Origin of the sequence: Bacillus pfraonensis (genome assembly GCF_050768835.1) — a bacterium.
Lineage (GTDB): Bacteria > Bacillota > Bacilli > Bacillales > Bacillaceae_G > Bacillus_A > Bacillus_A pfraonensis.
Window position 1 is genome coordinate 1 of sequence record NZ_JAHCDO010000006.1, and the last position, 115,343, is coordinate 115,343.

Annotated in this window: 106 protein-coding genes and 5 pseudogenes (1 of these 111 running past the window's edge); 64 read left to right on the forward strand and 47 right to left on the reverse strand. The window is 36.9% G+C overall.

The features are described 5' to 3' along the window. From KFD70_RS07370 to KFD70_RS07385, 4 genes are all read left to right on the forward strand, one after another. A partial coding sequence (locus tag KFD70_RS07370) for a PH domain-containing protein (RefSeq protein ID WP_431613079.1) occupies positions 1 to 727 on the forward strand: 727 nt, incomplete at its 5' end. A gap of 333 nt (positions 728 to 1,060) precedes the next feature. Further along, entirely contained in the window at positions 1,061 to 1,735 is a 675-nt protein-coding gene (locus KFD70_RS07375) for a response regulator transcription factor (RefSeq protein ID WP_431613080.1), read from the forward strand. Then, entirely contained in the window at positions 1,732 to 3,066 is a 1,335-nt protein-coding gene (locus tag KFD70_RS07380) for a HAMP domain-containing sensor histidine kinase (protein WP_431613081.1), read from the forward strand. The genes KFD70_RS07375 and KFD70_RS07380 overlap by 4 nt, the downstream gene beginning before the upstream one ends. 177 nt (positions 3,067 to 3,243) lie before the next feature. Beyond that, positions 3,244 to 4,368 (forward strand): hypothetical protein, encoded by a 1,125-nt coding sequence (locus tag KFD70_RS07385; RefSeq protein WP_336450885.1) that lies wholly within the window; start codon positions 3,244 to 3,246, stop codon positions 4,366 to 4,368. Positions 4,369 to 4,441: 73 nt separating this feature from the next. Here the strand turns inward: KFD70_RS07385 and KFD70_RS07390 are convergent, their stop codons facing one another. After that, positions 4,442 to 4,915, reverse strand: coding sequence for an antibiotic biosynthesis monooxygenase family protein (locus tag KFD70_RS07390; RefSeq protein ID WP_336450886.1), 474 nt, complete (start codon positions 4,913 to 4,915; stop codon positions 4,442 to 4,444). 130 nt (positions 4,916 to 5,045) lie between these two features. Between KFD70_RS07390 and KFD70_RS07395 the strand changes: the two genes are divergently transcribed. The 4 genes from KFD70_RS07395 to hemY all read left to right on the forward strand — a co-directional run bounded on the left by KFD70_RS07395 (position 5,046) and on the right by hemY (position 10,790). Continuing rightward, on the forward strand, positions 5,046 to 7,163 hold the full coding sequence (locus KFD70_RS07395; protein WP_431613082.1) for a transglycosylase domain-containing protein: 2,118 nt from the start codon (positions 5,046 to 5,048) through the stop codon (positions 7,161 to 7,163). A gap of 184 nt (positions 7,164 to 7,347) precedes the next feature. Further along, positions 7,348 to 8,394 carry a uroporphyrinogen decarboxylase gene (gene hemE / locus KFD70_RS07400; RefSeq protein ID WP_336450888.1) on the forward strand — a complete coding sequence of 349 codons (1,047 nt, stop codon included), beginning with the start codon at positions 7,348 to 7,350 and terminating at the stop codon, positions 8,392 to 8,394. Positions 8,395 to 8,408: 14 nt separating this feature from the next. After that, entirely contained in the window at positions 8,409 to 9,344 is a 936-nt protein-coding gene (gene hemH / locus KFD70_RS07405; protein WP_431613083.1) for a ferrochelatase, read from the forward strand. Positions 9,345 to 9,368: 24 nt separating this feature from the next. Beyond that, positions 9,369 to 10,790: a protoporphyrinogen oxidase gene (gene hemY, locus KFD70_RS07410; protein ID WP_336450890.1), complete on the forward strand. Its 1,422-nt coding sequence runs from the start codon at positions 9,369 to 9,371 to the stop codon at positions 10,788 to 10,790. Between the two features lie 131 nt (positions 10,791 to 10,921). Here the strand turns inward: hemY and KFD70_RS07415 are convergent, their stop codons facing one another. From KFD70_RS07415 to KFD70_RS07435, 5 genes are all read right to left on the reverse strand, one after another. Then, entirely contained in the window at positions 10,922 to 11,164 is a 243-nt protein-coding gene (locus tag KFD70_RS07415; RefSeq protein WP_336450891.1) for an NUDIX hydrolase, read from the reverse strand. 108 nt (positions 11,165 to 11,272) lie between these two features. After that, positions 11,273 to 12,802, reverse strand: a complete 1,530-nt coding sequence (galT, locus tag KFD70_RS07420) for a UDP-glucose--hexose-1-phosphate uridylyltransferase (protein WP_336450892.1) — start codon at positions 12,800 to 12,802, stop codon at positions 11,273 to 11,275. Continuing rightward, positions 12,799 to 13,968: a galactokinase gene (locus tag KFD70_RS07425; RefSeq protein WP_336450893.1), complete on the reverse strand. Its 1,170-nt coding sequence runs from the start codon at positions 13,966 to 13,968 to the stop codon at positions 12,799 to 12,801. The genes galT and KFD70_RS07425 overlap by 4 nt, the downstream gene beginning before the upstream one ends. A 183-nt stretch (positions 13,969 to 14,151) precedes the next feature. Then, complete coding sequence (locus KFD70_RS07430; RefSeq protein ID WP_336450894.1) at positions 14,152 to 15,183, reverse strand: galactose-1-epimerase; 1,032 nt, start codon at positions 15,181 to 15,183, stop codon at positions 14,152 to 14,154. Between the two features lie 20 nt (positions 15,184 to 15,203). After that, entirely contained in the window at positions 15,204 to 16,670 is a 1,467-nt protein-coding gene (locus KFD70_RS07435) for a glycoside-pentoside-hexuronide (GPH):cation symporter (RefSeq protein WP_336450895.1), read from the reverse strand. A 246-nt stretch (positions 16,671 to 16,916) separates the two neighbouring features. Here KFD70_RS07435 and KFD70_RS07440 point away from each other — a divergent pair, with 246 nt between their 5' ends. Next, positions 16,917 to 17,822, forward strand: a complete 906-nt coding sequence (locus tag KFD70_RS07440) for an AraC family transcriptional regulator (RefSeq protein ID WP_336450896.1) — start codon at positions 16,917 to 16,919, stop codon at positions 17,820 to 17,822. A gap of 663 nt (positions 17,823 to 18,485) precedes the next feature. Here KFD70_RS07440 and KFD70_RS07445 read toward each other — a convergent pair. Together KFD70_RS07445 and KFD70_RS07450 are read right to left on the reverse strand one after the other, a co-directional pair. Then, positions 18,486 to 18,794: a carboxymuconolactone decarboxylase family protein gene (locus tag KFD70_RS07445; protein WP_336450897.1), complete on the reverse strand. Its 309-nt coding sequence runs from the start codon at positions 18,792 to 18,794 to the stop codon at positions 18,486 to 18,488. Further along, complete coding sequence (locus tag KFD70_RS07450; RefSeq protein WP_336450898.1) at positions 18,787 to 19,203, reverse strand: tautomerase family protein; 417 nt, start codon at positions 19,201 to 19,203, stop codon at positions 18,787 to 18,789. Before KFD70_RS07450 ends, KFD70_RS07445 begins: the two co-directional genes overlap by 8 nt. A 109-nt stretch (positions 19,204 to 19,312) precedes the next feature. Here KFD70_RS07450 and KFD70_RS07455 point away from each other — a divergent pair, with 109 nt between their 5' ends. Then, the gene (locus KFD70_RS07455; protein ID WP_336450899.1) at positions 19,313 to 20,185 is read left to right on the forward strand and encodes a LysR family transcriptional regulator; all 873 of its coding nucleotides are present in this window, start codon (positions 19,313 to 19,315) and stop codon (positions 20,183 to 20,185) included. A gap of 65 nt (positions 20,186 to 20,250) precedes the next feature. On the opposite strand, the gene KFD70_RS07460 is transcribed toward KFD70_RS07455, so the two are convergent. Beyond that, complete coding sequence (locus tag KFD70_RS07460; protein WP_336450900.1) at positions 20,251 to 21,084, reverse strand: LysR family transcriptional regulator; 834 nt, start codon at positions 21,082 to 21,084, stop codon at positions 20,251 to 20,253. Positions 21,085 to 21,205: 121 nt separating this feature from the next. Here KFD70_RS07460 and KFD70_RS07465 point away from each other — a divergent pair, with 121 nt between their 5' ends. From KFD70_RS07465 to KFD70_RS07475, 3 genes are all read left to right on the forward strand, one after another. Continuing rightward, the gene (locus KFD70_RS07465; RefSeq protein ID WP_336450901.1) at positions 21,206 to 21,946 is read left to right on the forward strand and encodes an SDR family NAD(P)-dependent oxidoreductase; all 741 of its coding nucleotides are present in this window, start codon (positions 21,206 to 21,208) and stop codon (positions 21,944 to 21,946) included. Positions 21,947 to 22,822: 876 nt separating this feature from the next. Beyond that, complete coding sequence (gene sstT, locus KFD70_RS07470) at positions 22,823 to 24,061, forward strand: serine/threonine transporter SstT (protein ID WP_336450902.1); 1,239 nt, start codon at positions 22,823 to 22,825, stop codon at positions 24,059 to 24,061. A gap of 300 nt (positions 24,062 to 24,361) precedes the next feature. Further along, positions 24,362 to 26,728 carry a DUF6359 domain-containing protein gene (locus KFD70_RS07475; protein WP_336450903.1) on the forward strand — a complete coding sequence of 789 codons (2,367 nt, stop codon included), beginning with the start codon at positions 24,362 to 24,364 and terminating at the stop codon, positions 26,726 to 26,728. A 38-nt stretch (positions 26,729 to 26,766) separates the two neighbouring features. On the opposite strand, the gene KFD70_RS07480 is transcribed toward KFD70_RS07475, so the two are convergent. Both KFD70_RS07480 and KFD70_RS07485 read right to left on the reverse strand, forming a co-directional pair. After that, a complete protein-coding gene (locus KFD70_RS07480; RefSeq protein WP_336450904.1) occupies positions 26,767 to 27,624 on the reverse strand; it encodes a hypothetical protein in 858 nt (285 codons plus the stop codon). A 172-nt stretch (positions 27,625 to 27,796) separates the two neighbouring features. After that, positions 27,797 to 28,249 carry a hypothetical protein gene (locus tag KFD70_RS07485; RefSeq protein ID WP_336450905.1) on the reverse strand — a complete coding sequence of 151 codons (453 nt, stop codon included), beginning with the start codon at positions 28,247 to 28,249 and terminating at the stop codon, positions 27,797 to 27,799. Positions 28,250 to 28,544: 295 nt separating this feature from the next. On the opposite strand from KFD70_RS07485, the gene KFD70_RS07490 reads away from it, so the two are divergent. The 7 genes from KFD70_RS07490 (at position 28,545) to KFD70_RS07520 (ending at position 37,918) form a co-directional block, all read left to right on the forward strand. After that, positions 28,545 to 29,117 (forward strand): TetR/AcrR family transcriptional regulator, encoded by a 573-nt coding sequence (locus KFD70_RS07490; RefSeq protein WP_336450906.1) that lies wholly within the window; start codon positions 28,545 to 28,547, stop codon positions 29,115 to 29,117. 484 nt (positions 29,118 to 29,601) lie between these two features. Further along, on the forward strand, positions 29,602 to 32,124 hold the full coding sequence (locus tag KFD70_RS07495; RefSeq protein ID WP_336450907.1) for a YhgE/Pip family protein: 2,523 nt from the start codon (positions 29,602 to 29,604) through the stop codon (positions 32,122 to 32,124). 270 nt (positions 32,125 to 32,394) lie between these two features. Further along, positions 32,395 to 33,378, forward strand: a complete 984-nt coding sequence (locus KFD70_RS07500; protein ID WP_336450908.1) for a LacI family DNA-binding transcriptional regulator — start codon at positions 32,395 to 32,397, stop codon at positions 33,376 to 33,378. A gap of 103 nt (positions 33,379 to 33,481) precedes the next feature. Further along, positions 33,482 to 34,930, forward strand: a complete 1,449-nt coding sequence (locus KFD70_RS07505; protein WP_336450909.1) for a sucrose-specific PTS transporter subunit IIBC — start codon at positions 33,482 to 33,484, stop codon at positions 34,928 to 34,930. A gap of 65 nt (positions 34,931 to 34,995) precedes the next feature. Beyond that, positions 34,996 to 36,468, forward strand: coding sequence for a glycoside hydrolase family 32 protein (locus KFD70_RS07510; protein ID WP_336450910.1), 1,473 nt, complete (start codon positions 34,996 to 34,998; stop codon positions 36,466 to 36,468). 17 nt (positions 36,469 to 36,485) lie between these two features. After that, on the forward strand, positions 36,486 to 37,469 hold the full coding sequence (locus tag KFD70_RS07515; RefSeq protein ID WP_336450911.1) for a carbohydrate kinase family protein: 984 nt from the start codon (positions 36,486 to 36,488) through the stop codon (positions 37,467 to 37,469). 146 nt (positions 37,470 to 37,615) lie between these two features. Next, on the forward strand, positions 37,616 to 37,918 hold the full coding sequence (locus KFD70_RS07520) for a DUF2087 domain-containing protein (RefSeq protein ID WP_431613084.1): 303 nt from the start codon (positions 37,616 to 37,618) through the stop codon (positions 37,916 to 37,918). Between the two features lie 89 nt (positions 37,919 to 38,007). Here the strand turns inward: KFD70_RS07520 and KFD70_RS07525 are convergent, their stop codons facing one another. Both KFD70_RS07525 and KFD70_RS07530 read right to left on the reverse strand, forming a co-directional pair. Further along, positions 38,008 to 38,532, reverse strand: a complete 525-nt coding sequence (locus tag KFD70_RS07525; RefSeq protein ID WP_336450913.1) for a DinB family protein — start codon at positions 38,530 to 38,532, stop codon at positions 38,008 to 38,010. Between the two features lie 94 nt (positions 38,533 to 38,626). Beyond that, positions 38,627 to 39,568: a helix-turn-helix transcriptional regulator gene (locus KFD70_RS07530; RefSeq protein WP_336450914.1), complete on the reverse strand. Its 942-nt coding sequence runs from the start codon at positions 39,566 to 39,568 to the stop codon at positions 38,627 to 38,629. A gap of 199 nt (positions 39,569 to 39,767) precedes the next feature. Here KFD70_RS07530 and KFD70_RS07535 point away from each other — a divergent pair, with 199 nt between their 5' ends. Continuing rightward, positions 39,768 to 40,781 carry a LacI family DNA-binding transcriptional regulator gene (locus KFD70_RS07535; protein ID WP_336450915.1) on the forward strand — a complete coding sequence of 338 codons (1,014 nt, stop codon included), beginning with the start codon at positions 39,768 to 39,770 and terminating at the stop codon, positions 40,779 to 40,781. A gap of 40 nt (positions 40,782 to 40,821) precedes the next feature. On the opposite strand, the gene yhfH is transcribed toward KFD70_RS07535, so the two are convergent. After that, positions 40,822 to 40,950, reverse strand: a complete 129-nt coding sequence (gene yhfH, locus KFD70_RS07540) for a protein YhfH (RefSeq protein WP_000567010.1) — start codon at positions 40,948 to 40,950, stop codon at positions 40,822 to 40,824. Positions 40,951 to 41,153: 203 nt separating this feature from the next. Here yhfH and KFD70_RS07545 point away from each other — a divergent pair, with 203 nt between their 5' ends. The 3 genes from KFD70_RS07545 to KFD70_RS07555 all read left to right on the forward strand — a co-directional run bounded on the left by KFD70_RS07545 (position 41,154) and on the right by KFD70_RS07555 (position 44,630). Beyond that, on the forward strand, positions 41,154 to 41,888 hold the full coding sequence (locus KFD70_RS07545) for an MBL fold metallo-hydrolase (RefSeq protein WP_431613085.1): 735 nt from the start codon (positions 41,154 to 41,156) through the stop codon (positions 41,886 to 41,888). Positions 41,889 to 41,897: 9 nt separating this feature from the next. After that, the gene (gene lplA, locus KFD70_RS07550; RefSeq protein WP_431613086.1) at positions 41,898 to 42,887 is read left to right on the forward strand and encodes a lipoate--protein ligase; all 990 of its coding nucleotides are present in this window, start codon (positions 41,898 to 41,900) and stop codon (positions 42,885 to 42,887) included. A 210-nt stretch (positions 42,888 to 43,097) separates the two neighbouring features. Then, a complete protein-coding gene (locus tag KFD70_RS07555; RefSeq protein ID WP_336450918.1) occupies positions 43,098 to 44,630 on the forward strand; it encodes a fatty acid--CoA ligase family protein in 1,533 nt (510 codons plus the stop codon). Between the two features lie 352 nt (positions 44,631 to 44,982). Here KFD70_RS07555 and KFD70_RS07560 read toward each other — a convergent pair whose 3' ends face one another. From KFD70_RS07560 to KFD70_RS07570, 3 genes are read right to left on the reverse strand one after another with little or no spacing between them, the layout of a single operon-like run. Then, the gene (locus tag KFD70_RS07560) at positions 44,983 to 45,774 is read right to left on the reverse strand and encodes a DUF817 domain-containing protein (RefSeq protein WP_431613087.1); all 792 of its coding nucleotides are present in this window, start codon (positions 45,772 to 45,774) and stop codon (positions 44,983 to 44,985) included. 15 nt (positions 45,775 to 45,789) lie between these two features. After that, positions 45,790 to 46,014, reverse strand: coding sequence for a helix-turn-helix domain-containing protein (locus KFD70_RS07565; RefSeq protein WP_241819304.1), 225 nt, complete (start codon positions 46,012 to 46,014; stop codon positions 45,790 to 45,792). Positions 46,015 to 46,024: 10 nt separating this feature from the next. Beyond that, entirely contained in the window at positions 46,025 to 46,501 is a 477-nt protein-coding gene (locus tag KFD70_RS07570; RefSeq protein ID WP_336450920.1) for a DUF2975 domain-containing protein, read from the reverse strand. Positions 46,502 to 46,714: 213 nt separating this feature from the next. On the opposite strand from KFD70_RS07570, the gene KFD70_RS07575 reads away from it, so the two are divergent. Then, positions 46,715 to 46,963, forward strand: a complete 249-nt coding sequence (locus KFD70_RS07575) for a hypothetical protein (protein WP_336450921.1) — start codon at positions 46,715 to 46,717, stop codon at positions 46,961 to 46,963. A gap of 130 nt (positions 46,964 to 47,093) precedes the next feature. Continuing rightward, complete coding sequence (locus KFD70_RS07580; RefSeq protein ID WP_431613088.1) at positions 47,094 to 48,203, forward strand: metallophosphoesterase; 1,110 nt, start codon at positions 47,094 to 47,096, stop codon at positions 48,201 to 48,203. Between the two features lie 44 nt (positions 48,204 to 48,247). Here the strand turns inward: KFD70_RS07580 and KFD70_RS07585 are convergent, their stop codons facing one another. After that, a complete protein-coding gene (locus tag KFD70_RS07585; RefSeq protein ID WP_431613089.1) occupies positions 48,248 to 49,384 on the reverse strand; it encodes an anti-sigma factor in 1,137 nt (378 codons plus the stop codon). A 5-nt stretch (positions 49,385 to 49,389) separates the two neighbouring features. Further along, the gene (locus KFD70_RS07590; protein ID WP_431613090.1) at positions 49,390 to 49,875 is read right to left on the reverse strand and encodes an RNA polymerase sigma factor; all 486 of its coding nucleotides are present in this window, start codon (positions 49,873 to 49,875) and stop codon (positions 49,390 to 49,392) included. Positions 49,876 to 50,152: 277 nt separating this feature from the next. On the opposite strand from KFD70_RS07590, the gene KFD70_RS07595 reads away from it, so the two are divergent. Then, positions 50,153 to 51,058 carry an AraC family transcriptional regulator gene (locus KFD70_RS07595; protein WP_336450925.1) on the forward strand — a complete coding sequence of 302 codons (906 nt, stop codon included), beginning with the start codon at positions 50,153 to 50,155 and terminating at the stop codon, positions 51,056 to 51,058. A gap of 161 nt (positions 51,059 to 51,219) precedes the next feature. Further along, positions 51,220 to 52,233: an asparaginase gene (locus KFD70_RS07600; RefSeq protein ID WP_431613091.1), complete on the forward strand. Its 1,014-nt coding sequence runs from the start codon at positions 51,220 to 51,222 to the stop codon at positions 52,231 to 52,233. Positions 52,234 to 52,429: 196 nt separating this feature from the next. Here the strand turns inward: KFD70_RS07600 and KFD70_RS07605 are convergent, their stop codons facing one another. Both KFD70_RS07605 and KFD70_RS07610 read right to left on the reverse strand, forming a co-directional pair. After that, positions 52,430 to 54,190 (reverse strand): ATP-binding protein, encoded by a 1,761-nt coding sequence (locus tag KFD70_RS07605; RefSeq protein ID WP_336450927.1) that lies wholly within the window; start codon positions 54,188 to 54,190, stop codon positions 52,430 to 52,432. Positions 54,191 to 54,199: 9 nt separating this feature from the next. Next, positions 54,200 to 54,901 carry a response regulator transcription factor gene (locus KFD70_RS07610; RefSeq protein ID WP_336450928.1) on the reverse strand — a complete coding sequence of 234 codons (702 nt, stop codon included), beginning with the start codon at positions 54,899 to 54,901 and terminating at the stop codon, positions 54,200 to 54,202. A 141-nt stretch (positions 54,902 to 55,042) separates the two neighbouring features. Here KFD70_RS07610 and KFD70_RS07615 point away from each other — a divergent pair, with 141 nt between their 5' ends. The 3 genes from KFD70_RS07615 to KFD70_RS07625 all read left to right on the forward strand — a co-directional run bounded on the left by KFD70_RS07615 (position 55,043) and on the right by KFD70_RS07625 (position 56,595). Beyond that, positions 55,043 to 55,870 (forward strand): CPBP family intramembrane glutamic endopeptidase, encoded by an 828-nt coding sequence (locus KFD70_RS07615; protein ID WP_336450929.1) that lies wholly within the window; start codon positions 55,043 to 55,045, stop codon positions 55,868 to 55,870. Positions 55,871 to 56,105: 235 nt separating this feature from the next. Then, positions 56,106 to 56,405, forward strand: coding sequence for a hypothetical protein (locus KFD70_RS07620; protein ID WP_336450930.1), 300 nt, complete (start codon positions 56,106 to 56,108; stop codon positions 56,403 to 56,405). 16 nt (positions 56,406 to 56,421) lie between these two features. Continuing rightward, positions 56,422 to 56,595, forward strand: coding sequence for a hypothetical protein (locus KFD70_RS07625; protein WP_336451019.1), 174 nt, complete (start codon positions 56,422 to 56,424; stop codon positions 56,593 to 56,595). Positions 56,596 to 56,885: 290 nt separating this feature from the next. On the opposite strand, the gene KFD70_RS07630 is transcribed toward KFD70_RS07625, so the two are convergent. Continuing rightward, positions 56,886 to 57,470: an SCO family protein gene (locus KFD70_RS07630; RefSeq protein WP_336450931.1), complete on the reverse strand. Its 585-nt coding sequence runs from the start codon at positions 57,468 to 57,470 to the stop codon at positions 56,886 to 56,888. A gap of 296 nt (positions 57,471 to 57,766) precedes the next feature. On the opposite strand from KFD70_RS07630, the gene KFD70_RS07635 reads away from it, so the two are divergent. The 12 genes and pseudogenes from KFD70_RS07635 to addA all read left to right on the forward strand — a co-directional run bounded on the left by KFD70_RS07635 (position 57,767) and on the right by addA (position 74,329). After that, complete coding sequence (locus KFD70_RS07635) at positions 57,767 to 59,029, forward strand: M48 family metallopeptidase (RefSeq protein ID WP_336450932.1); 1,263 nt, start codon at positions 57,767 to 57,769, stop codon at positions 59,027 to 59,029. Between the two features lie 232 nt (positions 59,030 to 59,261). Continuing rightward, entirely contained in the window at positions 59,262 to 59,759 is a 498-nt protein-coding gene (locus KFD70_RS07640) for a DUF1648 domain-containing protein (RefSeq protein ID WP_336450933.1), read from the forward strand. A 166-nt stretch (positions 59,760 to 59,925) separates the two neighbouring features. Further along, positions 59,926 to 60,837: a DMT family transporter gene (locus KFD70_RS07645; protein WP_336451016.1), complete on the forward strand. Its 912-nt coding sequence runs from the start codon at positions 59,926 to 59,928 to the stop codon at positions 60,835 to 60,837. A 42-nt stretch (positions 60,838 to 60,879) separates the two neighbouring features. Next, positions 60,880 to 60,990 (forward strand): annotated as a pseudogene (locus tag KFD70_RS07650) (S-layer homology domain-containing protein); the annotation flags it as partial. 207 nt (positions 60,991 to 61,197) lie between these two features. Beyond that, complete coding sequence (aceB, locus tag KFD70_RS07655) at positions 61,198 to 62,787, forward strand: malate synthase A (protein WP_431613092.1); 1,590 nt, start codon at positions 61,198 to 61,200, stop codon at positions 62,785 to 62,787. Positions 62,788 to 62,809: 22 nt separating this feature from the next. Then, complete coding sequence (aceA, locus tag KFD70_RS07660; RefSeq protein ID WP_336450935.1) at positions 62,810 to 64,087, forward strand: isocitrate lyase; 1,278 nt, start codon at positions 62,810 to 62,812, stop codon at positions 64,085 to 64,087. A 298-nt stretch (positions 64,088 to 64,385) separates the two neighbouring features. Beyond that, positions 64,386 to 64,589, forward strand: coding sequence for a cold-shock protein CspD (gene cspD, locus KFD70_RS07665; protein ID WP_336450936.1), 204 nt, complete (start codon positions 64,386 to 64,388; stop codon positions 64,587 to 64,589). Positions 64,590 to 64,900: 311 nt separating this feature from the next. Continuing rightward, positions 64,901 to 65,488, forward strand: a complete 588-nt coding sequence (locus KFD70_RS07670; protein WP_336450937.1) for a competence protein ComK — start codon at positions 64,901 to 64,903, stop codon at positions 65,486 to 65,488. A 226-nt stretch (positions 65,489 to 65,714) separates the two neighbouring features. After that, entirely contained in the window at positions 65,715 to 66,308 is a 594-nt protein-coding gene (locus tag KFD70_RS07675) for a TVP38/TMEM64 family protein (protein ID WP_336450938.1), read from the forward strand. A gap of 57 nt (positions 66,309 to 66,365) precedes the next feature. Beyond that, complete coding sequence (gene lepB, locus KFD70_RS07680) at positions 66,366 to 66,938, forward strand: signal peptidase I (RefSeq protein ID WP_241817557.1); 573 nt, start codon at positions 66,366 to 66,368, stop codon at positions 66,936 to 66,938. Positions 66,939 to 67,085: 147 nt separating this feature from the next. After that, positions 67,086 to 70,598 (forward strand): helicase-exonuclease AddAB subunit AddB, encoded by a 3,513-nt coding sequence (gene addB, locus KFD70_RS07685; protein ID WP_431613093.1) that lies wholly within the window; start codon positions 67,086 to 67,088, stop codon positions 70,596 to 70,598. Continuing rightward, positions 70,595 to 74,329: a helicase-exonuclease AddAB subunit AddA gene (gene addA / locus KFD70_RS07690; protein WP_431613094.1), complete on the forward strand. Its 3,735-nt coding sequence runs from the start codon at positions 70,595 to 70,597 to the stop codon at positions 74,327 to 74,329. The genes addB and addA overlap by 4 nt, the downstream gene beginning before the upstream one ends. Positions 74,330 to 74,599: 270 nt before the next feature. On the opposite strand, the gene gerPF is transcribed toward addA, so the two are convergent. From gerPF to KFD70_RS07725, 7 genes are all read right to left on the reverse strand, one after another. Further along, positions 74,600 to 74,815 carry a spore germination protein GerPF gene (gene gerPF, locus KFD70_RS07695; RefSeq protein WP_336450941.1) on the reverse strand — a complete coding sequence of 72 codons (216 nt, stop codon included), beginning with the start codon at positions 74,813 to 74,815 and terminating at the stop codon, positions 74,600 to 74,602. A gap of 45 nt (positions 74,816 to 74,860) precedes the next feature. After that, on the reverse strand, positions 74,861 to 75,247 hold the full coding sequence (locus KFD70_RS07700; protein ID WP_336450942.1) for a spore germination protein GerPE: 387 nt from the start codon (positions 75,245 to 75,247) through the stop codon (positions 74,861 to 74,863). 12 nt (positions 75,248 to 75,259) lie between these two features. Next, positions 75,260 to 75,454, reverse strand: a complete 195-nt coding sequence (locus KFD70_RS07705; protein WP_336450943.1) for a spore gernimation protein GerPD — start codon at positions 75,452 to 75,454, stop codon at positions 75,260 to 75,262. A 6-nt stretch (positions 75,455 to 75,460) separates the two neighbouring features. Then, positions 75,461 to 76,075 (reverse strand): spore germination protein GerPC, encoded by a 615-nt coding sequence (locus KFD70_RS07710; protein WP_336450944.1) that lies wholly within the window; start codon positions 76,073 to 76,075, stop codon positions 75,461 to 75,463. A gap of 68 nt (positions 76,076 to 76,143) precedes the next feature. Continuing rightward, positions 76,144 to 76,350 carry a spore germination protein GerPB gene (locus KFD70_RS07715; RefSeq protein ID WP_336450945.1) on the reverse strand — a complete coding sequence of 69 codons (207 nt, stop codon included), beginning with the start codon at positions 76,348 to 76,350 and terminating at the stop codon, positions 76,144 to 76,146. Positions 76,351 to 76,367: 17 nt separating this feature from the next. Next, the gene (locus tag KFD70_RS07720; protein ID WP_336450946.1) at positions 76,368 to 76,589 is read right to left on the reverse strand and encodes a spore germination protein; all 222 of its coding nucleotides are present in this window, start codon (positions 76,587 to 76,589) and stop codon (positions 76,368 to 76,370) included. A 137-nt stretch (positions 76,590 to 76,726) separates the two neighbouring features. Continuing rightward, entirely contained in the window at positions 76,727 to 76,906 is a 180-nt protein-coding gene (locus KFD70_RS07725) for an aspartyl-phosphate phosphatase Spo0E family protein (protein ID WP_336450947.1), read from the reverse strand. Between the two features lie 241 nt (positions 76,907 to 77,147). Between KFD70_RS07725 and KFD70_RS07730 the strand changes: the two genes are divergently transcribed. Both KFD70_RS07730 and KFD70_RS07735 read left to right on the forward strand, forming a co-directional pair. Further along, positions 77,148 to 78,047: a fumarylacetoacetate hydrolase family protein gene (locus KFD70_RS07730; RefSeq protein ID WP_431613095.1), complete on the forward strand. Its 900-nt coding sequence runs from the start codon at positions 77,148 to 77,150 to the stop codon at positions 78,045 to 78,047. Further along, the gene (locus KFD70_RS07735) at positions 78,019 to 78,522 is read left to right on the forward strand and encodes an HXXEE domain-containing protein (RefSeq protein ID WP_336450949.1); all 504 of its coding nucleotides are present in this window, start codon (positions 78,019 to 78,021) and stop codon (positions 78,520 to 78,522) included. The genes KFD70_RS07730 and KFD70_RS07735 overlap by 29 nt, the downstream gene beginning before the upstream one ends. Positions 78,523 to 78,558: 36 nt before the next feature. Here the strand turns inward: KFD70_RS07735 and rocD are convergent, their stop codons facing one another. Beyond that, complete coding sequence (gene rocD, locus KFD70_RS07740) at positions 78,559 to 79,749, reverse strand: ornithine aminotransferase (RefSeq protein ID WP_336450950.1); 1,191 nt, start codon at positions 79,747 to 79,749, stop codon at positions 78,559 to 78,561. Positions 79,750 to 79,898: 149 nt separating this feature from the next. Here rocD and KFD70_RS07745 point away from each other — a divergent pair, with 149 nt between their 5' ends. Further along, on the forward strand, positions 79,899 to 80,264 hold the full coding sequence (locus tag KFD70_RS07745; protein WP_336450951.1) for a YisL family protein: 366 nt from the start codon (positions 79,899 to 79,901) through the stop codon (positions 80,262 to 80,264). Between the two features lie 59 nt (positions 80,265 to 80,323). Here the strand turns inward: KFD70_RS07745 and KFD70_RS07750 are convergent, their stop codons facing one another. Then, complete coding sequence (locus tag KFD70_RS07750; RefSeq protein ID WP_336450952.1) at positions 80,324 to 80,872, reverse strand: DUF2777 domain-containing protein; 549 nt, start codon at positions 80,870 to 80,872, stop codon at positions 80,324 to 80,326. Between the two features lie 272 nt (positions 80,873 to 81,144). On the opposite strand from KFD70_RS07750, the gene asnB reads away from it, so the two are divergent. Next, positions 81,145 to 82,998, forward strand: a complete 1,854-nt coding sequence (gene asnB / locus KFD70_RS07755) for an asparagine synthase (glutamine-hydrolyzing) (RefSeq protein WP_336450953.1) — start codon at positions 81,145 to 81,147, stop codon at positions 82,996 to 82,998. A 172-nt stretch (positions 82,999 to 83,170) separates the two neighbouring features. Here the strand turns inward: asnB and KFD70_RS07760 are convergent, their stop codons facing one another. Further along, on the reverse strand, positions 83,171 to 85,732 hold the full coding sequence (locus KFD70_RS07760) for an Ig-like domain-containing protein (protein ID WP_336450954.1): 2,562 nt from the start codon (positions 85,730 to 85,732) through the stop codon (positions 83,171 to 83,173). 600 nt (positions 85,733 to 86,332) lie between these two features. Here KFD70_RS07760 and KFD70_RS07765 point away from each other — a divergent pair. After that, positions 86,333 to 87,505, forward strand: coding sequence for a cell wall-binding repeat-containing protein (locus KFD70_RS07765; protein ID WP_431613096.1), 1,173 nt, complete (start codon positions 86,333 to 86,335; stop codon positions 87,503 to 87,505). A gap of 94 nt (positions 87,506 to 87,599) precedes the next feature. Here KFD70_RS07765 and KFD70_RS07770 read toward each other — a convergent pair whose 3' ends face one another. Continuing rightward, positions 87,600 to 88,397: a LysM peptidoglycan-binding domain-containing protein gene (locus tag KFD70_RS07770; protein WP_336450956.1), complete on the reverse strand. Its 798-nt coding sequence runs from the start codon at positions 88,395 to 88,397 to the stop codon at positions 87,600 to 87,602. Between the two features lie 560 nt (positions 88,398 to 88,957). Here KFD70_RS07770 and KFD70_RS07775 point away from each other — a divergent pair. Beyond that, a complete protein-coding gene (locus KFD70_RS07775; protein ID WP_336450957.1) occupies positions 88,958 to 89,251 on the forward strand; it encodes an RNA polymerase alpha subunit C-terminal domain-containing protein in 294 nt (97 codons plus the stop codon). A 490-nt stretch (positions 89,252 to 89,741) separates the two neighbouring features. On the opposite strand, the gene KFD70_RS07780 is transcribed toward KFD70_RS07775, so the two are convergent. Continuing rightward, entirely contained in the window at positions 89,742 to 90,638 is an 897-nt protein-coding gene (locus KFD70_RS07780) for a mechanosensitive ion channel family protein (protein WP_336450958.1), read from the reverse strand. A 709-nt stretch (positions 90,639 to 91,347) separates the two neighbouring features. Here KFD70_RS07780 and hemH (KFD70_RS07785) point away from each other — a divergent pair. The 3 genes and pseudogenes from hemH (KFD70_RS07785) (at position 91,348) to KFD70_RS07795 (ending at position 94,430) form a co-directional block, all read left to right on the forward strand. Continuing rightward, the gene (gene hemH, locus KFD70_RS07785) at positions 91,348 to 92,307 is read left to right on the forward strand and encodes a ferrochelatase (RefSeq protein ID WP_431613097.1); all 960 of its coding nucleotides are present in this window, start codon (positions 91,348 to 91,350) and stop codon (positions 92,305 to 92,307) included. Between the two features lie 56 nt (positions 92,308 to 92,363). Continuing rightward, positions 92,364 to 93,830 (forward strand): catalase, encoded by a 1,467-nt coding sequence (locus KFD70_RS07790; RefSeq protein ID WP_336450960.1) that lies wholly within the window; start codon positions 92,364 to 92,366, stop codon positions 93,828 to 93,830. 189 nt (positions 93,831 to 94,019) lie between these two features. Then, a pseudogene (locus KFD70_RS07795) lies at positions 94,020 to 94,430 on the forward strand (S-Ena type endospore appendage). On the opposite strand, the gene KFD70_RS07800 reads toward KFD70_RS07795, so the two are convergent. The 3 genes and pseudogenes from KFD70_RS07800 to KFD70_RS07810 form a co-directional block, all read right to left on the reverse strand. After that, positions 94,410 to 94,868 (reverse strand): hypothetical protein, encoded by a 459-nt coding sequence (locus KFD70_RS07800; RefSeq protein ID WP_336450961.1) that lies wholly within the window; start codon positions 94,866 to 94,868, stop codon positions 94,410 to 94,412. The pseudogene KFD70_RS07795 and the gene KFD70_RS07800 sit on opposite strands and share 21 nt — an antisense overlap. Before the next feature lie 131 nt (positions 94,869 to 94,999). Continuing rightward, complete coding sequence (locus KFD70_RS07805; RefSeq protein ID WP_336450962.1) at positions 95,000 to 95,347, reverse strand: DUF3992 domain-containing protein; 348 nt, start codon at positions 95,345 to 95,347, stop codon at positions 95,000 to 95,002. 20 nt (positions 95,348 to 95,367) lie between these two features. Further along, positions 95,368 to 95,732, reverse strand: a pseudogene (locus KFD70_RS07810) (DUF3992 domain-containing protein). Between the two features lie 520 nt (positions 95,733 to 96,252). Between KFD70_RS07810 and KFD70_RS07815 the strand changes: the two are divergent. Then, complete coding sequence (locus KFD70_RS07815; protein ID WP_336450963.1) at positions 96,253 to 97,713, forward strand: flavin monoamine oxidase family protein; 1,461 nt, start codon at positions 96,253 to 96,255, stop codon at positions 97,711 to 97,713. A gap of 75 nt (positions 97,714 to 97,788) precedes the next feature. Further along, positions 97,789 to 98,295 (forward strand): annotated as a pseudogene (locus KFD70_RS07820) (nucleoside hydrolase); the annotation flags it as partial. Here the strand turns inward: KFD70_RS07820 and KFD70_RS07825 are convergent. From KFD70_RS07825 to KFD70_RS07835, 3 genes and pseudogenes are all read right to left on the reverse strand, one after another. After that, positions 98,288 to 98,368, reverse strand: a pseudogene (locus KFD70_RS07825) (IS6 family transposase); the annotation flags it as partial. The pseudogenes KFD70_RS07820 and KFD70_RS07825 sit on opposite strands and share 8 nt — an antisense overlap. An 86-nt stretch (positions 98,369 to 98,454) precedes the next feature. After that, on the reverse strand, positions 98,455 to 98,670 hold the full coding sequence (locus tag KFD70_RS07830) for a PepSY domain-containing protein (RefSeq protein ID WP_336450964.1): 216 nt from the start codon (positions 98,668 to 98,670) through the stop codon (positions 98,455 to 98,457). 398 nt (positions 98,671 to 99,068) lie between these two features. After that, positions 99,069 to 100,331: an ammonium transporter gene (locus KFD70_RS07835; protein WP_431613098.1), complete on the reverse strand. Its 1,263-nt coding sequence runs from the start codon at positions 100,329 to 100,331 to the stop codon at positions 99,069 to 99,071. A 203-nt stretch (positions 100,332 to 100,534) separates the two neighbouring features. Between KFD70_RS07835 and KFD70_RS07840 the strand changes: the two genes are divergently transcribed. Further along, positions 100,535 to 101,842, forward strand: coding sequence for an alpha-amylase family glycosyl hydrolase (locus KFD70_RS07840; protein ID WP_431613099.1), 1,308 nt, complete (start codon positions 100,535 to 100,537; stop codon positions 101,840 to 101,842). A 226-nt stretch (positions 101,843 to 102,068) separates the two neighbouring features. On the opposite strand, the gene KFD70_RS07845 is transcribed toward KFD70_RS07840, so the two are convergent. Further along, complete coding sequence (locus KFD70_RS07845) at positions 102,069 to 102,560, reverse strand: YajQ family cyclic di-GMP-binding protein (RefSeq protein WP_017152866.1); 492 nt, start codon at positions 102,558 to 102,560, stop codon at positions 102,069 to 102,071. Between the two features lie 143 nt (positions 102,561 to 102,703). Between KFD70_RS07845 and KFD70_RS07850 the strand changes: the two genes are divergently transcribed. Continuing rightward, positions 102,704 to 103,570 carry a CvfB family protein gene (locus KFD70_RS07850; RefSeq protein ID WP_241817535.1) on the forward strand — a complete coding sequence of 289 codons (867 nt, stop codon included), beginning with the start codon at positions 102,704 to 102,706 and terminating at the stop codon, positions 103,568 to 103,570. A 34-nt stretch (positions 103,571 to 103,604) separates the two neighbouring features. Here KFD70_RS07850 and prsA read toward each other — a convergent pair whose 3' ends face one another. Further along, entirely contained in the window at positions 103,605 to 104,465 is an 861-nt protein-coding gene (prsA, locus tag KFD70_RS07855; protein WP_336450967.1) for a peptidylprolyl isomerase PrsA, read from the reverse strand. A gap of 123 nt (positions 104,466 to 104,588) precedes the next feature. After that, positions 104,589 to 104,720 carry a DUF3941 domain-containing protein gene (locus tag KFD70_RS07860; protein ID WP_336450968.1) on the reverse strand — a complete coding sequence of 44 codons (132 nt, stop codon included), beginning with the start codon at positions 104,718 to 104,720 and terminating at the stop codon, positions 104,589 to 104,591. Between the two features lie 107 nt (positions 104,721 to 104,827). Between KFD70_RS07860 and KFD70_RS07865 the strand changes: the two genes are divergently transcribed. Then, a complete protein-coding gene (locus KFD70_RS07865; RefSeq protein WP_336450969.1) occupies positions 104,828 to 105,685 on the forward strand; it encodes a YitT family protein in 858 nt (285 codons plus the stop codon). A 26-nt stretch (positions 105,686 to 105,711) separates the two neighbouring features. Here KFD70_RS07865 and KFD70_RS07870 read toward each other — a convergent pair whose 3' ends face one another. The 3 genes from KFD70_RS07870 to KFD70_RS07880 all read right to left on the reverse strand — a co-directional run bounded on the left by KFD70_RS07870 (position 105,712) and on the right by KFD70_RS07880 (position 106,960). After that, positions 105,712 to 105,909, reverse strand: coding sequence for a DUF3813 domain-containing protein (locus tag KFD70_RS07870; RefSeq protein ID WP_336450970.1), 198 nt, complete (start codon positions 105,907 to 105,909; stop codon positions 105,712 to 105,714). Next, complete coding sequence (locus KFD70_RS07875; protein WP_174103606.1) at positions 105,910 to 106,050, reverse strand: competence protein; 141 nt, start codon at positions 106,048 to 106,050, stop codon at positions 105,910 to 105,912. It abuts the gene before it with no gap. A gap of 100 nt (positions 106,051 to 106,150) precedes the next feature. Next, a complete protein-coding gene (locus KFD70_RS07880) occupies positions 106,151 to 106,960 on the reverse strand; it encodes a Cof-type HAD-IIB family hydrolase (protein WP_336450971.1) in 810 nt (269 codons plus the stop codon). Between the two features lie 492 nt (positions 106,961 to 107,452). Here KFD70_RS07880 and KFD70_RS07885 point away from each other — a divergent pair, with 492 nt between their 5' ends. Both KFD70_RS07885 and clpB read left to right on the forward strand, forming a co-directional pair. Continuing rightward, positions 107,453 to 107,632: a YjzC family protein gene (locus KFD70_RS07885; RefSeq protein WP_336450972.1), complete on the forward strand. Its 180-nt coding sequence runs from the start codon at positions 107,453 to 107,455 to the stop codon at positions 107,630 to 107,632. Positions 107,633 to 107,836: 204 nt separating this feature from the next. Continuing rightward, positions 107,837 to 110,437 carry an ATP-dependent chaperone ClpB gene (gene clpB, locus KFD70_RS07890; protein ID WP_431613100.1) on the forward strand — a complete coding sequence of 867 codons (2,601 nt, stop codon included), beginning with the start codon at positions 107,837 to 107,839 and terminating at the stop codon, positions 110,435 to 110,437. 188 nt (positions 110,438 to 110,625) lie between these two features. Here clpB and KFD70_RS07895 read toward each other — a convergent pair whose 3' ends face one another. After that, positions 110,626 to 110,808 carry a YjzD family protein gene (locus tag KFD70_RS07895; RefSeq protein WP_336450974.1) on the reverse strand — a complete coding sequence of 61 codons (183 nt, stop codon included), beginning with the start codon at positions 110,806 to 110,808 and terminating at the stop codon, positions 110,626 to 110,628. A 158-nt stretch (positions 110,809 to 110,966) separates the two neighbouring features. Here KFD70_RS07895 and KFD70_RS07900 point away from each other — a divergent pair, with 158 nt between their 5' ends. From KFD70_RS07900 to fabF, 5 genes are all read left to right on the forward strand, one after another. After that, positions 110,967 to 111,701, forward strand: coding sequence for a lipase family protein (locus KFD70_RS07900; RefSeq protein WP_336450975.1), 735 nt, complete (start codon positions 110,967 to 110,969; stop codon positions 111,699 to 111,701). 57 nt (positions 111,702 to 111,758) lie between these two features. Beyond that, on the forward strand, positions 111,759 to 112,619 hold the full coding sequence (locus KFD70_RS07905) for an NAD-dependent epimerase/dehydratase family protein (protein ID WP_336450976.1): 861 nt from the start codon (positions 111,759 to 111,761) through the stop codon (positions 112,617 to 112,619). 430 nt (positions 112,620 to 113,049) lie between these two features. Next, the gene (locus tag KFD70_RS07910; protein ID WP_098206595.1) at positions 113,050 to 113,223 is read left to right on the forward strand and encodes a ComZ family protein; all 174 of its coding nucleotides are present in this window, start codon (positions 113,050 to 113,052) and stop codon (positions 113,221 to 113,223) included. 117 nt (positions 113,224 to 113,340) lie between these two features. Next, the gene (gene fabH / locus KFD70_RS07915) at positions 113,341 to 114,273 is read left to right on the forward strand and encodes a beta-ketoacyl-ACP synthase III (RefSeq protein ID WP_336450977.1); all 933 of its coding nucleotides are present in this window, start codon (positions 113,341 to 113,343) and stop codon (positions 114,271 to 114,273) included. Positions 114,274 to 114,302: 29 nt separating this feature from the next. Continuing rightward, on the forward strand, positions 114,303 to 115,343 hold the 5' portion of the coding sequence (fabF, locus tag KFD70_RS07920; protein ID WP_336450978.1) for a beta-ketoacyl-ACP synthase II. The gene runs 198 nt beyond the window's last position; only the first 1,041 of its 1,239 coding nucleotides appear in the window; its start codon is at positions 114,303 to 114,305; its stop codon lies off the right edge, out of view.

The window sequence follows — 115,343 nt, forward strand, 5'->3', positions numbered from 1 at the left end:
TACAATCGGCTATGCTTTAAAACATGCGAATTTTACCGTGCAGCGAAACGGAAATGAAATTCGTATTTCACAAGGGCTGTTTGAGAAGAAAGAAATGGTTTTAAAACTGCACCGAATTCAAGCGCTAACAATGAAAGAAGGAATTCTTCGTCAACCTTTTGGATATTGTTCTCTTGAAGTAGAAGTGATTCAAAGCATAGATACAAAGGATATGCATGTCATATTGCATCCGCTCATGAAGAAAAAGGATGTACAAGAGTTGTTGACATATTTAAAGTTGCCGTATGACATGGAAGAGGAAATTGTACATTTGCCAAAAGCAGCGCTAAGCCGTTATCTGATTATGGGGTGGATGATTTTGGGGGCTATTGCGGCACCGATTATAGGAGCAAGTGTGTATTTTGAGCAATATAGTGCTTTATTTACCTTAGTGCCATTATTTTTATTCTTTACGATTCTTGGATATGCCAAGCATAAAACGGGTGGCTATGCGATAACAGGTGATCAGGTAACGCTTGTGCACAGGGGGATTGCGAAGTATACAGGTTTTGTGAAAAGAAGACATGTACAAGCAATGACAAAATCGCAATCGTATTTTCAGCGGGGAGATCGGTTGTATACATATATTGTAGTGGTAGCTTGCAGCGCCATGGGGCGTCATTATGAATTGAAGCATGTGTGTGAAGAGGATGTAGCTTTTATGCATGAGTGGTATAAGAAAAAATAAAAGAAAGTTAGGTATGTAACCCGGATAGTAGATAATTCTAAAGTTCTATTATGCGGTTTTTTTTATGCTATGGTCACTCTTAAATTAAGAATGGGAGAGATAGGTGAATATTAGAAGCTCAGTGCAGGCAGTTATCATCAAAGATAATCAAATATTAATGATAGAAAACAACACTTTCCCTGCATGAACTGTCCGTAAAAGCCTGATTGGTGAAAGCACCTCGCTGATTAAAGTTTCACTTTATTTAGTTAAAAATGGACACTTATAAGCATATTTTGTGGTTAGAGAACTTAAATAAATGTGTGAAGATTCATTGTAGAGGAGAGAAGTGTGATGGGATTAACAATTTTACATATAGAAGATGATGAAGAAATTGGATTATGGGTAAGTGAGTTTTTTACTGAACGGGGATATAAAGTAATTTGGTTGAAGTCTGGCCATCATGCATTTGATTACATGGAACAAACGGACGTTGTTATTATGGACATTATGCTTCCGGGGCTCGATGGTTATACAGTTGGGCAGCGAATGAAGCGAAAGTTTCCTGAAATACCAATTATGATGCTCACAGCGAGAGCTTCAATAGAAGATAAACTGCAAGGGCTTGCTTTTGCAGATGATTATATGACGAAGCCGTACCATCCTGATGAACTCGAGGCCCGCATTCATGTTCTCTTAAGGCGACTCGGTGTGGTTTCCACGGATCATATCCAGTTGAACCATTTAAGTATTGACCGGAAAGCCAACCGTATTTTAAGTTCACAAACGAATAAAGAGATTGTCTTAACTGGTAAACAGTTTCATATCTTTATGTTTCTTCTCAATCACCCAAATCAGATTTTGACTCAAAAGCAAATATATGAAGCTGTGTGGGAAGATTCCTATATAAAAGGGGATCGGACCCTTATGGTCCACATTCGTTATTTGCGTGAAAAAATAGAGATTGATCCCAGTCATCCGCAGATTATCGAGACGATTCGCGGCATCGGGTATCGGTTGAAGTTATGAATATTCGAAAATCACTCGTTACCAAATATTTGTTATTGATCCTTGCCTCTTTACTCATGTGGCCTATTTTGCCAGCGATCTATTATTTACCTGACATTTTGCTTAAACAAGATGCGATATATGAGCCGCTGGAAATAGAGAAAATGTGGAAATATGAAGCTGAACAACTACATGAAGCTAATGAGAATACAATCAATGAAAAACTCGGTAAGATCCAAGGACATTATCCGAAAGCTGAGCTGTTTTGGGTCAACAAAGCAGGGAAAGCCCATGTGATCAATCAGCGTATCGTAGACATTCCCGATCAATGGACACCTTTGAGCCTTATCAACTATCTCGATAGGAAAAAGCAACAAGATACATTCACTGTGACAGCTACCATTGGTAAAGATGGTGAACAAGGATTTATGATATTTCAGATCCCAAAATCTATTACGACGCTTGCGATTCAGCCAGTAAATGGAGATCTCTTTTTAATCCTTATTATTTTTGTCGTAGGTGTTTCGATTGTAGTGGTATCTTTGTTATTTTTCTTAAGTATTCGCAAAAGACTTATACAACTTCAAAGCGCAATGTCAGATACCGTAAATGATGGAATACCTGATAAGGTTATAGTCAATAACAGTGATGAGATTGGACAATTGGAAAAAGCCTTCAACAGAATGATTAATCAGTTAAAAGACAGTCGGAAGCGCGAGAAGGAAGAAGAGTATCTACGAAAACAATTGATTGCGAATATCTCCCACGATTTACGGACGCCTTTAACCGTTATTAGACAGCATGCCTACTCCATTCAGAATAACCCTTCGTCCTTAAAAGCAACCGCATCGGTACAAATTATCGTCAACAAACTGAACGATGTTGGAAAATTACTTGAAAATCTTCTTACTTACACATTGCTTTCAGCTGGAAAGTATCCATTAGAGAAGACAAACATAGATGTGATTGAAGAGCTACGTAATGCTGTCGCCGAGTGGTATCCGGTTTTTGAGAAAGAAGGTTTTGAAGTGGATGTTCATTTGGCTGACTGTTCATTGATTTGGCAGGTGGATCCTCTCTGGCTGCGCAGTATATTGGATAACCTGTTTCAAAATGTCATTAGGCATGCTAATTCTGGCGGATATATTTGTGTAGAAACAATTGATCGTGACAGCGACTTATTTTTGGTCATCAGAGATAAAGGGCGGGGAATGGAGCACCGTTCAGAAGCAAAAGGAGCGGGCATCGGGCTATCTATCGTTTCGCTCATGACCAAGGAAATGGATATTTTTTGGGAGGTATCCAGTTCACCGAAAGGTACATGGCATTATTTAAGGAAAAAATTAAACTAGATTTAAACTTGAGGTCACCTCGATTTTCCATTCGCTCAATACAATGGATATCGAGGTGATTTTTATGGTAGCTAAAAAAGGAAATAGCCTGTGAGTAAGGTTAGTGGCAAACTTGGATGCATGTGTATAAAAGAGTAGATCAGTTTCAAGAAAATAATAGGAAAGGGTGTTTTTTGAGTGGATTCAAAGACTCCGATTGACAAATCTAGCATGGATACAAATTATGCATTGCCTTCACCAAAGAAAAGAGAAGGAATGAGTCTAAAGCGATGGCCATCTTGGATTGGGTATATAGCCATTGCTTGGTCAGTCCTTTATGGATCGATGCACCTTTACTGGTTGTTTGGAGGAGAAGGGTATCCTTTTAAGAGTGAAAATGGTATGGATTTGTTTGCTGGAAAGGTTACTTATCTTCCGCCTTATGTTGGAGGTATCATATTTGTTGTTCTTTGTCTCATAGGTATAGTGGTTGGATTTTCAATGAGGAAGCCAGTGGAAAAAACTTTCCAACAGCGGCTTATCCTCATCTATGCCTGGGGATGGGCGGCTGCTTTACTCCTCTTTGTACCGGATGCCAGTCTGATTGCGGCCATGGCCTATGCTTTTTTATTAAAATTTAAGTTTGACTGGCTGATGTTCAATCAAATTATATGTGTTCTAGGAGGAATATCTTGGGGGTTTTTCGCTGTAGCTTACCGAAGAAAAATACGCCATGCATGTGAATATTGCGGAAGGAAAGCGGACGGGAAAACATCTCTTCTCATGCGATGGAGTCGATGGATTACCTATCTTGCGGCTCTTGCTCCTATTCCATACGCAATTACGCGCTATGCTTGGGCATTGAAAATCCCGCTAGGAATTGACGCGAAGTTTTTGCAGGACTTTTCCAATGTCAATCCAGCGCATCAGATTACGGAATGGACTTTCGGATCGATATGTATCGTTGGTAGTATTCTTACGCTAGGTTTGATTCAGAAATGGGGTGAAACATTCCCGCGGTGGTTCCCATTCGTTAACGGTAAGAGGGTGCCAATCCTACTGGCGGTGATTCCAGCATCTTGTGTGGCGATTGCTGTAACCGCTGCTGGTTTCACCTTTACTTCCGCTTTTGTCGCGGTTAAACTCCACCTCGTGCCTACAGATAATATTTTGCTGAGTCACATTTGGGGTTCAATAGGACCAATGCTTTTATGGATTCTCTGGGGGATAGCGCTAGGTCTTGCTTCTATCGCTTATTATTATCGTAGGAGAGGTCGATGTAACCATTGCGGTAGAGATGAAGTAGAAAGTATTTCTGGATAACAGGATCATAACTTTGTGGAAGACATAGAAAAAAGCTGTAGCTTCTTCTCAATCGAAGTTACAGCTTTTTTGTTTAAGCTAATACATCAAACGTCGTCACAAAAGAAGGTCTTGAGAAGATACTCTTTTGCGGCTCTGCACTCGCTTGCGTCGGACGTTTTTTATGTGCGTTTTCGAAAGAACGTGATTCAGTCCAGTCTTTAAAGTTTTGCTCTGTTTCCCACATTGTCATAATGACATATGTATCGTTACTTAATGGGCGCAGAACGCGGATTGCTTGGAAGCCAGGTTCGTTTTCAATCAGTCCTGCACGGTTTTTGAAACGATTTTCAAAAACGGGACGGCCTTCGTCTGTAACGGAAATGTTGTTACAAACAATAAATCCAGGTTGTCCTTTAAATTCTCCAACAGCGTCTAGCACGTCATAATGAAGTGCTCCTTCTACCGCTTCTTCTGTATTTTCTTTATAAAACATATCTTTGTCATTATCTTTTGCAGTGAAATGTGGCTTTTCTAGAGGTGTTTCGTATGAAATAATCGCTTTCATTTGTAATGCCCCCTTTTATGTGTTTGGTTTCATTATAGCAACTCTTCCGAAAAAGTTCGAAGATTATATACATAAAGAGAATCGTTTTTCAAATAATAAACATACCATCATTTGGAAAGAAGGACGATGTATGAAGAAAATAAAGTGGACTTTAATAAGCGGCGTAGCAGTGTTTGTAGTTGCGATTGTACTCTATAAACTGATTGTGTTAGCTGGTGGTTATATGATGGATGAAAAAAAACTTGTTTTCCACTCTTCATCACGTATCGTTGATCAGCGAGGAAAAGAAATTACAAAATTATATGTAGAAAATAGAGATCTTGTACCGATTGAGCAAATTCCGAAACATGTGCAGCAAGCATTTATCGTTGTAGAGGACTCCAGGTTTTATGATCATCATGGAATTGATTATCCTTCTGTATTTCGCGCGTTGTATAAAGATGTTTTAGCGAGAGAAAAAGTAGAAGGTGGTAGTACGATTACGCAGCAACTCGTCAAAAATGTTTTTTTAACTCATGAAAAAACGTTCACGCGTAAATTAAAAGAAGTAGCCATCGCTCTTAAATTAGAACAAACCTATACGAAAGATCAGCTACTTGAAATGTATATGAACCATATTTATTTCGGTCATGGAGCGTACGGAATTCAGGCCGCAGCAAAATTGTATTTTAATAAAGATGTAGAAAAGTTAACGGTAGAAGAAGGGGCGCTACTTGCGGGGCTTCCGAAATCACCAAATGGGTATTCTCCGTTTCTGCATCCAGAAAAAAGCAAGGAACGCCGTGATTTAGTATTGTCTCTTCTCCATAAACAAGGGTATTTGTCAGCAGAGGAAAGCGTTCGCTATCAAGGGAAAACAATTGCGCTATATAAAAATTTAGATGAAAGGGAACTAGCTTATATGCCGTATGTCGATATGGTTGTAGATGAAGCGGCGCGTTTGTATGGTTTATCGCATCAAGAAGTTCTCCGCGGAGGCTATACATTTGTCGTTTCTATGGATGAGAAAATTCAAAAAGTAGCTTACGATCAATTTCAAGATGTGCGGAATTTTCCAGGGAAAGAAAACGGGGCACAAGGTGCTTTTTTATTAATGGATCATGCGACGGGAGGCATTAAAGCCGCAATTGGCGGGAGGGAGTATGTGCCAAGAGGATTTAATCGAGTGTTTGCAAAACGTCAACCAGGTTCTGTTTTAAAGCCGCTTATTGTGTACGCACCGGCGCTAGAAACGAAAAAATATAATCCGTATTCTTTATTAACAAATGAACGAGTCTCTTTTGAAGGATATGAACCGCGAAATTATAATCACAGGTATTCAAAAGAAGTAACGATGTATGATGCGCTCTTGGAATCGGCAAACGTACCAGCTGTATCTTTATTACATGAAATGGGAGTCGAAGAAGGGAAGCAATATTTAGAGAAGGGAAATATTCATATTGCAGATGCTGGCTTAAGTACGGCACTTGGTGGGCTGAAAGAAGGCGTCTCTCCATTTGAACTTGTAAAGATGTACCGTGCATTTTTGGCAAATGGAAAAATTATTGAGCCACATGTGATTGAGCGGGTGCTTGATCGGCACGGAAAGGTTATTGGAGAATCACCTAAAAATGAAACGAAAGTTTTTTCAAAACAAACGGCATGGTATATGACAAAAATGCTGGAAGGTGTTGTAAGAGAAGGAACCGCAAAGATGGGCGAATATAAAGGGGCACTAGCAGGGAAAACGGGTACAACGTCACTTCCAAATCAAAGTGAAGGTGCTAGAGATGTTTGGTTTGTTGGATATACGCCGAGTTTAGTAGGTGCCGTATGGATTGGATACGATCGTACGGATAAAGAGCATCAACTGTACGATGGAAGTGCGTCTGCAACAGAATTATTTAAAAAGATTTTAACGAAAGCGAATGTACAAGATAAACCGAAGTTTAAGCAGCCAAAAGGTGTTGAGACAATCGGAAACCCAATTCACCTAAGTAGAATTGAAAATATAGAAGCGAAATTATCGTTTAATCCATTTGGTTTATTTACGACGAAATTGTGCTGGAAACCACTGCAAGATAAAAGGGTTATATATCGAATTTATAAGGTTGAGAATGGAGTCCATACTCATGTTGGAACAGTAAAAGGGATTGGTGAGTATGAAGACAAGTTTACGAATATATTCGCGAAACCAAGTTTTTATGTTGTCCCGTATAACCCACAAACAAATCGAGAAGGAGAAAAGACAAAAGTAGCTAAACCGTAGTTTTTGCTTATGATATAATAAGAATGTTGTGAAAAAAGTAAGCGGTTTTACGAACGTTTGTGTCAATTTCATGAACAACGTACATAAAGTTATGCATTTTGTTTTTACAAGCTGTATAGTAAAAAAAGATAAAAATATCGGATAGGATTCGTTAGAAGCATTGGTAAGGAAGGGAGCAAGGGTCTTGGTAAGAACTATAAATGAGACATTTTTAAAAGCGTGTATGGGGGAACAAACAGAATATGTACCAGCATGGTATATGAGGCAAGCAGGTCGTTCACAGCCTGAATATAGAAAGATAAAAGAAAAGTATTCTTTATTTGAAATTACACATAATCCGGAGCTATGTGCGTATGTTACAAAGCTTCCAGTTGATCAATATAATGTAGACGCAGCGATTTTGTATAAAGATATTATGTCACCACTTCCAGCAATCGGTGTGGATGTAGAAATTAAATCGGGGATTGGACCGGTGATTGATAACCCAATTCGTTCGTTACAAGACGTAGAAAAACTTGGCGAAATTCATCCAGAAGAGGATGTTCCATACATATTAGATACAATTCGTTTATTAACAAACGAGATGTTAGATGTTCCGCTAATTGGTTTTTCAGGGGCGCCATTTACATTAGCGAGTTATATGATTGAAGGTGGACCTTCTCGTAACTATCATAAAACGAAAGCATTTATGTATGCAGAGCCGAAAGCTTGGTTTGCGTTAATGGATAAGCTTGCAGATATGGTCATTACGTATTTGAAGGCACAGATCAAAGCAGGAGCAAAAGCGGTACAAGTCTTTGACTCTTGGGTTGGAACAGTGAATGTAGCAGATTACCGCACATTTATTAAACCTGCAATGGAGCGTATTTTCACGGAAGTTCGCGCTATGAATGTTCCAATGATTATGCACGGCGTTGGAGCGGGGCATTTAGCAAATGAATGGAATGAATTACCTCTTGATGTAGTTGGACTTGATTGGCGTCTGTCAATTGAAGAAGCGCGCGCACGTGGCATTTATAAAGCGGTGCAAGGTAATATGGATCCTTCTTTCTTACTTGCGCCATGGGACGTAATCGAGGAGCATGTAAAAACGATTTTAGATCAAGGAATGAAGCAGCCGGGTTATGTATTTAACTTAGGTCACGGTGTATTCCCAGAAGTAAATCCAGATACATTAAAACGCTTGACTGCATTTATTCATGATTATTCGAAAGAACAGTTAGCGAAGTAAAGGAGGATACGGATATGAAAAAGAAGATTGGTTTGCTTGTCATGGCATACGGAACACCGTATAAAGAAGAAGATATTGAACGTTACTATACACATATTCGTAGAGGCAGAAAGCCAAGTCCAGAAATGTTAGAGGATTTAACAGAACGTTACCGTGCAATTGGCGGTATTTCTCCTTTAGCTACGATTACATTAGAACAAGCGAAAAAGTTAGAACAACGTTTAAACGAAATGCAAGATCATGTGGAATTCCACATGTATCTTGGTTTAAAACATATTGAGCCTTTCATTGAGGATGCTGTCGGGGCTATGCATAACGATGGGATTGAGGAAGCAATTGCCCTTGTTCTTGCTCCGCATTATTCTACGTTCAGCGTAAAATCATATGTTGGCAGAGCACAAGAAGAAGCAAGTAAGCTTGGAAACTTAACGATCCATGGTATCGATAGCTGGTATAAAGAGCCTAAGTTTATCCAGTACTGGATAGATGAAGTGAAAAAAGTATATAGCACTATGTCAGAAGAAGAACGCGAAAAAGCAGTTTTAATTGTATCTGCGCATAGTTTACCAGAAAAAATCATCGCTTTAGGTGATCCGTATCCAGAACAGTTAAATGAAACAGCTGATTATATCGCACGTGGTGCGGAAGTTCCAAATTATGCGGTTGGTTGGCAAAGTGCTGGCAATACACCGGACCCATGGATTGGGCCAGACGTACAAGATTTAACGAGAGAATTAAATGAAAAATATGGTTACACTTCATTTGTATATGCACCGGTTGGATTTGTAGCTGAACATTTAGAAGTGTTATATGACAATGATATTGAATGTAAAGTCGTAACAGAAGAAATTGGAGCGAAGTATTATCGCCCGGAAATGCCAAATGCATCAGACGCATTTATTTCTTGTCTAGCAGATGTCGTGTTAAAAAAACAAAACGAAGTTTCATAATCCCAGAGGAGAGGAGGGGCCTTTTTGAAAAAGAAAGTTGTTATCATCGGTGGTGGAATTACAGGTTTAACAACAGCGTATTACTTACAAAAAGAAATTCGCGAAAAAGAATTGCCGGTTGATACATTGTTAATAGAAGCGTCGGGCAAGCTTGGAGGCAAAATTCAAACCGTTCGAAAAGATGGATTTACAATTGAGCGTGGTCCAGATTCTTTCTTAGAAAGAAAAGAGAGTGCAGCTAGATTGGCAAAAGAACTAGGGCTTGAAGATCAGCTTGTAAACAACGCAACTGGTCAGTCATTTGTTCTTGTGAACAATCGATTACATAAGATGCCGAGCGGATCCATGATGGGAATTCCAACGCAAATTACCCCGTTTTTATTTTCAGGATTGTTCTCTCCGATTGGTAAAGTAAGAGCAGGTTTTGATTTTGTATTACCACGTTCAAAGCCTGTTTCTGATCAATCACTTGGTCAATTTTTCCGTCGTCGTTTAGGAAATGAAGTGGTTGAAAATTTAATTGAACCATTGTTATCTGGAATTTATGCGGGAGATATTGATCAAATGAGTTTAATGTCAACATTCCCGCAGTTTTATCAAGTAGAGCAAAAATATCGTAGTATTTCACTCGGTATGCGTAATTTAGCTCCGAAAAAAGCAAAAGATGCAGCGCCGAAAGGAATCTTTTTAACATTAAAAACAGGTTTGCAATCTATTGTGGACAGGGTAGAAGAGCGACTCGATGCGGGAACAGTTGTGAAGGGAACTCGCATTGAAAAAATCGCAAAAATGGGCGACGGTTATACGATTACACTAAGCAATGGGAAAGAAATTGAGGCGGATTCCATTGTGGTTGCTGCGTCTCATAAAGTACTGCCATCTATGTTTGCGCAGTATAAAGAGTTCCGATTCTTCCGCAATATTCCATCGACATCCGTTGCGAATGTTGCATTAGCCTTTCCAAAAGAAGCCATCAAGCGTGATATTGATGGAACAGGTTTCGTTGTATCTCGCAATAGTGATTTTTCGATTACAGCATGTACGTGGACACATAAGAAATGGCCACATACAACGCCGGAAGGGAAAGTACTTCTTCGCTGCTATGTTGGGCGCCCTGGTGACGAAGCAATCGTCGAACAATCAGATGAAGAAATTGTTCAATTTATATTAGAAGACTTGCAAAAAACAATGGATATAACAGCTGAGCCAGACTTTACTGTCGTAAGTCGCTGGAAAGATGCAATGCCGCAATATACAGTAGGACATAAAGAGAGAATGAAGAAGTTAACAACATTTATGGAACGAGAATTACCTGGTGTATATTTAGCTGGTAGCTCTTATGCAGGTTCTGGTCTTCCTGATTGTATTGATCAAGGGGAAGCAGCAGTAAGGAATGTATTGTCTTATTTGGAAAAAGTGGATGAGACGGAATTGATTGCGCAGTAATGATAAAAACAGGAGCTAGTGGGCTCTTGTTTTTATCATTATTTGTTGTTTGGTCGATATCCTTTGTCGAATCGCCGATATATTCGAATTTGCGCTGATATAAGTTCATTTACTGATATATGTATAAGTTATCATTTTATATTTTCTAATTCTTTGTATTCATACTGAATCATCTTATTATTGTGAATGACACATCGATGTTCAAGAGTCTTCGAGTCATCCAGAATTTTAGGTAAAATGTGAGGGATGATCTCATCTAACCCATAATTCTCTTCATCTAAGAGCCACGAAATCTTTTTCCAGTCTAATATGCCCTCAGCTACTTTTTTAGGAGTAGGGTAAGAATAATCTTGTGGAAGCGTAACCAAGTACACATACATACCGCCAAAATAGGCATCATCAAATTCCCACATAGCCATTTGTGATTAATTGATTGACGGCATGTGAATCGATATAGCCTGCACCACCTAAAACTAAAACTGTCATCTAGTCATTACCTCTCGATTTGTACTTTGTAATTCTTTGATAAAGCGATCAAACCCTGCTCTACCATCTTTATTCATCTTATAGACACCAGCATCTTCTAAGACGCGTTCAAATTTTTTTGCAACTTCAGTTTGAAGAAAGCTTTGGATGGTCTCTGCCGTATAGCCGCCCTGGGATTTTAATTCATCTGCCCATTTTTGATGGATTTCAGGAACATTGGATTCCTTATCTAACAAGTACAGCTCAACTTCATGAAGCTCCTCAATCAAACGTGGAGGGAGAATTGCAAGGCCCATGACTTCAATAAGTCCGATATTTTCTTTCTTAATATGCTGTACATCTGGATGTGGATGAAAAATTCCATCAGGGTATTCTTCACTTACATTATTATCACGTAGTACAAGATCAATTTCATACTTTTCTTCGCGACGCCGCACAATTGGTGTAATCGTATGGTGTTTTGTGCCATCTTTTGATTGCGCACGAATTTGTAAGAATTCATCTGAATAGTTCTTCCAACTTTCATGGATGTAGGTGCTGGCATTAATTAGTTCTTCTTTGTTTAAAGAAGAGAGGCGAATCACACTCATTGGCCAGTTGACAATACCGCAAGAAATATTTGGGTAGTCAGATAGTTCAAATGTTTTAAGAACTTTAGCCTTTGCCATTGGAAAGTTATGGCGTCCAGCTTGATAGTGATCATGACTTAAGATAGATCCTCCTACAATAGGTAAATCCGCATTTGAACCAATGAAATAATGTGGCATGATTTCTACAAAACTAAATAAACGAGAGAATGCCTCACGAGAAATTTTCATTGGTCGATGCTTCTTAGATAATACGATGGAGTGTTCGTTAAAGTATGCATATGGTGAATATTGAAAACCCCATCCTTCTCCATCTAGCTCGATGTTAATGATTCGGTGATTGCTTCTACCTGGATGGTTCAAGCGACCGAAATACCCTTCATTTTCAATACAAAGTAAACATTTTGGATAATTGCCCCTTGGTGCATTTCTAGCCGCTAATATTTCTTTTGGATCTTTCTCTGGTTTGGACAAATTAATAGTAATCTCAAGTTCACCATATTTTGATTCTGTTAAATAATGAATATTTTTTTCAATCGCACGGCTCTTTATATAATCATTGCGTTTACTTAGTTCAAAGAAATAATCCGTCGCTTGTTCAGGACTTTTGCGATATGCCTCCTGAAAATTCGCATTGACCTTGGATGGAAGTGGTGTAATCACATTCATTAAAAGCGCTTCGAACATATCACGATTAGCTTGGTTTTTAGAGATAATAAGATTTTCCGTCGCTTTATCCATAAGCGTATCTAACAGCACATGTGGGTCCGTTTCGACTACACTAGTAATCTCTCCCATTTCCGATTCGCCAATCAAACGTAATAGTTGATTGTGCATATAAATTCGGTCGTTTTCCTCAATGGCTCCACTCTCAATTGCAAGTGTAGTAAAATCATAAATTGCTTGACATGTGTTCATCGTTTCCACCTCATTCATCATCCAATCACTGTAGTTCCACTATCAATGTGTGCCACATAAAAGACAGGCGCATATCCCACAACTTTGAGATATTCATCATAAACATTGTTTTTAAAAGTGTGGGTTTCACTTTCTTTTACTAATGCGATAGCGCATCCCCCAAATCCTGCTCCAGTCATACGGGCTCCAAGCACACCCTCTTGTTTTTGCGCAGCGGCCACCAATGTATCTAATTCAAGGCCGGTTACTTCATAGTTATCTCTTAAAGATGTATGAGAAGCATTCAATAGCTTTCCGAATTCTTCTAAATCACCTGCAGTAAGAGCTGCTTTGGCCTTTTTTGTGCGTTCATTTTCGTAAACTGCATGCTTCGCACGTTTAATTAGGATTTCATCTCCAATAAGATTTTGATTTTCATCAAATTCTGTTTCGCTTAGTTCTCCAAGTGCACTAATCTCTAACTTCGTTTGGAGACGTGCGAGTGCTTCTTCACATTCAGCACGGCGCTCATTATATTTTGAATCTGCTAGCTCACGACGTTTATTAGTATTCATAATTACAATAGCATAGTCGCCCAAAATCACTGGAACCATTTCATACTCTAACGTATTGGTATCAAGGAGAATCGCTTTGTCTTTCTCACCAAATCCAATGGCAAATTGATCCATGATACCAGAATTTACACCGATGAATTCATTTTCAACTTTTTTACCCATTTTCACTAATTCAAGTCGCGTTACATCTAAGTTGAACAAGTCTTCTAATACTACGCCTACAAGTAATTCAAGTGAAGCACTACTTGAAAGTCCCGCTCCATTTGGAATCGTTCCTTCAACTAATAACTCAAAACCACAGTCTATTTTATGACCTGCTTCTTTCAGTGTTAAGATAACTCCTTTTACATAATTTGCCCAATTAGCATTTTTATCGTAATCTAGTTCATTCAACGTGAAACTAATCACTCCAAGTTCTTCAAAGTTCGTTGAGTAAACTAATACTCTATCATCCTCACGACGTCTAGCTACTCCGTAAGTTCCATAAGTAATAGAAGCAGGGAATACATAGCCACCATTGTAGTCTGTATGTTCTCCGATTAAGTTGATACGGCCTGGAGAAAAATATTGAGTTGTTTCTTGAGGTCCAAATACCTCAGCAAATTTTAAAGCTAGTTCACGTTTCTTTTCCATAAGTATAAACATCCCTTTTGCATTCATTTTAAATAAGGAAATTAGCTCAGTATTCACTGGCTCACTTCTAACAGTTCATCATTATCTCTAGACACAACATATAATTTTTAAAAAATTCAGATGGTAGTATCTAATTTTTTCTGTACATGTTTCATATTTAAAGAGACTATCCAAAATATGATCTCAAGTAATATGAAATTCTGTTATCGTTTGATAAGTTGAATCTGCTCTAAGAACCATATCCCCAAAATCAGAATACTGTTCAGCACCCGGGGAAACCTGTGTTTCAAAGGTAATTCCGCCATGGTTTGCAAGTTGTTTGCCATGCATGAGAGGCGTATTCTCACCAAAATTTGCCGTAAAGATGACGACACTTGGTTCTTTTGTGGCTATTTCAATTGTAACCACTTCATCCGGGCTAATGAGTTTCACTGAACTATGTGATAGTTCAGGTTGATTCAAGAAAAATGGGTGATCAATTCCATCCACTAATTCTTTTTGACCAAAAGTACTATTGAAGGTTTCTTTGAGTTTAACTGGCTTTCGAAAATCAAACGCAGTTCCTTCTACAGGCAACTTTTCACCAATTGGAATACTTTCCCGATTAAGTGACGCAAATCTATCACTATCCACCCATAATGTGTGTTCATTTACAGGTTGCGTTACATCACCAGTTAAGTTGAAATACACGTGGTTTGTTGGATTAAACAAGGTATCTTTGTCACTTGTCGCCCTAGTTTCTACTTTCCAAACATTCGTGTTAGTTAACGTGTAACGTATCTCGACATCAAGATTCCCCGGAAAACCATTTTCACCATCTTGACTCACCGTGTGAAAAATCACTGAGATCTCATCATTATTATCAATAACTTGATATTGCCACTTTTTGCTTTCAAATCCTGGAGTACCGCCATGTAAAGTGTTTCCGGTTGTCTCATCAATTTGTACTTTATAGATTTTCTCATCAATTTGAAAAGTTCCATTTTGAATTCGTCCAGCTACTCGTCCAATTGAGGCACCAATATATAAATCTTTTTCAAGATATTCCTGTGCCGTATCAAAACCAAGTACGAGCTCACGTAGACCATTCTTTGTTGGTACCTTTAAACTCGTAATCCGAGCACCTAAATCTGAAACAGTCAATTGCAGGCCATTCAGATTGGTAATAGTGATAATCGTATAACCTGCACCGAAATCTTTTGTTGTAATGTTCATTTTAGATATCCTCTACTCCTTTATTTAGAATGAGCAAGTGCAGTACTAGAATTGAACTCTTCAGTTGCTTTCTCGCCATGAGTTAGCTTTGCTTCTAGCTCTTTGACGATTTGTGCATGTTTTTTCTCTGTTAATGTGATCTTCCATGCAAAAATGATAGCAGAGAAAATCATGAGTGCTGCTGGAAGGTAGAACGCATAAGCATGAAACGTCGAAACACCATCTGCAGTAATGTCTGCTGCTGTAGCATTGCCGGTCATCCCAGCAGCAACAGCTACAAGCCCAACGATCCCGTTTGATAAAGCTCCGGCAATTTTATCGAGTAATGGACGAATTGATAAAGTCACAGCTTCGTTTCGGGTACCATTTTTCCATTGTCCATATTCAACTGAGTCGGTAATAGTCATCAAAGCCGAAAGGAAAATTAGCTGCTGAGGGAAGTAGTAGAGCACCAATCCCACCATAACCACTGGTAAACTTGTTCCAGCTAAGATGAAACATACATATGCCAGAAGCATCATCACAATACCGCCAATATAGACAAAACGTCTTGAAATTAATTTCGTGAGCGTTGGGAAAAGTGGAACAGCAATTAAGCCTGATACAGCTGCAATTAACCCCACAATCCAGAAATCACCTGAATTTCCTAGAATATATTTGAAGAAGAAGAATAACACAGCAGTAGTTGCAACATTGGCAATAGCATATGCAATATATGAAAGTGCTAGCCACATTAACTGATCGTTTTTAGTAATAGCTTTGAAAATATCTTTAATGCCTGCTTTTTCTTGTTGCTGACGAATTACGCTATCATTTTCTTTTGTGCCAAGTGCTGTAATAATCGCTGTTCCACCAGCAATAACAGCAGCAATCAAGCCAAACCAAAACCAACCAGAGGCACCTTGAGAATCTTTACCAGTCATCAAGAAAGTAAAGAAGGTGACGATTGGTACAACTGCTAGTGTAGTCCCATTTGCACCAAGTGATGAACCAAGTCGTGCAAATGTTGCCAATTTTTCTCGTTCCTTGGTGTCAGTGCTTAACGCTGGAATCATCGACCAAAAAGCAATATCCTTAAATGAATAAAAAATATCGAGCAAGATATAAACAATTGCAAACAAAATGATGAACAGTGTAGTATTATGAATTGCAAGACCAAAGAAATTGGTAAATATGCATACAAGAAAGATAGAACTAACTAAACCACCAATGACTAACCAGGGCTTAAACTTCCCGAATCTCGTTTTTGTGTTGTCAATTACTCCTCCAATAATCGGATCAAAAACAATTTGTACCAATCGGATTACTACGATTAAACTCGTAATAATTCCAATCATTTTTCCGGTCGTTGCTTTATCAGCCCCAGTGAACATCGCACTCGTAACAAAGACCATAAAATAGGTGCTCAAAGTTGTATAAAATATGTCATGACCAAATGCACCTAAGGCATAGGAAACACGTTGTTTTACTTTTTCATTCATTTTCATTCTCCTTTTTTGTAATTTTTCTCTTCACTGAATTTTAAGAATGATATAAAAGCGTTTACAAAGTTAAGCATAAAAAAACTAACGAACTACATTAATTTCCTTCCTATGGTTTTCTTTTTCAAGTATAGTTTAACAAGAAAGCGTTTTCTGTTTTATATCATTTTGTGACCTTGATTTAACCTTTTGTTGCAGTTCTTCCTTCAAAAGGTAGATTAGGTTATAGTAATCACGAAGAGGGAGAAGCCCATGGAACAAGCAATCTTTATGAAAAAAGAACACTGTTACTTCTCAAGCGAACTATATTTTGATTTTTGTGGTTTTTCAAAAACACTGCCTTTTCATACTTTTGGACCAGCTGTACGTAACAGCTATATTATTCATGTTGTGTTGGATGGAAAAGGAACGTACTATGTAAAAGATAAAAAATATTCATTAAAGAAAGGAAATATTTTTCTCATTCGCCCAGGAGAGTCGACCTTTTATCGCGCGGATGCAGAAGAACCATGGGTGTATGCGTGGCTGTCATTTGGTGGGAAGGTAGCAGACGAAATTATTTATTATTCGAGTTTTAAAGAAGATAACCACTCTGTTACTTCAACTAATATTCAACAATATTTGGATATTATCTTGGAGTGTATGAATTGCTCCCACGGTACATTAGAAGACGAATTAAAGTTGAATGAGTTGACCTATCGGTTTTTAAGATTATTACTTACAGATGGTGTCGAATTCTCAACAGGAGTAAAGCAAAAGTTTTCACGACTCGCGGTTGAAGCGATGACATATATTGGAGAGCACTATGTAGAAGAGATTACAGTAAGTGATGTGGCAAATCATCTTGCGGTCAATCGAAGTCATCTTTCGCGGGTCTTTCACAATCATTTCGGGATGAGCATGAAGGACTGGATTTTAAGGGTGCGTATGAATCACGCAGCGTATTTACTTTCAATGACAAATGAATCAGTAGAGAACATTTCTTATGAGGTGGGCTTTCGTAGTTTAGTAGTCTTTAGCCGCATATTTAAAAAAGTGACTGGAGAAACACCTACGCATTATCGAAAACGTATGTCGAAAGAGAATTTCCAAACAATCTCTTTATCAAGCTTGAAGTTCTTACTTGATGAACAAGAAATTATTTCACGGGCCACTTAGGAAAAATGAATGAAATTTCTAGAATAGCAACTACACATTAAATGTTCAAAAAATAACGAATAATTTAATGTGTAGTGTGCTTAAAGTTGTAACGTAAACGTAAAGTAACTCCAAAATATACAAGAAAAGTTGATTTTGGAGTATTTTTTGTTTCCTTCGCTTTTTTTCGGCACTCTGCATCTAGACGGTAAATCCGTTGACCACGGCAAGGCTTTATCAATATCTTCTTTTTTATTTTTTTAATGACTTTATTGTTTTTTATACAACTTTATCCCGCATTAACGGGCAGTAAGACCCCTACCTCAAAATTCAGCGAAAGCAAAGTCCAGCTCCAACGTCCTGTGATTCTGAGCGAGCCGCTTCCGCTTTTCTAAAGAAGTTAGGTCAAGGGTCAACTGTCCGTAAAAGCCAGATTCGTGAGGGCTAATAATTAGTGGGGGATGAAGAAAATCCGCACTGATTAAAATTTCACTTTATATAGCAACTAATCAATCTCACCAACATAAACAGGCCCTGACTCATTACCGGCATGAAAGTCTTGAATCATTTTCAATAATAATTGCTCCAGCTCTCACTCTAATATGGTAATTCATTAGTTATATCCCACCTTTTGAAAAATGTACCATATTATTTTGCAGTATTTTTAAGGTTTTTTGTTCGATTTTAGTTGAGTATTACATTTAGTGTTGCAGCTGCTTTCGGCCATCCAACGTAAAAGGCTAGATGTGTTACTAGAGAGATGATTTCTTGCTCAGTCATTCCGTTCTTTTCAGCTAATTGTAGATGAAATGGTAGTTGTTCCGTATTGCCGATGCTAATTAAAGCAGAAAGTGTAATGAGACTTCTTTCTTTTGCTGTTAAAGTAGGGTCTCTCCATACTTTTTCAAATAACACGTTTTCACTATAATCAACAAAGTCGGGAGCGATATCTCTCATTTTCTGTGAAATATTGAGTTCGATACGATTATTCATGATTCTTCTCCTTCATTGTAACCATTTGGGCTATTCCTTGACCAAATGACCAGTTTTCAGCAGGTGTTTCGTTTAGTGTAATAAAAATATCGGTTGCAGGAATATGTAAATGGTTATAAAAAGATTCTGAGATAGATTGATATAAATTCTTTTTTTGATCTATTGTTCTCCCAGGCCCACATGTAATGGAAACATGTATCATTTTATCTGTTCGCTTTCTCCCCGTTTCTAAGAGATAGTATGGGTTATAAAAGAATTGATGAGATGGATAGGGTAAAAACATTTGAAAGTAATCATCTTTTGGAATTTGAAAATGCTCCATTAATGCAAGATGAATACTATGACTTACCTTTTTCAACTCTTCTTTATGCAATTGACCGTCTGAATAATAAACAGTAACAAATGGCATACATTCACTCCCTTTCGTATGGATTTATTTTACTCCTACCATTTCAATTTTGATAATTGAAAAAATATCATATAATTATCAATAAAACCGATAGAGATTAGGTGTAAAAATGGAAATAAAAGAGATGAAAACATTCAAAATGATTGTTCAGGAAGGAACGTTTTCACTTGCGGCCAAAAAATTGAACTACGCTCAATCAACTGTAACAACACATATAAAAAAACTAGAGAAGGAACTTGGATTCCTTTTATTTGAACGAGGATGGGATGCAAAGTTAACAGATGAAGGTGCATTATTTGCAGAAGAAGTAGATCATTTGCTAATGCATTGGGAGTATTCAATATCTCAAGCGCAACGTATAAGCAATGAGGAGAAGGGAACGATAAGAATCGGTCTATTAGACTCACTTGCAGAAAAATTGATTCCGCCACTATTAAAATATTTAAATGAGGAGAAACCATATATACATTGTGATTTTGTTGTAGGGAATACAGCGCTTTTATCACAAATGATAGATCAAAATAAGATTGATTTTGCAGTTTGTGGAAACAATAAAAATATTGCTAATGTGAGCTTCACTCCACTTTGTAAGGAAGAAATACAATTTATTGTTAATAATCCTCATCACCCGCTATTGCAAAAACAGTCAGTGGGAATATCTGATATTATTGATTATCCTATTTTAATAGGAGAGAATAGTTGTTATTATTATCAATCTGTGAATGCTTTCTTATCGGAAAACAACGTATCCTTTAAAAAAGTCTATAATTGTAGTGCACTACACCTTATTCCACAAATGATTTTTGGAGAGATGATAGGTATTATTCCTAAGGGAACTAATTTAAAAGAAGAAAATATATCGTTTAAGGTTAAAGGATTTGATCCTAAAATGCCGATAGGATTATGCATTTCTTCTAAAAAAAGAGACTATTTGAGTCATACGAAACAACAGTTGATGAAGAAAATTAAATTGTTGTTTTAAATCATTATTGTATCTAGAAATCTTGAAAAGCCCCTTTCGAAATCAGAAGGGGCTTTGTGTTACACTTATAACTCTCTTAAAAAACGAATGAACTTCTTTAAGCCTTGCGGTTGCTGTTTTCGGCGTTTAATTACAAAATCAATTTTGACTATTTCATGTATTTCTTCATAACGAATTGCTTCTGTCTTTGTCCGGCTATACGCAACATTAGCAGGTATAATCGTAATCCCAAGTCCACCATGAGCAGCTTGCATAATAGCCTCAAGTGAATCGAATTCCATTATCGTATTCTGATTAAAGTCATTTTTATTACAGTAATCTAATAGTTGTTGTCTATATATACAATTTGAATCACTATTTACGAGTAAAGTTTGGTTTTCGATCGGAGTGTCTTTTGATGAAATGAGAATCATATTTTCAAAATAACTGTACACAGTTTTCAGTTGTGATTCATTATACGTACCGTTTAAAAAAATCCCATCAAGTTCCCCGTATAAAAGCATTTCTTGTAACTTTGCGTTATCAGTCGTTCTGATTTTCACATCAATATTTTTATGTGCTTCTAAAAAAGAAGAGAATAGCTGAGGCACTTTCACAGCGGAAATGGTTTGAGATGCTCCTAGTGTTAAAGATTCTCTCCATTTCTGAGGGTTTATTTTGGATTTCGCTTCATTCATTAAAAATAGAATTTGATTTGTGTAATCTAATAAAACTTTTCCTTCTTCCGTTAAGGTGACGCCTCTGTTATTACGCTTTAATAGTTTTACGCCAAGTTCATCTTCTAAATTTTTGATTCGCTGGCTTATATTCGGTTGTACATATCCTAGCTTTTCAGCAGCTCTGGATATAGATTGTAGCTCTGCAACATGTTTAAAAATCCATAAGTCATGGCTCTCCAAGAATCGATCCCTCCACATAGATATCATTTAAAATGATACCTGCTTCATTATTCAGTATTATACTCCTCAAATGAATGAAGATAAAATGAAATAAAATCAGACCAAGTGAGGAGATTGTAAAATGGATATAAAAGATAAAGTAGTTATTATAACAGGCGGTGGTACTGGTATTGGAAAGGCTGCTGCTTTGAAGTTAGCGAGTTTAGGAGCAAAAGTTGTGGTGAATTATAGTCGTTCGGAAAAAGAAGCGCTAGAAACGATTCATAAGATTCAAGAGCGAGACGGAACGGCAATCGCCATTAAAGCTAATGTAGCAAAAAAAGAAGAAGTAGAGAATATGGTTTCTCAAACTGTTAACCTCTTTGGAACAGTCGATTGTTTAGTAAACAATGCGAGTATAACAGCTCAAATACCGATGAATGACTTAGGGTCTGTAACTGATGAAGTGTGGGATGACCTTTTTAGCGTAAACGTGAAAGGGATGTTTCATTGTATAAAAGCTGTTGTTCCTTATATGAAGAAGCAAAAAGCAGGTGCTGTCGTGAATATGGGGAGTGTTGCCGGGATAACGGGACTTGGATCATCCGTGCCGTATGCTGCAACAAAATCAGCCATTCATACAATGACAAAATCACTAGCAATTGCATTAGCACCTGATATTAGAGTAAATAGTATTTCTCCTGGTGCAGTCGATACATGCTGGTGGGCAGGGAATGAGGAAAAGATGTACCAGCTGGCAGGAAATCTGCCACTTCAGAGAATTTCAACACCAGATGATATTGCAGAGGCGATTCTTTTTCAATTAACCCAGGAATCTATTACAGGACAGATATTTACAATTGATAATGGACAGACGCTTTAGTATTACGTGGCATTATGCAGTAAGATTATCAGCTTACTAGAAAGTTGTATTCATTTTATCCCGCATTAACGGGCAGTAATACTCCCACCTCAAAATTTGGCGGGAGCAAAGAAGTTAGGTGGGAGATAAACTGCCCGTAAAAGCCCGATTGGTGAGGGCTAATAATCAGTGGAGGATGAAGAAAACCCCACTGATTAAAGTTTCACTTTATATAATTAGAAGAGGATACTATGTCCGATATGAGGACATAGTATCCTCTTTTTTGCAAGCACCACATCGCTATCAAGCTAATGTTGATTTGAAATAAAATCGCGATGTTTTGAAAAAAGTTGTGAAGCTTTACCCTTTTGGATACTTTTGTCTGAAGGTGTGTTTTTATGACTAAAAGAAAAAGAACATCTGAATAATAGGTAGTGTTTTTGTGTAATTAAAGCACTGCTTTTTCTTTTAGCTATGAAAGCATGATTCATGCAGTGATTGTTGATATATATTGTTTTAGGTTTGTTATAATTTAACAATTGAGATTTTTTTGAAAACAAGGAAAATAATATTGTTATATACGAAAAAAATCATTATAATACTACTTATTGATAAGATAGTTATTTTTATAGAGTAAAATGTGATAAAAGAGGCCATCTATCGAAATAATTATCTGAATTTTTTTATTATAAAAAATATTTTGGTGTATCCCAGAATAGCGTAGAAGGATAAGATCAAAAGCACAACCCTGGAATGGAGATTGGCTTTCATAAAAGTCATCTATTATTCAACGGAATCTATGTGGAATAGATTTAATTTTATTGTATGGTTGTGAGAAATGAATAGCTCTATAGCAGCAATGTTGCAATTTTATCTTCAATTGATGGGGGAGTATTTATGAACAGTATACTGAAAAAGTGGAATCAAGTGAGTCTAGTAAAACAAATCATTGTAGGGTTGATTATCGGTATTATTCTATCTGTGACAATCCCAGAAGTAGCAAAACCTGTTGTCATTTTAGGTACTTTATTTGTAGGTGCTTTGAAAGCGATTGCGCCTGTGCTGGTACTTTTCTTAGTTATGTCGGCCATCGCACAACACAAGAGTGGTCAACAAACGAATATGAAGTCCATTATCTTCCTATACCTTTTAGGAACATTTTTAGCTGGATTAATCGCCGTTGTTGTAAGTTTTATTTTTCCTGTAACTTTAACACTTGCAAAGGGTGCTGAAGGTGTGACTGCTCCTGGTGGTATTGTAGAGGTTCTCAAATCTTTACTGCTGAACATTGTTGATAACCCAGTTAAAGCAATTTATAATGCGAACTATATCGGTATTTTAGCTTGGGCGACACTCCTTGGTTTGGCTTTACGAAATGCCTCTGATACGACAAAAACGATGATTTCAAATTTTTCAGATGCTGTATCTAAAATGGTTACATGGATTATTAAGCTTGCGCCATTAGGAATCATGGGTCTAGTAGTGGATTCTATTACTACAAATGGAATTGAATCATTACTAAGCTATGGGAAATTACTTGCTGTTTTGATTGGTTGTATGTTCTTTGTAGCACTGATTGTCAATCCAATCATTGTGTTCGCATTTATACGTCAAAATCCTTATCCGCTTGTTTTTAAGTGCTTAAAGGAAAGTGGTATTACAGCATTCTTTACACGTAGCTCAGCTGCGAATATTCCTGTAAATATGAGATTATGTGAAAATCTAGGTTTGAATAAGGATAGTTATTCAGTATCCATCCCATTAGGCGCAACGATCAATATGGGTGGTGCCGCTGTTACGATTTCTGTTTTGACACTTGCAGCAGTTCATACACTTGGTATTCAAGTAGACTTTCCTACAGCAATCATCCTCAGCGTACTGTCAGCTGTATGTGCGTGTGGTGCTTCAGGGGTTGCTGGTGGATCTTTATTACTGATTCCTCTAGCATGCAGCTTATTTGGAATCTCACCTGATATTGCTATGCAGGTAGTTGGAGTAGGCTTTATTATAGGTGTTTTACAAGACTCTTTTGAAACGGCACTTAACTCATCCACAGACGTACTTTTCACAGCAACAGCTGAATTTAAAGAGTGGCGTAAAGAAGGGAAAAAAATAAATATTCGCAAAGTATCATAAAGAAGAAATCTAGTTCTGGTACAAATGTGATTTTTTAGAAGCATAGAACATCAATAACATGTTTAGCTATGGATCGGTAATATGCATTACAACTAAATATATAATTCAACATAAAAGACAGTGAGCAACGAGCTCCTGTCTTTTATGTTGAAAATTCGAGTCGTAGTTAAAGAAATCTTTACTCACAGTTACAAAAGGATGAGGTTAATTTTTTGTAAAATTTGTCGAAAATACATTCTTTATAAAGAACATTTTGTTATGATAGTACATGCTGAGAGAATATAAAATTAGGGGAGGAAGATGGGTGTGAAGAAAGTAGTAAGTATTGTTTTGTCATTCATACTGCTGATTTCATTTACTGGCACGATCGTAAAAGCGGATGAAAATGCTCCGTTATCAGTGGCTAGTGCGATTCAACTGTTTAAGCAGCAAGGAAAAAGTAAAGGGGTAGTGGAAGGGTATATTGTTGGATATACACAAAGTCCTTCTAATTACACGAAGGATCCAGCGAAGTTTGGAGATACGAATGTTGCGATTGCAGATTCTCCAAATGAGACAGATCCTGAGAAAATTATGCCTGTTCAGTTGCCAAAAGGTGACGTGAGAACGGCAGTGAATGTAAAAGATCATCCTGAAAATGTTGGGAAGAAAGTTCAATTAACAGGGACACTTGAATTATATTTTAGTAGTCCTGGTTTAAAATCAGTGATAGCATATAAGTTTCAAGGGGAAACAGAAAACCGTGTGAGCGATGTGACTGCATCACCAAATGGTGGAGAAATTGAAAAAGGGACAGCAGTTACATTAACAACAAATACAGAGGGAGCAACGATCTACTATACATTAGATGGATCAGTCCCAACAGATAAAAGTATTCGTTATAATGAACCGATTGTATTAGACGAAAACAGTGTTATGAAGGCAATTGCAGTGAAGGAAGGTCTTACATCTTCATCGGTTTCAACATTTTCTTTTACAGTTGTAAAAAGTGAGCAAGTCCGTATTCATGATATTCAAGGGAAATCTCATATTTCTCCTTATGATGGGAAGAAAGTACGAAATGTAGAAGGGGTTGTAACAGCGTTAGATAAGTACGGTTTTTACATGGAAGAACCGCAGCCTGACGAAGACCCAGCAACTTCAGAAGGAATTTATGTCTATAAGAAAGATGCGAGTGTTGCAGTAGGAGATCTTGTTCAAGTGGATGGAGAAGTGGAAGAATTCATTGGACCTGGATATGCTGAGAAATTTGAAACAGATTTAGCAATTACAGAAATTAAAGCAAGCCGCGCCCTAGTAAAAGCAAAGAATCAACAATTGCCACCTGCTGTTGTGTTAGGTGAAAACGGCGTAAAGATACCAGATCAGATCATTGATAATGATGCATTTGGCGTATTCGATCCAAATGAAGATGCAATTGATTTTTATGAAAGTGTAGAAGGTATGCGTGTGACAATGCAAACTCCAAAAATTATTGCACCGCAAAAAAATGGAAATCTATATGTAACAGTTGCAAATGGTAGTGACAAAGTCGTAACGAAATATGGGACGCCGCTATTAGATGAAAACCAACTAAATCCAGAGCGTCTTTCTCTAAAAGTATCTCGCGATTATGTAGCGAAAGTTGGAGATCAGTTTACTGGAGATATCACAGGTGTAGTTGGATATGACTACGGTGCGTATCGCATTTCACCGACGACAGAGTTACCATCCGTAACAGATGGTGGATTTAAACAAGTGGGTGCAAATATTCAACCACGCCTTGGAAAGTTAACAGTAGCAACATACAACATCGAAAACTTCTCAGCGAATAAAAAAGAAACATCTGATGAGAAGGTAAAAGCACTTGCTTATTCCATCAAATATAATTTGAAAATGCCAGATATTATTGGTGTGCAAGAAATGCAGGATAACAATGGGGCAGTCAATGATGGAACAACAGATGCTTCTTTAAGTGCAAAACGTATCATTGATGCAGTACAAGAAATTCGCGGGCCAAAGTATGAATATGTAGAAGTTGCTCCTGGGAACAATCAAGACGGGGGAGCACCAGGAGCGAACATTCGCGTTGGTTTCTTCTACAATCCATCACGTGTAAAATTAGCAGCTAAGCCACAGTTATTAGAAACAAATCCAACGCGTATTGGACAAGAAAATCCATTATTTGAAAGTACTCGTAAACCGTTAGCTGCTGAGTTTACATTCCAAGGACAAAATATTGTCGTTGTTTCCAATCACTTAAATTCAAAAATTGGGGATGCGACGCCGTTTGGAAAAATTCAGCCGCTCGTATTAAAGAGTGAAGAGAAGCGAATTCAGCTTGCTAAGGAAGTGAACAGCTTTGTAAAAGGCATTCAAAATCGAGATGCAAATGCACCAGTTGTAGTAGTTGGGGATATGAACGACTTTGAATTCTCAAAACCACTGCAAGCATTAAAAGGTGATGTAATGAAAGATATGTTAGAAACGGTTTCGAAAAAAAATCGTTACACATATATTCATGATGGAAACGCACAAGTATTAGACCACATTTTAGTAACAAATAACATTGCACCGCATACGGTTGTAGATCCGGTACATTTAAATTCAAACATTATGAAGGAACATGGCCGTGTAAGCGATCATGATCCAGTACTGGCGCAAATTGATTTGAAAAAAGCTTCATAAAAAATATCCCTTGGCAACGTTGCCAAGGGATATTTGTATTACATACCAATTGATTTTTGAATCGACTTTTTACAGCGCATTCTTCTTTGCAGTCTACGCATATATTTTTTTTGATCTTTATATACACCTTTTATATACATAAATAAACTAATTCCTAAAAATAGTATGCATTGTACGACTAAAATATAAGGTGACATTCCTTGGAGAGGCTGTTTTGGATCATATAAATGAATAGGTGCGCCACCAATCGTAGGGAATACGACATTTAAAATCACATATGGCAATGAGCTTATCGCAAAAGGAAATAGAATTGCCATATAGTCTTTTTTTGACCATATTGATGCAGAGAGACCGAGTACTGCCATCAGAGCAGCAAATAAAAAATTTATCCCAATATATAGGGAGATATAAGTGATGGGAGAAGAGAAGTATAATGATGCAAACATACTATTGTCCTTTATCATACCCAAGGTGGGCGTAGGACTACCATCTGGGATTGTCAGCTTACAAAACAACAATGAAAATACAAATGGGAGAATATAAAGAAGACCCCCGATTAGGAAGGTAACGATATATTTCGTACATACATAAGGAAAAAAGGAAATCTCTTTACTTACAAATGATTTGAATTTATCAGCTTTATCAAAGTTATAACTTGTACTAAAAGGGAGTGCTGCTAGTACGGGCATTAACAGTAAATACACATCCATTTCATTATCGCGAAAGCCAATCCATTTATAAGCTGTTGTGAAAAGCTCGTCAGGTTCGCCTCCTAAATATTGAATGATGTAGTAATAATGATAAATTGAAACAAGAATGAACCAACTAAATAAGAGAGTAAGAGAAATCTTATTGAAAAAGGCTTGTTTTATATGTAAACGAAGTGCACGTATCATGATTGAACTAGCCCCCACTATTTGTAATAAATATGTCTATGTTCTATATTACTATCAAATGTAAAAAAATTCTTGTTTTTTCATTGAGAATTTAAAAAAGAGGGGAAGTTTGTATTGTGATATAAACTTCGGGGGCTCTTATTTCTCCTTGCCCTAAAAATAAATGATCCATTTAAATTCCTTTTTTAACTTGTTTGTTTTCTATTCTCCATTCATCGTTCTTCTTAATTTCTAAAACGATATTCATCCCGCTAGATTCTTTGTAAAGGACATACCCATGATCTAACTTGATATATATCGCAGGCTCTCCTACGCACTGTTTCGCACAAGATTTGTTGATTAATTCAATTAATGATAATTCGCTACGATCAGTTTTACTGAAGTTAATCAAGGTATCCATATTGGTTTTACGGAACCCTTGCAAATCTACACCAAAGCTCTTTTCCATATCTGCAGTAATAGTAGGATTGATTGCTTCAACTACATTCTTTTTTTCTAAAAGAAATCCGTTTCCATAAAGGAATTTCACATATCCAACCCATACAATTAAAAACAGCATAAGAAATAAACTAGCAATTTTGATTTGCCGCAGGCGTTTACTCACTAGCGTTTCTGAACGCTTCATCCAGCTTAATCCTCCTTACATTTTTGTTTAAACTTATGCTTGTCTACATATATTTAGAAGCAAGCTGATGAAGTAATGGGAAGCTGAATCAATCTGTACAAAACAAACCTTTTTATCGTTCAAGTTTTTGTTGATACACTATGACAATGGTATAATGTATTGCGTATGCATCGATTGGAATTTTTTATATTGGCAATAAATAAAAAGAGAACTTGTAATGAACGGGAAACCGTGATAATATCAAAAATGTACTAATTGACTATATTATCCAAATGGTCATTTTGGAGGTGGAGATGTGGCGATTGATAGAAAACGTTCTATTATTGAAGCTGCAACAAAATCCTTTTCAGCATTTGGTTATAAAGCAACAACAATGGATCAAGTTGCAAAATTAGCGAATGTTGGAAAGGGAACAATTTATACTTTTTTCAAAAATAAAGAAGAATTGTTTGGAGAAATTATTTCTAACTTAATTACAGAAATGAAACAAGTTGCAAAAGATGCAATTCGTCCAGATGTTTCATTTTTTGAAAATGTACATAAAGCATTATATCGTATTTTAGAATTCAGAAAAGAACATCAATTGATGATTAAACTCATTCAAGAAGAAAGAGATATGGGTACGAAAGAAGTACAAGAGGGTATGCAGCAAGTGGAGACTGAGATTGTATCCGTTATTCAATCTTATTTAGAAGTTGCGATTGAAAAGGGTGAGATTAGTAAATGTGACCCGGAAATTACAGCATTTATTATGCTTCGTTTATACGTATCCCTTATTTTTGATTGGGAAAAAAATCATGAACCATTAGATAAAGAGCGAATTGCAGAACTGTTTGAACTTTATTTATTAAAAGGATTGTCAAATTAAGATAATCCTTTTATTATAGTTAAATATGACTAAATGAACAAAATGGTCAATAATGTATAAATCCGAATTAAAAAATGAACATCAAACCATTCTTTTTAGATGGGAGAGAGCATCCGGCCATGCATAGAAGCGGTCAGTGCCTTTTTTAGCCCCATGCCAAGTGAGAACAAAAGGAGAAAGCGAGTGGAGGTCTTCTTTTATTTTCATAGCCGCGACTTAGGTGTTTGAAAATCAAAATGGATATATACGTCGGAAAAACAAGTTGGATATATATAAGAGGGGAGGGATATGAGGTTGTGAAAAGATAATGTTTTATTTGTTTACATTGACCGAATGGATTAAATAGTCATATGAAATAAAAAGGTGCATAGTATAGAGAGAAGATTATGAGAGTTAGGTAATATGTATAACAGGATATAACCTTTTTATTTGCTTCGAAATGACTAATTGAACATTATGGTCATATTTAAAAGGAGGGGAAATCATGAGAGGATTTACGTTGCTTGGCAAGGAATTTACAGAGATTATAAAGAGCAAAAAAGTCTTAATACCGATTATAGCCGTTTTATTTGTACCACTTTTATATGCGGGCATGTTTTTATGGGCGTTTTGGGATCCATATGAACAGTTAGATGATTTACCAGTTGCGGTAGTCAATCTCGATAAAGGGGCAGTCTTTGATGGGAAACCAATTGAAGTTGGGAATGGATTAGTCGATAAGTTAAAGGATAATAAAAATTTTAAATGGGAGTTTGTGAGTGAAAAAGAAGCAAAAGAAGGGATGGAAAATCGAAAATATTATATGTTGGTGCGAGTTCCAGAGAACTTCTCAGATCATGCAACAACGCTGCTCAAAGAAAATCCCAAACCATTAAACTTAGAATATATTCCAAATGAAAGCTTAAACTTCTTATCTTCACAAATCGGCGGAACTGCGATTGAAAAAATTAAAGGTGAAGTTTCCAATACGTTAACAAAAACGTATGCAGAGAAAATGTTTGATTCTATTAAAGATGTTTCACAAGGATTTGCTGATGCAAAGGATGGAGCAAATAAGCTACATGACGGAGCTGGGGAGTTGCAAGACGGTTCTGGAAAAGTAACAGATGGCTTGTATACGTTGCAAGGGAAGTCTAGTGAGATGATAGAAGGGATCCATAAATTAAAAGGTGGTTCAAGTCAAGTTAGTAATGGTTTGAGTGTATTAGTAAATAAATCAGGTGAGCTGCAAGGCGGAATTGGTAAACTAGTGGATGGATCTGGTCAATTATATGAAGGGCTAAATAATCTAGCAGGTAAATCTATTCAATTTAATGATGGTTTAAAACGTGCTTCAGGTGGATCTGGTGAGTTGCAAAAAGGTACTACCGACCTTTCAAGTGGAATGAAACAACTTGGTAGTGCACAAGGACAATTGGAACAAGGAGCAAAAAAAATTCAAACAGGATTACAAGATTTAAATAATCAATTGCAAAATGCTACAGCAGGATTGTCAGATATGAAAACTAACATGCCAGCTGAATTGAAACAAGCAACTGAACAAATTACTGGATCGGTGGAAAAAGTAAATCAATTAAATGAAGTTGCCCAGTTAAATGCAGGTGATGCGAATAAAGCAGTACAAGATGTAGTTGCTTTAAAAGAGCAAATTGAAAAGTTACCTAAGGAATCTCAAGATAAGTTAAAGCCATTTATAACAAATGTTGAAAATAGCACAGCTACTGTGCAAAAGAAATCAGCTGGAGTAGCAGGTGCAACCGCTAAACTTGAAGGAGAGGTATCACAGTTAACGGTCAAAGTAAAGGAAACGGCAAACGGCTTACAAACGAAATTACCGAACCCTGAGAATCTTAACGCTTTAGCTAGTGGTGTTGAACAATTAACAAAAGGGCAAAATGAGTTTGTCGTTAATTTTCAAGAGTTTGGTAAAGGGTTAGATGGGGCTAAATCTGGAGCAGAGAAATTAGCAACTGGAAGTCAGCAACTAAATGATGGTATAAATCAATTAGCTGAAAATGGTCCGAAACTAGTGAGTGGAGTAAGTGAATTAGCGAATGGAGCGGGTAAACTAAATGGAGGTATAAATCAATTATCAGATGGATCCGGTCAATTAGTAGCAGGTGTGAACAAGTTAGCAAACGGTTCAGATCAAGTAACAGGCGGCTTAAATCAATTATCAGATGGCTCTAGCCAATTAATCGACGGAGTAAACAAATTAGCAGATGGTTCTGGCAAAGTAACAGACGGTTTAGTCAAAGTAAATGACGGAACTGGTGAACTCGCTGAAAAATTAGGAGAAGGTGCAGAAAAAACGAGTGAAGTAAAAGGAACAGATAAAACATACGACATGTTTGCAGATCCAGTGAAAGTGCAAACGGAGAAGATGTCAGAAGTTCCTAACTATGGAACAGGATTTACACCATACTTTTTATCTCTTGGTCTATTCGTTGGAGCACTTCTTTTATCGATTGTGTTCCCATTACGTGAGACAGTTGGTAGACCAAAATCAGGATTTAGCTGGTTTATTAGTAAGTTCGGTGTACTACTTGCAGTAGGAGTAATTCAAGCGCTTGTGGCAGATGCTGTACTATTATTAGGATTAGGTATTGAAGTACAAAGTGTGGCATATTTCGTATTGTTTAGTATTCTGACAAGTATATCGTTTATCGCGTTAATTCAGTTCTTAGTAACTACCTTCAGCGACGCTGGACGTTTTATCGCGATTTTAACATTAATTCTACAATTAACAACAAGTGCGGGTACATTCCCACTTGAGTTAATTCCAAAACCATTACAAGTATTTAATGCATGGTTACCAATGACATATTCTGTGTCCGGATTTAAAGCAGTTGTATCAAGTGGAGATTTCGGGTTTATGTGGCAAAATGCAGGTATATTGATGATATTTATTGTTGTGTTATCGCTTGGAACAATTGGTTCGTTGACTTGGATGCATAAGCGGCAATATGGAAATCTGACTGAAGCAGAATATAGTCAGGGAGTTTGAGGTCAATCATAGAAATAAGAGGAACAGTCCTTCACTTAATTTTTTCATCAAGTGAAGGACTGTTTTATATTTTACGTAAAAAGGTGAATAGTTCCATTAAACTTTCTAAATAGAATAATTCACTTTATACTTATGATAAAAATAGAATGGCCTATAAGGTTTTGAGCAAAAGGATATTGAATTTTATTTATAAAAGGTTGATTTCTTAGAAGTTGTAATATAGGAAATGTGAAATTGACATAGTAAGCAATCGGATATGGAGATGAAATGATGAAAAAGACGATTTTGGATATAGCGCAAATAGCGGGGGTTGCAAAGAGTACGGTTTCCCGTTATTTGAATGGAGGATCTGTCAGCGATGCGACCAAACGAAAAATTGAACGTGCAATTCAAGATACAGGATATGTTCCGAATACATTTGCTCAAAGTTTAAAGGCGAAGAAAACGAATATTATTGGTACAATCGTCCCGCGTTTGGATTCTTATGCGTCATCGCTCACATTAATCGGTATTGATGAACAGTTAAGAGAGCTGAATTATCAAATGTTAATATCGAATTCCAATCAAGATTTGGAACGAGAAATTGAAAATATTTATACATTGGCTAATCAAAAAGTCGCGGGGATTATTTTATTGGCTGCACAAGTTACTGATCAGCATATCGAGGCGTTTCGTAAAATTGATATACCAGTGATGCTTGTTGGACAGCAGCATCAAGAGGTGTATAGCTTTATTCATGATGATTATGGAGCAGCCTATGACATAGGGCAATATATCTTGGCGAGAGGGCATAAAAAAATTAGTTATTTAGGTGTAACAGAGCACGATATTGCAGTTGGTATAAAGCGAAAGCAAGGCTTCAAACGAGCAGTAGAAGAAGCTGCTGGATGTGAAGTGAAATATTACGAAACAAGTTTTAAAATTGAAGATGCAATTGAAAAAGCCTCTGAAATTATTGAAGAATTTCGTCCATCTGCTTTAGTGTGTGCAACAGATAATATCGCGCTCGGTGCACTAAAAGCAGCCTATATGAAAGGGTTGCGAGTACCTAAAGATTTGTCTATTACTGGATTTGGGGGGTATCAAGTAACAGGAGTGATTCACCCCGCTGTAACAACTGTGAAATTTTATTATAAAGAAGCTGGACAAAATGCAGCTCGAAATATTGTAAAACTCGTAAATGAAGAAGCAGTAGAAAAAATTTCGGTATCACAATACGAAATAATTGAAAGAGAAAGCGTTGACAATATATAAACGTGAGCATATAATCTAATTGAAACCGGTTCCAATGACTGGTTTTAATTAGGGTTATTTTTGGAACCGGTTCCAAAAATAAAAATAATAAAGGGGGAGCATTATGAACTACAATCAAATTGCAAAAGAAATTTTAGAAGCAATTGGTGGTAAAGAGAATGTATCGGCAGCGGCACACTGTGCAACCCGTTTACGTTTAGTTCTACATGATGAGGGGAAAGTGGATCAAAAGAAACTTGATTGTATGGATGAGGTGAAGGGGACTTTCTCTACGGGAGGACAGTTTCAAGTTATTATCGGTTCAGGAACTGTGAACGAAGTGTATAAAGAATTTGCAAGATTGACAGAGATTTCTGGGATGTCTACAACAGACGTGAAAGCTGCTGGGACGAAAAAGTTGAATCCACTTCAGCGGTTTGTCAAAATGCTTTCTGATATTTTTGTTCCTATTATTCCGGCTATTGTAGCGGGCGGATTATTAATGGGGATTAATAATTTATTAACAGCAAAAGACTTATTTATTGCAGGAAAATCATTAGTAGAAGCAAATCCTCAAATTACAGATTTAGCAGCTCTTATTAATACATTCGCAAATGCAGCATTCGTATTCTTACCAATTTTAATAGGTTTCTCGGCAACACAACGGTTTGGCGGGAATCCTTATCTTGGGGCAGCTCTTGGTATGTTAATGGTCCATCCAGATTTACTGAACGGTTATGAATATGGGGCAGCTTTATTGGCTGACAAAGTACCCGCTTGGCATATACTAGGTTTTAGTATTGAGAAAGTAGGGTATCAAGGCACTGTATTACCAGTTCTCGTGGCATCATTTATTTTAGCGAAAATAGAAACATATTTAAGAAGAGTTATTCCAACGGCACTTGATAACCTTCTGACGCCTTTATTAACGATTTTTGTTACAGGTTTACTAACATTTACGGTAGTAGGGCCCATTACACGTTCTGCAGGTAATTTGTTAACAGATGGAATTGTTTGGTTATATGATACAGTTGGATTTATTGGTGGCGGTATTTTTGGATTACTGTATGCACCAATTGTTATTACAGGTATGCACCATAGTTTTATTGCAGTGGAAACACAATTACTTGCTGATGTTGCAAAAACAGGTGGTTCATTCATATTTGTAATTGCGGCAATGTCTAACGTTGCTCAAGGCGCAGCAACTCTTGCAGTCTCTTTAGTTACACGAGATAACAAAGTGAAAGGAGTTGCCTCAGCAGCAGGGATTTCTGCCCTCTTAGGTATTACAGAACCAGCGATGTTTGGTGTTAATTTAAAATTAAGATATCCGTTTATAGGAGCGATTATTGGTGCGGGAACTGCATCTGCCTTTGTAACCTTTTATAAGGTAAAAGCGATTGCATTAGGAGCTGCTGGATTGCCTGGTATTATTTCCATTAGACCAGATAGTATTATCCCGTATGTAATTGGAATGGTGATTTCTTTTATAGTGGCTTTTGGTGTAACACTTCTTTTAGCAAAACGAGCAAAAAAGCGGGGAATGGACTCTTCTCAAAAAGATGCAGCTTAATTTATTGTAATGAATAGAGGAGAATGATAAGGTTCTTCTTTGTTCATTAAGGGAGTTTGATGGAAATGATATGGACAAAAGAACAACGTTATCGTCGGATTGAAGAAGTAAGCGACGAAGAAATGCAAAGTTTAAAAGAAAGAGTAAACGATTGTTTGTGGAGACAAACATTTCATATACAGCCTGAAACAGGTCTACTGAATGATCCAAATGGGTTTTCTTATTATAATGGTGAATATCATTTATTTTATCAGTGGTTTCCGCTTGGACCTGTGCACGGTTTAAAGTATTGGTATCATACGAAATCAACAGATCTTGTTCATTGGAAAAATGTTGGTATAGGGATTAAACCGACAAATGATTACGATAGTCATGGCGCTTATTCGGGAAGTGCAATTGAGCATGAAGGGAAGTTGTATTTACTTTATACGGGTAATACTCGTGATGAAAATTGGATAAGAAAGCCATATCAATGTATTGCTGTTATGGATGAAGCAGGGGAAATTACAAAGTTAGAACAGCCTGTTATTGATAAGGTACCAGATGAATATACAGATCATTTTCGGGATCCGAAGGTCTTTAAAAAAGATGAGATATTTTATACAGTTATTGGGGCACAGCGGAAAAATGGGACAGGGTGTGTTGTAGTGTATTCTTCTCCTGACTTGTTACATTGGCAGTGCGAAGGGGAAATACAAACGGATTTAAATCACTTCGGTTATATGTGGGAATGCCCAGATTATTTTGAAGTAGAGGATAGAGGCATCCTATTATTTTCTCCACAAGGTTTAAACGCTAAAGGAGATCATTATGAAAATATTTTTCAATCTGGTTATATTCTTGGAGACAAGTTAGATATAAAACAAATGTTTATGTCACACGGCTCCTTTCATGAATTAGACAGAGGGTTTGATTTTTATGCCCCGCAAACAACAGTTGATCCAGAGGGCAGACGTATTGTAGTTGGATGGATGGGGTTACCAGAAATAAATTATCCAACTGATAAAAATGGTTGGGCGCATTGTTTGACATTACCAAGGGAATTACTTGTTCGTGGAGATAAACTTATTCAGCGTCCAATCAAAGAATTGCAAGTACTTCGTAAAAGGGAGTATAAAATAAAGGATAGAATATGTAGCGAACAGAAAATGTACAAAGGATTTACAGGGAAATCATATGAAATGATTTGTGAATTTGAAAATAACAATGCAGATGAATATGGAATTATAGTGAGAGCAAGTGAAAATGAGGGAACAATCGTTAAGTATGATGCTGTTCAGAAAAAAGTTATATTAGACCGTGCACATTCAGGCGAAGCAGTAGGAGAGGCTTATGGGACACAGAGGAAGTGTTCAATAGAATCACAAACAATTAAATTTCATGTATTTGTAGATGTATCTTCTGTTGAAATCTTTATAAATGATGGGGAAGAAGTATTTACTAGCCGGATTTTCCCGAGAGCTGATAGTACTGCAATTCGTTTCTTTGCTAATAAAGGAAGTGTAATGCTCCAAGCAACAAGATGGGATTATGAATAAAAGAAGAGGTGAAGTGTATGAAGCGATTATATGCGATTGGGGAAGTTTTAATTGATTTCATTCCTGTTCAAAAGGGAATGTTTTTAAAAGATGTGGGAGAGTTTCAAAGAGTTCCAGGGGGAGCGCCTGCAAATGTAGCAGCTGCTGTCGCAAAATACGGAGGAAATGCATCTATAATTACCCAATTGGGTTTTGATGCATTCGGCGACTTCCTTTTAGAACAATTGCAGCAAGTAGGTGTAAATACAGAAAAGGTTACGAGAACGAGCGAAGCGAATACAGGTCTTGCTTTCGTCTCATTACGTGAAGATGGTGAACGTGATTTTTCATTTTATCGTAATCCTTCTGCAGACCTATTGTTTAGTGAAAATGAAATAGATGAAGAATGGTTTGAAGAAGGGGATATTCTTCATTTTTGCTCTGTTGATTTAGTAGAAAGTCCGATGAAATATGCACATGTGAAAGCAATCCGTTCTGCTAAAACAAAAGGAGCGATTATTAGTTTTGATCCCAATGTGCGGCTACCGCTTTGGAAACATGCAGAAGATTGTAGAAAGACGATTATAGAATTTATACCAAGTGCACATATCATAAAAATTTCAGATGAAGAATTAACATTTATTACAGGGATTTGTAATACGAAAGAAGCGATTGCATCTTTATTTATAGGGGATGTAAAAGCTGTAATTTATACAAAAGGATCCCACGGTGCGGAATTATATATGAAGAATAAACAGTATGAGTTAGCTGGATATCATGTAGTAGTACAGGATACAACAGGTGCAGGGGATGCATTCATTGGTGGGTGTTTGTATAAATTATTAGAGAAAGAAGTAAAACAACACAATGTAGAAGAGATACTTCATATGCATTGGCAGGAGATACTAGCATTCGCCAATGCTAGTGGGGCCCTTACTACGACAGGAAAAGGAGCGATGTCTTCTATTCCAACGAAAGAAGGGATTAATGAGTTGATTCAAACTTCACTTTATAAAGTATAAAAAAGAGTCGTATGTATCATTACGGCTCTTTTTTGCATGAAAGATAAAGAAAGAGAAAGTGACTTAATTGTATTCTGTAGTATTACAGTTTCTAATCATATACTATATAATTTACTCATTGAACTACCCCCACCTTCACTTCAGCAATGAGCGACAGTCAAGTGAAATTCAGAGATACGATCATTAGAAATTTTTTTGATGCAAATGGTAAGTTAAAAGCAATTCCTGGTCAAAAGAAGAAAAAGTTAGTGATATTCGAGTACCTTATAAGTAAATTAAATCCTGAACAACAATATACAGAAAAAGAAGGAAATGCATTTATAAAACAGCATCATGAAGATTTTTGTACGATTAGAAGAGAATTCATCATTCATGGATTTATGGATCGGAATGAAAGTATGTATAGTATAAATCCAAAGCAAGAATGGAAGAAGTGGGAAGAGTTATAAGGAAAGAACTATTAATAAAAAGAACCGCTGTGAATAATTTCTATTAACAACGGTTCTCTTAGGCATAATAAGTAAAGAAAGGTCATCTTTTATTTTAGAATAATACTCTGTTCCAAGCGTTCTTTCTGATGAAGATGGTGTGAAAAGTGCATAAAAATCAATTGAAACCACTCTCCAGCGTTTAGATATCCAAGTCCTGGATGTTCCACTTTATAATTGTTTGAAATCGAAGGGAGTTTTGACTCGATTTCTTTCATTTTCTCAATGAGTTGTAACAACTCTTGTTTAATAATTTCTTTATCTGTTGGATTTTCAGGTGCGTATCCAGGCCGATTTGGCAATTTGATTTGTATCGGGGGAAAAGCGCCAGCACTATATACTTTTTCACCCATATCTGTTTTTTTACCATCTATAGCTGCAGAATCAGTTGTACACTTTTCAATGGCATCTAATTGCATATTTGAAGCTGCAAGTAAGTGATTATACATTTGTCCAAGAGACCATTCGTCTTCGGCCAGTTTTCTTCTAAACTGTTCAAGGGAGTATTTTTCTAATTCGTTAATATAGTATGTTGCTAAACTTTCAAATTTCTCTAAAATGACATTTGGATTCATAGAATTAGCTCCTTTTCTTTTATAAAATGTAGTTCTTAAAGATCACTATAAACGAGCAATGTTGACACCATTATGTCAGCAGGGAAAGAAAAAATTACATTTGTAGCATTTTCTTTGCTTCTTCTCGAATTTTCTTCGACAGAATAGTCGGTTCTAACACTTTTACTTGGCTTCCCCAGCTCAATATCCAAGAAAATACTTCATCTATATTTCTTGATTTCAAAAATACATGAAAGCCATCATCTTTTTGTTGGTAGGAATCTATATAAAAATAACGGGATTCGATAACTTTGTGAGAGACGGCAGAATGAAATAGTAAATGAATCGTAGTGGTTCGGGTATTCACTGGTTGATAATCTGGTAAGTAGAAATCTTCAGGTTTAGCAAAGAATTTCTGTTCCTTTTGTAAATCGCTCATACGATCTAAACGAAAATGACGTATTTGTTGCCGCAGAAGGCAATGAGAAACAATGTACCAAATTCCTGAAATATTGACTAAGCCATAAGGATTCACGGTACGCTTTGTTTGATCAGCTTGATTCGGTTTACGATAAGAAAAAGAAACGCATTGCTGTTTTTGAATGGCTACTTGCAATAGAAAAAGATGTTTTTCTAACTGTTCTTGTTCTGATTTTTGATGAAAAAAAGCATTAGAGAGGAAGCGAAAAGTTCCTTTTAGCTCTTTGACTTTTTTCTGTTGTTCAGGGGGAAGGATTACTTCTAGTTTCTCTTTAGCAGATTTTGCATGTGTAGCATAGCCCGAATCAAGGTTTTGTTGGACATAATCGCTCCCTAATAGAAGGGTTACCGCTTCTTCAGGATTGAATTGAATAGGCGGTAAAAAATAACCTTCCATTAAAGAATAACCTCGTCCTGGCATCGAAAATATAGGGACACCAGATTCACTCAGTGCTTGCATATCACGGTATATCGTTCTCTTACAGGTTTCAAATTTTTCCGCTAAGCTTTTGGCCGTAACAAGTTGTTTTCTCTGCAATTCTATGAGAATAGCAAGTAAACGATCGGTCCGATTCATTATGTATCACCCTTATTTACGTAATAATAATCTGTACAATGGAGTGTTCGAAAGATACAATTCCTTCTCCTGCATATACAGACTTTTTCCTATGTATAATATTAATATAGTAAAATCATGCGAACCCATATTGCAGTTTCCAATAATATACTATATAATCTACTTAAGAAAACGTTTTCATACAAAGGGGGAGAATTTCGTGTCAACGATCGAGGACGTGGCGAAATTAGCGGGGTTATCAAGAACAACGGTTTCTCGGGTGATTAACAACCATCCGTATGTATCAGACGAGAAGAAAAAGAGGGTCCAATTGGCGATGAAGCATTTAGGCTTCGTTCCTAATTCTGCAGCAAGACGGCTTAGAAAACAAAAAACAGAAACAATTGCGGTGCTTGTTCCAAGGATTACAAATCCTTTTTTCAGTAGATTTATTGAAGCAATTGAGATTGCTGCTTCTGAACATAAATATAAACTGATTATTTGTCAAACAAGATACTTACCGGAAAAAGAGATGGAATACTTACAACTGTTATCAACAAAACAAGTTGATGGTATTATTTTATGTTCACTTGAGAATCCATGGGAGAATGTAGAGCCATATTTACAGCACGGTCCAATCGTGTTATGTAATGAATATATTGAAGAAGCCAATATTCCAACGGTTAAATTTGATCATGCACAAGGAGCTTATATCGCTGCGAAGCATGTGTTAGAACAAGGGTATCGCAATCTTATTTTTTGCCGCGGGAATGAAACGAAAATAGTGAGTCAACAAAGAAAAATGGGCTTTTTACGTGCAATCACTGAGAAGAGCAAAGAAGTAGAAGCAATTGACTTTCTTGAAAACGCTTTCTCTTGGGAAGATGGCAAAAGAATGTTCCATGAAGTATTAAAGGACAAAAAAAATCCTACCGCTATTTTGGCAGGAGGCGATGAAGTCGCAGCTGGAATTATCGCAGAAGCGAAACGCCATGGCTGGAGCATTCCTGATGATTTAGCTGTAGTTGGCTTCGATAATCAAATTTTATCACAGATTACAGAGCCTGGTATTACAACAATTGAACAGCCAATTGATGAAATGGCTCGAAAAGTTGTTGATTTAATGATGGATAAAATCCATACGAAAAATTATAGAAAAAAAGAATTGTATGAGTTTGAACTAGAGCTTTTAGTCAAAGGTTCAACGATGAAGAATACGATGTTACTAGCCTAGTAGACGATGTCTGCTAGGTTTTTCTTATGTTTAAAAACTACTATTCTTCGTGAACGCAATCGTCACATTTATTATGATATGCTTCGTGTTGCTCATCAATTTCCTTCCCGCAGTGCGCACAAGTTTTTGTTGGCAAATTTCTGAAAAATTCCATTGGTTGATCGATCATGTAAATCCCTCCATTTCCATTTCTTAGTATCATTGTATTAGTACAAATAACGAATGTCAACAACTGTTTTATAACAAAAGTGAAAAATAATGAAAAAGTTTAGGAAATGGATTATAGTTAACAATGTAGAGTGTAAGTAAAAATCTTTCTCATTAGAGGAGGAATACTACATTTCTATTGGTTGTTAGAAAGGATGGATACATATGAAAATGACTGTTGTTGGCTTTTGGGGTGGCTTTCCAGAAGCGGGAGAAGCAACGTCGGGGTATTTATTTGAACACGATGGTTTTCGTTTACTTGTTGACTGTGGTAGTGGTGTACTAGCACAGCTTCAAAAATATATAACACCGTCTGATATAGATGCAGTTCTGTTGTCACATTATCATCACGATCATGTTGCAGATATTGGGGTATTGCAATATGCAAGGTTAATTACAAGTGCGACAAAAGGACAATTACCACCATTGCCAATCTATGGGCATGGCTTTGATGTGCAAGGATTCGCTGCTTTAACACATGAACCGCATACGAAAGGGGTTGTGTACAATCCGGAAGACACACTTCAAATTGGACCATTCTCGATTTCATTTTTAAAGACAGTTCATCCGGTTATATGCTATGCGATGCGTATTACGGCGGGAGATCAGATGATCGTATATAGCGCTGATTCCAGCTACATTCCTGAATTCATTCCATTTACAAAAGACGCGGATTTATTTATTTGTGAGTGCAATATGTATGCACATCAGGAAGCTGCAAAAGCAGGGCATATGAATAGTACAGAAGTGGCGAATATTGCAAAGGAAGCAAATGTAAAGGAACTTCTTTTAACGCATTTGCCGCATGCAGGAAACACATCTGATTTAGTAGAAGAAGCAAAACAAATTTTTAGTGGCCCTATTGTGCTTGCGCATAGCGGTTACGTTTGGAATTCATGAGGTGATTACATGTTATTTATTGATAATAAAGGGATTACAGATCCTACAATTAATTTAGCAATTGAAGAATACTGTGTGAAAAATTTAGATATTAATGAAACGTACCTACTGTTCTACATTAATGAGCCTTCCATTATCATTGGAAAAAACCAAAATACAGCCGAAGAAATCAATGCTGATTATGTAAAGGAAAAAGGGATTCATGTTGTACGTCGCTTATCAGGTGGCGGCGCTGTATATCACGATTTAGGAAACTTAAACTTCAGCTTTATTACGAAAGATGATGGCGATAGTTTTCATAACTTCAAAAAATTCACAGAGCCTGTTACAAAAGCGCTGGGGAAATTAGGTGTAAATGCAGAATTAAGCGGTCGTAATGACATTTTAGCTGAAGGACGAAAAATTTCAGGTAACGCACAGTTCTCAACGAAAGGTCGTATGTTTAGTCACGGTACATTACTATTTGATTCTGAAATTGATCATGTTGTATCTGCACTGAAAGTAAAAATGAACAAGATTCAATCAAAAGGAATTAAGTCAATCCGTAGCCGCGTAGCGAATATTACGGAATTTTTAAATGAAAAAATGACGACAGAGGAGTTTAGACAACTGCTTCTTGAGACAATTTTCGAAGGAGAAACAGAAATTCCAACATACGAGCTAACAGAAGAGGATTGGAAAGAAATCTACAAAATTTCGGAAGAGCGCTACCGTAATTGGGATTGGAACTACGGTAAATCTCCTAAATTCAACTTACAACATTCACACCGTTTCCCAGTTGGACAAGTTGATGTTCGCCTAGAGGTAACAAAGGGAACAGTAACTGAATGTAAAGTATACGGTGATTTCTTCGGCGTTCTAGATGTTCATGATATTGAAGAGCGTTTAACAGGTGTTCAGTTTGATAAGGACGCTTTTGCCGCGGCTTTAGAAGATGTGGATGTAAAACGCTATTTTGGTAATATAACAAAAGAAGATTTCTTAGCGCTATTCTTTTAATTGGTAAAAACAGTCATATTTTTCGTATGACTGTTTTTTATTTTGTTGCAAAAAAGCGCATAAAAACAATGAATAGAGTCTCTCATTGAAAAATGAATGAATGCTCATTTATATGCAAGTATTTGAATGTTACTTGCTACTTGAATTTTCTTTTAATATAATGTATTTAGAATTTTTAAATTTTCTAAATTTTATAAAGGTGGGGTTTGTGTGAATCTCGTTCAATCTTTGGCTGAAACAGCAAAACAGAAAGGAGAGAAACCAGCGTATATATTTATGGACCAGTCGGTCTCGTATGACCAATTAAACGAAATGGTCACGAGGTTTTCTAGTAATTTAGCAAAAATGGGCATTGGAAAAGGGGACAATGTTGCATTAGTTGTTGGTAATTCACCGCATTTCTTAGTTGGTTTATATGGAACGATGAAAGCTGGAGCAACTGTCATTCCAATTAATCCAATTTATACAGCAGATGAAATGCATTATATTTTGCAAAATGGAGATGTAAAAACAATCATCACACTCGACGTCCTTCTACCTGTTATACAATCTCTTACAACAAGACTTCCTTCTCTCGAATATATCATCATATGCGAAACCTCATCAGATTTCAATCATACAGAAACCGAAAAAATGAAAACGTTTACTAGTCTTATAGGAAGTGGCGACCTATCATATGAAGGGCCTGCGTTAGATGAAGAAGATGTAGCTGTTATTTTGTACACTTCTGGAACAACAGGAAAGCCAAAAGGGGCTATGTTAACACATAAAAACTTATATAGTAATGCCAGTGATGTAGCGGCGTATTTACAATATACTGCGGACGACCGTATTATTGCGGCACTTCCTATGTTCCATGTATTTTGTTTAACAGTTGCAGTGAATGCACCAATTGTGAACGGGGCGACGATTTTAATGTTACCAAAGTTTAGTCCGAAAGAAGTATTTCGAATTTCTCGTACATATAAGCCAACTATATTTGCGGGCGTACCAACGATGTATAATTATCTATATTTATATGAAGAAGCAAGCGCAGACGATGTTCAGACGCTGCGTCTCTGTATTTCAGGCGGAGCTTCGATGCCGGTTGCGCTTCTGAAAAACTTTGAAAATCGCTTTAATGTTATTGTTTCAGAAGGATATGGGCTATCAGAGGCTTCGCCAGTAACTTGTTTTAACCCGCTAGATCGCCCACGTAAACCAGGATCAATTGGAACGAATATTTGGCATGTAGAAAATAAAATTGTGAATGAGCTTGGGGAAGAAGTACCTGTAGGCGAAGTTGGTGAATTAATTGTTCGCGGTCCGAATGTAATGAAAGGTTACTATAATGCACCTGAAGACACAGCGGCAGTGCTTCGCGATGGCTGGCTGTATACAGGAGACTTAGCGAGAATGGATGAGGAAGGTTATTTCTATATTGTTGATCGTAAAAAAGATATTGTACTTGTCGGCGGTTATAACGTATATCCTCGTGAAGTAGAAGAAGTACTATATCAACATGAAGCGGTTGCGGAAGTTGTTGCGATTGGTGTTCCAGATGAAAACTTAGGAGAAGCTGTACGCGCCTATGTTGTTCTGAAGAATGAGGCGGTAACAGAAGAAGAGTTAATGCATTACTGCTCTTTACACCTTGCAAAATATAAGGTGCCAAAGAGCATCGAGTTTTTGGAGGAACTGCCGAAAAATACGACAGGTAAATTACTGAGAAGAGCGCTTCGGGAAAAGGCGTTAAAGGTGTAATTGTAGGTTTGGAATGAAGTTTGATCAAAAATAAAATAGAAACCTGTATTTTACGGAAAACTCAAAGAATCCATTTTGAAAAAAATCAATCAAAATGGATTCTATCGTTTTGAATATAGATGGAATTTTTTGCTACGTAATAGTCTCTTATAGCTTAAGTGAATATCATGCATTCTTAAAAAATGGTCAAAAGCTATTTATCCCGCTTTAACGGGCTGTAATACTCCCACCTCAAAACGTAAGAGAATGCGAAGAAGTTTAGGTGGGAGATAAACAGCCCATAAAAGCCCGATTGGTTAGGGCTAACAATCAGTGGGGGATGGAGAAAACCCCCACTGATTGAAGTTTCACTTTATAAAAATTGACTAGTATCTACCTGTGTGGAATTTTTTCCCTTAACCTGTTTTAACGTCGCTACTATAAGAAAGCTAACAATCACTAATAAAAGCCACGAACTCACCTTTCCTAGATGAACGAGATTCCATGTATCGGTTTGGTTTGGATACTTCCAAGCTCCAAAGAACGTTGCAATATTTTCAGCTACCCATATAAAAAATCCGATGAGTACAAAAGAAAGTGCGAGTGGCATACGGTAACGCGTTCCGCCAACCTCGTATGTGACCCATGATTGCCAAAAGACGATAATAACAAGTGCGGATAACCACCAACGAATGTCGATCCAAAAATGGTGGGTGAAAAAATTCAAATAAATTGCAGCTGCAAGAGGAACAACTACGAAAAACGGTGGCCACTTAACGAGTTCAACTTTCAACCTCCTCCACGCCTGGCAAAGGTAACTCGCTACACTTGCATACATGAATCCGCTATATAAAGGCACTCCGAAAATTTTGAAATATCCTTCCTCCGGATAAGACCAGGAGCCCATATGTACCTTGAAAAGTTCAAGAGCAAGTCCAATCAGATGGAACAATGTGATAACCTTTAGTTCATCACGTGTTTCAAGTCCAGAACGCACCATCCACCACTGCATCAGAAGACAGATGATGAGTAGCCAGTCATATCGCGTGAGGAAGGGAAGAGGCACGATTTGTGTAAACGCTAAAGATACGAAAATAACGACTGGAAACAAACACGATAGAGCCTGCTCAAAGCCGAAACGAACGAGTTGTTTTAGTGCTCCCATGATTTGCGCCTCACTTTATGAATCTTGATTGTCTTCGTCATTTCTGTATTCTAAAATGTCTCCAGGTTGGCATTCCAATGCTTTGCAAATTGCCTCTAAAGTGGAAAAACGAATTGCTTTTGCCTTTCCATTTTTCAATATAGAAAGGTTAGCCATTGTTATTCCAACCCTCTCTGAAAGTTCTGTTACACTCATTTTCCTTTTAGCCAACATCACATCAATATTGATTATTATTGCCATGTTCATCACCTCAGACCGTTAAGTCATTTTCTGATTTTATATCAATCGCTTCTTTTAAAAGCTTTTGAAGAACAGCAGCAAACACTGCAATTACCATTGAAGCAAAAATAATGACTAAGCCAATTAGTATGATACCTGGTGCGTCGTCTATCTCCGCCATGAAATAAAAGAATGGCATGCCTACCGCATATAAGAGACTGATTGTGATTGCACAGTATTTTATATTTTTTAAAGCTTTTACAGATAATTTCGAGAAAGCTTTGTTCTTGTCAATATAGCTTAGAAGTCGGAACGCCTGATACAACGCAACGAAAAATGGTATCACTGATACATACATAATGATTAAAATGGGATATAGTATATAGGCATAATCTGGATTTACTGGATTATTAGCTAACCAAGGTAAGCCAAATATACATAAAGCAAGAATCGGAATTCCAATAAGCATAACAGCGATCTTTAAAAAGAGCGTTGAAACTTGTTTCATAAAAAGCACCTCACTTATTTATTATAAATTTGAATTTAACATATTATTTATCGTTTTACAATAAACTTTTATTTATTATAATGATGTTTTTGTTGTTAAGTAAATGTTAGTTGTATACGGAAATAAAAAGTATTTCTGATTACATGAATGGATTAAGCTGTGACGTTATATATTTAAATCAGTATGAATTGCATGGATGAGGAGGAGGCTTTTGTGAAGAGAAAAGAAATGCGGTTACGTAAAGTACAACACCTTGTTTATGATATTATGGATGAAATGCATAGGAAAAAGAAAGAAAGAGATATAGAAACTTTACACAAGATAATTGATCATCTTTCAGGAGCAATTGGTGATTTAGCAGACCCTTCTGGGACTTATTCATTAGATTATTTGGAGAAAAAAGTAAATAGTGCGCATTCCTTACTGTTTCAAAATAAGAAAAAAGTACACTTACATTCTTAAATATAGGAAAATAAGAAACACTAGACAAATCGTTTAGTGTTTTTATTTGTGAAATCTTGGGTAGTACATATGATTCGCAGTATAAAAAGGTTACAGGTTATAATAAAAGAAATAGAAAAGGAGGCACATTGTGAAGATTAGTCGATATTTTAATATAGTTACTATTTTCATTCTATATACATTACTGATGTTTTACATTGGATGGAACGGATGGGTTTGGCTTCAAGCGACTTTCGGCTGGGAATCGTGGGGGTATTACGCCGCGATAGTTGGATTATTTTCATATGCGTATTTAATTGTTCAGGTATTCAAATTTCTACCTTTTTTAAGGACAATTGGTTCCTATTGGTTTGCGGTCATACAATATGCAATTATCTTGTTGCCACTCGCTGATATAGCAGTATTCATTTTGCAACCATTCGCAGTACCGATAGATACAGTTATTATGTGGACAGGGATTGTGACTCTTAGTATGTTCATTTTCATATTCGGTTATGGAACATTTAACGCATATAATCCGGTTGTTCGAAAATATGAAATTCACATACCAAAAGAAGCAAAAGGTCGTAAAACACTTCGCATTGCAATGGCTTCCGATATGCATTTTGGCAAATTGTCAGGTCTTTCGCATTTAAAAAGATTAGTGCATCATGTAAATGAAATGAAGCCAGATATCATCTTGTTACCAGGAGATATTATTGATGATCATCCAGGAGAATTCATTAAGAAAAACATGGGGCAAGTAATGAAAGAGATGAAAGCGCCTCTTGGTACATACGGTGTGCTGGGAAACCATGAATATTACGGAAGAGCCATTCCGGAATTTCTACAGGAGATGGATAAGATAGATGTCCATATCATGTTAGATGAAGTAATCAAAGTGGAAGACAGTTTTTATCTCGTTGGAAGAAGAGATAAAACAGAGCGAGATCGAAAGAGTTTTGAAGAACTTATGATTACAGTAGATCCATCACTACCTGTTATCGCGATGGATCACCAGCCGTTTGAATTAAAACAAGCGAAGGAAGCAGGCGTTGATTTACTATTATCAGGTCATACACATAGAGGACAAATGGCGCCAAACCACCTTATTACGAGAAGAATGTATGAACTAGACTGGGGATACTTACAAAAGGAAACATTTCATGCGATTGTTTCTTCCGGATTTGGTTTTTGGGGACCACCGCTACGGCTTGGTAGTCGGTCGGAGGTTATTCAGATTGAGGTTATGTTTAAGTAATGTAATAAAAACAACCATTCCATTTCGAATGGTTGTTTTTATTTTTAGTGACGAAAACCACTGATAGGACGATCAAACCAATTCCAAGGTTCAATATCTCCAAGAGTAGCATAGCGTACATGAGGTGAATTTTGTAATTTTAATAATTCTTTTGATGGGCCAGTAATGACAATGCCATATACTTTCACACCATTTTTTTTCACGTGTTGAAAGCGCTTTTTCATATTTAATTCTTGTTTACTGAGCCAAGTAACTTTCTCAACAGTTTCTTCATGATTGGATAGAATGCGCATCATTTCTAACACTTCATCTTCTTTTTTGTTAAGTTTTTTTTCTTCAACATCGAGTCGGCCAATAAAATCAGGGAATCCGAAATTTGATAAAGGAAAATCATCTTCATTTACTCTTTCTATCCCTGTATCTAAAGCATACCATACAGGGGTTGGTGGCATTTCTTGCGCTTCAAATACACTATAAAGAATTGCTTCTAATTCTTGTAACGTGTAAGCTTTATCAAAAGAAATCGCTAGTTCGGCTACGGTTCCCTCGTGTACTTTTTTCAATGCTTCCCATACTTTTGGGGAAGTCTCCTTGAAATGGTCGATTTGTTTTAGTTTCGGATGAGCAAAGAAAAGGTTTTGTTCATATGCTGCTTCAGCCCATTGTTTTTCTACACGTACAGATGAGAAAAAACTATCAACTTGTAGAGTACCTAATTTGAATTCCTTCTTCCCTACTGTTTTTGCTAATTGAATATCACTATGTGTACGAAAGAAAGCCTCTACATTTGTCCCGCTACCAGCAATATGGCTATTTGGAATAGTTGCCTGTAATGCCAGTGCTGGTACATCCGTAACTTCTTTTAGTTTTTGCTCATCGTTCACTTGAAAATAAATAGAGGATAGGATACCACCAACCATGTATATAGCTATACAAACTGCAAGTAGAAAAGATACAGTTTGCAAACGATGCTTCCACTTAATCTTCCAAAAAGGAACTTGAACATTCGAGACCGGTGGGAGTTTTTTCTTTCTTTTTTCTGTTTCTGCAAGTAATTTGTCTAAATGTGCTTCGCATATTGTACAAGTTTCAATATGGTTTTCTAATTCTTCTTGTTCTTCAGGTGTAATGGTACTTTGTTCATATTTCTTCCAAAGCTCTTTGCACTTCATACAAGTCATGTGTATCACTCCTTTGTTGGTCGTATTTCTTTTCGGCCTCGATGCAGTTCGATTTTCACTTTTGCTAATGTAAGCCCGGTCATCTCTGTGATTTCTTTATAGGAGAATCCATAGTAATCTCGTAATAAGAGAACGTTTCGCCTGGCGATAGGAAGAGAGGAGAGGCTCTTTAACCACTCTGTAATTTCATATTTTGTAAGATAGGCGTGTTCTGTACTTGGAACATCAGGTAAGTGAAAACCTTCTAGCATCGTTGTTTTTTGTTTTGTTTCTTTCCGCTTCCAATCAATAAAAGCATGGTAGGCGATTGTAAATAACCAAGGCCTAATTTCTTCACCTTTATAATAATCAATGTGGATAAGCATCCGATAAAAGGTTTCTTGCATCAAATCCTCTGCCGAGTGGAAGTGTCCTGTTAGGGAGAGAAGATAGCGAAAAAGGTCATGCATATGTTGTTTGTAAATTTGTTCAAGTGTTTGCTTGTTTTTCACTAATTTCCCTCCCTTCACTTATAACAACGAATTTCATTTATAAAAGTTACAAATTTCTGTAAAATAAAGTGAAACTTTAATCAGTGGGGAGCTTCATCCTCCACTGATTATTAGCCCTCACCAATCGGACTTTTATGGGCAGTTGATTCCCTCTAGCTTCTTTGCTTTTGCTGAATAGGGGTCTTACTGCCTGTTAATGGGGGGATAAAAGCAAAAAACGTCAAGAAAACAATTGTCTTTTCTTCTATCATAATACATATAAGGCGGGTGAACAGAGATGGAAAGCTATGAAACGCAAATTCAAAAAGCAATTAATTATATTGAGGAAGATGTAATGGAGAAACAAACATTAAGTGATTTGGCTCGTATTGCAGGATTCTCGGAGTATCATTTTCATCGCGTATTCCAAGCGTTAGTAGGCGACACTGTGATGGAGTATGTTCGGAAGAGGAGGCTAGCCCGGGCAGCTTATCAGCTTTCTCATACGGACGAAAAAATTCTTGATATCGCATTAGAACACGGCTTTCAATCTCATGAAACGTTCATTCGTGCCTTTAAAAAGTTGTTTCAGATGACACCGAGTAGCTACCGAAAGCAAGGGATTCAGACACCGATGTATTATAAAGCAAATGTGAAGCAGCGGAAGTTCAATCCATATTTAGGGGGAATACAAATGGAATTTCGTATTGAAAAAAAACCGGTGTTTTATGTAGCTGGATATGAGATGAAGACGTCTAATAAAGAAGGGAAAAACATGAAAGATATTCCAGTGTTCTGGGATCATTATTTAAAAAATAATCTTGCGAGTAACATTACAAATCGTAAACATACCGACCAATATGTAGAGCTTGGAATGTGCACGGATTTCAATTTAGAAACAGGAGATTTCACTTATATTATTGGAATGGAAGTAACAAGTTTTGATGGGTTACCAAATGAATTAGCGCAGCGCACGTTCCCGGAAGCGACGTATGCGGTATTTACAACGCCAAAAGTGCCACATAAAGAAATGGTATCCTCCATTCAACAAACGTGGAATGCGATTTTCTCAGAGTGGTTCCCGCACTCAGGATATGAGCATGCTGGGGTTACAGAGTTCGAGTTATATGATGAGCGTTGTCATGAGGATAAGAGTGAGTTTGCACAAGTTGAAATTTGGTTGCCAGTGCAGAAGAAACAGTAATAAGAAGAAAAAAGTTCCCTAGATTTCTAGGGAACTTTTTTGTGTATAGAGTCTGTTTATTTTTGTAATATTGACAATATTTAATTTTCATTGTTACGATGACGATACTGTTGTAGAAAAAAGGGGTATATAACGAATCATATGGGAGGGGAATAGGAGAAATGAATTACGAATTTTTAGTAGAAGAAACAAGGGCTAATTTGCTAGAAAATATTCATGTAGGTGTAATATGTGGTGTGGATGAGAAAAAAGAAGTGAAATATCAGGTAGGTAATGCAGAACATAAAGCATATTTTCGTTCCGCAGCGAAACCGATTCAAGCGCTGCCTGCTATTCTTGCAGAAATTGATCGTAAGTACGGTCTTACGAAGAGGGAAGCAGCTTTACTTACAGCTTCTCATCGCGGGGAAAGCTACCATATTGAAGCACTGGAGACAATGAAAACAAAGCTGTTAATCAATGAAAATGAATTGTTTTGTCCAGCTTCGTATCCATTGAATGCGAAGTCAAAAGAAGATATGCTATGGCAAAATCTAGAGAAACGAAAGCTATATCATAACTGTTCTGGTAAACATATGGGATTTATCGCTGTATGTCGCGAGTTAGGATATCCGATAGAAGGGTACTGGGAAAGAGAACATCCACTTCAACTTAAAATACTAGATATTCTATCATATTTATCTGAGTGTCCACTTTCTGATATACATATTGGCGTAGATGGGTGTGGTGTTCCTGTGTTTGCTATTCCTTTACGCAATATGGCAATTACGTATTTAAAGTTAGCGTGTCCGCATTTAATTGATGACGTTACTTTGAGAAATGCGGTAGAGAGAATGACAAGTGTTATGAATCAAGAATATAAGATGGTTGCTTCTGAAAATTTTATTTGTTCTACTTTGTTGGAAGATCCAAACATTGTAGCAAAAGGCGGGGCAAAGGGGGTTTACTGTTTTGGCTTGAAAGAAGAGCAGCTCGGTTTTGCATTAAAAGTGCTGGATGGTTCAGAAGATGTATGGCCTAATATTGTTGCCTCTATTTTGGAACAAATTCAGTATACGAATAAAGAAACAATAGCTCGACTTCGTACGCTGCGTCCAACGATTATGAAAAGTGATGGGGACATTGAAGTAGGTGCTGTTCATGAAGTGTTTAGATTAGATAAAGTAAAACTTTAATCAATGGGGATTCTTAATCTCTCGCTGATTATTAGCCCTCACCAATCGGGCTTTTAAGGATAGTTAATCTCCCACCTAACTTCTTTGTTTTTGCTGAACTTTGAGGTGGGAGTCTTACTGCCCTAAAATAGCGGGATAAATAAAGTGTTGTTATTATATGAGTCGAAAATAGAAAAGAGCTTCCTAGATTTACATACTAGGAAGCCTTTTTGTCGTTAGGCGAGAATGGAAACACCATCGTAATAGATGTGCCTTTTCCAATTTCACTTTCAATAGCGATTGTACCTTTATGCGCCAGAACAAGTTGTTTTGTGATCGCTAAGCCGAGACCAGTTCCATCGTTATTTTCTTCTGTATTTGTACCACGATAGTATCGATCGAATAAAAGTTCTTTCGTTTGTTCATCCATTCCTTTCCCGTTATCAGAAATAGAAAGTGTGAAAGAGTGTTTATCCTGTCCAAGTTTTACAATGACATTTGTTGTTTCATTATTATGTTTTACTGCATTTGCTAATAAGTTCTCGATGATGCGCTGGAACCATTTTTCTTCAATAGAATAATGAATGCTACTGGAGCTAGGAACAAATTCTATGTTTTGATTTTGAAGTGTTGGGTTGTTAATAAATTGTAATAAGACTTTTTGAACAAATTGATTAATCTCTACTTCGGCATATTGAGAGGGAATCGCATTGTTTTTCAATTGGTACGTTAAGCTTAAGTCATCAATTAATGTTGTCATATATTGAGATTTGTCTCGTATAATACGACCGAATTCTTGAATATCATGATCATTCCAGCTATATTGTTTCGATTCTAGTAAGAGAGAGTATCCGTAAATAGAACTTAGCGGCGTTTTTAAATCATGAGAGAGCCCGGTAATCCATTCTTCACGTGTTTGTTCAATTACTTTTCGTACTGACTCATTTTTTTTGAGTGTAATCGTGAGGTGTTCTAGCGCGTTTGTTACGTCTTTAAAAAGACGGAATGACCATTTTTCCTTACCAGAGCGCCGGAAGCGAACTAGTTTTCCTTTTTTACTGACAGGTTCTTCGTATGTTCCGCTAGCTATATTTTTGAGCCATCGCATTGCATGCAATAGTGGCTTGCCAAATTTTCTTCCGTACCAAATAGAAAGAATAACTAGGTAGACAAACGCGATTAAAATAATAACGCCAAATCCTATTAATATTTTTTTGATTAATACATCTTCATTTATATCAGATGGATAATAATGGTCATTTTTTACTGTTATAGTAAATAAGGTTTGATCTTCCGGATTATACAAACTCGAGATATTTTCTTTATGATTCCAAGGTTCTTTTTCAGAAAGTACAGCTTGGATGGCTGAAAAGGATTTTCTTTTTGTTTTTGGATAAGCAAAAATCTCTTCTCCTTTTGCGTTAAATATTTGCAGCGTAGCACCTTCTTTAGTAAGTTGTTTCTTTTCTTTTTCTGTTAAAGAAAACGCAGCTGATAACGGTGCACCGTGTTCTTGTTTTAGCTGTTGAAGTAAAGTACTACTTTTTAACTCCCCACCATAAATCACAATTCCTTTTTTCTCCTCTAATTCAATATTCCAATACGTCAATTTATAAGGAGTCTGTATATGGTGCTGTAAATAAGCAACTAATGATGTTTTTGTATAAGAACCAGGAACATCTTCCGGAGTATTAAAGTCATAAAGTACTTTTCCATGTTCATCAACGATTTGAAGCCAATCATTTTTTTCTTCAATCATTTCTTTTATTTCGGGGCTTAATGTAACGCGTCCGTTTTCTGAAGAAACGTATTGAGAAATAGTAAAGTCATCAAACTCCGGAACATTTGGCTCATAAAGAGTCGTACTAAAAAGATGACCGAGGTAGACGAAAGCGACGATTACTACAATGAGTAAAGTAAATAAGACAAAAATATGCTGGATAATAAATTGGATAATCAATCTTCTACTTAAGTTCATAGCCGTCACCTACTTTGCAACAAACTTATAACCAAGTCCACGAACAGTCTTTATATACTTCGGGCTACTTGGATCAAGTTCGATTTTTTCACGTAGTTTTCGAATATGAACCATAACGGTATTGTCATCACCGTTATAAGCAGGGGCTCCCCATACTTTTTCGTATATCTCTTCTTTTGAAAATACGTAATTTGGATGCTCACAGAAAAAGAACAATAGTTGAAAGAGCTGAGCTGAACATTCAACAATTTCTCCATCTACTTTTAATTCAGCAGCATGTTTATCTACTTGGAATCTCCCAAATGAAAGGGTATGTTCTTTTGTTGGTTGCGGCGTTTGTTTCATATGTCTTCGAAGCTGTGCTTTCATACGAGCGACAACTTCAAGCGGATTGAATGGTTTTGTAATATAGTCGTCTGCCCCATATAAGAAACCAGCTACTTTATCTAAATCAGATGATTTAGCTGTTAGAAAGAAAATTGGACAGTCAGTTTTTTGACGGATCATTGGACAAATATCAAAACCGGATTGTCCTGGAAGCATGACGTCTAAAATCATTAAATCGTAATGATTTTTCTCCACTAAGAGTAAAGCTTCTTCAGCGGAAGTAGCCGTTGTAATATGGGAAAAACCTTCTTTTTGTAGAATCGTAGTTAATAGTTGTAGAATTGCTGTTTCATCATCAACAAGTAAAATATTTGCATGATACAATCTGAATCGCCCCCTATTTTCATCGATTATCATAACATTTTCTTGTAAGTTATGGGATTTTTAAGGAAAATTTAAGGTTTTCTTAGCTTAAAAATAAGATTGGAATGATATGATAAATGTAACATAGGGGAGGAGATGAGGATGAATCCGTTTTATTCAATGCGAGCCAGATATTTTTTAATTGTATTTACACTACTTGTTTTGATTGAACGTATTGGTAAACAAGTACTAGAGAATACATTTCATATATCACTTTCTTCTTTTACAAGCATACTTGTACTATACGTATTTCCATCCGTTTGGTTATTCTATCAATGTAAGCGTCATCGTGTTCCGTTTACTGTATTTATGAATAGAAGAGAATCATTTAATTTTTTACAAGTTTTGATGATTACAGGAATGCTATGCCTTTTTAGTTATGGGTACCTCGTATTATATATGTATAGTTTTACGTGGATTACACCAAATTTTATTATAGATATATTAAATGAACCTATTATAGGCAATACGGGTGGATACATATATCAATATATAATCATCGTTTTGGTAGCTCCCATTATATGTGAATTTGTATTTAGAGGTTTTTTATTCCAACGCCTTGCAGCGAAATGGGGAACAGGAAAAGGGATGATCGTTGCAGCGCTTCTCTTTGGTTGCTTCCATATTGATTTTCTTGGTGCTGTTGTGTTTGGTATTGTTTTAACAATTGTATACATGCGGACGAAAAGTTTACTTATGCCTATCACCATTCATATGTTAAATAACGCTACTGTACTTATTACATCTTTTATGGTCAGTAAAGAAGAAAAGATGAGCCTTGCAGATTTTTCTACTTATACGCCATTTTTAACAGGACTTATTATCTTTATCATTGGATTAAATTTCGTGCTTGTCTTTTTGTTTATGAATCGTCGTTATATGAGTAAAGAGGTGCCGGTAGTATACGCAAATAAAGTGAGAGAATTATAGTTTTGATAACATAGAATTTATTGAATAACGAAAAATAAAAGAGATATAAACCCTTTCTTTTTAGATGGGAGAGAGAATCCGTCTATGGATAGAAGCGGTCAGTGCCTATTTTAGCCCCATGCCGCGTGAAAACAAAGGTAGAAAACGAGTGCAGGTCACCTTTTGTTCTCATAGTAGCGATTTATGTGTTTGAAAATCAAATAATATTTATATAGAAAGGAATGTATCTGATTCTATGAATGAAACGATAGGGTCAAATAAACTGTTTTATTTGATTATGGTGAGTTTAATTGTTATTACGACAGTGAATGTAGGAATTCACTGGAATGAAGCATACTTTTTTGTTTATTTAGCAATTCATCTTCTAGGACTGCTATGTATTGCGGGTGGAATTGTAGTTGAGAAAAGAAGTGAAGATGGAATTAATTATATATGTGTACTTGGTCTTATACTACTTCTAGCTGTACAAGGAATTATGAAATATAGCTCCATTTCTTTTCAAGATCTTAATTTTTTCGTTAACATTTTTCAATAGAGGATGCTGATTGATATTGTCGAAAAAACAAATTGGATATGTTGTTGTTTTACTTGGACTTATCCTAATTATTGTAGGAAAAGTGTATGTAAACCATTATGAATACGGGAAATATATAAGTGGTTTCGGCCTTGTTTGTTGGATCATGAGCGAGTTTCTGATTCCAACATATGAGCTGAAGAAAATGTAGAGAAATAATAGAATGGATAGGCTGTTAAATTCGTAGCATAATAAATAGAAAAAACCTCTTCTCATCACAGAAGAGGTTTTGCAGCGTATTGGGAAACAAGATCTAGTAGACACTTGCTTTTGTCGTTATTTGCCGAATGGTCGATATCCTTTGTCGAATCGCCGATATATGTTGAGAAATGATCGATATATTGAAAAAATCGCCAATAAAATTTCATTTATCATTTCACACCAACTAACCCTGTGGATTTCATCATGTTTCTTCTTGTAGTTTTGTAACATTTACCTTTTTCATAATGCATCTTTAATTTTCTCAAGCACTTTTTTGCTGTTAAATCCACGTTCCCCCATACCAAAAACTTCAATTAAACGGTCATTTTCATCGAGTAAATAGGAGTTCGAAGTATGAATATAGAGCCCGCTTCCAGGGTCGCGGTACTGAAAGTTAAATGTATCTGCTAGTTGTTTTGTTTCATCTACATCACCGCGAAGTAAGTGCCAGCCTTTTGTTTTTTGCATTTCAAATGTATTGGAATATGTAGTTAAAATTTCTTTTGTATCGAACTTAGGATCAATGGTAATTGTGATAAATTCGATTTTTTTACCAAATAGTTTCTCCTTTTCTAATTCGTCTCGTAAATGTTTCATTTTGTATGTCGTAACAGGGCAAATATCGGGGCATTTTGTGTATATAAATTCTACGAGTTTAAGTTTCTTCGGTAGTTGATCAAAAGATAGCGTCGTACCATTCACATCTTCCATAACAATCCCGCTTGGTATTTCAGCAGAAGCTTTACGATAATCTGTAAAATAGTAAATTCCAATTCCAATTACGATGACTAAACCTAATGTAAAAGTAATATAAATTCTTTTCATTTTTCCATCCCCTCCCAGTTTCATTTTATAAGAAAAATCCGATAATTTTTTTGAAGGGAATGAAAATTGCATGACAATTCGGTTATCCCGCTATTTGTGGGTAGTAACATCCCGCACCTCAGTATTCAGGGTGTGGGGTATCAACTGCCCGTAAAAGCCCGATTGGTGAGGGCTAACCATCAGTGGGAATAGAAAAAAATCCCCACTGATGGAAGTTTCACTTTATTAGCTTGTTCTATTTTGGGAAGAACGAACTTACAATAATAAGAGACAGGCAGCATAGAGGAGGTAGTAATGTGAAAAAGGTTGTGAAATGGTCACTTTTTTTGTACGTTGGTTTTGCACTATTTATATATTGGTATTTATTTGGATGGAATCATGAGATTATTCCAGATGCGTATAAAGGAACAAGTGCTGATCCACAAACGTTTATGAACGCGAAGGAACTTACATTAAGTCAGGATTACTCACGTGTGAAAAATTTACTCTTTTTTTTAGCGACGCCTCTTGAATGGATTATTTTATTGTTTGTTCTTGTTTTAGGGGTGTCAAATCGTTTTGAAAAATGGTCAAAGGAAACAGCAAAAGTACGGGTACTTCAAGTCGCTATCTATCTTTTCTATCTATCATTGCTTACAACTGTTCTTGCATTACCGCTGCAATGGCTGGGGCATCAAATCTCAATTGATTACGGCATTTCAACACAATCAACAGCGAGCTGGATCAAAGATCATGTGATCAGTTTTTGGGTTAATTATATTACAATGTTACTCATCGTCTCTGTCCTTTTATGGCTGATTCATAAATTTCCAAAGCGATGGTGGTTAGCGGGCTGGGCTTTATCTGTGCCATTTACAATCTTTTTAACGTTTGTACAGCCGGTTTTAATTGATCCGTTATACAATGACTTTTCTACATTACAAAATAAAGAACTAGAGGAGAAGATTTTAGCAATTGCTGACAGGGCACATATTCCAGCTGAACATGTATATGAAGTGAATATGTCGGAGAAAACGAACGCGCTAAATGCGTATGTAACAGGAATTGGATCGAATTCCCGAATTGTATTATGGAATACAACGCTCCAGCAACTGAAAGATAAAGAGATTTTATTTATTATGGCTCATGAAATGGGGCATTACGTAATGAAACATATATATTGGGGCGTGGCGAGTTATATTGTATTAACATTTATAGGGATGTATTTGATTTACCGCATTATAAACATGTGTGTACGAAAATGGGGAGAAACATTACAAATTTCAAAAGTAGCATGTTTCTCCATTCTACCATTGTTTTTCCTGATTTCTTCCGTATTATCTTTTGCGGTGAGTCCGCTATCTAACTATGTATCTCGCATAGAAGAGCGAGCGGCTGATCAATATGCGTTAGATATGACGAAGGATGGAAAATCTGGTGTGAAAACATTTCAATATTTATCAAAAACAGGATTAAGTCAAGTGAATCCGCCGGCGCTAGTGAAGTTTTTCTTATATACACACCCGCCGATATTTGAGAGAATTCATGCGTTTGAGGAGTATGATAAGCAGAAGAAATGAGGAGCAGCGAGTGAGCTGCTTCTTTATTTATGTGAATATAATATCCAAACCTTTCTTTTTGGGTGGGAGGGTCCGCTCATGCGTAGAAGCGGTCAGGTAAGCGGTGTAAGCCCAGAATGAAAACATGAATGGAGAGCAGCTTTTGTTTACATAATCGTAATAGAGATAGGAAAATTACGGTTATGTAAAATATGGTAAAATGGTAAGGGAGATTTGAAAGGGGGAGGATAAAATGAAGGAGTATAGGAAGAAAACAAAATTAGAGAAATGGTTAGATGCTTCTTCGCTTTTCGGTATTGGAGTAATGATTATCTATATCTCTATAATATGGGAAACTTTGCCTCATACAATTCCGACGCATTTTAACGGAATGGGGGAAGTGGACGGTTTCGGCCGGAAGTGGAGTATGTTTATTCACCCAACCCTTGGTCTTGGTTTGTATATTTTCTTCAACATATTTAGTCGTTTTCCTAATCTATTTAATTATCCTGCTAATACAACAAAAGAAAGCAAACCGCTATTATTTGTAAATTCTCGTAAAATGTTAAGCTGGATGAACGTACAAATTATTATGCTTTGTGTCTATAACACATGGGAAAATGTACAAGTAGCTATAACGGAAAAAACGAGTATTTCTATGTTGCCTTTCATCATCTTTATGTTTGTTTTATTTAGCACAATGGCCTTATATATCGTAAAAGGAATGCGAATTGCAAATGCTGCTTCGTAAGAAAAGATATAATGAGATATAGATGAATTCAAATGAATGTTAGTTTTTTACATTTCATTTCACTTCGTGTAGAATCAAAGTTAAGAATATTAAGGAAATTAACGTGTGAATGTTTGTTTCAAACTAATGGGGGTTGTTTATATTGTTTCAAAAGAGCATGACAAATATGTTATTCCAAACAAAATCATTGCCAGCTATAAAAATGATCATATCGATGTCTATTTTTGGCTCCATCGGATTTTTTTCAGTGAAAACAAATTTACCATCATTTGAATTGGTATTTGTTCGCTGTATTTGTGCGACTATATTTTTAGCGTTATGCTGGCTTGCGACAGGGCAATTTAAAGAAGAGAAGTGGAACAGAAAAGAAGTACTACAAATACTAGCTTGCGGCGTTTTTCTTGTTTTTAACTGGGTGTTTTTATTTAAAGCTTTTGAGGTCATGTCAGTGACGATTGCGATCTCTGTGTATCATCTTGCACCAATTATTGTATTAATGATTGGGAGTGTCGTATTTAAAGAAAGATTAACAATGTTATCTATTATTTCGATTCTGATTTGTTTTGGTGGCACTGTGTTAGTCGCAGGTGTGGATGGGAGTGTTTCTATAGAGAAACTGATGTCTTCCGGGATGGTTTGGGCACTTCTTGCAGCGTTGTTTTATGCATTTACCACTTTATTGGGGAAAGGGATTAAACAAACAAGTGCATATGCGATGACATTTTTGCAAACTTTTTTAGGCATATTTCTATTATTACCATTTGTAGACTTTGGAGAATTTCAAGGTTTGACGCAAAGTAATTGGATTGCAATTACAGCGACAGGACTGATTCATACTGGTTTTGTTTATTATTTATTTTTTGATAGTTTACGAGATTTACCAACACGTTTAATTTCTATATTAGTCTTTTTAGATCCTGGAGTGGCTATTTTACTTGATACAGTATTTACAGGTTTTCGTCCGACTACAATGCAGATAGTAGGGATTATCCTTATTTTTGTTGGGATGGCGTTTACTTTTCGAAAATCAGAAGATGAAGTGGTATGCCAGGAAGAGAAAGTTTACTCTAAAGGATGAGGTAGTAAAATTCGAGAAATTCAAAATAATAATAAGGAATAGGTTGTAGTAGGAACTGGTGACGGGAAGTATGAATCGCAAATGCTTGTAACGCGTGAACAATATGCGCAGTTTTTATACAATGCAATTATAAATGATCCTTCTGCAGAATAAGAAACAGTGAATAGATTAGATTTATAAAAGAGGGTAGGTGTTGTATAACACCTGCCTTTTTGATGTTTGAATACGTAGATGAAACCGGTGTTTCACAAAAAATAAGTTAAATTTTCAAAAAACTCCTTCCTTTTCTGAAAATTTGTTATATAATATAAAACATAAAATCAAATCTGTTATAAAACAGTTTGAAAAGGAGATGCTAATATGTCGACACAAACTTCACGGGTTACACTCGTTGGAGAAATATTACCGGCGTATGGAGAAATTTTGACACCGGAAGCGCTCACTTTTTTAAAAGAGCTGCATGAGAATTTTAATACACGCCGCAAAGATTTACTGCAAAAACGAGTGGAAAAGCAAAAAAGAATTGATGCAGGGGAGTTTCCAAGCTTTTTATCAGAAACAGCACATATACGTGCTGGAGATTGGACGATTGCCCAGCTTCCAAAAGATTTAGAAGATCGTCGTGTGGAGATTACAGGTCCAGTAGATCGTAAGATGGTGATTAATGCTTTAAATTCAGGTGCATATCTTTTTATGGCAGACTTTGAAGATTCGAACTCGCCGACGTGGCATAATGCGATAGATGGCCAGATTAACTTAAGAGATGCGGTGAAGAGAACGATTTCATATAAGAATCCGAGCGGCAAAGAATATCGTTTAGGAGATAAAACAGCTGTACTTATCGTTCGTCCACGCGGTTGGCATTTAGAGGAAAAACATATGTTAGTTGATGGGGAAAAGATGTCAGGTAGCCTTGTTGACTTTGGTTTGTACTTTTTCCACAATGCAAAAACATTATTAGAAAAAGAAAGCGGGCCATATTTTTACTTACCGAAAATGGAAAGCTATTTGGAAGCGAGATTATGGAATGATGTTTTTATTTTTGCGCAGAAATATATCGGGATTCCGAATGGAACGATTAAAGCAACTGTATTATTAGAAACGATCCACGCTTCTTTTGAAATGGATGAAATTTTATATGAGCTTCGTGACCACTCAGCAGGACTAAATTGTGGACGCTGGGATTATATTTTTAGCTTCTTAAAGGCTTTTCGTAACCATAATGAATTTTTACTTCCAGATAGGGCGCAAGTTACGATGACAGCGCCGTTTATGCGCAACTATTCTTTAAAAGTAATTCAAACGTGCCATCGCCGGAACGCACCAGCAATTGGCGGAATGGCAGCACAAATTCCGATTAAAAATAACCCGGAAGCAAATGAAGTTGCTTTTGAAAAAGTTCGTATGGATAAAGAACGTGAGGCTTTAGACGGACATGACGGGACTTGGGTTGCCCACCCGGGACTCGTACCGGTTGCGATGGAAGTGTTCGATCACATTATGAAAACACCGAATCAAATTTTCAGAAAACGTGAAGAGATTTATGTAACAGAAAAGGACTTATTAGAAGTACCGATAGGAACGATTACAGAAGAAGGGCTTCGTATGAATATTAGCGTTGGTATTCAATATATTGCATCGTGGTTAAGCGGCCGCGGGGCAGCACCGATTTACAATTTGATGGAAGATGCAGCAACGGCAGAAATTTCAAGGGCGCAAGTGTGGCAATGGATTCGTCATGAAGGCGGGAAGCTGAATGACGGCCGTAACATTACATTTGCTTTAGTAGAAGAGTTTAAGGCAGAAGAGTTAGCGAAAATAGAACGAGAGATTGGCAAGGAGCAATTTGAGAAAGGTAGATTTGTAGAAGCGACAAAATTATTTACTGATTTAGTACGTAATGATGAGTTTGAAACATTTTTAACATTACCGGGTTATGAGATTTTATAAAAAAGAAAAGGGGATGGAAGAGATGACAAACGAAAGAGTACAAAAATTACAAGAAAGCTGGGAGTTAGATGAGCGTTGGAAAGGGGTAACGCGTCCTTATTCTGTTGAGGATGTAATTCGTCTTCGCGGATCAATTGATATTGAACATACATTAGCACGCCGCGGGGCGGAGAAACTTTGGCAATCGCTTCATACAGAAGATTATATTCATGCGCTTGGTGCGTTAACAGGAAACCAAGCGATGCAGCAAGTAAAGGCAGGATTAAAAGCAATTTACTTGAGTGGTTGGCAAGTGGCAGCGGATGCTAATCTGTCCGGGCACATGTATCCAGACCAAAGTTTATATCCAGCGAACAGTGTACCAGCTGTTGTAAAGCGTATTAATCAAACGCTGCAACGTGCGGATCAAATTCAGCACATGGAAGGCAGCGGTGATACAGATTATTTTGTACCGATTGTTGCGGATGCTGAAGCGGGATTTGGCGGACAATTAAACGTGTTTGAATTAATGAAAGGTATGATTGAAGCAGGTGCATCAGGCGTGCACTTTGAAGATCAATTATCCTCAGAGAAAAAATGCGGACATTTAGGCGGAAAAGTGTTGCTACCAACGCAAACGGCGGTACGTAATTTAATTTCTGCGCGCTTAGCAGCGGATGTAATGGGTGTGCCAACAATTATTGTAGCAAGAACAGATGCAGATGCAGCCGATCTAATTACGAGTGATATTGATCCAGTTGATCAAAAATTTATTACAGGAGAGAGAACGCCAGAAGGTTTTTACCGGACGAAAGCAGGGCTTGATCAAGCAATTGCGCGCGGTTTAGCATATGCGCCATATGCAGATCTTGTTTGGTGTGAAACATCTGAACCTAATTTAGAAGATGCGAAGCGTTTTGCGGAAGCAATTCATGAGAAATATCCAGGGAAATTACTAGCATATAACTGTTCACCATCCTTTAACTGGAAACAAAAATTAGATGAAAAAACAATCGCAACCTTCCAAAAAGAAATTGCTTCATACGGATACAAATTCCAGTTCGTAACATTAGCTGGATTCCATTCATTAAACTATGGCATGTTTGAATTAGCGCGTGGTTATAAAGAGCACGGCATGGCAGCGTATTCTGAACTGCAACAAGCTGAGTTTGCAGCAGAAGAGCACGGCTACTCTGCAACGCGCCATCAACGCGAAGTTGGAACGGGTTACTTTGACGAAGTAGCACAAGTGATTACAGGCGGAACATCTTCTACAACGGCCCTGAAAGGTTCTACGGAAGAGGCGCAGTTTACAAAATAAGTGCTGAAGCGGGTGTCCTTTAAGGGCACCTGTTGTTTTTCATATAGGAAATCGATTGATAGTGTTGTAAAAATTTAGAAAGAAATATTTTCGAAAAATATTGTACATTCTATTTTAAGTATGCTATGATTATCTCAGTTGAATAACTAAATCAAGCAATCCATATATTATCAAGTGCTGAAAACGAACGAGAAAAAGTATGTGAGAACTGTTTTATGTTTCGTATTTGATAATGTGTGGATTCTTTTTTTATGTATGAAAACTAAAAAAATATGTATTTTCTTAGGAGGAAATAATTATGGCAGTAACAGGACAAGTAAAATGGTTTAACAACGAAAAAGGCTTCGGTTTCATCGAAGTTCCAGGCGGAAACGATGTATTCGTACACTTCTCTGCAATCGAAACTGAAGGTTTCAAATCTCTAGAAGAAGGCGAAAAAGTTAGCTTCGAAATCGAAGATGGCAACCGCGGACCTCAAGCTAAAAACGTTGTAAAACTATAATTTTATAGTACGTGATAAAAAAGGATGGCTTATGCCATCCTTTTTTTGTGCGCTTAGGGTTATTTTACTATGTTACAAATATTTCAAAAAGAAAAGATTGCATTTTTCTATAGCAATCCATCTTTTTAAGTTAAGAGAATAAGTGGATTTTATACAGATATTTGTATGAATAAATATAATGAAATTTTAAAGTTTTATAAGAAAATGTAAAATATTTGAAAAAATGAACAATTTTGTTTTTGTAGTGATACAATTATCCATGCAGCTGCTGTTATGAATTGTAAGAAAAATAATGAAGGAGCGAGTGTAGGATGGGTGAACAAGCAGAACGCTATGTTGAAAATTATGTTGTAAACAAGAAAACTATGGCCTTACTTCCAGTTATTTTAGGTGAAAAACGTATTGTAACGCGAGTAGTTGAAGTAGAAGACAGTTTTTTCATGTTTCAAAAGCCTCTTGATATTGTGGAACGAAGTTGTCGCAAGCACGGATCTAGCTTCTTAGGTAGAAAAGACGGTACAAAAGAGTTGACACGTATTACACATAAAGCACCCATTGCAATTAGCCCGACAGATCAGCTTTACTTTTTTCCTACGTATTCTTATTCTAGAAAGGAATGTGCATGGTTGTCGCACTTTCATATTGCAAATAATAAAGAACTAGCAGATGGTAATCTAATCATTCGATTCATTAACGGTCTCGCAGTGAAATTAGAAATATCAAAGAACAGTTTTGAGAATCAGCAAAATCGAACCGCAAAACTACGAACAGAGTATGAGGATCGCAAAAATAAACAAGGAACACTTCAGTTTAAGCAGGTCGATAAGGAAGATGAATCAGCGCTAAAGCCTGCCTATGAAAAAGCGTATCTTGTGAAAGAAGAAGACATAAAGGAATAATAACTTATAAGTGGAAAGGGTGGGATAACCATCCTTTTTTTATTTCTCAATATGTAAAACCATGTCAAATATTGATAGATTATCATACAATAATAATAAAGGATTTTTACATAAAAATATGGAACATTAATAAATACATCTCCATATGTCGTATCTACCATTTCCTCTTTCTGACAAGCAATGATAAAGTATAGGGATAGGATATTATAAAGGGGCAAATTGTAGAATGGATTTTCAAACAATCAAAGAGTATTTTTCAGAAGAAAATATGGAGCAAATTGTAGCGAGTTATCGGGCATTTGGGCCGCTCCTTGGTATTGGTTTGCCGATGGTGGAGGCGATTATCCCAGCGCTGCCACTCATTTTGTTTGTGATGGCGAATGCAGTTGCTTTCGGGTTATGGCTTGGATTTTTGTATTCGTGGCTTGGGTCGGTTCTTGGTGCATTACTTGTATTTTCGGTTATTCGCCGTTTTGGACGAGGTCGGTTCTTCTCGTTTGTGAATAAACACCCGAAAGTGCGCAAAGCGATGGGATGGATTGAACGGAAAGGGTTCGCACCTATTTTTATCTTATTTTGTTTTCCTTTTACACCGTCTGCACTTATTAATGTTGTGGCTGGTTTATCACGTATTAGTAGACGACAATTTGTGTTAGCACTAGCGCTTGGAAAGTTAGTCATGATTTTTATTTTAAGTTATATTGGGCATGATTTAACTTCTTTTATTTATAAGCCGGTGAAAACAATTATTGTGATAGGTGTTATTTTTATTTTATGGTATGTCGGTAAGAAGATTGAAGTAAAGCTAGAACTACATTAAGACTAGTCTGCACTGTAAGTAAGGCTCCATTATAGAAAAGGGTGAGGGGAGAGGCAGATGAAGCGAGCTTTGAAAAAAGAAGGCCTAGAATGGATGAGGACAATCCTTATAGGCGTGCTATTAGCTGTTTTTTTTCGAACGTTTTTCTTCTCAACGTATGTTGTAGAGGGGAAGTCAATGATGCCGACACTTCAAGATGGAAATATGCTTGTGGTAAATAAGGTTAGCTATCAAGTTGGGGAGTTGAACCGATTTGATGTTGTCGTGTTTCATGCAAATAAGAAAGAGGATTACGTAAAGAGGATTATCGGTTTACCAGGTGATCATATTGAATATAAGCATGATAAGTTGTATATAAACGGCCAATTTGTGGATGAGCCTTATTTGGAGACCTATAAGAGGCAAGCGGAAGGCCGACAGTTGACAGGAGACTTTACGTTAGAAGAATTAACGAGAGAAAAGACTGTTCCAAAGGGGTCTATTTTTGTAATTGGTGATAATCGTCTCGGCAGCTGGGATAGCAGACACTTTGGCTTTGTGAAAGCAGATACTGTTGTTGGGAAAGTGGATTTACGTTATTGGCCAATTAATGAAGTGCAGACGAACTTTTCAAAGGGGAATCATAAATAAAATTTTATCGGCGATTCAACAAAAGATATCGACTATTCAGCAAATAACGACAAAAAACAGGAGCCTGCTAGCTCCTGTTTTTTTGTGTTATAATACAAGGATGATATCAAACTAACGTTCGTTATGTCAGTGAAAGGTGGGGATTACATGTCGCTTCGATTTGTGATTGGACGGGCTGGAAGTGGAAAAAGTACATTTTGTTTACACGAAGTACAAGAAGAATTGCGGCAGCGTCCAAGGGGCGAAACTATTTTATATCTTGTACCGGAACAAATGACGTTCCAAACACAGCAAGCATTGATAGGAAATGAAGAAGTTAGCGGCTCTATCAGGGCGCAAGTATTTAGTTTTTCAAGGTTAGCGTGGAAGGTCCTTCAAGAAGTTGGTGGCGCGAGTCGTCTTCATATTGATGAGGCGGGCGTGCATATGCTACTGCGCAAAATTGTAGAATCGCGTAAGGAAGGATTGTATGTGTTTCAAAAAGCAGCAGAACAAAATGGCTTTTTTGAACATTTAGGAAGCATGATTGCTGAGTTTAAACGCTACAATGTTACACCATCGAATGTATATGAGATGTGGCAACAATTAGATGCTCATTCAAATGGTGATGAGCAAAAATTATTAGCAAATAAAATGTACGATCTGCAGCTTCTATATGATGATTTTGAACGAGCTTTGATTGGTAAATATTTAGATTCAGAAGATTACCTGCAGTTGCTTGTAGAAAAGCTTCCAGAATCTGACTATGTAAAAGGTGCAGAAATTTATATAGATGGATTTCATTCCTTTTCACCTGGGGAATTAGAAATCATTAGAAAGCTCATGGTTTGCGGAGCAAGAATTACAGTTACGTTAACAGTAGACGAAAAAACGTTATCACAGCCAGTAAGCGAACTAGATTTGTATTATCAAACAGTCCTTACGTATGAAAAAGTGAAACAGTTAGCGCGTGAAGAGAAAGTCGTGATTGAAAATACGATTCCGATGAGAGAACAACCACGTTTTCATTCACCAGGACTCGCACATCTAGAAGCGGAGTTTGAATCTCGTCCTTCTAAGAAGTTTCAAAGTGAACCAGGTATTACACTATATACAGCGGCAAACTTGCGAGCGGAAGTTGAAGGTGTAGCTAGGGAGATTCGCAAACTTGTTGCCGAAGAAGATTATCGCTACAGAGATATTGCGGTTCTTCTTCGGAATGGAGAAAGCTATTATGATGTAATGAAAACGTTATTTACGGATTACGATATTCCGCACTTTATCGATGAGAAGCGTCCGATGTCGCATCATCCACTTATTGAATGCATTCGTTCTGCGCTAGAAGTCATTAGTGGAAATTGGCGTTATGATGCAGTATTCCGCTGCATAAAAACGGAACTATTATATCCGTTAGATGTAAGAAAAGAATCCATGCGCGAAGAAATGGATGAGTTTGAAAATTATTGTTTAGCATATGGTGTACAAGGAAAGAGATGGACGGCAGATGAACCGTGGACATATCGTCGTTATCGCTCGTTAGATGGGGCAGGCGGAACACAAACCGATAGTGAGCGTGAAATGGAAGAGAAAATCAACCGTCTCCGTGATGTAGTACGAACACCGATTATTCGTTTGCAGAAGCGTTTCAAACGTGCAAGTTCAGTCATGCAAATGTGTGAAGCAGTGTATTTATTTTTAGAAGAATTAGATGTTCCTAAAAAACTAGAAGATTTGCGTATGCGTGCTGAAGAAGAAGGGAATTTCCTGTTTGCAAGTGACCATGATCAAGTTTGGGAAGAGGTAATGAATCTTCTCGATACATTTGTAGAAATGCTAGGCGAGGAAAAGATGTCTCGTGCAATGTTTATCGATGTAATGACAACTGGACTTGAGGCACTTCAATTTGCAAATATCCCGCCTGCTTTAGATCAAGTGCTGATTGCAAATATTGATCGAACAAGGTTATCGAATGTTCGCGCTGCTTTTGTAATTGGTGCAAATGAAGGAATCATTCCAGCAGCCCCTTCAGATGAAGGGATGTTATCAGATGAAGAGAGAGAATCTCTCGCTACAGCTGGTGTAGAATTAGCACCAACAACAAGGCAGACTTTATTAGAAGAGCAATTTGTTATTTATCAAACAGTAACCCGTGCATCTGAGAAGTTATATATTTCTTGTCCGCTTGCGGATGAAGAAGGAAAGACGTTACTGTCATCTAGCTTTATTAAGAAAGTAAAAAGAATGTTCCCTTCTATCAAAGAAGTCTTCATAACGAATGATGTGAATGATTTATCTCGTCAGGATCAAATTTCGTATGTAGCAACGCCAGAAGTTACGTTGTCGTACGTAACGCAGCAACTTCAAAACTGGAAACGATACGGTTTTGAAGGGAATCTTGATTTTTGGTGGGATGTATATAACTTCTATGTGATTTCACCTGAGTGGAAGCAAAAAAGTAGTCGCGTGTTGTCTAGTTTATTCTATCGAAATCGTGCGCAGAAACTTAGTCCGGTTGTCAGTAGAGAGCTATACGGAGATACAATTAAAGGAAGCGTCTCTCGTATGGAACTATTTAATCGCTGCGCATATGCTCATTTTGCCCAGCACGGATTATCGCTAAGAGAACGTGATGTGTTCAAATTAGATGCACCAGATATCGGCGAATTATTCCATGCGGCATTAAAGAAAATTGCTGACAAGTTACTGAGGGAAAATCGCACGTGGGCTGATTTATCGATAAAAGAGTGTGAGCATCTTTCTGCAGTAGTAATCGAAGAAATTGCACCGCTTCTGCAAAGACAAATTTTATTAAGTTCGAATCGAAATCATTATTTAAAACAAAAACTGCAGCAAATCATTTTCCGTACGTCACTTATCCTGCGTGAGCATGCGAAGTCAAGTGGATTTGTGCCAGTTGATTTAGAGGTTCCATTCGGTATGGGCGGCACGGGTTCTCTTCCACCGATGGAATTTACACTCTCAAACGGTGTGAAAATGGAAGTGGTTGGCCGCATTGACCGCGTAGATAAAGCGGAAGATGAAAACGGTACGTTCCTTCGCATTATTGACTATAAATCGAGTACAAAAGCTTTAGATTTAACGGAAGTGTATTACGGTTTAGCACTTCAAATGTTAACGTATTTAGACGTTGTCATTTCAAATGCAAATACGTGGATGAAAAAAGGTCAGGCGGCACTGCCTGCTGGCGTTTTATATTTCCATATTCATAACCCAATTGTGGAGATGAAAGGCGATGCTTCAGAAGAAGAAATCGAAAAAGAAATCTTAAAGAAATTTAAAATGAAAGGTCTCGTGCTAGGAGATGCGGATGTTGTTCGTTTAATGGACAATAAGTTAAGTACGGGAAGCTCAGACATTATTTCTGCCGGTCTGAAGAAAGATGGTAGTTTTAGTGCGCGTTCTAGTATTGCAAGTGAACAAGAATTTACAACCTTACAGCGATATGTGCATCATACATTTGAAAATATTGGGAAAGACATTACAGAAGGTGTGATTGATATTGCGCCTTATAAAATGGGGAATAAAGCAGCTTGTACGTTCTGTAATTTCCGCTCTGTTTGTCAGTTTGATGAATCACTTGAAGATAACCAGTTCCGCACGTTAAAAGATATGAAAGATAGTGAAGCGATGGAGAAAATAAGAGAGGAGGTTGGCGAATGATAGAGAACTGGCCACAAAAGCCTGAAGGTAGTCAATGGACGGATGATCAATGGAAAGCAGTTGTCAGAGATGGCCGTGATATTTTAGTCGCGGCAGCAGCAGGATCGGGAAAGACAGCTGTACTTGTAGAAAGAATTATTCGCAAAATTATTAATGCCGAGAATCCAGTAGATGTAGATCGCTTGCTTGTTGTAACATTTACAAATGCAGCAGCGCAAGAGATGAAGAACAGAATTGGTGAAGCGTTAGAAAAAGTATTAATCGATGAGCCTGGGTCAGAGCATATTCGTAAGCAGCTTAGTTTATTAAATAAAGCGTCGATTTCAACGATTCACTCGTTCTGTTTACAAGTCATTCGAACGTATTATTATATGCTCGACGTTGATCCGCGTTTTCGCATTGCGAACCAGACAGAAAATGAATTATTAAAAGAAGAAGTATTAGATGACATACTAGAAGAGGAATATGGCACCGAGGGAAATGATATATTCTTTGAACTCGTTGATCGTTATACGAGTGACCGAAGTGATGATGATTTGCAGCGCATGATCCTAGCACTTCATACAGAATCGAGGGCGCATCCAGATCCAGAGAAATGGCTGGATAAGCTTGTTGAAGCATATGATGTGGAAGGAAAATCGATTGAAGACTTAACGTATGCGTCTTACTTACTAGAAGATGTGAAGTTTCAGCTGGAAACGGCTGAAAAGCATGTTCAAAAAGCAATTGAACTTGCGATGCTTCCAGACGGACCAGCACCGCGTGTTGAAACGTTGCAGGCAGATCTTGTTTTACTTGGAACACTATCTAGTGCAGCTCATCAGTCTTGGACAAGTGTATATGAAGCGATGCAAAATGTTTCGTGGCAAATGTTAAAGCGCATTAAGAAGAGTGACTATAATGAAGAGATTGTCAAACAAGTAGATTCACTTCGAAATAAAGCAAAAGATGAAGTGAAAAAACTACAAGAGGAGTTATTTAGCCGGAAACCAGAAAGCTTTTTACGTGATTTTAAGGAGATGCATCCTGTATTAGAAAAACTTGTACAAATTGTAAAAGTATTTACGGAGCGATTCCAAATAATCAAGCGTGATAAAGGAATGGTTGATTTCACCGATTTAGAGCATTTTTGCTTGCAAATTTTAAGTGAACGAACGGAAGATGGTGGACTGCGTCCATCGCCGGTTGCGCTTCAATATCGCAATAAATTTGCCGAAGTACTTGTCGATGAATATCAAGATACAAACTTTGTGCAGGAATCGATTATTAAGTTTGTAACGAAAGACTCTGAGCAAGAAGGTAATCTGTTTATGGTCGGTGACGTGAAGCAATCCATATATCGCTTCCGATTAGCAGAGCCGGGCTTGTTTTTAGGAAAGTACAAACGTTTTACGCCTGAAGGTATAGGCGGCGGTATGAAAATCGATTTAGCAAAAAACTTCCGTAGTCGTCATGAAGTGCTAGCGGGTACGAACTTTATTTTTAAACAAATTATGGGTGAAACTGTCGGGGAAATCGACTATGATGCAGATGCAGAACTAAAGTTAGGTGCAAGTTATCCAGGAGGGGAAGATGTAGCAGCCGAGCTGTTATGTATTCATCAGTCTGAGGGAGAAGAATCGGCAGAAGGAGAAGACGGTGTAGAAGTAGAAAAAGCACAGCTTGAAGCACGTTTAATGGCTCAGAGAATTAAGGCGATGGTGGATTCAGGTTATGAAGTATATGACCGGAAAAATAATTGCATGCGCCCAGTGCAATATCGTGATTTTGTCATTTTACTTCGTTCGATGCCGTGGGCTCCGCAAATTATGGAAGAGTTAAAGCTGCAAGGTATTCCTGTTTATGCTGAGCTTGCGACAGGTTATTTTGAAGCAACTGAAGTAACCGTTATGATGAATGTATTTCGCGTAATTGATAATCCGATGCAAGATATTCCGCTTGCGGCTGTACTTCGTTCCCCAATTGTTGGCTTAAACGATGAGGAACTTGCGATGCTCCGTGCTCATGAAAAGAAAGGCTCGTTTTATGAAGTGCTGCGTTCCTTCTTACAAGGAGCACCGCTTGAGGAAGAGGCAGAATTACATGGAAAACTACAATGGTTCTATAGCCTTCTGCAAGGATGGCGTGAATTTGCCCGTCAGCAATCTCTTTCTGATTTAATTTGGAAAGTATATCGTGAGACAGGTTATTATGACTTTGTTGGTGGTCTTCTGGCGGGAAAACAACGCCAAGCTAACTTACGTGTACTATACGACAGAGCAAGGCAGTATGAAGCAACATCTTTCCGCGGGTTATTCCGTTTCCTTCGTTTTATTGAGCGTATTTTAGAGCGCGGGGATGATATGGGAACAGCGAGAGCGCTTGGTGAACAAGAAGATGTTGTTCGGATTATGACGATTCATAAAAGTAAAGGGTTAGAGTTCCCCGTTGTATTTGTAGCGGGTCTTGGGCGTCGTTTTAATACACAAGATTTAATGAAGCGGTTCTTACTGCACAAAGATTTTGGTTTTGGATCGCAGTTTATTGATCCTCGTAAACGAATTAAATATACGACGTTATCACAGTTGGCTATTAAACGTAAAATGAAAATGGAACTGATTGCGGAAGAGATGCGTGTATTGTATGTTGCTTTAACGCGTGCGAAAGAAAAATTGATTTTGATTGGTACAGTGAAAGATAAAGAGAAAGAAATAGAAAAGTGGCTTGATGCAAGGGAGCATACAGATTGGTTACTGCCGGATTACGTTCGTGCGGGAGCATCTTGTTATTTAGATTGGATCACGCCGTCACTATATAGACATCGTGATAGCGAAATGCTCCTTGAACTTGGACAAGGAAATATACCAAGTGAAATTTATGAGTACGATGCGAGCTGGAAAGTGGAAGTAGTTGACGGTAACACTTTACTTGCACCTGAACCAGTGCAAGAAGAAAAACAAGAATTGTTAGAGGCACTTCGTGAGAAAAGAGCGGTTCCGTTAGAAAGTGAACGAAAAGAAGAAGTATATGCTCGCTTAACATGGGAATATGCGCATGAAGGTGCAACAGCACATCGGGCGAAGCAGTCTGTTACGGAGATAAAGCGGAATTATCAATCGGAAGATGGAAGTGATCATACCTTTATTAAAAAGCTTCGTACTCCTATCAAAACGCGTCCGCGTTTTATGGAGAAAAAGGGGTTAACTTACGCTGAACGTGGGACGGCTGTCCACGCCGTTATGCAGCATGTTAATTTACAAAAATCAATTACGCCAGAAGTAATTCAAGAACAAATTGCGGAAATGGTAAATAGAGAATTACTGACATTTGAGCAAGCAGAAGACATTCCGATTGATCGCATTGTAGCATTTTTTGATACAGATCTTGGTAAGCGTGTGCTAGCTGCGAAGAGCGTAGAACGTGAAGTACCATTTACGATGATGCTTTCAGCACAAGAAGCGTATCAAGATTGGCAAGGGCAGAGCAAAGAATCTGTACTTGTCCAAGGGGTTATTGATTGTATGATAGAAGAGGAAGATGGGATTGTATTAATTGACTTTAAAACAGATACAATTGAAGGACGTTTTCCAGGTGGATACGATCAGGCAAAACCTATTTTAGAAGATCGTTATAAAGTGCAAATTACGCTATATGCGAAAGCGCTAGAGAAAAGCTTGCATCATCCGGTAAAAGAAAAATATTTATACTTCTTTGACGGAGGTCACATACTGCGTGTAGAAGATAGTATGTAATGTAAAACGAATTTGGCTGCAAGCTGAATTTGTATAAATCTATTTTAGTTTTCGGTATATAAGCCGCTCACGTGAAGAAGAAAAGGTGACTTGCTCTTGTTTTTTTATTTGGCGCGGGGCAGGAAAAGGATCTGATCGCTTCTATTCATGGCTGGACCCTCTCTCTCACCTAGAAAGAAAAGCGTTTATATCGTTTTTTTAACTTGTGAAGAGTGTAAAAATAAGAAAATGAAACAAACGAAAAAAGTAGGGGGATTCCCCCTACTTTTTTTATGCTGTTCCCGCCTGATTTTGATCCGCAACATCTGAATCAAATGTATTGGTTGCACTGACACCGTTAAATGTATTGACTACAAAACCAACATTTGATGCTCCTGAACCGTTATACGCCTTTGTGTTTTCTTTTGGAGAGACATTATAGAAGTCACCTAAGTTAAAAGAGCCGTTACTATTTTGCACAACGAGGTTCCCAACTACAGAGGGCATGTGATTCACCTACCTAAGCACTTTTCTTTAACATTACTATATGATTTATTGGTTGAAAGGTTCATCTGTAATATACTGGCGGATTTGGTGAATGCGTGAATTATTAAATGCATAATCAACTGATCCAATTTGAAAGCAAGCGGAATTTAATATGGTACGAACTGTAACATCACCTACTTCAATAAAGGGACATTCATTTATAATATTCATTTTGACATCCGTGGAACGGGTAGGAATTGTGATTTCATCATCTGTAAAGATTTTAAAAGCTTCCAATTTTCCTTCATCCTTTAAATAGTAAGGAATTTCACGGTGTACAACAAGAGCTCGGAATATTAACTCCATTTGATTTGCATCGCCAATTTGAAACGTGCCAGACCCTCCCATAGAGATAATATTTGTCCGATGGACCACTGAAATGTGTTGAAGCATGGAGAGACCTCCTTAACTTGGCGTAGTAGGCACATCCGTTACAAGTGGTACAAATGGACCCTCAGTAACGGATTCGAAAGGTGTATCGAGAATAGAAGAGAGAATTAAAAGGTTCGCATCACCGATTAAAAAAAGGGCAGATGAAGAAACCCCGTTCATTTTGATCTGCCCAACCTTTATTTCACGATTCACAACGGTAAAATTCATACATGTTTACTCCTTTCGGAAGTTGCTAGGAATGTGTTGAATAAAGGAAAGGAATGCTTTATCGATATCTTGTTTCATAGCTTGAATAATTACCTCTTTCATATACTGAGGATTTGATGTAATGTCCTCATATGGCTGTACTTGTGATAAGTAATAAGGAAGGCGGTGTTCCATTTGTTTTTTTATATCGTCAATCATCATTTGTCGATACATATCATCAAGTGGTGTTCGCTCTTCATGTTCAAAATGAAGAATTCTGCTGTAGGCTTCTTCATCCAAATAGCGATGCATCTCTTGAATAATATCTTGATAAAAATCAGGGTTTGTTTGTGTTTCTGGATTTACTTTTAATGTTTCGGTATCTACTTGAAAATCTTCAATTTGTTGATCTGTCGTAGCGAATGGGTTTAAGCCGATATTTAATGTGCCATTTAAGTTCTCCACTTTTAGTTGATCAAATTTATATTCTACTTTTCCTATAGAAGAGGAGGGACGGCTTTTTAGTTCATCAAGCTCTTCTGTTAATGCTCGTACTTGCGCTTCTAATGCACAGATTGCTTCTTGCTGCTGTTGAAGAACTTGTTGAAGTTGTTGTAGGTAAATGTATATATCTTGATTCACTATGTGAAACCTCCTTTTCAATAGGGAGGGTGTGTATACTTGCTCTATATGTGTATGATAAAAGTGGCTTAAGAAGAACTCATCATCGGTTTAATAGAAATAATTTGTCCTTTGGCTGTTAAGGGACGAAGTGGCTCTGTAAATCCCCCGGTATTGGAAAGCTTAGATAATGCTTTAATGCTACCAGCAGTTCCAATTTGAAAAACGGAAGATGTTGTAATACTTTCAATTTTGATGTTGTTAATGATAATACTTTGCTGTACATAAAAGTTCACTCACGATTCGCCTCCCTTTAGTTTGATCCAATGATAGCTTGATCAATGACGTCTGTATCATTGACTGTCGTCGTATTTTGATAATTGTATACCGAAACGTTTTCACCTACATTAAAAGAACCAGCTCCTGCAAAAGCACGAGAGTAACTAATCGGTCTGATTGCAAATACATCTCCAATATGAAAAATCCCACTTGATCCAATATTAACGATATGAATATGTCCAACCATTGCTGGCATCGCAAACACCTTTCATAAATGAAATTTTTAATGCTGTCATCATGTATGTTCAATGTGAAAAATAAATATTCTTTTCTATTATTATTGTATGGGCATTTTTATTAAAATGTGTTTTTTTTTAATAAAAGACACACACTTCATTGTGTGTGTTCGTCTATCGTATAAGTTGGGGCGAAATCTTCTTGCAAAAGCCAAACAACATTTAAGAGCCTGTCCAGTTCTTGACTACAATTCACTGTTTTTTGAGAAGTTATTCCATAGCGCTCAGCAAAATACATCATTTTTTCACGTTTTTTTTCAATGGCTTGCTCAAACATAGAATCGGCTCCATCTCTTTATAAATTTTATGTATATATGTAGTACATATTATACAAAAATTCCATAAAAAAGAAATGCATTCGATAAAAAAAGTAAAAATTCTACATTTTATTCCAAAATAGTATTTTGGGTTGTAAAAAATAAAGAATTTTGTAAAAATTAAAATGGATTGGCAGGGTTTTTTTGAAGGAATGCGAATACAATTACAGTGTATGAGTTTTAGGATGGAGAGTGGAAATCGTGCGATTTGTGACGGTGAAGAAGGAAGAAAAAGTATTTGTTGGTATTGTGGATGAGCACGAAGAAAAGGTGCTGCATATGAGAGAAGCACAAAGGCAAAAAGGCGAAAAGATTACAGTTCCTATTACAATGTTAGAGTGTATCGAACAAGGAAGTACCTTTATTGAAAAGGCAACAGAAATTGTAAGCTGGGCAAAAGAGAATGAAACAACAGCATATTATTCCATGCAGGACATTAAAATATTAGCACCTATTCCAAGGCCGAGAAAGAATATTCTTTGCGTCGGAAAAAACTACCGTGATCATGCGATAGAGATGGGCGGAGAAGAAGCCGTTCCGAAAGATATCATGATTTTTACAAAGGCGCCAACGACGGTTATTGGAAACGGGGAGAAAATTCACAGTCATCCGCATGCAACGAATGAACTAGATTATGAAGGTGAGCTCGCAATTGTAATTGGAAAACGTGGAAAACAAATTACGAAAGAGAAGGCACTTGAATATGTTTTCGGCTATACAATTGTAAATGACGTAACGGCTCGAGATATTCAAAGAAAACATAAACAATTTTTCTTAGGAAAAAGTTTTGATACATTTTGTCCAATGGGGCCATATTTAGTTCATAAGTCGGGAATTGAAAATCCAAACGAATTAAACATTGAAACAAAAGTGAACGGGGAAGTTCGTCAAACTTCAAATACTGCAAATATGATGTTTTCGATAGAAGATATTATTTCGATCGTAAGTAAAGGGATGACGTTAGAGCCTGGGGACATCATTGCGACTGGAACACCAGCGGGAGTTGGAAAAGGATTTACTCCGCCAAAGTTTTTGCATGCTGGTGATGAAGTGATAATTACGGTACAACATATTGGAACACTTCAAAACGAAGTTAAATAGTAGTTTCTCCATTTGGCTCATCCCTATATTATTTGCATTTCATAATGCTGAGGAATATTATTTTTTTCCTGAAATAAAATATTTACAGCCGATTCGTATGGAAGAAAGTGCAGGACAAAAACAATATTTTTTCATTGCGTTATGTATATTGACAACTATTGTTTTTCTGCTTGTATGTATTCATACTATATTAAAAAAGAAATTCACACTTTATCTATTACTTGTTACGCAAGCAATGATTTTTATGAATGGGTGGTTTCATGTAGGCGTGGCGATTGTAACAGAAAGATACGTTCCAGGATTGGTAACAGCATTGGTATTGATTATCCCTTTTTCATTGCTTTGGTTTCGGGAAGGGATAAGAAGTGATTGGTGGAAGTTGAAACCTGTGATTGTCTCCTGTGTAGTAGGTGTATTGCTTCTACTTCCGGTTATTGCTGGTATATTACTTTTCTCAAGAATGATTGTTTCATAAAAAACAAGCTGCCTCGTAAAAGGCAGCTTGTTTTGATTAAGATAATACCGCTTTAATTTTTTGGAATGCCCACTCTAAATCTTCTTCAGAGATTACAAGAGGTGGTGCAATGCGGATTACATTTTCATGTGTTTCCTTACATAATAACCCTGATTCTTTTAATTTTTCGCAGTATGGACGAGCAGGCTCGTTCAATTCGATGCCGATAAATAATCCTCTGCCGCGGATTTCTGTAATCATTGGGTTGTCAATTTCTTTTAATTGTCCTACTAATTTTTCCCCTAATTGAAGAGAACGCTCTGTTAATTTCTCATCTAGTAATACATCAAGAGCTGCGATAGAAACAGCACATGCAAGTGGATTACCACCGAATGTAGAACCGTGAGAACCTGGCTCGAATACGCCTAAAATGTCGCGGTTTGCAGCAACGCAAGAAATCGGGAATACACCGCCCCCAAGTGCTTTACCAAGTATGTACATGTCCGGAATTACGTTATCCCAATCACATGCAAATAATTTACCAGTACGGCCTAAACCAGTTTGGATTTCATCAGCTACAAATAATACATTCTCTTCTTTACAAATATCATATGCTTGTTTTAAGAATCCAGCTGGTGGAATGTTAATGCCAGCTTCACCTTGAATTGGTTCTAAAATAAATGCAGCTGTATTTGGTGTAATTGCAGCTTTTAACGCTTCTAAATCACCGTAAGGAATGACAACAATGCCAGGAAGCATTGGGCCAAAGCCGCGCTTGTATTCTTCATTAGATGACATAGAAACAGCGCCCATTGTACGACCGTGGAAGTTATCTTCACAAACGATAATTTCAGCTCTGTTTGCTTCAACTTTTTTCACATCATATGCCCAGCGGCGTGCTGTTTTGATTGCGGTTTCAACAGCTTCCGCACCTGTATTCATTGGAAGTACCATATCTTTATGTGTTAATTTCGCTACTTTTTCGTACCAAGGACCTAATTGATCACTATGGAAAGCACGAGAAGTTAACGTAACACGATTAGCTTGTTCGATTAACGCATTAATAATTTTCGGATGGCGATGTCCTTGGTTTACCGCAGAGTATGCACTAAGTAAGTCCATATAGCGATTTCCTTCAGGATCTTCTACCCAAACACCTTCCGCTTGAGAAATAACGATTGGAAGCGGATGATAGTTATTTGCACCGTATGTGTCTGTTAGTTCGATAATATCTTTTGTTTGAATCATGATTGTTCCCCCTTTTGTTATTACAAGAAGTTTGTAAATACTCTAAATATTATATCATTTAAATTGGAAAAAGCGAAACATTTCCTGAAAAGAAATGGTCGTGGTATCATATAGTGTGAGAAAGTGTGAAAAAGAGGAGGTAGGGATACATGACACACATGCATATTACAGCGTGGGCATTAGGGCTCATTTTATTCTTTGTGGCGTATTCAATGTATACGGCAGGGAGAAAAGGTAAAGGCGTACATATGGGGCTTCGTCTTATGTATATCATCATTATTGTAACTGGTTTCTTACTATATCAAGGCATTATGAAAACAGCGACAGGGAATGTACATATGTGGTATGGCTTAAAAATGTTAGTTGGTGTTTGGGTGATTGCTGCGATGGAAATGATTCTTGTGAAAACGAGTAAGAAGAAACCAGCAGGGGCGTTTTGGGCTCAATTTATTATTGCGCTTGTAGTTGTATTATATCTTGGATTACGATTACCGATAGGTTTTGATCTATTTTAGTAAAGGAAAACCACCTTATTTTACTCGTGATGAGAGAAATAGGGTGGTTTTTTTTCATTTCATTGAATATGTAATTCCTCGCCATTCGTTTTTATAAACTTAAATATATTTTTATTACAAGTAGAAAAACGAACGTAATGATGTTGCAGCGAGCAAATCATTTCCTCGTTATCAAATAATAGGAGGTTTACACCTTCACAAGGCTGATCTTTCGGTTGAAACGATAAGAAATTATGGCAATAAATACAGTCATATAGAGAATAATTGAATGACTGCAATGTTTCTGCAAATAATGAAAATGTAGAATCAGATAGTTCTTCTAACCATTCATGATAACTAAGCAGTAATTTTTTGCGAATTCGTATCAATTCTCCATTTTGCAGTGGATGATGTTCATCTGCGATTTTTAATATATTTTGTTCGTAGAATCTTGCTGGCAGCCAATTGTTGTTATATAAAACTTCAAACCCATCTTCAATAATATCATCAAGCAAAAATGCTTCATCATTTTCATCATCAAAGAATATCCACTCATTGTTTATATATTCCACATTCCCAATTGTATGAGCACGTGGCTGATTATACAAAATATGTTTGCGTTGTTTCATTCGTGATTTCTCCTTTTATCAAAGTACTTATTCTTGTTATGGACAGTTTAGTCGTTCTTTATAACTATGGAACCCATAAAGAAAGTTGGGCATAGAATAAGAACATGCTTCATACAGTGAATTTTTTATTCAGGCGGAGAAATTTCGTCTGAATCTTTAGCCCTCACCAATTAGGCATTTACGTGTAGTTGTTTCATCTCGGCCTTTTTGGTTCTATTTGGGTTTTGAACGGAGTAAAGTTATACGGATATAGGATAGGAAGGATGATTTATATGTGCGGGATTACAGGTTGGATTGATTATAAGCGGTCGTTAGAAGGTGAAAGAGAGACGGTTACGAAGATGGCAGAAACACTTGCGAAGAGGGGACCAGATGATACGAATGTCTGGGTAAAAAGGCATGTTGCTTTCGGGCATAAACGGTTAATTGTAGTTGACCCTGAGGGCGGAAAACAGCCGATGACATGTAGGTGTATGAAAGAAGAAGAGAATTACACAATTTGCTATAATGGGGAGCTTTACAATACAGAAGATATTCGTAAAGAATTGCTGAGAAGAGGTTATACGTTTAAAGGGCATTCTGATACAGAAGTGTTATTAGCATCTTATATAGAGTGGAAAGAAGAATGTGTCGATCATTTAAATGGGATATATGCATTTGCAGTTTGGGATGAGAAAAAAGAACAAGTGTTTATTGCACGGGATCGATTAGGTGTTAAACCATTATTTTACAAATATGATAATGGGAGATTATTGTTTGCCTCAGAATTAAAAGCTATTTTAGCTCATCCGGATGTCAAGACAGAAGTTACGACAGAAGGACTATCAGAAGTATTTGGATTAGGACCGTCTCGAACGCCTGGGCATGGTATTTATGGGGGAATGCAAGAACTTCGTCCGGGGCACGCTCTTACATTTTCAAAAGATGGATTATGTATATGGAGATATTGGAATGTTGAAAGTAAAAAACATGAACATTCATTTGAAGAAACAGTAGAACAAGTACAGTTTCTACTCAAGGATGCAATTACAAGACAATTGGTTTCGGATGTGCCCTTATGTACATTTTTGTCAGGCGGGGTAGATTCAAGTGCCATTACTGCATTTGCAGCAATGGCATATGAAAGAGAAGGGAAAGGAAAATTGCATACGTATTCGATTGATTACGAAGATAATGAAAAATATTTTAAAGCGAATGCGTTTCAGCCAAATTCCGATGCACCGTTTATTGATTTGATGACAGAAACATTCGGTACGATTCATCACCGCTGTGTGATTTCCAATGAACAGTTAGCAGCGTATTTAACAGAAGCGGTACTCGTGCGTGATTTACCTGGTATGGCAGATATCGATTCTTCATTATTATGGTTTTGCCGAGAAATTAAACAGGATTTTGTCGTTGGTTTGTCGGGTGAATGTGCCGATGAAATCTTTGGCGGTTATCCGTGGTTTTACAGGGAAGATGATTTACAATCAAGCGCATTTCCATGGATGCGTTCTACAGAGGCGCGCGAGCAACTTCTGAAGAAAGAATGGCGTAATAAATTAAACTTAAGGGAATATGTACAGCAGCGCTACGAAGAATCGATACAAGAAGTACCGGTTTTAGAAGGAGAAAGTGCAATTGAAGCAAAAAGGCGGCAACTGTTTTATTTAAATATGGTTTGGTTTATGACAACATTATTAGATAGAAAAGATCGAATGAGTATGGGGGCGAGTCTAGAAGTCCGTGTTCCATTTGCAGATCATCGCCTTGTCGAATATGCGTGGAATATTCCTTGGGAAATGAAAATGTATAAAAACCGCGAAAAAGGTCTGTTGCGTAAAGCATTAGAAGGAGTATTACCAAACGATATATTATATAGAAAGAAAAGCCCGTATCCGAAAACACATAATCCGCATTACACAAAAGCGGTCACTGTGTGGTTGGAGGATTTACTAACAGATAAAAATTCTATTTTGCATGAGTTGTTTGATAAACAGCAATTACAAGGATTGATCCAATCAGGAGGAAGTGCATTTCAAACGCCATGGTTTGGTCAGTTGATGACAGGACCGCAGCTATTGGCGCACTTAGCTCAAATTCACGTTTGGTTTAAGGAGTATGGAGTGAATATTAAGGAATAGGGAAAAGCGGCTTACAATTATTGTGAGCCGCTTTTTGCGATTATACAGAGTTCTATCTTTGTTGCTATTAGTCGGTTGGTCGATATCTTTAAAAAACGCTGGTAAAATTTCATTCACCAATTTACACTAACAATCTAGAAAATCGGTTTACAGAGACTGTAAGCCGATTTTGCTATTTCACTTGAATATAAACATATTTATTATATTTTCCATCTTCCGTCGTTGCAGTTAAAACAACGCGCCCGGGTTTCAATGCTTTTACATAAGTTGCACCATTTTGGTTTTCAAGTGCAGCGATGCTAGGGTCACTGCTTTTCCATGTTATGTTTCTATTTGATGCATTTTCAGGAAGAACGGAAGCAGATACAACTTTGGAATCTCCTTGTTTAAGCTGGAAAGATCGTTCGGCTACTGTGATTCCTGTAACAGGCACATGATTTGGTTCAACAGTAACTTTACATGTTGCTACATATTCACCAGTAGCAGTTGTTACAGTGATTGTTGCCATACCAGCTTTTTCAGCAGTGATAATTGCCTTGTCATCCGTTGCTTTTATTGTTGCGATAGTTGGATCATCACTTTTCCAAGTCAATTTTTTATTTGTAACATTAGGATTAATCTTTGCAGTGATTTCAAACGATTCTCCTTCTTTTAAGGTATGTTCCGACTCACTAAGTTTAATGCTAGTTGAGAATGTTTCTAATACATTTTCAGGCACTGTTGCATCCCAAGTTGCTGGTTTGTTTGAGCGTAGTGCTTGCGCGACGATCGCTGCTGTATCCATATTTGTCATTGGGTCAGTAATGGTTGTTTTTGCTGGAATTCCAGGACCATTTGCAGCCCAGAAAATCGTTTTTTCTTCAGGAGATTCTCCGCCGTGACCGTAGCCTTTCCCGCCGTGATCTGTTGTCATAATAATAAGGCTGTCTTCTAGTAAACCAGCGTCACGAATTGCATCTAATACAACCCCTACATTTTTATCTGTTTTTTCAATTTGTTTCACATATGCCGGGCTACCGTAGCCTTGAGAATGACCAGCGCCATCAATATCGTCAAAATGAATGAATGTGACTTCCGTATCTTTTCCGTCCGTTTTAATATAATTTGCGATTTTTGGTGCTAACTGATCATCTCGAACAGACTCTAAGTGAGCACCTACGGATTGTTCGATAATCCCTATATTAATTGGATTCCATGCAGAGAATGAAGCTGTTTTTGCATATGGTCGTTCTTGTTTTAGTACTTTCATAAATGATGGATAAGGTGAGTTTTCAGGATATGCTTGGGATCCTGCGGTTGTATTATTGATATTTGTTTTATCAGGTGTTACCCCGTGTAAGATTCCGCCCCAGTTTTGAGCACTAATTGTTGGAGAAAGAGCTTTCGCATTGTAAGTACTTACGCCGCTCTCAATAAAATTTTTAATGTTAGGAGCATTTGCATCTTTGACAGCAATACCAGCTCCGTCTAATCCGATAATAAAGATATGTTTGTACGGATAATTTGTAGATTGTTTTAGTCGTTCCTCAAGAGGAAGTGTATCTTTTTCATCAATTTTTCCGTCTCCATTTACATCAGCGTGCTTAATTTTATTCCAGTTTTGACTATTTTCATCAGATCCAATGTATTGTTTTACAAAGTTTACATCACTTTGTTCGAGCAAACCATCCCGTGTTACATCTAAAGAATTTGTAACAGTTAGTTCTGCATTCGCGACTTTTTTTCCGTCTTCAGAAATAGCTTGAATAGTTGTTTTTCCTATGCTTTTTCCAATTACTTTTACTTTTCCATCTATCGTTTCAACGTTTGCGATGTCTTTATTACTACTTGTCCAAGTTACATTTTTATTTGTTGCATCTGACGGTTTGATATCGGCTTTTACATATGTGTAACCATCAACGTTTAAATGAACAGTTGGTTGGTCAATTGAAATATCAGTAACAGAGATAGGAGGAGCAGACTGATACATCTTTTGCACATCTTCAGCTGTTACGGCTTTTTTTAGAATCGATACTTCATCTAATGCCGCATTGAAGTTGTTTCCGAATAAGTTTCCTTTGCCATCGACACCGATTTTTGTTGTGTAATTCGTATCGATTGTACCTTTCATTTTACTAATATCAATTTGTTTTTCTAACTTGCCATCTTTATAAATTGCAGCATATCCATTACGGTCATGAGAAATTACAATATGATGCCAAGCATTATCAGCAACATTTCGGATAGAAGCATCAAGACGAGAGCTACCAGATGTTTTGAAATTCCAAAGGAGGGATTTATCCTTTAAGCCGATAAACCAGCCTAAATTCCCGCCGCTTTGCCAATCTTTATTTGAAATAATAGCCGGGTCAGCGTTCACACCTGATGATCTCACCCAAAAGGCTACTGTGAAGTTTGTGTTTTCTCCAAATTTTAATTGCGGTGTATCTCCTAAATCGATATAAGAAGCATTTTTCTGTGATGTTGATTTGAAGTTGAGAGCTTTATTTACGCGTCCATCTGTAAAAGAAGGGCTTCCATTTTTATATGAAACACTATGATTGGAAGCGGAACTATCATTGAGATTTTCTTCAAATGATAGCTTCATAATTTCCTCAGAAAGTTGTTCTTGCTGCGCTTGTATTGCTTCATTAGGTGCTTCTGCTAAAACGTTAAATGGAATTGTAGTGGATAGGATTGTACTCATTGTAAGGGTAGAAATCAGTACTGCTTTTTTAATAAAAGGCTGTTTCATTATAATTCCTCCTCATATGCTTGTTAGAATTCAACGGTTATCCCGCATTGACGGACAGTAAGACTGCCACCTCAAAGTTCGGCAAAAGAAAGAAGTTAGGCAGGAGATCAACTGTCCGTAAAAGCCCGATTGGTGAAGGCTAATAATCAGTGGGGATGAAGAGACCCTACACTGATTAAAGTTCCACTTTATCCGTTTGCTTTTCTAAGTTACATAGTAAAGCGCAAATTTTGAGGAATCATAACTGCAATATTGAGAATTTTTTAAGGTGATGTGAAGTTCCACAGTTATTGGGGATCATATACATCTATCAATTCACGACTTATTTTCATTCGAAAAATTTGTGGCAGGGTAGATTTAGAGAATGTTGACCCTCCATCTATTTTTTATCACTCAAAACATAGCGTCTGTAAAGGTTTATTAAAACAAAAGTGTAACGAAAAGGTGATTTTAATTACTGTTAAATGATTTTTGTTTCGGATAGATAAAAAATATTTCATTTTCGTTACAAAAATGTATTGATTATATTAAAACATCGTAATATAATTCTGCTTGTGGAAATAAAAACTAAAATTATTCATTATTTGGGGGATATGGAAAATGAAGAAAACTATTTTGCCAGTTTTAATGTCTGCAATGTTTGTAGTTCCTGCAGTATCTCATGCTGAAAATCAAGAAGCTGTAAAACAACTTGCTCCAAAAGCAGAACAGGCAATGCAGAAAACAGGTTGGGTAAAAGAGGGGAATACATGGTATTTCTATGATCAAAATGGTGTGAAGAAAACAGGTTGGTTAAGTGATGGGGGAAAATGGTACTACTTTGATGGAAACGGAAAAATGAAAACTGGTTATATTGTAGATCAATATGAAGGTTACTTACTAGGAGCAGACGGTGCGATGTATGCCAATAACGGTTGGGTTCAGTATGGTGGAAAGTGGTATTATGTACATCAAGGCGGAAAGCTACACCACGGATTACTTGAATATAATGGGAAAACTTATTTTTTAAATCCAGATAATGGGGAAATGTTTACGAAAGCTTGGATTGGAGAATATCGTACAGGTAACTATTTTCTCGAAGATGGATCCATGGCAATAGGTTGGACTTTAATTGATAATAAGTGGTACTACTTTAATGATAAGGGGCTTAGTTATAATGGTTGGCTAAGCTATAAAGGAAGCTGGTACTACTTTATTGGTGGTAAGATGCAAACAGGTTGGATTGAAGATAATGGGAATTGGTACTATATGAACGCAGACGGAACGATGAAAACAGGGTGGTTAAAAGATAAGGGTACGTGGTACTACTTAAATGCAAATGGCACAATGAAAAGCACAGCAAATGGGTGGAACGAAGGTTGGTTAGATGAAGGAGGAAAGCGTTACATCTTTGATGATAGTGGCGCTATGCGGACAGGGAAATTAGCTGAAGGCGGTACTATTTGGCACTTTAATTCAGATGGTTCAATGGTAACAGGATGGAAACAACTAGACGGTGAATGGTATTACTTTGATGATGAAACTGGTGCAAATAAGCAAGGATGGTTTAGTTATAATGGAAAGTGGTATTACTTTTTTGATGTGATGAAAACAGGATGGATAGAAGATAATGACACATGGTATTACATGAATACAGATGGAACGATGAAAACAGGATGGCTACAAGAAAATGGCGCATGGTATTATTTACAGTCTAACGGTGCAATGGCAACAGGGAAACATTTCATTGATGGAAAATGGTATTCATTCAAAGATAATGGCGCTATGATGTAACGAAAGTTTTTTATGAGTATGTAGGATACTAGATACATATTTTAAGAGATTTTTACAATGAAAGAAGACACTTGTGAGAGTGTCTTCTTTTTCATTATTTAGCAAACACATGATTACCAATTACTGCAACAGTTTGACGCGTGGTAATCCATTTGTCAGTAGAAGTTTTTGGATTATAGAAATAAAGCCAATCAGAATCACTTCCTTTCGTAGAGATTGCTTCCTCTACTGCCATTCTTGCTTCATGGGTTGCTGGTTGATTAATCCTTCCATCTGTAACCGGAGTAAAGGCATAGCCATATTTAATAGGTTCATAAATTACATCGGTAATTGTATTTGGAAATTCTGTTGAATTAACGCGATTTAATATAACTTTTGCCACTGCAACTTTCCCAGCGTAAGGCTCTCCTCCGGCTTCGGCAGTAACCAAACGAGCCATTAAGTCCATTTCTTGTTCTGAAATGCCTGTCGTAATGATTAAGTGTTGACCTGCATAAATTCGGTCACCGTTTGTATGGTTAGCTTGTTTAATGGCTTGTATGGATACATTGTATCGTTTTGCGATAGCTCCTAATGTATCCCCGCGTTGAACTTGATAAACAGCTTGAGCTGAATGATTGGAAACTGCTACATCTTTTTGCGATGTAGATTCGCTTGAGGAAGGCGAGAATGGAATGGTTAACTGTTCTCCAATATAAATTCGATCATTCGTCTTATGATTCGCTTGTTTCATTGCCTGAACTGAAACTCCATATTGGTTACTAATATCCCAGAGAGTGTCATTCTTTTTAACAGTATAAACCGTTGCGGCATCGGCCACTCCTTGATTAGATACGAGTGTAATTGTTGCAGCAGATATAGGCAGCAAATGTTTCATCTTATGTAACTTCATCGAAAAAAACCTCCTGAAAATCGTTGAGATAGACTTAATTTGAATATAAATGCATAAATTCGTATAATTATTGCTAATTTATGGTTAAGTCATTTATATACTAACAAATTGAAAGAGTATCGTCATTAATTGTATATCAATATTTAAACGATATAATTGAAGTCGAATATTGCAATGGGATTATATACCACTAATTATTTGTATACATCTTTTATTCATTTTATTGTGATTTTATAATATTAAACTTAGTGAGTCTTATACCATTCGTTTTCGTAGCTGCACCTAAGGAAAGATGAAATATATGTGGAAACTTGGTGTCTCTATTCATTAATCCGCCGCTTTGACGATTGGTCGTCTTGTATAAAGACGCTACCGAATTTCTAAATTGTTGTATCCTTTTTGTTGAATGAGAGGAACTGTTTTTGTTAGGTCAGAAATAGTAGAATTCCCCACTTCAAGATTATGTAGAGGTAGGAATCAATTATTAAATAAATCAATCCTCGATAATTAGTAGGATGTTGAAAGAGAAAATAATTTCAAAAGAAAGGAGATATTTTAATATGACAACTTCAGAAAAAAATGTAAGGATTTGCGATAAAGGACACAAATATTATAAAAGTAGCGATTGTCCGACCTGCCCGACTTGTGAGAAAGAACGCAAACCTGATCATGGATTTCTTTCTTTACTATCGGCACCAGCAAGACGAGCGTTGGAACACAATGGAATTACTTCTTTGCAACAACTATCAACATATAGTGAAAAAGAGATTTTACAATTTCATGGTATGGGACCAGCATCTTTACCTAAACTTAGAACTGCTTTGCAGGAGAGTGGGTTATCATTTAAAAATTAAATGCCGAGAACGAGTATACTTACAGAAATGTATAATATGACTACCGAAGTATTAAAAATAAGACACATGAATAAAATGCCTGGCTTAATTGTAGCTTTAAAATAAAGTTTGAACAAATTAATGAGAATGGCGCTGATAAAAGACAAATAGAAAGAGCATGTTTTGAAAAAAGATTAATCAAAATATGCTCTTATTTCATTTAATTGCTCAAATGTTTTATAAAAAGTTTGATTCATTCACTGTTCCTTATTCTACTAACGCGCCATCTTAAATTTCCATTATTTCCACAATTAGTTATTCAGGAATATGTCCCGATACATAAAGAATGAGCACAATTCTTGCTGCAGAATTGCACCCGAGTACGGAAGTTCCTTTTTTAGGAGGAATTGTTTAACCCCTTAAGCTCATCAAAATCTGCCGGTCTACAAACCGAATTTCTAAATATAATTTCCAATCACACCTCATGAACTGACCTAGGGTCTCCAATCAGCTAGTTTTCTTTACCTACTTGGTGAAAGCTGCTCTCCAGCTGTAATTTTTCAGTATGAACGAACATATTTGCTGCGGGCATTTGTACTTGATTCTCATGGAATATAGACATAAGTTCAAACCTTACTTGCCTAGAAGTTTCAAAATACTCCTCAGGTTTAACCGAACCTATAATACAAAATTCGTACCCAACATATTTAAGACTTGGATTTAAGTCTGTAACACCAATATAGTGAAATGATTCAACAGCCTCGTCCTCTATCCTATATAGGCTTTGATCCAATTTTTCATTGCAGATAACACATACTTTTTCTAACAATTCCTTTATTCTTGTAGGATTTTCCTGATAACTTACCGTAATCCGTTCAATAACCCGCATCCAGCCTTTATTAAAATTTTGTATCGTTCTAATCTCTCCATGTGGGATGGTAAGGAGTTTTCCCGACCATTCACGAATTTGCATAAAGCGAATACTGATTTCCTCAATGGTACCTGAACTTGTTCCGTTAAAAGTAACAAAATCGCCGACACGAAACTCTTTGTCCGTTAATCTTGCGAACCCTAATATAACATCTTTTAGCATCTGTTGTGCAGCAAAACCAACGACAACTCCGGCAATCCCTGCGCCTGCAAGAATACCTTTTATATCTACAAATTGACTAATTAGATAAATAACAAGACTGATTAAAATTCCATACCTAAAAATTGACCGAATTACACTTTGAATCGTCTGTTCTACTTCTTCGTCAAAAAAACTTGACTTCCTAAAAAACCAATCAATAATACGGTTTATGACAAAGGAAAAAGTCATAAGGATCAAAGCAAATAGTATAAATCTTAAAAGTAAAAACTCCCTTACATAATTAAAAAATTCCTCAGTAAAAGTTAATAAATTCATCCATCCACTTCCTTAACTATGTATTTTGATTTTTATTCCCAGTTCATCTTCAACAACATCACCCTTTAACGAAACAACTTATTGTCACTCAACAGTTCCTTAATCGATCTTTCAATTCCAGATGTTCTTTTCCTTTTTACTATAAATATACCCCTTTAGATTATCTAAAGGGGTATAACGGTGCAATTTTTTTTAAAAAAAGTACGACTTTATTTCAAATCCACATTAATTTAAATCCAGGCGTTTTTTATACGCTAAATGTCCTGTTATGTCCTATGTCATTTCTATTGTGATTTCAGGCATGATGTCTTCTCAGTTTATATTTTATCCCGCTACTTTAGGGCAGTAATACTCCCATCTCAAAATTCGGCGGGAGCAAAGAAGTTAAGTGGGCGATAAACTGCCCGTAAAGGCCCGATTGGTAAGGGTTAATAATCAGTGGGGGATGAAGAACCCCCCCACTGATTAAAGTTTCACTTTATGAGTAGCATGCACCGATAGCAATCCTATATCATATTCGTTTTATATAGATAGAAGCAAACCAGAATATGACAAGAGATATTAAATAAATTGTCAAATAAAATTAAAAATCATATTATAAATAATACTTATTTAGAATTATTATTTTGACGTACTCATTATCAATTGTTATACTGGAAACAAATGTTCTTGAAAAAGATTCTCATTTCCGATATTGGGGTGAATATAGATGAATAAGAAGAAAATAGGTTTACTTGTGATGGCGTATGGAACGCCAGAGTCATTAGAAGATGTGGAGGCGTATTATACGCATATTCGTCACGGACGTAAGCCATCTCAAGAAGCGCTTGACGATTTAGTGGGACGCTATAAAGCGATTGGTGGTATTTCGCCACTAGCGAAGATTACAAAGGAACAAGCTAGAAAATTAACAAATGAGTTAAATAAACGTTTTTCAGAATTTGAATTTGTATGCTATTTAGGATTAAAGCATATCGCTCCATTTATTGAAGATGCTGTAGAAGAGATGAAGCAGGACGGTATTGAGGAAGCAATTAGTATTGTGTTAGCGCCTCATTATTCAACGTTTAGTATTAAAGCATACAATGATCGTGCTCGAAAAATTTCTGAAAGTATAAATGGTCCCGCTATAGAACCGATTGAACAGTGGTACGACGAACCGAAGTTTATTGCATATTGGGCAAACGAAATCAAAGAAACATTTACTAGAATTGCAGATAGGGAGAAAGCTGTTGTTATTTTTTCGGCGCATAGTTTACCAGAAAAAATTATTGCAGCGGGAGACCCATATGTGAAGCAACTCCAGCATACAGCAGATTTAATTGCTGAAGCAGCAGGTACCCAGCATTATACAATCGGCTGGCAAAGTGCAGGAAATACACCAGACCCATGGATTGGACCAGATGTACAGGATGTAACGAAAGAGTTACATGAAAAGCATGGTTATGAATCTTTTGTATACTGTCCTGTTGGTTTTGTAGCAGAACATTTAGAAGTGCTGTATGACAATGATTATGAGTGTAAAGTTGTGACTGATGAATTAGGTGTATTCTATTTCAGGCCAGCTATGCCGAATGCGCAAGATTCATTTATTGATTGTTTAGTAGAAATTGTTTCCAAAAAATTGAATGAAATAATTGACAAAAAAGTAATTTTGAATAATAATTAATTTATAATAATTTTAAAAAAGTAATTATTATCATTAAATAATAGGAGGTTCCCCTGATGAATCCAAATAATCGCTTAACAACAAACCAAGGTGCTCCAGTAGGAGACAACCAAAATTCTCGTACAGCTGGTCGCCGTGGACCGGTATTATTAGAAGATTATCATTTAGTAGAAAAGCTTGCTCATTTTGATCGTGAACGTATTCCTGAGCGTGTCGTACATGCGCGTGGTGCGGGTGCTCATGGTGTTTTCGTAACGAAAAATAGCATGAAGCAATATACAAAAGCAGCATTTTTACAAAACGCGGGAACAGAAACACCTGTATTCGTTCGTTTTTCAACGGTTATCCATGGGCAAGGCTCTCCAGAAACAGCTCGTGATCCACGTGGATTTGCTGTGAAGTTTTATACAGAAGAAGGAAACTATGATATCGTTGGTAACCATTTACCTGTTTTCTTCATTCGTGATGCAATTAAATTCCCTGACATGGTGCATTCTTTAAAACCAGCACCAGATACAAATATTCAAACGCCAGATCGTTACTGGGACTTTATGACATTGTCTCCAGAGTCTACACATATGATGACGTGGGTATTCTCTGATTACGGAACTCCAGCAAACTATCGTCAAATGGAAGGTTTCGGAGTACATGCATTTAAATGGATCAATGCAGAAGGTAAAATTGTTTATATTAAATATCATTGGAAACCACAGCAAGGTATTCGTAACTTAAGTGCAAAAGAAGTAGAACAAGTGCAAGGAAAAGACTTTAACCATGCAACTCGTGACTTATTTGATGCGATTGAAAAAGGGAATTATCCAAAATGGGATCTTCACGTACAAGTGATGCAACTGGATGAAATGGATTCTTTAGACTTTGATCCGTTAGATCCAACAAAAGTATGGCCAGAAGATCGTTTCTCATTAATGGAAGTAGGAACAATGACATTGAATCGTAATCCGCAAAACTTCTTTGCAGAAGTAGAACAAGCGGCGTTTACTCCAAGTGCAACTGTACCTGGCATTGAACCGTCTGAAGATAAATTATTACAAGGACGTTTATTCTCTTATCCAGATACACAGCGTTACCGTCTTGGGGCGAACTATTTACAAATTCCTGTAAACTGCCCGTATGCAGCTGTTCGTAATCAACAACGTGATGGTGCAATGCAAATGAATCAACAACCATCAACAATTAACTACGAGCCAAGTCGCCATGCGGAAAACCCAGTTGAGGATCCAGCATACCGCGACTCAACTATGAAGCTTGAAGGTTATGTATCTCGTGAAAAAATCGATAAACCAAACGACTTCAAACAAGCAGGTGAGCGTTACCGTTCATTCTCTAAAGAAGAACAAGACAACTTAATCACCAACTTAACAAACGACTTAAAAGATGTGCATGAACAAACAAAATTACTTGCAATTTGCAACTTCTTCCGTGCAGATCAGGAGTACGGTATGCGTTTGGCGAAAGCTTTAAACGTTGATATTTCAGCGTATGTAGGAAAACCTGCGAAATAAAAAACATTTTTAATTCTCTTTTATTCTCAAATTTAAATTGCGATATGTATCTATAAATATAAAAAGGCGACTGATTTTTTGCAGTCGTCTTTCATTTTTGTTTATGTGTAGATGATTTATAATTAATAATCTTCTTTTCTCAAGCATTTATTAGTAAAAAGCTGTGTTATTTAAAGGGGGGAGATATCGTTGAACAAGAAAAAACAAATTGGTTGCTATGCACCTCTTGGATTATCTTGTCAACCTATATATCCTCCATATCCACCCCCGCCAAATCCAGAGTGTGAACTCGTTTCTAATGAATTTTCAGGGAATTTTCTTGTGAGGATGGGCAAGTACAAAGTTTAGAACTATGGAAATTTGATGGAAAATACAGTCTCTGTATACAATAGCTCAAACAGCACAGATCCTGTCAAGATTGTTATTAACGGTATATCTACAGCAACTTTAGTTGTTTTACCTGGCAATACAACTTCTTTTACAGGAACAGAGTTTCAATCTGTTGTGATGATAGACATCCCGAATGCTTCTCTGTCTTATTTAGAGGGGAAGTATTGCTGTCAATTTACATATTGTCACTCAAAAAGTAATCGCATTTAATGTTCTTGTTTGAGCGGTAACCGTAATGGAACCAGCTCCTATAGATCTTTGAGAAAAATTCACAACAACCGTATACGTATTTGTTCCAAGCAATGTATTGTTATCAACAAATGATATTGGAATCACATCTGTTTGCGTGACAGTTGCTAGAAGGGAAAGTGTTCCTCCTAGCTGGTATGTCTCTGTTATTAATGGAGTTCCGTTTCGTTGTAATTGAATCGTAATACCGCATTGAAATACAACTGCGATTAAGGTTTGAAGTACCACTTGTAACTGTAAGGTCCCATCTATTTTTACTGGCTGTAAACTGTTTGTTGTTGTAACAGGTAATGTTAATACAGTTGTATCTGTTGCAAATGGAATTGCTACATTTCCAGTAACAATTTGTAAAGTACACGTTTGTCTGATTGCTATTATTATTACAATTAGATAAACCATTGCAGCTTAGTGAACCACAACAATTGCAACAACCCATACAAATCTTCCCTCCTTTCTCTATCGTTATTTTTTAAATAAAATATAAATTTCTAGATAAAGAAAGTATGCCAGCTTTGGCATACTTATCGTTGTTATGAAAGCGAATAGCGGCTTGTAATACAAATTTCGCCTTGATGAACGCCGGCTCCGGTTGTTGTAACGCGGATTTGGTTAAAACCGCGCTCTGTAAAGGCAGAGCTACTTTGAGCTGAAATCGTTAGTGTATCAACCACTGTAGCGCCGTTTAAAAAGTCTACTGTAACCGGGTTTGATCCAGCATCGTATTTTATATATCCGGAAGCAAAAATCTCTTGCGCAATATTATTAGCGTATATAATGGTCGTTCCGGTTCCAGTCACACTCCAAGTACTGCAAGCCTGATCTTGAACAAACACTTTGCTTGTACAACAAGAAAGTGCTGAACAACTAGTCTGTATCATTTGTTACATCCTCCCATTCTTTATGAAATTGCATACCGTGTTGTAATACAAAATTCACCTTGATAGGTACCTGGAGTTGCGACTGGTAAAGTAGTTTGAATACGATCAAAACGACGATAGGTAAATGCTACGCTCGTTCCTGTAGTAAGTGTTAAAGTATCAATAGTCCCGCCGGCCGCATCGAGAATTAATACTGTTATAGGCCCTGGCCCGACGTCGTACTTAATGAAACCTGTACCGACGATATTTTGATTTGTATTATTATTATAAAGAGTTAAAGTCAACCTGTAACTGTGGTACCAGACCAGGGACTACAAACCTTATCTTGAACATAATTTTTTTCGGGGCAACAACTTAAAGCTGTTACTGAGCAATTACACGACATAGTTCTTCCCCTTTCCTTATCACCTTTTGAATTCTATATATGTTTATGTCCATGGTTTTCTTTTGCTTGTGCAAGTACCTGTTTTGTATTTGTGACATTTTTGATTTATTAGTAGTGGGGAGTTTTGGTGATTTCTAGTTATATCTTTTAAATGCTTTACAGTGATTTTGAATACTGATCTGTTTTTTCAATCTGTTCTTTGATGCGAAAAATAAAACCTAATAATTATGTATATAAATTTTATGTTTTTCAAGTTAAATTTAAAAAATGAATTTATATATTGGTAGATTACCTACAGGTTGATTAATCTTTAGCAACCTTAAATAAGACAACTGATTTTCAGGCGCTTTGTATTTTAAAATATCTATAAGAACTTTATTTCTTTGCTACATCTTTTACTTTCTCAGTTTTAATTGGGATATCGATCTTAATGGTAAATATCTACATATATGTTAAAAACACATAGACATCCCTGCAAAGGAATATAATGCAAGGAATACTTTTGCAGAGGAGAGAAGAGATGCCTAAGAATAGGAACAATCAATTAACCACTGAGCAAATGATTAGTATTATTAGAAATGGTCTTGAAAACTCGCAATCCCCTAAACATATTATTGTTGTTGGTGCGGGAATGGCTGGACTTGTTGCAGCCTCTTTATTAAAAGGCATCGGGCATAAAGTCACAATTCTTGAAGCGAATGATAGATTGGGTGGACGTGTTCATACTTTGCGCTCTCCTTTTAGTAATGGATTATACTTTAACGCAGGACCAATGCGTATTCCTAATACGCATTCTTTAACTTTAGAATATATTAAAAAATTCATGTTACCCACAAATTTATTTATTAATAGAACTCCGCTAGATATTATTTACGCAAATGGTGTTCAAACACGTCTCAACATGTTTGAACGGAATCCGAGTATTTTGAAATATCCAGTTGTCCCTAATGAAAGAGGGAAAACTGCTGAGGAACTGTTGCTTTTCGTCATACAACCTATTATCAATTTTATTAAACAAGATCCGGAGAAAAATTGGCCACTGCTAGAAAAACAATTTAGAAAATATTCGTTGGGTTTTATCTTAAACTCCTATTTTTCAAACGGTGCAATAGATATGATTGGTGTACTTCTTGATATGGAAGCGTATATGGGGATGTCCTTTGTTGAAGTTTTACGGGAATCCATATTTTTCACATCGACAACTCATTTTTATGAGATAACAGGTGGCATGGATCGATTACCTCAATCATTTCTACCGCAATTAAAAGAAAATATTTTGTTCCATCAAAAAATGACCAAAATCGTTCAGGAAAAAAACAGTGTAACCATTCATTCTATTCATGAACAAACCTCAGGGTATTCCGCGATAACAGGGGATCTCGCTATTATAACCGTCCCATTTTCAGCTTTGCGATTTGTGAAAGTCGAACCGTATGATTCTTTTTCATATAATAAACGAAAAGCAATTCGTGAACTCAACTATATGGCCTCAACCAAAATCGCAATCGAGTTTAAAAGTAGGTTTTGGGAAAGAGTAGGTCAATATGGTGGTAAATCTATAACTGAACTACCAATTCGGTTTACCTATTATCCAAGCTATGGGATTGGTACAAGAGGGAATGCGGTGATTTTGGCAAGTTATACATGGGCGGATGAAGCTTTAACATGGGATAGCTTATCTGAAAAAGAGCGAATTCGATACGCCTTAATGGATTTAGCAGAAATTTACGGAAATCAAGTTTATTTTGAGTTCGTATCAGGTGCTTCCTTTAGTTGGGGGCAAAATCCTTATTCTTGTGGAGCTTTCACGGCTTTCGAACCGGGACAGGAATTAGAGCTGTATCCTTATATTCCTACGCCTGAAGGAAGGGTACATTTTGCTGGTGAACATACGACACTTACCCATGGGTGGATGCAAGGAGCAATTGAATCAGGAATACGGGTTGCGTATGAAGTGAATAACTTGCCGAACGTACCATAACTTGGATCATCGATAGTTGAAAAGGTTTTTGTAAGTGATAAAGACATAAGTGTAAAAACCTAAAGAGGTGAATAAATGGGGGAGAAAGTTCTATTCTTTGGTGATATAGGAATTGATGATGCGGTAGCACTTATATTTACATACTTAACCGACAAAATTGATATTGTTGGGATTGTTGCTGACTATGGTAATGTATCCCGTGAAATTGCGGCCCGAAATGTTCGATATTTAGCAGGGAAAATTGGAAAAATGGATATTAAAATTATGGGTGGTGCACAAAGATCAATGACTGGAGAAGCTCCAGTCTATTACCCTGAAATTCATGGCTTTCATGGATTAGGGCCAATCGTTCTACCTTCAGACATACCAGCTGAAGAATTAGAAAATTTCTTTGGAGTTATAGAGATTATTGAAAGATATAAAGAGGAAATTATTATTGTTAATACTGGAAGGTTAACTTCGCTTGCTACGATGTTTATTCTGTACGGAGATTTAATGAAACAAATAAAATCTTATTATATTATGGGTGGGGCTTTTTTATATCCTGGAAATGTTACTCCTGTATCAGAAGCAAATTTTTATCAACGGTCACAACACAAGGTTTAGAAACATGAAAAGACTGCAAAGCTTTCTTAAAAAAGCACTTTGCAGCCTTTACGCTTCAATGTAAAAAAGACCGTCAATGACGATTATTCTTGCTCAATTAAAGCTACCCTTCAGTTCAAGAAAAAGAAGTATGAATCAATCTGAATCAGGTTTTATCTCTCTAGCTCCTAAGATTTTTCCTGATCTTGCATCAACCTCTACAAGGAATCTTTTGTTATCTTCTGTTGAAATATAGAATTTATAAAACATTACTCCATATATTAGAGACATTTTTACACGTTCAACATTTCCAGGTACTTGTTTAAGGGCTATACCTTGAGCATAATCCATCGTTAATATTCTTTCATACACTTAAAATTCCTCCTTAAATTTTTTTTTGAAATATATTATGAAAAAAAGAAAAAAGTGCTTGTACTAATAAACCAGAGTGACAATTTTTTACTTGCATACTATTAGGGGCCCTGACGACAAAACGCATATATTATACGCTAAGGGCTGCTTTGACCAATAACGAATATTTTTGGTGATTTATCCCGCACTAACGGGCAGTAATACTCCCACCTCAAAATTCGGCGGGAGCAAAGAAGTTAGGTGGGAGATAAACTGCCCGTAAAGGCCCGATTGGTTCAACTAATAATCAGTGGGGGATGAGGAAAACCCCCACTGATTAAAGTTTCACTTTATAGGGTACAGTTCAAAAAAGAGACAACCCTTTTTTTTATTGTACAAGTTATATATTTTAAAATGTATCACTTAGCCTCTTTCTGTATTGCCACTTCACCTAATGATTTCTCGCTATACTCATAAGCCTTCTCCCCATGCATCGAAATATCGAGTCCCAGTTGTTCCTCGTGCTCATGTACGCGAACAGGAAGGAAGAAGTTAATCGCTTTAATAATGGTGTATGTCATGATAATTGTAAAAGCGTATGTTGCCCCAATTGCGACAAGCTGCTTCCAAAGAAGCACGGCATTTCCGTAAAATAATCCATCAGCGCCACCGCTATTTACAGAAGTAGTTGCGAATAGTCCAGTTGCAATACCGCCCCATGTACCACCGATACCGTGACATCCGAATGCATCAAGTGCGTCATCATATCCAAGTTTATGTTTTAAAAAGAAGACAGCTCCGAAACATAGAACCCCTCCAATCGCTCCGATTAAAAGGGCGGAGAACGGAGTGACAAATCCGCAAGCTGGCGTAATCGCAACGAGTCCAGATACGGCCCCGCAAGCTGCTCCCATTACAGTCGGTTTTGATTGGAAGAACCATTCTGCTAAAATCCATGTTAAAGCAGAAGCTGCTGCGGCGGTATTTGTATTAATGAATGCAGTGAGTGCTACGTCGTTTAGTGTAAGGGCACTACCAACGTTAAATCCGAACCAACCAAACCATAATAAGCCTGCGCCTAGAAGTGTAAATGGTAGATGGTGAGGGGAAGGGCCGTTTATGTCTTTTCGTTTACCTAGGAAAATGGCTAATACAAGTCCAGCAACCCCGGATGTGATATGGACAACGTTACCACCAGCGAAATCTAATGCGCCGAGTTCGCGAAGCCAGCCGCCAACGCCCCATACCCAGTGGGCAACTGGATTATAGACGATTGTCGTCCAAAGAAGAATGAAAATAAGAAAAGCAGAAAATCGCATTCGTTCAGCAAATGCTCCTGAAATTAACGCTGGAGTTAAGATTGCAAACATAAGTTGAAACATCATAAATAAATTGTGTGGAATAGTAGCGGAGTAGTCTGGATTTGGTGCGTAGGTTACGTTTTGTAAGCCGAACCAATCTAATGTACCAATGATGCCGTTCCAATCTGGGCCGAATGATAAAGAATAGCCGATAAAAATCCATTGAATTGAAACAATCGCCATTGCGCTATAGCTGTGCATGGTTGTACTCAGTACATTTTTGCTACGAACCATCCCGCCGTAAAAAAGTGCCAAACCTGGCGTCATAATCATAACCATTACTGTCGCTAAAAATAAAAATACAGTATCTCCCATATTCATTCTTTTCCCCTCCTATAATGTTATAAAATATTACATTTAATGTTATGATTCATATCATATTCAATAACTAATAAAAAATCAACATATTTTTCAGAAAATTTTAAATGTTATGTGAGTAAATCTAACATAGATTTTATGTAAGTGCGGTTTGTTCGAAAAATTGATATACTATTCTTACAATTAGAGAGAAGTTGGGGGATATTATGTGGAAAAGAGGAGTGTTCATTTGTTTTTGTATGATATTTGCTTTTTTGGCGCCTATGCATACACTAGCGGAAGAAAAAAGAAAGTGGCAAGATGAAGTGATCTATTCTATTATGGTGGATCGTTTTAACAATGGAGATGCAAAAAATGATAAACAGCTTGATGTCGGAAATTTAGAAGGATACCAAGGGGGAGATATACAAGGGATTATAAAGCGAATAGATTACATAAAGGACATGGGATTCACCACGATTATGCTTTCGCCAATTTTTAAAAGTAAAACGTATGATGGACATGATACGGTTGATTTTAAAAAGGTGAATGAACATTTTGGATCACTGCAAGATGTAAAACAGCTCGTGCAGGAAGCGCATAAACGAGATATGAAAATCGTGTTGCAGTTTGTTATAGAAAAAGAAGAAGCTGTGCTGATTGAATCGATACGATGGTGGATGAAAGAAGTAAATGTAGATGGAAGTTATCTTATACATAGTAAAGAAATATCTCGCGCCTTTTTAAATGAAGTAAAACAAAGTGTTCAAGGAATGAAAAAAGATTTCCTCGTTATAACTGATGGGGAAGAGGGGATACATAATGAGTATTATAAGCATATAACAGATGTTTTCACGAAATCGGATACGTCTATTAAACCGCTTTATGACGCGAGTTTAATAGAAAATGAAAAAATGACAAGTACTTTTGTAGATAATCAAGATAAGAAGCGGTTTGTCAGAAGTGCGAAAGAGAACGGATACTATCCGCCGTCGCGTTTGAAATTAGCGCTTGCGTATTTATACACATCACCAGGGCTGCCGATTGTCTACTACGGAACGGAAATCGCGCTTGATGGTGGGGATGTACCAGATAATCGCCGATTAATGGATTTTAAAACGGATGAAAAGTTTTTACAGTATGTAACGAGATTAGGAGAGCTGCGTCAACAGTTATCATCTCTCCGTCGCGGTACATTTGAGTTGTTATATGATAAAGCTGGAATGAGTGTGCTAAAAAGGAAGTATAAAGATGAAGTGACACTGATTGCGATTAACAACACAAAAGAGACACAAAAAATTTCGTTTTCGGCAAATGAGATAGGGGGAAATAGAGAATTAAAGGGATTATTAGAAGATGAAATCATTAGAGAAGAAGGTGGGAATTATTATCTCATATTGAAGCGAGAAGAAGCAAATGTATATCAAGTGAGAGAAAAAACAGGAGTGAACTGGCTTTTTATTTCTTTATTAGTTGGTGTAAATGTACTGTTTATTGCGTTTTTAATTGCGGTAAAGAAACGGAAGAAATCATAAGAGTGGATATGTTTTGATAGGGCGTGTATTGTGTATAGCAATGAAAACAAAAGCGAATTTGAATTCATTCTCTCCTTTTGTTTTCGCGTGTCAGGGGGCGAAAAAAGGCCCTGACCGCTTCTATGCAAGGTCGGATGCTCGCTCCTGCCTAAAAAGAAAGGTTTTTCATTAATAGTTCACATATGAGCTAAAAGAAAAAATCCTCCGAGTAGAGGATTTTTTTCTTTTAGCGATAGTTGATGAATTGTACATCAATTGGTAAATCAGCACCACGAATCGCTGAAATGACTGCTTGTAAGTCATCGCGGCTTTTTCCAGTAACGCGTACTTGATCATCTTGTACTTGTGTTTTTACTTTTAATTTTAAATCTTTAATGATGTTGTTGATTTTCTTAGCGTTATCTTTGTCGATACCTTGTTGCAGTGTTGCGCGTTGACGTACTGTGTTACCAGCAGCGCTTTCTACTTTACCGTAGTCTAAGTTTTTAATTGGTACTTCGCGTTTAACTAGTTTTGAAATAAGAACGTCTTTTACTTGCTCTAATTTAAATTCATCATCAGAAGTTAAAACGATTACTTCTTTTTCTAATTTAATATCACTTTTGCTTCCTTTAAAATCATAGCGATTTTGAATTTCTTTTAACGCAATGTTAATAGCATTTGTTACTTCTGGTAATTCTACTTTTGAAACGATGTCAAAAGAACTATCTTTTGCCATAGTAAGCACCTCCAAATTAAATTCCAACTCCTATTATAGTTAATTTTGGTCAGTTGGACAAATAAAGGAAAATTCGTGTTATAATGAAGCTTTCTTTGGAATGATAAACATATAACTTTATATATAGAAGGGAATTAAAATATATGTATTTACAACCAGGATCGATTGAACAGGTAACTGTTTTACGCGAAACGGAAATTGGATATATGGTCGGATTTGATGATGAAGAGGGCTATGAAGAAGTATTTCTACATAAAAACGAAGTAGCGGGAGAAATCGAAGAAGGCGATGAGATTGATGTATTTTTATACCTTGATCATAAAGAACGAATTTCTGCCACAATGAAGACGCCGATCATTACAGTACATGACTGGAACTGGGTAAAAGTTGTAGAAGTAAAACCTGATCTAGGTGTATTCGTTGATATCGGTGTTTCTAAGGATATCTTAATCCCAGCTGATGAGTTTCCGATTTATACGCCGGTTTGGCCAGAAGAGGGCGATGAATTATATTGTACATTAAAATTAACAAATCGTGGTCGTTTAATCGCTCTTCCAGCAAGAGATTCAGATATGCAGGAGATTATCGTAGATGCAACGCCATCTATGCGTAATAAAAATGTGAACGGACGCGTGTATCGCTCGCTTCAAGTTGGTTCATTTGTATTAACGGATGAGCATTTCCGTGCCTTTTTACATCATACAGAAAGAAAAGAACAAGTTCGTATTGGCGAGCGTGTAACAGGCCGTATTATTGATGTGAAAGATGATGGTACGATTAATATTTCACTTCTTCCGCGTAAAGAAGAGGGAATGGAAGATGATGCTGCGGTAATTTATGAGTATATGGAGACACGTGGCGGAGCAATGCCATTTTGGGATAAGAGTTATCCAGAAGATATTAAAGAACGTTTTAATATGAGTAAAGCAGCGTTCAAGCGTGCGCTTGGTAAGTTGATGAAAGAAGAAAAAGTTTATCAAGAAGAAGGATGGACTTACTTTAAAAAATAAAAAATCGGAACAGGCATATGCCTGTTCCGATTTTTTATTGTTGTTGCTGTTCTGAAAGACGAGAGAATGTATCTTTCAAATCACTATCTTTTACTTTAATATCAGCTTTTTTGAATTCATCTAACAATATTTTTTGACCAGCAGTTTGATCTGCTAAGCGCTGTTCTTCCAGATCCTTACGAATAGAATCTTTTACTTCATCATATGGTTTCAATTCTTTTTTATCAGTCAATTTAATAATGTGATAGCCGTTTGATGATTTGACAGGGGCGCTAATTTCACCGACCTTTAATTTATAAGCAGCTTTTTCAAATTCAGACACCATTTTACCTGGGCCGAAGTATCCAAGGTCTCCGCCGTTTTCTTTTGAACCTGGATCCTGGGAGTGTTGTTTTGCTAACTCTTCGAATGATGCACCTTCATCTAGTTGTTTCTTAATGTCATTTGCTGTTTTTTCATCATTTACTAAAATGTGACTGGCCTTAATTTCAGGTTTATAGTTTGCTTTTACATCTTTATCTGTAATGCTCTTCTTAATGGCTTCGTTCATTGCTAATTTGAATCTAATTTGATTTTTAAAGTCATCTTCATCTTTTAGTCGGTTACTTTCTAATACTACTTTAAATTGATCACCAAATTGCTCTTTTGCTTTTTTAAACTCTTTGTCAACTTCATCATCAGATACTTTATATTTTTTTGTAATGATATCTTGTGCCATCATTTCATATAGCATATCTTTTCCGTACCGTTCTTTTAATTGTTTGTCAAAATCACCTTTTGTAATGGTTGAAACTTTTGACGTTGCAATTTCCTCTGAGCTATCTTTTGCGCCACAAGCAGATAGCATTAACGTTCCGAGCGCAGCTGTAACCATTAATAATTGTTTTCCTTTCATACGAACACCTCATCTAATTATGTTGTTGTTATTGTAAAATAGTGAAGTGAACATGAAGTGAAATTGAGATGTTTTTTGTGAAATGAAAAAGTACATCAACAATCTTGTTGATGTACGAACGAATTAAAGATGATCTGTTTTTTTAGAATAGGTACGTTTTCCTTGCTGAATATTTTTTTGTTCCTGTTCATTCTTTAGTGCGCGCTTTGCATTATTATCTCGTGCTTTTTTATCATTATCGCTCGTATGTGGCATACGTATCAACTCCATTTCTAAATGGTTGTACGTTTATCATTTCCGTTTTCGTAAAGACTATGTATACAGATAGTGGTGAACTCATGATCTATAAAGGTGGATGGAATATGGATTTGAAATTAAATTATGCTGAATTAATAAAGAAACTCATTGTTGTTATGATTGCAGGTTTGTTAAATGCAATTGGAATGAACTTATTTTTAACACCTGCAAAAGTGTATGCAAGCGGTTTTGCGGGATTATCTCAATTGCTTTCACAAGTATTAAATGATTTTGCGTCGATTCACATATCGACAGGGGTACTTTTTGCTTTATTTAATATTCCGGTTGTGATTTTAGCTTGGAAAAAGGTGGGGAAGGCGTTTACGTTATTCAGTTTTTTATGTGTTGTATTTATGACACTCTTTTTAGAAATCGTGCCAGTAAAGGCTGTATCAAGTGACATTATATTAAACGCTATTTTTGGAGGGCTTATTTCGGCAATAGGAGTAGGGATTGCCTTGAAATGGGGGGCTTCCACAGGTGGTTTAGATATTATTGCAATGATTTTATCAAAAGTGAAAGATAAGCCAGTTGGAACGTATTTCTTTTTCTTTAATGCAATTATTATCATTGCGGCTGGCTATATGTATGGCTGGGAAAAAGCGTTATATACACTAGTGACGTTATATGTATCGACACGGATTATTGATGCGATTCATACACGTCATGTGAAAATCACGGCGTTTATCGTTACGAAGAATGGTGTCGATGTAAGGAAAGCGATACAATCTCGTTTAGTAAGGGGTATTACGACTGTACCAGCAACAGGCGCATATACAAATGAAAATAAAGAAATGTTAATGATGGTGATTACGCGTTATGAGTTATATGAACTAGAGAGAATTATTAAACAGGTAGACCCTGGTGCATTTACAAATATAGTTCAAACAGTCGGTGTATTTGGATTGTTTCGGAAAGATTAAAGAGGACCGGAATCGGTCCTCTTGTTTTAATGTGTGTTAGTAATGTTTTGTAGTTGCTGTTGCATCTCACGCAGTTGTACCTTTTCTGCAGTTGAAGAATTGGCATAAGCGGACTGCAAAGCATTTTTTGCTCGATAAACGAGTTCCTGTTGTTCGTTACCGCTTGAACAAGAAACGGCATTAGAAACAGCATCTCGCGCTTGTCTAAATAATAAGTTACCCATTTAAACCCCTCCGAGAGAAGAGTTATTTCGTTCTTTTTCTGCATCAGCTAATGTACCGCGGTACGGGAATCTTGCAGCATGCTGCATAACAGCATCGGCACCTTGTTGGACGAAACGTTTTGATTTGTTCTTTTTACCCAATTTGAATTCCCCCTTATTTAGCAGAAAATAACTGACGCATCGCTGCGTCTGATTATAGTATGAGCGTTTTACGGGAAACTATAAGTAGGGAATTTTTAGATTACAATCCAAGCACCTCTTCTAGATAAAGAGCGATTCCGTCTTCTTCATTTGTTAATGTTGTGTGATTTGCGAGTGACTTTAATTCAGGAATGGCATTTCCCATTGCAATGCCATGACCTGCATATTCAATCATTTCAAAATCATTATCTTCGTCACCGAAAGCGATGATTCGTTCCTGTGGAATGTTATAATAACTAGAAACTTTTTGAAGACCAATTGCTTTATTAAGACCGCTTTTTACAATTTCAATAATCGGCCAAGGAGCACCCCATTTACGGTGATCAATTACTTCGGCGTGCATATCTGTTAAATGCTGACGAATCGCAATTGATTGTTCATCTAATGCATCAATTAATAAGCATGTTGGGTGATCTTGTAAAATGTTTAATAAGTCTCCTGTGAAAATTTTTGGAGAACCAAATTCAAATATATGCTTTTTATCCTCATCAATTTCGCGAACGTATACATCATCCATTACTTCGGCATAAATGTTTTTTACACCAAAATCAAAGCAAGCGCGAACGATTTCTTGTGCAGTGGAAAGTTCAAGTGGAGAATGGTGCGTTCCCCAATTTGCATCAAGAGGGTGATGAACATAAGCACCGTTAAAGTTAACGATAGGTGTGTTCAAACCAAGTTCTTTATAATAAGCGTGACTAGCGCGAAATGGACGTCCTGTTGAAATAACAACAACATGTCCTTGCTCTTTTGCTTTTTCAATTGTTTTCTTTGTTCGTGTGGAAATGATTTTATCGTCTGTAAGTAAAGTGCCGTCTAAATCTAATGCGATTAAATGTTGCTTTTTCATGTTTTCACCTCTTATGAAAATTTTTTTGTTTCTATCTGTATTTCCGTTTTAATATGCAGAAATAAGAGGTTGGAAAGTATATACGAAACGACCGTGCATGGAAGTTTCGTTATATATTCATCTTACGTCGAGAAACGTGTTAGTGTCCACTACTTCCTCCTGAAAATTAGAAAAGTCAATGATTTTTTCGAAAGTTCAAATAATGTTTCTTTCATTTTGTACAATTTGTGAAAAGGGTTACATTGTGTGTGCGACAAGACATATAATAAAAATGTAATCTTCTCGTATATGTTTGACTCTCCTTTGAAACTGGCCTGGAATAGGTCGGTTTCTTTTTTTTCAACGAATGATGTTTTTTCTCCTGCTTTATGATGTAAATTTATACATATGAACGGTAATCAAAAATATGACAGGTTTCCTAAACATAACAGAAAGGCTTTTTCAAAAATGGACATACTAACGGTGTAAAGATGTCATGGAAGGAGAATGAAGATGGGACAAAATCGTAGGTTTCGTTCTGGACAGAAAGCACCGAATGATGGGATATATGTAGAAATTGGTGAAACAGGGAGCATGGTCAAAGATCCACAAATGGTAAAATTAACTGCTGGTGAAAGATTTCCTGAAAATACAAATCAAGATCGTCAGTGGACGTATAAAAGAAAACCGTAAGGGAAGCCGCAATTTATATTGCGGCTTTTGTAATTGGAGAGGAAAGGTATACATACTTTTTTTGGAACAAAATTCAAATTTCATAATCAAATTCATTGTACAAAAAAGACAATTGGCGTATAATCAAATTAAAGGTCAAAGAAAGTCAAATAATCAAAAAAGGTCAAACATAAATAGGATTTCAATGTTTGGAGGTTTGTGAAGATGGACTTAAATCAAATGACAACGAAAACACAGGAAGCGATTATGAGTGCCCAGTCTTTAGCCGTATCTCATCATCATCAAGAAGTAGATACTGTTCATCTATTACTGGCATTACTGGAGCAGAAAGATGGATTAGCAGTACGTATTTTTCAAAAAATGAATGTCAATATAGAACAAGTAACGAAAGAAGTACAAAGGCTTGTTCAAAAAAAGCCATCTGTTACAGGAAGTGGTGTAGAGGCTGGCAAAGTGTATGTGACAAATGCTTTGCAGCAATTGCTTGTTACGGCAGAAGCTGAAGCGAAAAAATTGAAAGATGAATATATTTCAGTGGAGCATATACTACTTGCCTTTTGTGAAGAGAACAGCGATATAAAACGGTTATTTATAACGTTCCATATAACAAAGAATGAGCTCTTACAATCGTTAATGGAAGTTAGGGGGAATCAAAGAGTGACTAGTCAAAATCCAGAAGTAACATATGAAGCGTTAGAAAAGTATGGCCGTGATTTAGTGGCAGAAGTAAGACAAGGAAAAATTGATCCTGTCATTGGACGCGATAGTGAAATTCGCCGTGTTATCCGCATTCTTTCGCGTAAAACAAAAAATAACCCTGTATTAATTGGCGAACCTGGGGTTGGTAAAACAGCGATTGTTGAAGGATTAGCACAGCGAATTGTAAGAAAAGATGTACCAGAAGGATTAAAAGATCGAACAATTTTTGCATTAGATATGAGTGCGCTGGTGGCAGGTGCAAAATTCCGTGGTGAGTTTGAAGAGCGTTTACAAGCTGTATTAAATGAAATTAAAAAAAGTGAAGGTCGTATTCTTTTATTCATCGACGAACTTCATACAATTGTTGGAGCAGGTAAAACAGAAGGGGCAATGGATGCAGGGAATATGTTAAAACCAATGCTTGCGCGTGGTGAACTTCACTGTATTGGGGCGACTACTTTAGATGAGTATCGAAAATACATTGAGAAAGATCCAGCACTAGAACGTCGTTTCCAACAAGTGTTAGCAGAAGAGCCAACAGTAGAAGATACAATTTCTATTTTACGTGGTTTAAAAGAGCGTTTTGAAATTTATCATGGTGTAAATATTCATGACCGTGCGATTGTAGCGGCGTCTGTATTGTCTGATCGATATATATCTGATCGTTTTTTACCAGATAAAGCGATTGACCTTGTCGATGAAGCGTGCGCAACAATTCGAACAGAAATTGATTCCATGCCAACAGAATTAGATGAAGTAACGCGTCGTATTATGCAGCTAGAAATTGAAGAAGCTGCTTTAGGGAAAGAAACAGACCGTGGTAGTCAAGAACGACTCAAAACATTGCAACGTGAATTATCTGATTTAAAAGAAGTTGCAAATGGAATGCGAGCACAGTGGCAAAAAGAAAAAGAAGAAATCCATAAAGTTCGTGATTTACGGGAACACCTTGAACGTTTACGTCGTGAATTAGAAGAAGCAGAAGGAAATTACGATTTAAATAAAGCAGCTGAGCTTCGCCATGGCAAAATTCCAGCAGTGGAAAAAGAGTTAAGAGAAGCAGAAGAAACAGGAGCGCATAATGGACAGGAAAATCGTCTTCTTCGTGAAGAAGTAAGTGAAGAAGAAATTGCTAACATTGTTTCACGTTGGACAGGAATTCCAGTTGCCAAACTTGTAGAGGGTGAACGTGAAAAATTATTACGCTTAGAGCAAATTTTATCAGAACGTGTAATTGGGCAAGAGGAAGCAGTAAGTCTTGTATCAGATGCAGTTCTTCGTGCTCGCGCGGGTATTAAAGATCCAAATCGTCCAATCGGTTCATTCATTTTCTTGGGACCTACAGGGGTAGGGAAAACAGAGCTTGCGAAAACATTAGCGCAATCTTTATTTGATAGTGAAGAACAAATCATCCGCATTGACATGTCTGAATATATGGAGAAACATGCTGTGTCTCGTTTAATTGGAGCACCTCCTGGATATGTAGGGTATGAGGAAGGTGGACAATTAACTGAGGCGGTACGTCGTAAACCGTATTCCGTTATTTTATTAGATGAAATTGAAAAAGCACATCTAGAAGTATTCAACATTCTATTGCAAATGTTAGATGACGGGCGTATTACAGATTCGCAAGGACGAACAGTAGATTTCAAAAATACGGTTATTATTATGACATCTAATATTGGTTCAGGGTATTTATTAGAAGGTTTACAAGAAGACGGTACAATTAAAGAAGAATCAAGAGATCTTGTGATGGGGCAACTACGAGGACATTTCCGCCCAGAGTTTTTAAACCGTGTGGATGAAATTATTTTATTTAAACCACTTACAACAAATGAAATTAAAGGCATCGTTGATAAAATTGTCAAAGAATTACAAGGGCGTTTAACGGAACGTCATATATCAGTGGAATTAACAGAATCTGCAAAAGAATTTGTTGTAGAATCTGGATTCGATCCGATGTATGGAGCACGTCCACTAAAAAGGTATGTACAGCGTCAAATTGAAACGAAATTAGCGAGAGAATTAATCGCAGGGACAATCACTGATAATAGTCATGTCATTGTTGATGTAGAAAACAATGAATTAGTTGTGCGTGTTCAATAAAAAAAGAGTTCGGATGTAATCCGGACTCTTTTTTTTATCCCGCTTTAACGGGCAGTAAGACCCTCACTTCAAAATTCAGAAAAAGCAAAGAAGTTAGTTGAGGGTTAACTGCCCGTAAAAGCCCGATTCGTGAGGGCTAATAATCAGTGGGGGAAAAGCTCCCCCACACTGATTAAAGTTTCACTTTATCAGTGTTGTTCTACTGGTTCGTTTGGAATCGCTGCTGCAATTGCCATTACAAGTACAGCAAGAACAACTGAGAAAATAGACGCTTGTTGGAAATCGTATGTACCACCTGTCATAGAGCTAATTACATAACTCATCATATGTACAAGCAGGAACGACCAAATAAAGGCCCAAATTACACGCATCTTTTCACACCCCTATTCGTTCAATCTGTCTATATTGTAACACAATTGAAAAAAGAATATAGAAAAATATTTGTGGATTTTTCAACGCAAATTCGTATTCTGTTCATACATTATAAAAGGAGTAGTTTTTAATGTTTAGAAAATAAGGCGGGAGAATAATGAGTGTTACGGAACGTTTTTTTTACTTAGAACAAGAACCATGTGTAATTTACTTACCAGAGAAGCCGAATGGATTCGGTGTCATGCTTCTTGGCGATTACAATTATTTTATTGAGAATGGTACAAGTTTATGGACGCAGCATGCGGGGCGAGCTCATTTTTTAAATGGGCTAATAGAGAATGGGTATACAGTTTTTTCATCTAATTTATACGGGCGACACTGGGGGAATGATCAATCGGTTCGTTTAGCGAAGCGCTTGTATCATGTCGTTATGAAAAAAGAAACGTTAAACGAACAAATTCATATCGTTGCAGATGGCATGGGGGCGCTTGTGGCTCTTGAAATGATGAATCGGTACCCAGAATGTATCCGGTCTGTCGTGATGCTGAATCCATGCTTAGATTTACCTGCACATGTAGAACTTGAAAAAGAGCATAAATTTTTCTATAAAAGGCTAGTGAAAGAGTTATTGCTTGCGTATGATGTGGAGGAAGTGCAGTTAGAAGCGAAAATTGCCAAGAAATCCTTTTCTTATTTACCTTCTTGTGTGCCTGTGAAAATATTTGTATCTACACAAGAACAAAAAGCGCGTAAGCAGTTGTTACGTGAATATGAAAAAAAACGAATAAATGAAAATTGTGAGACGTCCCTATCGTTTCATTTACAACATGTAAAATATAAAATGGTTCAACATACATGTCGTTTCTTTAAAAAATATGAAGAAGATTTATGAAGCTCCAATATACATCGATGAGGAGCTATTTGTTTAGAGGAAGAAAGGGTTGGTGACATGAAGCGCGTACTTATTATAGGAGCACTTTCATTTGTAGGTTATCATCTTGTAAATAAAATGCTTGCAGAAGAAGTGGAAGTATATGGCCTTGATTTTGCTGATCTAGAAAGTATGTCAAAAGTAAGTGAAGAGAAGTTATTTTTAATTGGACGGAATGGTTTGTTTACTTATTCGTCTATAAGAGATGAGAGCGGATGGAAGACGATAGAAATCGATGATTTTGATGCGGCTTATTTTTGTTTATGTGAACCGAATCAGCAAAATGGATTTCGGAATGAACGAATCATTTTACAATATTTAAAGCGTGTGATTTATATGTGCGAAAAAAAACAAGTGAAGCTAAATGTACTTTCTTCTATTGAAGTAGCGAATCTGCAAGAGCAATCTGAAAATAAACGATTATTTATGAAAATAGAGGAAGAAGTGGAGAAAGCGAATATTCGTTATAGTGTACTTCGTGTTCCGACTTTATATGGGCCATGGCAACCTTCCTTTATGACGTACCACAGACTTATTCTTTCTGAAGTTATGGAAAAGGAATATCAGCTTGTTCAATATGAAAATGGAGCGGACCTCCTTTATGTAGAGGATGTGTGTGAGTATTTATTGGAAAATGGTAATGGTCTAGAAGATTTAGGTATCTATAATGTAATCAGTGGTAAAAAAAATCTATGGGAAAAAGGAATTCTCCTTTTAAATGCTGAGGATAAAGTGAAAAAAGTTATTAAAGAAGTAAAAAGGGAAGAGATAAAGAGTATTTGTATTATGAAAAACACACCGCTAGAATTCGGTTTAAATAAGCAACTTGCACATTTAAAACGATATAAAGCGTTATACGAAGGCCAAAACACATGTTAAACTATATAAATACAAATTGAAAAAACGATATAAAACCTTTCTTTTTTAAGTGAGAGAGAATTCGCCCATGCATAGAAGCGGTCACCTTTTGGTTTTGTAGCACCAATTTATCCCGCTACTTTAGGGCAGTAATACTCCCACCTCAAAATTCGGCGGGAGCAATGTCCAGCTCTAGCGGCTAGAATCTCCGGTCGTTTCGCCCCCTCACGAGGCAAAAAGCGCCTCTCTGCCTAGGGCGCGGGCGTCCTGCGATTCTGAGTGAGCCGCTTCCGCTTTTTTAAAGAAGTTAGGTGGGAGATAAACTGTCCGTAAAGGCTCGATTGGTGAGGGCTGATTAAAGTTTCACTTTATATGTTGAAAAATCAAAAGGAATTGATATAGTGTAGAAGTAAGGGGTGTATTACTTCTTTTATAGAAAGGATGAAGAACGATGAACGAAAAAAATATGCAGTTTTTACAAATTGCTATGAAACATTTGCCGGAAGCAAAGGCTATTTTGGATGATAATGGGATTGCGCTTGATATGGAAAAAGCCCAGCCAGTACTAGAGCTATTAATGAAAGTAATGAATGAAGCATATGAGCTTGGGAAAGCGGAAAAATAAGGTCGACAATATGTCGGCCTTATTTTTTTATTAGAAATATATTCTAGACAAATAAACATTTATGTTTTAGAATTAGTACCAAGTCATAACAATTGATATAAAACGGAGGGCTGCGATGTGAACGTAGGCATTTTAGGGATCGGTAGATATGTGCCAGAAAAAGTAGTCACTAATCACGATTTAGAGAAAATCATGGATACATCCGATGAATGGATTCGTACGAGAACGGGAATTGCAGAGAGACGCATTGCCGATGATACAATAGATACTTCATATATGGCGGTAGAAGCTGCCAAGAAAGCACTTGAAGATGCAGGGGTTAGTGGAGAACAAATTGATCTTATTTTAGTAGCGACGGTAACGCCAGATCAATCTTTCCCAGCGGTTGCTTGCGTGATTCAAGAACAAATTGGTGCAAAACATGCAGCGGCGATGGATTTAAGTGCGGCATGTGCTGGATTTATGTACGGAATGATTACAGCGCAGCAATTTATTCAAACTGGAACTTATAAAAATGTATTAGTAGTTGGTAGTGATAAATTATCTAAAATTGTAGACTGGAATGACCGCAATACAGCAGTATTATTTGGAGACGGAGCGGGAGCTGTTGTAATGGGAGCTGTTTCAGAAGGAAAAGGTATTCTTTCATTTGAATTAGGAGCGGACGGAAGTGGTGGCAAGCACCTTTATCAAGATGAATATGTTATGATGAATGGCAGAGAAGTCTTTAAATTTGCTGTTCGTCAACTTGGTGAATCCTGTCTTCGCGTTGTTGAAAAAGCCGGTTTTACGAAAGAAGATGTTGACTTTTTAGTTCCACACCAAGCGAATATTCGCATTATGGAATCAGCAAGGGAACGATTAGATTTGCCACAAGAAAAAATGAGTACAACAATTGAAAAGTTTGGGAATACGTCAGCTTCTTCAATTCCACTTGCTATGGTAGAAGAATTACAAAATGGACGTATTCAAGATGGCGATTTAATTGTCTTAGTTGGTTTTGGTGGTGGATTAACCTGGGGAGCAGTTGCTCTTCGTTGGGGTAAATAAGGACTGAGAGAAAAAGGAGTGTATTTTGTATGGGAAAGAAGCGTGTCGTAATTACAGGATTAGGAGCTGTTACACCGATTGGAACGGATGTTGAAACAGCTTGGAATAACATTAAAAATGGTGTATCTGGAATCGGACGTATTACACGCATAGATCCAGAATTATTTCCTGCAAAAGTAGCAGCAGAAATTAACGACTTTGAAGTCGAGAAATATATAGATAAAAAAGAAGCGCGCCGTATGGACCGCTTTACGCAATATGCTGTAGCAGCAGCGAAAATGGCCGTTGAAGATGCGAAATTAGAAATTACAGAAGAAAACGGTCCACGCATTGGGGTATGGGTAGGTTCTGGTATTGGTGGTATGGAAACATACGAGGAACAATTTAAGATCTTTACAGAAAAAGGGCCACGCCGTGTTAGTCCGTTTTTCGTACCAATGATGATTCCTGATATGGCTGCTGGCCAAGTATCGATTGCAACAGGTGCAAAAGGAATTAATACTTGCTCTGTAACAGCTTGTGCATCTGGAGCAAACTCAATCGGTGATGCTTTTAAAGTGATTCAGCGCGGTGATGCGGATGCGATGATTACAGGCGGAGCAGAAGCACCGTTAACACATATGGCATTTGCAGGCTTTAGTTCAGCTAAAGCACTAACATTTAATGAAGACCCAGCAACTGCTTGCCGTCCATTTGATAAAAATCGTAGTGGATTCGTAATGGGAGAGGGCGCAGGGATTCTTATCCTGGAAGAGTTAGAACATGCATTAGCACGTGGTGCACATATTTATGCTGAACTTGTTGGATACGGTGCAACAGGCGATGCATTCCACATTACACTCCCAGCCCCTGGCGGTGAAGGTGGCGTTCGTGCAATGCGTCAAGCATTAGCAGATGCAGGGCTTCAGCCTGACGATATCGATTACATTAATGCGCATGGTACAAGTACAGATGCGAATGAGAAATACGAAACGATGGCAATTAAAGAAACATTTGGTGAACATGCATATAAAGTAGCGATTAGCTCTACAAAATCAATGACTGGACACTTATTAGGCGCAGCTGGTGCT

What these genes read in the sequence shown, in the direction of transcription:
- KFD70_RS07375 (WP_431613080.1), top strand. Translation starts at nt 1,061, where the DNA reads ATGGGATTAACAATTTTACATATAGAAGATGATGAAGAAATTGGATTA.
- KFD70_RS07380 (WP_431613081.1), top strand. Translation starts at nt 1,732, where the DNA reads ATGAATATTCGAAAATCACTCGTTACCAAATATTTGTTATTGATCCTT.
- KFD70_RS07390 (WP_336450886.1), bottom strand. Translation starts at nt 4,915, where the DNA reads ATGAAAGCGATTATTTCATACGAAACACCTCTAGAAAAGCCACATTTC.
- KFD70_RS07395 (WP_431613082.1), top strand. Translation starts at nt 5,046, where the DNA reads ATGAAGAAAATAAAGTGGACTTTAATAAGCGGCGTAGCAGTGTTTGTA.
- hemH (WP_431613083.1), top strand. Translation starts at nt 8,409, where the DNA reads ATGAAAAAGAAGATTGGTTTGCTTGTCATGGCATACGGAACACCGTAT.
- galT (WP_336450892.1), bottom strand. Translation starts at nt 12,802, where the DNA reads ATGATGAATGAGGTGGAAACGATGAACACATGTCAAGCAATTTATGAT.
- KFD70_RS07425 (WP_336450893.1), bottom strand. Translation starts at nt 13,968, where the DNA reads ATGGAAAAGAAACGTGAACTAGCTTTAAAATTTGCTGAGGTATTTGGA.
- KFD70_RS07430 (WP_336450894.1), bottom strand. Translation starts at nt 15,183, where the DNA reads ATGAACATTACAACAAAAGATTTCGGTGCAGGTTATACGATTATCACT.
- KFD70_RS07435 (WP_336450895.1), bottom strand. Translation starts at nt 16,670, where the DNA reads ATGAAAATGAATGAAAAAGTAAAACAACGTGTTTCCTATGCCTTAGGT.
- KFD70_RS07440 (WP_336450896.1), top strand. Translation starts at nt 16,917, where the DNA reads ATGGAACAAGCAATCTTTATGAAAAAAGAACACTGTTACTTCTCAAGC.
- KFD70_RS07445 (WP_336450897.1), bottom strand. Translation starts at nt 18,794, where the DNA reads ATGAATAATCGTATCGAACTCAATATTTCACAGAAAATGAGAGATATC.
- KFD70_RS07450 (WP_336450898.1), bottom strand. Translation starts at nt 19,203, where the DNA reads ATGCCATTTGTTACTGTTTATTATTCAGACGGTCAATTGCATAAAGAA.
- KFD70_RS07455 (WP_336450899.1), top strand. Translation starts at nt 19,313, where the DNA reads ATGGAAATAAAAGAGATGAAAACATTCAAAATGATTGTTCAGGAAGGA.
- KFD70_RS07465 (WP_336450901.1), top strand. Translation starts at nt 21,206, where the DNA reads ATGGATATAAAAGATAAAGTAGTTATTATAACAGGCGGTGGTACTGGT.
- sstT (WP_336450902.1), top strand. Translation starts at nt 22,823, where the DNA reads ATGAACAGTATACTGAAAAAGTGGAATCAAGTGAGTCTAGTAAAACAA.
- KFD70_RS07475 (WP_336450903.1), top strand. Translation starts at nt 24,362, where the DNA reads ATGGGTGTGAAGAAAGTAGTAAGTATTGTTTTGTCATTCATACTGCTG.
- KFD70_RS07480 (WP_336450904.1), bottom strand. Translation starts at nt 27,624, where the DNA reads ATGATACGTGCACTTCGTTTACATATAAAACAAGCCTTTTTCAATAAG.
- KFD70_RS07485 (WP_336450905.1), bottom strand. Translation starts at nt 28,249, where the DNA reads ATGAAGCGTTCAGAAACGCTAGTGAGTAAACGCCTGCGGCAAATCAAA.
- KFD70_RS07495 (WP_336450907.1), top strand. Translation starts at nt 29,602, where the DNA reads ATGAGAGGATTTACGTTGCTTGGCAAGGAATTTACAGAGATTATAAAG.
- KFD70_RS07500 (WP_336450908.1), top strand. Translation starts at nt 32,395, where the DNA reads ATGAAAAAGACGATTTTGGATATAGCGCAAATAGCGGGGGTTGCAAAG.
- KFD70_RS07505 (WP_336450909.1), top strand. Translation starts at nt 33,482, where the DNA reads ATGAACTACAATCAAATTGCAAAAGAAATTTTAGAAGCAATTGGTGGT.
- KFD70_RS07510 (WP_336450910.1), top strand. Translation starts at nt 34,996, where the DNA reads ATGATATGGACAAAAGAACAACGTTATCGTCGGATTGAAGAAGTAAGC.
- KFD70_RS07515 (WP_336450911.1), top strand. Translation starts at nt 36,486, where the DNA reads ATGAAGCGATTATATGCGATTGGGGAAGTTTTAATTGATTTCATTCCT.
- KFD70_RS07520 (WP_431613084.1), top strand. Translation starts at nt 37,616, where the DNA reads ATGAGCGACAGTCAAGTGAAATTCAGAGATACGATCATTAGAAATTTT.
- KFD70_RS07525 (WP_336450913.1), bottom strand. Translation starts at nt 38,532, where the DNA reads ATGAATCCAAATGTCATTTTAGAGAAATTTGAAAGTTTAGCAACATAC.
- KFD70_RS07530 (WP_336450914.1), bottom strand. Translation starts at nt 39,568, where the DNA reads ATGAATCGGACCGATCGTTTACTTGCTATTCTCATAGAATTGCAGAGA.
- yhfH (WP_000567010.1), bottom strand. Translation starts at nt 40,950, where the DNA reads ATGATCGATCAACCAATGGAATTTTTCAGAAATTTGCCAACAAAAACT.
- KFD70_RS07545 (WP_431613085.1), top strand. Translation starts at nt 41,154, where the DNA reads ATGAAAATGACTGTTGTTGGCTTTTGGGGTGGCTTTCCAGAAGCGGGA.
- lplA (WP_431613086.1), top strand. Translation starts at nt 41,898, where the DNA reads ATGTTATTTATTGATAATAAAGGGATTACAGATCCTACAATTAATTTA.
- KFD70_RS07560 (WP_431613087.1), bottom strand. Translation starts at nt 45,774, where the DNA reads ATGGGAGCACTAAAACAACTCGTTCGTTTCGGCTTTGAGCAGGCTCTA.
- KFD70_RS07565 (WP_241819304.1), bottom strand. Translation starts at nt 46,014, where the DNA reads ATGGCAATAATAATCAATATTGATGTGATGTTGGCTAAAAGGAAAATG.
- KFD70_RS07570 (WP_336450920.1), bottom strand. Translation starts at nt 46,501, where the DNA reads ATGAAACAAGTTTCAACGCTCTTTTTAAAGATCGCTGTTATGCTTATT.
- KFD70_RS07585 (WP_431613089.1), bottom strand. Translation starts at nt 49,384, where the DNA reads ATGACTTGTATGAAGTGCAAAGAGCTTTGGAAGAAATATGAACAAAGT.
- KFD70_RS07595 (WP_336450925.1), top strand. Translation starts at nt 50,153, where the DNA reads ATGGAAAGCTATGAAACGCAAATTCAAAAAGCAATTAATTATATTGAG.
- KFD70_RS07600 (WP_431613091.1), top strand. Translation starts at nt 51,220, where the DNA reads ATGAATTACGAATTTTTAGTAGAAGAAACAAGGGCTAATTTGCTAGAA.
- KFD70_RS07605 (WP_336450927.1), bottom strand. Translation starts at nt 54,190, where the DNA reads ATGAACTTAAGTAGAAGATTGATTATCCAATTTATTATCCAGCATATT.
- KFD70_RS07615 (WP_336450929.1), top strand. Translation starts at nt 55,043, where the DNA reads ATGAATCCGTTTTATTCAATGCGAGCCAGATATTTTTTAATTGTATTT.
- KFD70_RS07620 (WP_336450930.1), top strand. Translation starts at nt 56,106, where the DNA reads ATGAATGAAACGATAGGGTCAAATAAACTGTTTTATTTGATTATGGTG.
- KFD70_RS07630 (WP_336450931.1), bottom strand. Translation starts at nt 57,470, where the DNA reads ATGAAAAGAATTTATATTACTTTTACATTAGGTTTAGTCATCGTAATT.
- KFD70_RS07640 (WP_336450933.1), top strand. Translation starts at nt 59,262, where the DNA reads ATGAAGGAGTATAGGAAGAAAACAAAATTAGAGAAATGGTTAGATGCT.
- KFD70_RS07645 (WP_336451016.1), top strand. Translation starts at nt 59,926, where the DNA reads ATGTTATTCCAAACAAAATCATTGCCAGCTATAAAAATGATCATATCG.
- aceB (WP_431613092.1), top strand. Translation starts at nt 61,198, where the DNA reads ATGTCGACACAAACTTCACGGGTTACACTCGTTGGAGAAATATTACCG.
- aceA (WP_336450935.1), top strand. Translation starts at nt 62,810, where the DNA reads ATGACAAACGAAAGAGTACAAAAATTACAAGAAAGCTGGGAGTTAGAT.
- cspD (WP_336450936.1), top strand. Translation starts at nt 64,386, where the DNA reads ATGGCAGTAACAGGACAAGTAAAATGGTTTAACAACGAAAAAGGCTTC.
- KFD70_RS07670 (WP_336450937.1), top strand. Translation starts at nt 64,901, where the DNA reads ATGGGTGAACAAGCAGAACGCTATGTTGAAAATTATGTTGTAAACAAG.
- KFD70_RS07675 (WP_336450938.1), top strand. Translation starts at nt 65,715, where the DNA reads ATGGATTTTCAAACAATCAAAGAGTATTTTTCAGAAGAAAATATGGAG.
- lepB (WP_241817557.1), top strand. Translation starts at nt 66,366, where the DNA reads ATGAAGCGAGCTTTGAAAAAAGAAGGCCTAGAATGGATGAGGACAATC.
- addB (WP_431613093.1), top strand. Translation starts at nt 67,086, where the DNA reads ATGTCGCTTCGATTTGTGATTGGACGGGCTGGAAGTGGAAAAAGTACA.
- addA (WP_431613094.1), top strand. Translation starts at nt 70,595, where the DNA reads ATGATAGAGAACTGGCCACAAAAGCCTGAAGGTAGTCAATGGACGGAT.
- gerPF (WP_336450941.1), bottom strand. Translation starts at nt 74,815, where the DNA reads ATGCCCTCTGTAGTTGGGAACCTCGTTGTGCAAAATAGTAACGGCTCT.
- KFD70_RS07700 (WP_336450942.1), bottom strand. Translation starts at nt 75,247, where the DNA reads ATGCTTCAACACATTTCAGTGGTCCATCGGACAAATATTATCTCTATG.
- KFD70_RS07705 (WP_336450943.1), bottom strand. Translation starts at nt 75,454, where the DNA reads ATGAATTTTACCGTTGTGAATCGTGAAATAAAGGTTGGGCAGATCAAA.
- KFD70_RS07720 (WP_336450946.1), bottom strand. Translation starts at nt 76,589, where the DNA reads ATGCCAGCAATGGTTGGACATATTCATATCGTTAATATTGGATCAAGT.
- KFD70_RS07725 (WP_336450947.1), bottom strand. Translation starts at nt 76,906, where the DNA reads ATGTTTGAGCAAGCCATTGAAAAAAAACGTGAAAAAATGATGTATTTT.
- rocD (WP_336450950.1), bottom strand. Translation starts at nt 79,749, where the DNA reads ATGATTCAAACAAAAGATATTATCGAACTAACAGACACATACGGTGCA.
- KFD70_RS07745 (WP_336450951.1), top strand. Translation starts at nt 79,899, where the DNA reads ATGACACACATGCATATTACAGCGTGGGCATTAGGGCTCATTTTATTC.
- KFD70_RS07750 (WP_336450952.1), bottom strand. Translation starts at nt 80,872, where the DNA reads ATGAAACAACGCAAACATATTTTGTATAATCAGCCACGTGCTCATACA.
- asnB (WP_336450953.1), top strand. Translation starts at nt 81,145, where the DNA reads ATGTGCGGGATTACAGGTTGGATTGATTATAAGCGGTCGTTAGAAGGT.
- KFD70_RS07760 (WP_336450954.1), bottom strand. Translation starts at nt 85,732, where the DNA reads ATGAAACAGCCTTTTATTAAAAAAGCAGTACTGATTTCTACCCTTACA.
- KFD70_RS07765 (WP_431613096.1), top strand. Translation starts at nt 86,333, where the DNA reads ATGAAGAAAACTATTTTGCCAGTTTTAATGTCTGCAATGTTTGTAGTT.
- KFD70_RS07770 (WP_336450956.1), bottom strand. Translation starts at nt 88,397, where the DNA reads ATGAAGTTACATAAGATGAAACATTTGCTGCCTATATCTGCTGCAACA.
- KFD70_RS07775 (WP_336450957.1), top strand. Translation starts at nt 88,958, where the DNA reads ATGACAACTTCAGAAAAAAATGTAAGGATTTGCGATAAAGGACACAAA.
- KFD70_RS07780 (WP_336450958.1), bottom strand. Translation starts at nt 90,638, where the DNA reads ATGAATTTATTAACTTTTACTGAGGAATTTTTTAATTATGTAAGGGAG.
- hemH (WP_431613097.1), top strand. Translation starts at nt 91,348, where the DNA reads ATGAATAAGAAGAAAATAGGTTTACTTGTGATGGCGTATGGAACGCCA.
- KFD70_RS07790 (WP_336450960.1), top strand. Translation starts at nt 92,364, where the DNA reads ATGAATCCAAATAATCGCTTAACAACAAACCAAGGTGCTCCAGTAGGA.
- KFD70_RS07800 (WP_336450961.1), bottom strand. Translation starts at nt 94,868, where the DNA reads ATGGTTTATCTAATTGTAATAATAATAGCAATCAGACAAACGTGTACT.
- KFD70_RS07805 (WP_336450962.1), bottom strand. Translation starts at nt 95,347, where the DNA reads ATGATACAGACTAGTTGTTCAGCACTTTCTTGTTGTACAAGCAAAGTG.
- KFD70_RS07815 (WP_336450963.1), top strand. Translation starts at nt 96,253, where the DNA reads ATGCCTAAGAATAGGAACAATCAATTAACCACTGAGCAAATGATTAGT.
- KFD70_RS07835 (WP_431613098.1), bottom strand. Translation starts at nt 100,331, where the DNA reads ATGAATATGGGAGATACTGTATTTTTATTTTTAGCGACAGTAATGGTT.
- KFD70_RS07840 (WP_431613099.1), top strand. Translation starts at nt 100,535, where the DNA reads ATGTGGAAAAGAGGAGTGTTCATTTGTTTTTGTATGATATTTGCTTTT.
- KFD70_RS07845 (WP_017152866.1), bottom strand. Translation starts at nt 102,560, where the DNA reads ATGGCAAAAGATAGTTCTTTTGACATCGTTTCAAAAGTAGAATTACCA.
- KFD70_RS07850 (WP_241817535.1), top strand. Translation starts at nt 102,704, where the DNA reads ATGTATTTACAACCAGGATCGATTGAACAGGTAACTGTTTTACGCGAA.
- prsA (WP_336450967.1), bottom strand. Translation starts at nt 104,465, where the DNA reads ATGAAAGGAAAACAATTATTAATGGTTACAGCTGCGCTCGGAACGTTA.
- KFD70_RS07860 (WP_336450968.1), bottom strand. Translation starts at nt 104,720, where the DNA reads ATGCCACATACGAGCGATAATGATAAAAAAGCACGAGATAATAATGCA.
- KFD70_RS07865 (WP_336450969.1), top strand. Translation starts at nt 104,828, where the DNA reads ATGGATTTGAAATTAAATTATGCTGAATTAATAAAGAAACTCATTGTT.
- KFD70_RS07870 (WP_336450970.1), bottom strand. Translation starts at nt 105,909, where the DNA reads ATGGGTAACTTATTATTTAGACAAGCGCGAGATGCTGTTTCTAATGCC.
- KFD70_RS07880 (WP_336450971.1), bottom strand. Translation starts at nt 106,960, where the DNA reads ATGAAAAAGCAACATTTAATCGCATTAGATTTAGACGGCACTTTACTT.
- KFD70_RS07885 (WP_336450972.1), top strand. Translation starts at nt 107,453, where the DNA reads ATGGGACAAAATCGTAGGTTTCGTTCTGGACAGAAAGCACCGAATGAT.
- clpB (WP_431613100.1), top strand. Translation starts at nt 107,837, where the DNA reads ATGGACTTAAATCAAATGACAACGAAAACACAGGAAGCGATTATGAGT.
- KFD70_RS07895 (WP_336450974.1), bottom strand. Translation starts at nt 110,808, where the DNA reads ATGCGTGTAATTTGGGCCTTTATTTGGTCGTTCCTGCTTGTACATATG.
- KFD70_RS07900 (WP_336450975.1), top strand. Translation starts at nt 110,967, where the DNA reads ATGAGTGTTACGGAACGTTTTTTTTACTTAGAACAAGAACCATGTGTA.
- KFD70_RS07905 (WP_336450976.1), top strand. Translation starts at nt 111,759, where the DNA reads ATGAAGCGCGTACTTATTATAGGAGCACTTTCATTTGTAGGTTATCAT.
- KFD70_RS07910 (WP_098206595.1), top strand. Translation starts at nt 113,050, where the DNA reads ATGAACGAAAAAAATATGCAGTTTTTACAAATTGCTATGAAACATTTG.